This window comes from Actinoallomurus sp. NPDC050550 (assembly GCF_040655075.1).
Classification (GTDB): Bacteria; Actinomycetota; Actinomycetes; order Streptosporangiales; family Streptosporangiaceae; genus Actinoallomurus.
Genome location: NZ_JBFAJC010000025.1, coordinates 1 through 112,593, shown reverse-complemented (window position 1 = coordinate 112,593; position 112,593 = coordinate 1). Strand labels below are relative to the sequence as shown.

Annotated in this window: 111 protein-coding genes, 2 pseudogenes and 1 riboswitch (1 of these 114 only partly in view); of the genes and pseudogenes, 63 read left to right on the top strand and 50 right to left on the bottom strand. The window is 70.3% G+C overall.

Going from position 1 to position 112,593, the window contains the following annotated elements:
* Positions 1-661, bottom strand: partial view of an ABC transporter permease subunit gene (locus AB0I04_RS30605; protein WP_360891993.1) — the 5' end (the start) only. The gene continues 872 nt to the left of window position 1, outside the view; only the first 661 of its 1,533 coding nucleotides appear in the window; its start codon is at positions 659-661; its stop codon lies beyond the left edge, outside the window.
* Entirely contained in the window at positions 658-1,524 is an 867-nt protein-coding gene (locus AB0I04_RS30600) for an ATP-binding cassette domain-containing protein (protein WP_360892071.1), read from the bottom strand. Before AB0I04_RS30600 ends, AB0I04_RS30605 begins: the two co-directional genes overlap by 4 nt.
* A 218-nt stretch (positions 1,525-1,742) precedes the next feature.
* Between AB0I04_RS30600 and AB0I04_RS30595 the strand changes: the two genes are divergently transcribed.
* The 4 genes from AB0I04_RS30595 to AB0I04_RS30580 all read left to right on the top strand — a co-directional run bounded on the left by AB0I04_RS30595 (position 1,743) and on the right by AB0I04_RS30580 (position 5,340).
* Positions 1,743-2,966, top strand: coding sequence for a HAMP domain-containing sensor histidine kinase (locus AB0I04_RS30595; RefSeq protein WP_360891990.1), 1,224 nt, complete (start codon positions 1,743-1,745; stop codon positions 2,964-2,966).
* Entirely contained in the window at positions 2,963-3,628 is a 666-nt protein-coding gene (locus AB0I04_RS30590; protein ID WP_360891987.1) for a response regulator transcription factor, read from the top strand. Before AB0I04_RS30595 ends, AB0I04_RS30590 begins: the two co-directional genes overlap by 4 nt.
* Before the next feature lie 143 nt (positions 3,629-3,771).
* Positions 3,772-4,116: a YciI family protein gene (locus AB0I04_RS30585; RefSeq protein WP_360891984.1), complete on the top strand. Its 345-nt coding sequence runs from the start codon at positions 3,772-3,774 to the stop codon at positions 4,114-4,116.
* A 3-nt stretch (positions 4,117-4,119) separates the two neighbouring features.
* On the top strand, positions 4,120-5,340 hold the full coding sequence (locus AB0I04_RS30580) for a sigma-70 family RNA polymerase sigma factor (protein ID WP_360891981.1): 1,221 nt from the start codon (positions 4,120-4,122) through the stop codon (positions 5,338-5,340).
* 54 nt (positions 5,341-5,394) lie between these two features.
* Here the strand turns inward: AB0I04_RS30580 and AB0I04_RS30575 are convergent, their stop codons facing one another.
* Complete coding sequence (locus AB0I04_RS30575) at positions 5,395-6,570, bottom strand: FAD-dependent monooxygenase (RefSeq protein ID WP_360891978.1); 1,176 nt, start codon at positions 6,568-6,570, stop codon at positions 5,395-5,397.
* 38 nt (positions 6,571-6,608) lie between these two features.
* Positions 6,609-9,725 (bottom strand): BTAD domain-containing putative transcriptional regulator, encoded by a 3,117-nt coding sequence (locus AB0I04_RS30570; RefSeq protein ID WP_360891975.1) that lies wholly within the window; start codon positions 9,723-9,725, stop codon positions 6,609-6,611.
* A gap of 284 nt (positions 9,726-10,009) precedes the next feature.
* On the opposite strand from AB0I04_RS30570, the gene AB0I04_RS30565 reads away from it, so the two are divergent.
* The gene (locus AB0I04_RS30565; RefSeq protein ID WP_360891972.1) at positions 10,010-11,104 is read left to right on the top strand and encodes a glutamate--cysteine ligase; all 1,095 of its coding nucleotides are present in this window, start codon (positions 10,010-10,012) and stop codon (positions 11,102-11,104) included.
* Positions 11,105-11,108: 4 nt separating this feature from the next.
* Here AB0I04_RS30565 and AB0I04_RS30560 read toward each other — a convergent pair whose 3' ends face one another.
* Both AB0I04_RS30560 and AB0I04_RS30555 read right to left on the bottom strand, forming a co-directional pair.
* Positions 11,109-11,315, bottom strand: a complete 207-nt coding sequence (locus AB0I04_RS30560) for a hypothetical protein (protein WP_360891969.1) — start codon at positions 11,313-11,315, stop codon at positions 11,109-11,111.
* Position 11,316: 1 nt separating this feature from the next.
* On the bottom strand, positions 11,317-12,003 hold the full coding sequence (locus AB0I04_RS30555; protein WP_360891966.1) for an alpha/beta hydrolase-fold protein: 687 nt from the start codon (positions 12,001-12,003) through the stop codon (positions 11,317-11,319).
* A 256-nt stretch (positions 12,004-12,259) separates the two neighbouring features.
* Here AB0I04_RS30555 and AB0I04_RS30550 point away from each other — a divergent pair, with 256 nt between their 5' ends.
* Both AB0I04_RS30550 and AB0I04_RS30545 read left to right on the top strand, forming a co-directional pair.
* Positions 12,260-13,240, top strand: a complete 981-nt coding sequence (locus AB0I04_RS30550) for a zinc-binding alcohol dehydrogenase (RefSeq protein WP_360891963.1) — start codon at positions 12,260-12,262, stop codon at positions 13,238-13,240.
* Positions 13,241-13,624: a 6-carboxytetrahydropterin synthase gene (locus AB0I04_RS30545; protein ID WP_360891960.1), complete on the top strand. Its 384-nt coding sequence runs from the start codon at positions 13,241-13,243 to the stop codon at positions 13,622-13,624.
* On the opposite strand, the gene AB0I04_RS30540 is transcribed toward AB0I04_RS30545, so the two are convergent.
* Positions 13,600-14,667 (bottom strand): glycosyltransferase family 4 protein, encoded by a 1,068-nt coding sequence (locus tag AB0I04_RS30540; RefSeq protein WP_360891957.1) that lies wholly within the window; start codon positions 14,665-14,667, stop codon positions 13,600-13,602. The genes AB0I04_RS30545 and AB0I04_RS30540 overlap by 25 nt on opposite strands.
* A 4-nt stretch (positions 14,668-14,671) precedes the next feature.
* On the opposite strand from AB0I04_RS30540, the gene AB0I04_RS30535 reads away from it, so the two are divergent.
* Positions 14,672-15,754, top strand: a complete 1,083-nt coding sequence (locus AB0I04_RS30535) for a glycosyltransferase family 4 protein (protein WP_360891954.1) — start codon at positions 14,672-14,674, stop codon at positions 15,752-15,754.
* 75 nt (positions 15,755-15,829) lie between these two features.
* Here AB0I04_RS30535 and AB0I04_RS30530 read toward each other — a convergent pair whose 3' ends face one another.
* A complete protein-coding gene (locus AB0I04_RS30530) occupies positions 15,830-16,792 on the bottom strand; it encodes a cation diffusion facilitator family transporter (protein ID WP_360891951.1) in 963 nt (320 codons plus the stop codon).
* A 65-nt stretch (positions 16,793-16,857) separates the two neighbouring features.
* Between AB0I04_RS30530 and AB0I04_RS30525 the strand changes: the two genes are divergently transcribed.
* Positions 16,858-17,229 carry a metalloregulator ArsR/SmtB family transcription factor gene (locus tag AB0I04_RS30525; RefSeq protein ID WP_360891947.1) on the top strand — a complete coding sequence of 124 codons (372 nt, stop codon included), beginning with the start codon at positions 16,858-16,860 and terminating at the stop codon, positions 17,227-17,229.
* A 10-nt stretch (positions 17,230-17,239) separates the two neighbouring features.
* Here the strand turns inward: AB0I04_RS30525 and AB0I04_RS30520 are convergent, their stop codons facing one another.
* The gene (locus tag AB0I04_RS30520; RefSeq protein ID WP_360891944.1) at positions 17,240-18,544 is read right to left on the bottom strand and encodes an FAD-binding oxidoreductase; all 1,305 of its coding nucleotides are present in this window, start codon (positions 18,542-18,544) and stop codon (positions 17,240-17,242) included.
* 25 nt (positions 18,545-18,569) lie between these two features.
* Positions 18,570-20,072 carry an MFS transporter gene (locus AB0I04_RS30515; RefSeq protein WP_360891941.1) on the bottom strand — a complete coding sequence of 501 codons (1,503 nt, stop codon included), beginning with the start codon at positions 20,070-20,072 and terminating at the stop codon, positions 18,570-18,572.
* Between the two features lie 47 nt (positions 20,073-20,119).
* On the opposite strand from AB0I04_RS30515, the gene AB0I04_RS30510 reads away from it, so the two are divergent.
* Positions 20,120-21,556: a PLP-dependent aminotransferase family protein gene (locus tag AB0I04_RS30510; protein WP_360891938.1), complete on the top strand. Its 1,437-nt coding sequence runs from the start codon at positions 20,120-20,122 to the stop codon at positions 21,554-21,556.
* A gap of 66 nt (positions 21,557-21,622) precedes the next feature.
* Here AB0I04_RS30510 and AB0I04_RS30505 read toward each other — a convergent pair whose 3' ends face one another.
* Entirely contained in the window at positions 21,623-22,234 is a 612-nt protein-coding gene (locus AB0I04_RS30505; RefSeq protein WP_360891935.1) for a hypothetical protein, read from the bottom strand.
* 152 nt (positions 22,235-22,386) lie between these two features.
* Between AB0I04_RS30505 and AB0I04_RS30500 the strand changes: the two genes are divergently transcribed.
* A complete protein-coding gene (locus AB0I04_RS30500) occupies positions 22,387-23,832 on the top strand; it encodes an aldehyde dehydrogenase (RefSeq protein ID WP_360891932.1) in 1,446 nt (481 codons plus the stop codon).
* A gap of 11 nt (positions 23,833-23,843) precedes the next feature.
* Complete coding sequence (locus AB0I04_RS30495; protein WP_360891929.1) at positions 23,844-24,941, top strand: NAD(P)-dependent alcohol dehydrogenase; 1,098 nt, start codon at positions 23,844-23,846, stop codon at positions 24,939-24,941.
* Positions 24,942-25,137: 196 nt separating this feature from the next.
* On the opposite strand, the gene AB0I04_RS30490 is transcribed toward AB0I04_RS30495, so the two are convergent.
* Positions 25,138-26,904, bottom strand: coding sequence for a helix-turn-helix domain-containing protein (locus AB0I04_RS30490; RefSeq protein WP_360891926.1), 1,767 nt, complete (start codon positions 26,902-26,904; stop codon positions 25,138-25,140).
* Positions 26,905-26,992: 88 nt separating this feature from the next.
* Positions 26,993-27,571, bottom strand: a complete 579-nt coding sequence (locus AB0I04_RS30485; RefSeq protein WP_360891923.1) for a dihydrofolate reductase family protein — start codon at positions 27,569-27,571, stop codon at positions 26,993-26,995.
* A gap of 247 nt (positions 27,572-27,818) precedes the next feature.
* Between AB0I04_RS30485 and AB0I04_RS30480 the strand changes: the two genes are divergently transcribed.
* The 7 genes from AB0I04_RS30480 (at position 27,819) to AB0I04_RS30450 (ending at position 36,561) form a co-directional block, all read left to right on the top strand.
* On the top strand, positions 27,819-28,967 hold the full coding sequence (locus AB0I04_RS30480) for an MFS transporter (RefSeq protein ID WP_360892068.1): 1,149 nt from the start codon (positions 27,819-27,821) through the stop codon (positions 28,965-28,967).
* A 167-nt stretch (positions 28,968-29,134) separates the two neighbouring features.
* Positions 29,135-29,671, top strand: a complete 537-nt coding sequence (locus AB0I04_RS30475) for a DUF6069 family protein (RefSeq protein ID WP_360891920.1) — start codon at positions 29,135-29,137, stop codon at positions 29,669-29,671.
* Positions 29,672-29,842: 171 nt separating this feature from the next.
* Positions 29,843-31,405 (top strand): protein kinase, encoded by a 1,563-nt coding sequence (locus AB0I04_RS30470; RefSeq protein WP_360891918.1) that lies wholly within the window; start codon positions 29,843-29,845, stop codon positions 31,403-31,405.
* Positions 31,406-31,582: 177 nt separating this feature from the next.
* Positions 31,583-33,007, top strand: coding sequence for a serine/threonine-protein kinase (locus tag AB0I04_RS30465; RefSeq protein ID WP_360891915.1), 1,425 nt, complete (start codon positions 31,583-31,585; stop codon positions 33,005-33,007).
* A gap of 149 nt (positions 33,008-33,156) precedes the next feature.
* Positions 33,157-33,366: a copper ion binding protein gene (locus AB0I04_RS30460; protein WP_360891912.1), complete on the top strand. Its 210-nt coding sequence runs from the start codon at positions 33,157-33,159 to the stop codon at positions 33,364-33,366.
* A 46-nt stretch (positions 33,367-33,412) separates the two neighbouring features.
* Positions 33,413-34,312: a hypothetical protein gene (locus AB0I04_RS30455; protein ID WP_360891909.1), complete on the top strand. Its 900-nt coding sequence runs from the start codon at positions 33,413-33,415 to the stop codon at positions 34,310-34,312.
* An 8-nt stretch (positions 34,313-34,320) separates the two neighbouring features.
* The gene (locus AB0I04_RS30450; RefSeq protein WP_360891906.1) at positions 34,321-36,561 is read left to right on the top strand and encodes a heavy metal translocating P-type ATPase; all 2,241 of its coding nucleotides are present in this window, start codon (positions 34,321-34,323) and stop codon (positions 36,559-36,561) included.
* Positions 36,562-36,711: 150 nt separating this feature from the next.
* Here AB0I04_RS30450 and AB0I04_RS30445 read toward each other — a convergent pair whose 3' ends face one another.
* From AB0I04_RS30445 to AB0I04_RS30430, 4 genes are all read right to left on the bottom strand, one after another.
* Positions 36,712-37,512 carry a M56 family metallopeptidase gene (locus AB0I04_RS30445; protein WP_360891903.1) on the bottom strand — a complete coding sequence of 267 codons (801 nt, stop codon included), beginning with the start codon at positions 37,510-37,512 and terminating at the stop codon, positions 36,712-36,714.
* Positions 37,509-37,886, bottom strand: a complete 378-nt coding sequence (locus AB0I04_RS30440; protein WP_360891900.1) for a BlaI/MecI/CopY family transcriptional regulator — start codon at positions 37,884-37,886, stop codon at positions 37,509-37,511. The genes AB0I04_RS30445 and AB0I04_RS30440 overlap by 4 nt, the downstream gene beginning before the upstream one ends.
* A gap of 31 nt (positions 37,887-37,917) precedes the next feature.
* Entirely contained in the window at positions 37,918-38,754 is an 837-nt protein-coding gene (locus AB0I04_RS30435) for a methyltransferase domain-containing protein (protein ID WP_360891897.1), read from the bottom strand.
* Positions 38,755-38,840: 86 nt separating this feature from the next.
* Positions 38,841-39,458 carry a TetR/AcrR family transcriptional regulator gene (locus AB0I04_RS30430; RefSeq protein WP_360891894.1) on the bottom strand — a complete coding sequence of 206 codons (618 nt, stop codon included), beginning with the start codon at positions 39,456-39,458 and terminating at the stop codon, positions 38,841-38,843.
* Between the two features lie 98 nt (positions 39,459-39,556).
* Between AB0I04_RS30430 and AB0I04_RS30425 the strand changes: the two genes are divergently transcribed.
* From AB0I04_RS30425 to AB0I04_RS30400, 6 genes are all read left to right on the top strand, one after another.
* Positions 39,557-41,110 carry a DHA2 family efflux MFS transporter permease subunit gene (locus AB0I04_RS30425; protein ID WP_360891891.1) on the top strand — a complete coding sequence of 518 codons (1,554 nt, stop codon included), beginning with the start codon at positions 39,557-39,559 and terminating at the stop codon, positions 41,108-41,110.
* An 11-nt stretch (positions 41,111-41,121) separates the two neighbouring features.
* A complete protein-coding gene (locus AB0I04_RS30420) occupies positions 41,122-42,564 on the top strand; it encodes an MFS transporter (RefSeq protein ID WP_360891888.1) in 1,443 nt (480 codons plus the stop codon).
* Between the two features lie 20 nt (positions 42,565-42,584).
* Entirely contained in the window at positions 42,585-43,364 is a 780-nt protein-coding gene (locus tag AB0I04_RS30415) for an alpha/beta fold hydrolase (RefSeq protein WP_360891885.1), read from the top strand.
* Positions 43,365-43,509: 145 nt separating this feature from the next.
* Entirely contained in the window at positions 43,510-44,694 is a 1,185-nt protein-coding gene (locus AB0I04_RS30410) for a permease (RefSeq protein WP_360891882.1), read from the top strand.
* A gap of 233 nt (positions 44,695-44,927) precedes the next feature.
* Positions 44,928-46,109: an AbrB family transcriptional regulator gene (locus tag AB0I04_RS30405; protein ID WP_360891879.1), complete on the top strand. Its 1,182-nt coding sequence runs from the start codon at positions 44,928-44,930 to the stop codon at positions 46,107-46,109.
* A gap of 157 nt (positions 46,110-46,266) precedes the next feature.
* Positions 46,267-46,404, top strand: a riboswitch (cyclic di-AMP (ydaO/yuaA leader).
* A gap of 8 nt (positions 46,405-46,412) precedes the next feature.
* Entirely contained in the window at positions 46,413-47,438 is a 1,026-nt protein-coding gene (locus tag AB0I04_RS30400; RefSeq protein ID WP_360891876.1) for an NlpC/P60 family protein, read from the top strand.
* 66 nt (positions 47,439-47,504) lie between these two features.
* Here AB0I04_RS30400 and AB0I04_RS30395 read toward each other — a convergent pair whose 3' ends face one another.
* From AB0I04_RS30395 to AB0I04_RS30360, 8 genes are all read right to left on the bottom strand, one after another.
* Positions 47,505-48,539: a hypothetical protein gene (locus tag AB0I04_RS30395; protein ID WP_360891873.1), complete on the bottom strand. Its 1,035-nt coding sequence runs from the start codon at positions 48,537-48,539 to the stop codon at positions 47,505-47,507.
* A 123-nt stretch (positions 48,540-48,662) separates the two neighbouring features.
* Positions 48,663-50,735 carry a PQQ-dependent sugar dehydrogenase gene (locus AB0I04_RS30390; protein ID WP_360891870.1) on the bottom strand — a complete coding sequence of 691 codons (2,073 nt, stop codon included), beginning with the start codon at positions 50,733-50,735 and terminating at the stop codon, positions 48,663-48,665.
* Positions 50,736-50,899: 164 nt separating this feature from the next.
* Entirely contained in the window at positions 50,900-51,709 is an 810-nt protein-coding gene (locus AB0I04_RS30385) for a sugar phosphate isomerase/epimerase family protein (RefSeq protein WP_360891867.1), read from the bottom strand.
* Between the two features lie 65 nt (positions 51,710-51,774).
* The gene (locus AB0I04_RS30380; protein ID WP_360891864.1) at positions 51,775-52,920 is read right to left on the bottom strand and encodes a dihydrodipicolinate synthase family protein; all 1,146 of its coding nucleotides are present in this window, start codon (positions 52,918-52,920) and stop codon (positions 51,775-51,777) included.
* Entirely contained in the window at positions 52,917-54,068 is a 1,152-nt protein-coding gene (locus tag AB0I04_RS30375; protein ID WP_360891861.1) for a Gfo/Idh/MocA family oxidoreductase, read from the bottom strand. Before AB0I04_RS30375 ends, AB0I04_RS30380 begins: the two co-directional genes overlap by 4 nt.
* 87 nt (positions 54,069-54,155) lie before the next feature.
* On the bottom strand, positions 54,156-54,950 hold the full coding sequence (locus AB0I04_RS30370; RefSeq protein ID WP_360891858.1) for an ABC transporter ATP-binding protein: 795 nt from the start codon (positions 54,948-54,950) through the stop codon (positions 54,156-54,158).
* Positions 54,951-55,010: 60 nt separating this feature from the next.
* Positions 55,011-56,027 carry an ABC transporter substrate-binding protein gene (locus AB0I04_RS30365; RefSeq protein WP_360891855.1) on the bottom strand — a complete coding sequence of 339 codons (1,017 nt, stop codon included), beginning with the start codon at positions 56,025-56,027 and terminating at the stop codon, positions 55,011-55,013.
* A 59-nt stretch (positions 56,028-56,086) separates the two neighbouring features.
* Positions 56,087-56,947, bottom strand: coding sequence for an ABC transporter permease (locus AB0I04_RS30360; RefSeq protein ID WP_360891852.1), 861 nt, complete (start codon positions 56,945-56,947; stop codon positions 56,087-56,089).
* Between the two features lie 189 nt (positions 56,948-57,136).
* On the opposite strand from AB0I04_RS30360, the gene AB0I04_RS30355 reads away from it, so the two are divergent.
* Positions 57,137-58,249, top strand: coding sequence for a LacI family DNA-binding transcriptional regulator (locus tag AB0I04_RS30355; RefSeq protein WP_360891849.1), 1,113 nt, complete (start codon positions 57,137-57,139; stop codon positions 58,247-58,249).
* Positions 58,250-58,720: 471 nt separating this feature from the next.
* On the opposite strand, the gene AB0I04_RS30350 is transcribed toward AB0I04_RS30355, so the two are convergent.
* The 3 genes and pseudogenes from AB0I04_RS30350 to AB0I04_RS30340 form a co-directional block, all read right to left on the bottom strand.
* Positions 58,721-61,144: a DEAD/DEAH box helicase family protein gene (locus tag AB0I04_RS30350; protein WP_360891846.1), complete on the bottom strand. Its 2,424-nt coding sequence runs from the start codon at positions 61,142-61,144 to the stop codon at positions 58,721-58,723.
* The gene (locus AB0I04_RS30345) at positions 61,141-62,682 is read right to left on the bottom strand and encodes a site-specific DNA-methyltransferase (RefSeq protein WP_360891843.1); all 1,542 of its coding nucleotides are present in this window, start codon (positions 62,680-62,682) and stop codon (positions 61,141-61,143) included. Before AB0I04_RS30345 ends, AB0I04_RS30350 begins: the two co-directional genes overlap by 4 nt.
* Positions 62,683-62,947: 265 nt before the next feature.
* Positions 62,948-63,169: pseudogene (locus AB0I04_RS30340) on the bottom strand (restriction endonuclease); the annotation flags it as partial.
* A gap of 587 nt (positions 63,170-63,756) precedes the next feature.
* On the opposite strand from AB0I04_RS30340, the gene AB0I04_RS30335 reads away from it, so the two are divergent.
* Entirely contained in the window at positions 63,757-64,242 is a 486-nt protein-coding gene (locus tag AB0I04_RS30335) for a Scr1 family TA system antitoxin-like transcriptional regulator (RefSeq protein ID WP_360891841.1), read from the top strand.
* Positions 64,239-64,328 (top strand): DUF397 domain-containing protein, encoded by a 90-nt coding sequence (locus AB0I04_RS30330; RefSeq protein ID WP_360891838.1) that lies wholly within the window; start codon positions 64,239-64,241, stop codon positions 64,326-64,328. The genes AB0I04_RS30335 and AB0I04_RS30330 overlap by 4 nt, the downstream gene beginning before the upstream one ends.
* Positions 64,329-64,458: 130 nt before the next feature.
* Here the strand turns inward: AB0I04_RS30330 and AB0I04_RS30325 are convergent, their stop codons facing one another.
* On the bottom strand, positions 64,459-64,902 hold the full coding sequence (locus AB0I04_RS30325) for a hypothetical protein (protein WP_360891835.1): 444 nt from the start codon (positions 64,900-64,902) through the stop codon (positions 64,459-64,461).
* Positions 64,899-65,870: a hypothetical protein gene (locus tag AB0I04_RS30320; RefSeq protein WP_360891832.1), complete on the bottom strand. Its 972-nt coding sequence runs from the start codon at positions 65,868-65,870 to the stop codon at positions 64,899-64,901. The genes AB0I04_RS30325 and AB0I04_RS30320 overlap by 4 nt, the downstream gene beginning before the upstream one ends.
* Positions 65,871-66,115: 245 nt before the next feature.
* Here AB0I04_RS30320 and AB0I04_RS30315 point away from each other — a divergent pair, with 245 nt between their 5' ends.
* Positions 66,116-66,262, top strand: a complete 147-nt coding sequence (locus tag AB0I04_RS30315) for a hypothetical protein (RefSeq protein WP_360891829.1) — start codon at positions 66,116-66,118, stop codon at positions 66,260-66,262.
* Between the two features lie 29 nt (positions 66,263-66,291).
* Here AB0I04_RS30315 and AB0I04_RS30310 read toward each other — a convergent pair whose 3' ends face one another.
* Together AB0I04_RS30310 and AB0I04_RS30305 are read right to left on the bottom strand one after the other, a co-directional pair.
* Positions 66,292-67,512 (bottom strand): IS256 family transposase, encoded by a 1,221-nt coding sequence (locus AB0I04_RS30310; protein WP_360892065.1) that lies wholly within the window; start codon positions 67,510-67,512, stop codon positions 66,292-66,294.
* Positions 67,513-67,686: 174 nt separating this feature from the next.
* Positions 67,687-69,987 (bottom strand): NEW3 domain-containing protein, encoded by a 2,301-nt coding sequence (locus tag AB0I04_RS30305; protein ID WP_360891826.1) that lies wholly within the window; start codon positions 69,985-69,987, stop codon positions 67,687-67,689.
* A 231-nt stretch (positions 69,988-70,218) separates the two neighbouring features.
* On the opposite strand from AB0I04_RS30305, the gene AB0I04_RS30300 reads away from it, so the two are divergent.
* The 5 genes from AB0I04_RS30300 (at position 70,219) to AB0I04_RS30280 (ending at position 73,492) form a co-directional block, all read left to right on the top strand.
* Positions 70,219-70,701 carry a cupin domain-containing protein gene (locus tag AB0I04_RS30300; RefSeq protein ID WP_360891823.1) on the top strand — a complete coding sequence of 161 codons (483 nt, stop codon included), beginning with the start codon at positions 70,219-70,221 and terminating at the stop codon, positions 70,699-70,701.
* Between the two features lie 124 nt (positions 70,702-70,825).
* Positions 70,826-71,389, top strand: coding sequence for a hypothetical protein (locus tag AB0I04_RS30295; protein WP_360891820.1), 564 nt, complete (start codon positions 70,826-70,828; stop codon positions 71,387-71,389).
* The gene (locus AB0I04_RS30290) at positions 71,389-71,529 is read left to right on the top strand and encodes a hypothetical protein (protein WP_360891818.1); all 141 of its coding nucleotides are present in this window, start codon (positions 71,389-71,391) and stop codon (positions 71,527-71,529) included. The genes AB0I04_RS30295 and AB0I04_RS30290 overlap by 1 nt, the downstream gene beginning before the upstream one ends.
* Entirely contained in the window at positions 71,526-72,833 is a 1,308-nt protein-coding gene (locus AB0I04_RS30285; protein ID WP_360891815.1) for a histidine kinase, read from the top strand. The genes AB0I04_RS30290 and AB0I04_RS30285 overlap by 4 nt, the downstream gene beginning before the upstream one ends.
* Positions 72,830-73,492, top strand: a complete 663-nt coding sequence (locus tag AB0I04_RS30280; RefSeq protein WP_360891812.1) for a response regulator transcription factor — start codon at positions 72,830-72,832, stop codon at positions 73,490-73,492. The genes AB0I04_RS30285 and AB0I04_RS30280 overlap by 4 nt, the downstream gene beginning before the upstream one ends.
* A 14-nt stretch (positions 73,493-73,506) precedes the next feature.
* Here AB0I04_RS30280 and AB0I04_RS30275 read toward each other — a convergent pair whose 3' ends face one another.
* The 4 genes from AB0I04_RS30275 to AB0I04_RS30260 form a co-directional block, all read right to left on the bottom strand.
* Entirely contained in the window at positions 73,507-74,520 is a 1,014-nt protein-coding gene (locus AB0I04_RS30275) for a hypothetical protein (RefSeq protein WP_360891809.1), read from the bottom strand.
* Between the two features lie 537 nt (positions 74,521-75,057).
* Positions 75,058-75,771 carry a helix-turn-helix domain-containing protein gene (locus tag AB0I04_RS30270; RefSeq protein WP_360891806.1) on the bottom strand — a complete coding sequence of 238 codons (714 nt, stop codon included), beginning with the start codon at positions 75,769-75,771 and terminating at the stop codon, positions 75,058-75,060.
* A 75-nt stretch (positions 75,772-75,846) separates the two neighbouring features.
* A complete protein-coding gene (locus AB0I04_RS30265) occupies positions 75,847-76,215 on the bottom strand; it encodes a VOC family protein (RefSeq protein WP_360891803.1) in 369 nt (122 codons plus the stop codon).
* A gap of 12 nt (positions 76,216-76,227) precedes the next feature.
* Positions 76,228-77,715 carry an MFS transporter gene (locus AB0I04_RS30260; protein ID WP_360891800.1) on the bottom strand — a complete coding sequence of 496 codons (1,488 nt, stop codon included), beginning with the start codon at positions 77,713-77,715 and terminating at the stop codon, positions 76,228-76,230.
* Between the two features lie 99 nt (positions 77,716-77,814).
* Here AB0I04_RS30260 and AB0I04_RS30255 point away from each other — a divergent pair, with 99 nt between their 5' ends.
* Entirely contained in the window at positions 77,815-78,438 is a 624-nt protein-coding gene (locus tag AB0I04_RS30255) for a helix-turn-helix domain-containing protein (protein ID WP_360891797.1), read from the top strand.
* A gap of 28 nt (positions 78,439-78,466) precedes the next feature.
* Here the strand turns inward: AB0I04_RS30255 and AB0I04_RS30250 are convergent, their stop codons facing one another.
* Positions 78,467-79,015, bottom strand: coding sequence for a cupin domain-containing protein (locus AB0I04_RS30250; protein WP_360891794.1), 549 nt, complete (start codon positions 79,013-79,015; stop codon positions 78,467-78,469).
* A 105-nt stretch (positions 79,016-79,120) separates the two neighbouring features.
* Between AB0I04_RS30250 and AB0I04_RS30245 the strand changes: the two genes are divergently transcribed.
* Complete coding sequence (locus AB0I04_RS30245; protein WP_360891792.1) at positions 79,121-79,681, top strand: TetR/AcrR family transcriptional regulator; 561 nt, start codon at positions 79,121-79,123, stop codon at positions 79,679-79,681.
* 80 nt (positions 79,682-79,761) lie between these two features.
* Positions 79,762-80,259 carry a tetratricopeptide repeat protein gene (locus tag AB0I04_RS30240; RefSeq protein WP_360891788.1) on the top strand — a complete coding sequence of 166 codons (498 nt, stop codon included), beginning with the start codon at positions 79,762-79,764 and terminating at the stop codon, positions 80,257-80,259.
* Positions 80,260-80,303: 44 nt separating this feature from the next.
* Here AB0I04_RS30240 and AB0I04_RS30235 read toward each other — a convergent pair whose 3' ends face one another.
* The 3 genes from AB0I04_RS30235 to AB0I04_RS30225 form a co-directional block, all read right to left on the bottom strand.
* A complete protein-coding gene (locus AB0I04_RS30235; protein ID WP_360891785.1) occupies positions 80,304-80,810 on the bottom strand; it encodes a DinB family protein in 507 nt (168 codons plus the stop codon).
* A gap of 36 nt (positions 80,811-80,846) precedes the next feature.
* A complete protein-coding gene (locus AB0I04_RS30230) occupies positions 80,847-81,500 on the bottom strand; it encodes a class I SAM-dependent methyltransferase (protein WP_360891782.1) in 654 nt (217 codons plus the stop codon).
* Between the two features lie 291 nt (positions 81,501-81,791).
* Positions 81,792-82,235, bottom strand: coding sequence for an ATP-binding protein (locus AB0I04_RS30225; RefSeq protein WP_360891779.1), 444 nt, complete (start codon positions 82,233-82,235; stop codon positions 81,792-81,794).
* Between the two features lie 180 nt (positions 82,236-82,415).
* Here AB0I04_RS30225 and AB0I04_RS30220 point away from each other — a divergent pair, with 180 nt between their 5' ends.
* From AB0I04_RS30220 to AB0I04_RS30210, 3 genes are read left to right on the top strand one after another with little or no spacing between them, the layout of a single operon-like run.
* Positions 82,416-83,219 carry a helix-turn-helix transcriptional regulator gene (locus tag AB0I04_RS30220; protein WP_360891776.1) on the top strand — a complete coding sequence of 268 codons (804 nt, stop codon included), beginning with the start codon at positions 82,416-82,418 and terminating at the stop codon, positions 83,217-83,219.
* Positions 83,216-83,314 (top strand): DUF397 domain-containing protein, encoded by a 99-nt coding sequence (locus tag AB0I04_RS30215; protein WP_360891773.1) that lies wholly within the window; start codon positions 83,216-83,218, stop codon positions 83,312-83,314. The genes AB0I04_RS30220 and AB0I04_RS30215 overlap by 4 nt, the downstream gene beginning before the upstream one ends.
* Before the next feature lie 7 nt (positions 83,315-83,321).
* Positions 83,322-83,420: a DUF397 domain-containing protein gene (locus AB0I04_RS30210; RefSeq protein ID WP_360891770.1), complete on the top strand. Its 99-nt coding sequence runs from the start codon at positions 83,322-83,324 to the stop codon at positions 83,418-83,420.
* Positions 83,421-83,518: 98 nt separating this feature from the next.
* On the opposite strand, the gene sigJ is transcribed toward AB0I04_RS30210, so the two are convergent.
* Complete coding sequence (gene sigJ / locus AB0I04_RS30205) at positions 83,519-84,415, bottom strand: RNA polymerase sigma factor SigJ (RefSeq protein ID WP_360891767.1); 897 nt, start codon at positions 84,413-84,415, stop codon at positions 83,519-83,521.
* A gap of 73 nt (positions 84,416-84,488) precedes the next feature.
* Between sigJ and AB0I04_RS30200 the strand changes: the two genes are divergently transcribed.
* The 5 genes from AB0I04_RS30200 (at position 84,489) to AB0I04_RS30180 (ending at position 87,559) form a co-directional block, all read left to right on the top strand.
* Complete coding sequence (locus AB0I04_RS30200; RefSeq protein WP_360891764.1) at positions 84,489-84,893, top strand: ester cyclase; 405 nt, start codon at positions 84,489-84,491, stop codon at positions 84,891-84,893.
* 249 nt (positions 84,894-85,142) lie between these two features.
* On the top strand, positions 85,143-85,622 hold the full coding sequence (locus tag AB0I04_RS30195) for a carboxymuconolactone decarboxylase family protein (protein WP_360891761.1): 480 nt from the start codon (positions 85,143-85,145) through the stop codon (positions 85,620-85,622).
* A gap of 257 nt (positions 85,623-85,879) precedes the next feature.
* Entirely contained in the window at positions 85,880-86,773 is an 894-nt protein-coding gene (locus AB0I04_RS30190) for a TIGR03620 family F420-dependent LLM class oxidoreductase (RefSeq protein WP_360891759.1), read from the top strand.
* Between the two features lie 18 nt (positions 86,774-86,791).
* The gene (locus AB0I04_RS30185; RefSeq protein ID WP_360891756.1) at positions 86,792-87,082 is read left to right on the top strand and encodes a dihydrofolate reductase family protein; all 291 of its coding nucleotides are present in this window, start codon (positions 86,792-86,794) and stop codon (positions 87,080-87,082) included.
* Positions 87,083-87,199: 117 nt separating this feature from the next.
* The gene (locus AB0I04_RS30180) at positions 87,200-87,559 is read left to right on the top strand and encodes a hypothetical protein (RefSeq protein ID WP_360891752.1); all 360 of its coding nucleotides are present in this window, start codon (positions 87,200-87,202) and stop codon (positions 87,557-87,559) included.
* Positions 87,560-87,829: 270 nt separating this feature from the next.
* On the opposite strand, the gene AB0I04_RS30175 is transcribed toward AB0I04_RS30180, so the two are convergent.
* From AB0I04_RS30175 to AB0I04_RS30165, 3 genes and pseudogenes are all read right to left on the bottom strand, one after another.
* Entirely contained in the window at positions 87,830-88,441 is a 612-nt protein-coding gene (locus AB0I04_RS30175; protein WP_360891749.1) for a DUF998 domain-containing protein, read from the bottom strand.
* A 76-nt stretch (positions 88,442-88,517) separates the two neighbouring features.
* Positions 88,518-88,835 (bottom strand): annotated as a pseudogene (locus AB0I04_RS30170) (transposase); the annotation flags it as partial.
* 106 nt (positions 88,836-88,941) lie between these two features.
* Positions 88,942-89,655 carry a hypothetical protein gene (locus tag AB0I04_RS30165; protein WP_360891746.1) on the bottom strand — a complete coding sequence of 238 codons (714 nt, stop codon included), beginning with the start codon at positions 89,653-89,655 and terminating at the stop codon, positions 88,942-88,944.
* Positions 89,656-89,790: 135 nt separating this feature from the next.
* Here AB0I04_RS30165 and AB0I04_RS30160 point away from each other — a divergent pair, with 135 nt between their 5' ends.
* Positions 89,791-89,937, top strand: coding sequence for a LuxR C-terminal-related transcriptional regulator (locus AB0I04_RS30160; protein ID WP_360891743.1), 147 nt, complete (start codon positions 89,791-89,793; stop codon positions 89,935-89,937).
* Positions 89,938-89,971: 34 nt separating this feature from the next.
* On the opposite strand, the gene AB0I04_RS30155 is transcribed toward AB0I04_RS30160, so the two are convergent.
* Positions 89,972-90,133 carry a hypothetical protein gene (locus AB0I04_RS30155; RefSeq protein ID WP_360891741.1) on the bottom strand — a complete coding sequence of 54 codons (162 nt, stop codon included), beginning with the start codon at positions 90,131-90,133 and terminating at the stop codon, positions 89,972-89,974.
* A 175-nt stretch (positions 90,134-90,308) separates the two neighbouring features.
* Between AB0I04_RS30155 and AB0I04_RS30150 the strand changes: the two genes are divergently transcribed.
* Positions 90,309-90,905 (top strand): RNA polymerase sigma factor, encoded by a 597-nt coding sequence (locus tag AB0I04_RS30150; protein ID WP_360891738.1) that lies wholly within the window; start codon positions 90,309-90,311, stop codon positions 90,903-90,905.
* Positions 90,906-90,915: 10 nt separating this feature from the next.
* Positions 90,916-92,028 carry a hypothetical protein gene (locus tag AB0I04_RS30145; protein WP_360891735.1) on the top strand — a complete coding sequence of 371 codons (1,113 nt, stop codon included), beginning with the start codon at positions 90,916-90,918 and terminating at the stop codon, positions 92,026-92,028.
* A 57-nt stretch (positions 92,029-92,085) separates the two neighbouring features.
* Here the strand turns inward: AB0I04_RS30145 and AB0I04_RS30140 are convergent, their stop codons facing one another.
* Entirely contained in the window at positions 92,086-92,556 is a 471-nt protein-coding gene (locus AB0I04_RS30140) for a MarR family transcriptional regulator (RefSeq protein WP_360891732.1), read from the bottom strand.
* A gap of 157 nt (positions 92,557-92,713) precedes the next feature.
* On the opposite strand from AB0I04_RS30140, the gene AB0I04_RS30135 reads away from it, so the two are divergent.
* The gene (locus tag AB0I04_RS30135; protein ID WP_360891729.1) at positions 92,714-93,610 is read left to right on the top strand and encodes an N-acyl homoserine lactonase family protein; all 897 of its coding nucleotides are present in this window, start codon (positions 92,714-92,716) and stop codon (positions 93,608-93,610) included.
* 18 nt (positions 93,611-93,628) lie between these two features.
* Here the strand turns inward: AB0I04_RS30135 and AB0I04_RS30130 are convergent, their stop codons facing one another.
* Entirely contained in the window at positions 93,629-94,582 is a 954-nt protein-coding gene (locus tag AB0I04_RS30130; RefSeq protein ID WP_360891726.1) for a YafY family protein, read from the bottom strand.
* Between the two features lie 89 nt (positions 94,583-94,671).
* On the opposite strand from AB0I04_RS30130, the gene AB0I04_RS30125 reads away from it, so the two are divergent.
* Complete coding sequence (locus AB0I04_RS30125) at positions 94,672-96,360, top strand: MFS transporter (RefSeq protein WP_360891723.1); 1,689 nt, start codon at positions 94,672-94,674, stop codon at positions 96,358-96,360.
* Positions 96,361-96,735: 375 nt separating this feature from the next.
* Positions 96,736-97,875, top strand: coding sequence for a transposase (locus AB0I04_RS30120; protein WP_360892062.1), 1,140 nt, complete (start codon positions 96,736-96,738; stop codon positions 97,873-97,875).
* A gap of 60 nt (positions 97,876-97,935) precedes the next feature.
* Here the strand turns inward: AB0I04_RS30120 and AB0I04_RS30115 are convergent, their stop codons facing one another.
* Complete coding sequence (locus AB0I04_RS30115; protein WP_360891720.1) at positions 97,936-98,646, bottom strand: hypothetical protein; 711 nt, start codon at positions 98,644-98,646, stop codon at positions 97,936-97,938.
* Between the two features lie 284 nt (positions 98,647-98,930).
* Between AB0I04_RS30115 and AB0I04_RS30110 the strand changes: the two genes are divergently transcribed.
* Complete coding sequence (locus AB0I04_RS30110; RefSeq protein ID WP_360891717.1) at positions 98,931-99,434, top strand: phage holin family protein; 504 nt, start codon at positions 98,931-98,933, stop codon at positions 99,432-99,434.
* A gap of 102 nt (positions 99,435-99,536) precedes the next feature.
* Here AB0I04_RS30110 and AB0I04_RS30105 read toward each other — a convergent pair whose 3' ends face one another.
* Positions 99,537-99,926, bottom strand: coding sequence for an STAS domain-containing protein (locus AB0I04_RS30105; protein ID WP_360891714.1), 390 nt, complete (start codon positions 99,924-99,926; stop codon positions 99,537-99,539).
* 457 nt (positions 99,927-100,383) lie between these two features.
* Here AB0I04_RS30105 and AB0I04_RS30100 point away from each other — a divergent pair, with 457 nt between their 5' ends.
* The 6 genes from AB0I04_RS30100 to AB0I04_RS30075 all read left to right on the top strand — a co-directional run bounded on the left by AB0I04_RS30100 (position 100,384) and on the right by AB0I04_RS30075 (position 105,926).
* On the top strand, positions 100,384-101,856 hold the full coding sequence (locus AB0I04_RS30100) for an alpha/beta hydrolase (protein ID WP_360891711.1): 1,473 nt from the start codon (positions 100,384-100,386) through the stop codon (positions 101,854-101,856).
* 229 nt (positions 101,857-102,085) lie between these two features.
* Positions 102,086-103,003 (top strand): hypothetical protein, encoded by a 918-nt coding sequence (locus tag AB0I04_RS30095; protein ID WP_360891708.1) that lies wholly within the window; start codon positions 102,086-102,088, stop codon positions 103,001-103,003.
* Positions 103,004-103,092: 89 nt separating this feature from the next.
* Positions 103,093-104,067 (top strand): ATP-binding protein, encoded by a 975-nt coding sequence (locus tag AB0I04_RS30090; RefSeq protein WP_360891705.1) that lies wholly within the window; start codon positions 103,093-103,095, stop codon positions 104,065-104,067.
* Between the two features lie 64 nt (positions 104,068-104,131).
* The gene (locus tag AB0I04_RS30085) at positions 104,132-104,362 is read left to right on the top strand and encodes a ribbon-helix-helix domain-containing protein (protein ID WP_360891702.1); all 231 of its coding nucleotides are present in this window, start codon (positions 104,132-104,134) and stop codon (positions 104,360-104,362) included.
* Positions 104,337-104,696, top strand: a complete 360-nt coding sequence (locus AB0I04_RS30080) for a type II toxin-antitoxin system PemK/MazF family toxin (protein ID WP_360891699.1) — start codon at positions 104,337-104,339, stop codon at positions 104,694-104,696. The genes AB0I04_RS30085 and AB0I04_RS30080 overlap by 26 nt, the downstream gene beginning before the upstream one ends.
* Positions 104,697-104,828: 132 nt before the next feature.
* On the top strand, positions 104,829-105,926 hold the full coding sequence (locus tag AB0I04_RS30075) for a PP2C family protein-serine/threonine phosphatase (protein WP_360891697.1): 1,098 nt from the start codon (positions 104,829-104,831) through the stop codon (positions 105,924-105,926).
* A 24-nt stretch (positions 105,927-105,950) separates the two neighbouring features.
* Here AB0I04_RS30075 and hypF read toward each other — a convergent pair whose 3' ends face one another.
* On the bottom strand, positions 105,951-108,392 hold the full coding sequence (gene hypF, locus AB0I04_RS30070) for a carbamoyltransferase HypF (protein WP_360891694.1): 2,442 nt from the start codon (positions 108,390-108,392) through the stop codon (positions 105,951-105,953).
* A gap of 169 nt (positions 108,393-108,561) precedes the next feature.
* Between hypF and AB0I04_RS30065 the strand changes: the two genes are divergently transcribed.
* From AB0I04_RS30065 to fabG, 5 genes are all read left to right on the top strand, one after another.
* Positions 108,562-109,179, top strand: coding sequence for an SIS domain-containing protein (locus tag AB0I04_RS30065; protein WP_360891691.1), 618 nt, complete (start codon positions 108,562-108,564; stop codon positions 109,177-109,179).
* Positions 109,176-109,412 carry a HypC/HybG/HupF family hydrogenase formation chaperone gene (locus tag AB0I04_RS30060; RefSeq protein ID WP_360891684.1) on the top strand — a complete coding sequence of 79 codons (237 nt, stop codon included), beginning with the start codon at positions 109,176-109,178 and terminating at the stop codon, positions 109,410-109,412. Before AB0I04_RS30065 ends, AB0I04_RS30060 begins: the two co-directional genes overlap by 4 nt.
* A complete protein-coding gene (locus AB0I04_RS30055; protein WP_360891681.1) occupies positions 109,409-110,074 on the top strand; it encodes an SIS domain-containing protein in 666 nt (221 codons plus the stop codon). The genes AB0I04_RS30060 and AB0I04_RS30055 overlap by 4 nt, the downstream gene beginning before the upstream one ends.
* A gap of 101 nt (positions 110,075-110,175) precedes the next feature.
* Positions 110,176-111,381, top strand: a complete 1,206-nt coding sequence (locus AB0I04_RS30050) for an acetyl-CoA C-acetyltransferase (RefSeq protein WP_360891678.1) — start codon at positions 110,176-110,178, stop codon at positions 111,379-111,381.
* Between the two features lie 57 nt (positions 111,382-111,438).
* Positions 111,439-112,167, top strand: coding sequence for a 3-oxoacyl-ACP reductase FabG (gene fabG / locus AB0I04_RS30045; protein ID WP_360891675.1), 729 nt, complete (start codon positions 111,439-111,441; stop codon positions 112,165-112,167).
* Positions 112,168-112,593 lie beyond the last annotated feature (426 nt).

Here is a 112,593-nt window from a genome sequence, read left to right as displayed (position 1 = left end):
CCTGCGTCACCGTCAGGTCGCCCGGCGACGCGGCGAACAGACCGATCCGTACCGTGGCCGGCAGCCCGGCGAGACGTGCCGTGCCCACCTTCGACCACCGGCTGCCGTCGGCCGACTCATAGCCGGTGAGGTCGTCGCCGGAGCGGACCAGCCGCAGCCAGCGCGGGGACGTCCTCGACACGCCGCCCGGACCGCCGGCGACGTCGTGGGTGTAGTCGTACTGCATCCGCACGCCGTGCCCGCCGGTGACCATCAGCGCCGCGTACGCCGACCCCTGCCGGGTGCCGTCCTTGACCATCACGCCGGCCTTCGCCCACGGCTCGACCTTGGAGGCGACCCGCCGGACGCCGGGCGTGGCGTCCGGCAGGCGGACCTGGCCGGTCAGGGAGGTCAGGCGAACGGAGATGGAGCCGTCCCCCTGCAGCGACCGGTGGACGAAGTAGAACTTGTCGTCCACCGCCTCGCCGCCCGGCCCGATCGGCACGGCGGGGCAGACGTCCGTCGGGCCGCCGCACGATGAGTGGCTGCCCGAGGCGGAGAAGAGCCCGAGCAGCACGGTGACCAGCGCCGCGATCACCAGGCCGATCACCCAGCCGCGGACCGTGCGGAACTTGGTCCACTCCGCGCGCAGCAGCCGTGCGAAGCCCAAGGTGATGGTCATCGGGTCGCCTCCCGCACCGTGGCGGCGCGGAACTCGACCGCGTCCCGCGTGAGCTCCATGTACGCCTCTTCCAGGGTCGAGCGGTGGGCCGCGACCTCGGAGAACGGCAGCGCGTTCGCGGTGAGGAACGCCACGATCCGCTCGGCCGGCAGCCCGGAGACGACGAGGGTGTCGCGGCCGGTGACGGTCACCGCGACGCCGGCGTGTACCAGCGCCGTCATCGCCCGATCCGGTTCCAGGGTGCGCACCGTGACGCGACCGCGGGAGGCGGTGGCGATCAGGTCCGCGACGCCGGTGTCCGCGACGACCCGGCCGCGGCCCACCACGACGAGGTGGTCGGCGGTGTCCTGCAGTTCGCTCATCAGGTGACTGGACACCAGGACGGCTCGGCCCTCCGCCGCCAGCGACCGCAGGAACCCGCGGATCCACCGAATCCCCTCGGGATCGAGGCCGTTGACCGGCTCGTCGAGCATAAGGACCGGCGGGTCGCCGAGCAGCGCCGCGGCGATCCCCAGCCGCTGCCGCATGCCCAGCGAGAAGCCGCCGGCCCGGCGCCGCGCCACGGACCGCAGCCCGACCTGCTCGATCACCTCGTCGACCCGCCTGGCGTCCAGGCCCTGGGAGTGGGCCAGCCACAGCAGGTGGCTCCGCGCGGTACGGCTCGGCTGCAGCGCGGCGGCGTCCAGCAGCGCCCCGACATGGCGCAGGGGATCGCGCAGACTCCGGTACGGCCGGCCGCCGACCAGCGCGGTGCCCGCGTCGGCCGCGTCCAGGCCGAGGATCACCCGCATGGTCGTGGACTTCCCGGCGCCGTTGGGCCCGACGAACCCGGTGACCCGCCCTGGCCGTACGGTGAACGACATCCCGTCCAGCGCCACGGTCGACCCGAAGCGTTTGCGCAGGTCGTTGACCTCGATGGTCGCTTCCCCGTTCACTGTCCCGTCCTTTTCGCTCGGCTGTGGGAACCGGGCCGATCCTGGAACGGACGCCGTAACGAGGGCCGAACGGACGCTGTTATTCCGCTGTTAGGGCGGACCGGGCATGCTGAGTGCCCGCGTGGAAACGGACGGAGGAGTTGGAGATGTCGAACGGCTCGGATCATCACCTCACCCGGCCGGTCCGCCGCCTCACCCGGTCGATCCGCCTGCCGAACCGCCCCGTACGGTCGCGGTTCACCGCCTTGTACGGCGTCGTGTTCTTCGTGTCCGCCGCGGGACTGCTGGCGATCGCCAACCTCATGACCCGCGGGTCGCGGGTCAGCACCATGTACCCCGGCCCGGAGCCGGTGCCTCAGGAGAAGGCACTGGCCCAGGCCCAGATGCAGATCGCCTGGCTGCAGAATCAGCTCACCGAGCAGCATGCGGCGCAGAATCGTCGGCTGCTGGTCGGGTCGGCGATCGCGCTGGCCGTCATGGCGGTGGCGTCGATCGTCCTGGGACGCCTCCTCGCGGGACGGGTGCTGCGTCCGCTGCGGACGATCACGGCGGCGACGCGGCGGATCACCGCGGACAACCTGCACGAGCGGCTGGCCGTGTCCGGCCCCGCCGACGAGGTCAAGGATCTCGCCGACACCATCGATGACTTGCTGGAACGCCTGGAAGGTGCCTTCGCCGCCCAACGCCGCTTCGTCGCCGACGCCTCCCACGAGCTGCGCACGCCGCTCACCACCATGCGGGCGTCACTGGACGTGGCGGTGGCCAAGCCGGAGCCCGCGCCGCCGCAGACCGTCGCCCTCGCCGACCGGCTCCGTGGCGAGCTCGACCAGGTCGACCGCCTGCTGGAGGGGCTCCTCGTCCTCGCCCGGACGCAGCACGGCGACCTCCCGGACCGCGCGACGGTCTCGCTCGCCCACGTGGCCTCCGAAGCGGTGGCCGGCCGGTCCGCGGACATCGCCGCCCGGCGGTTGTCCGTCCGCGAGACCGCGGACGGCGACACACCGGTACGGGGCAGCCGGGCGCTCCTGCGCCGCATGGTCGACAACCTCATCGACAACGCGATCCGCCACAACGAGGACGGCGGCTGGATCCGGGTCGCCACCGTGGCCGACGGCGAGAACGCGCACCTGGTGGTCGAGACGGGCGGCGAGGTCCTCGACCCACGGCAGGTCGCCGAGCTGACCCGGCCGTTCCGGCGGCTCGGCGCCGACCGTACGGGCACGGGCGACGGGACCGGGCTCGGGCTGTCGATCGTCGCGGCCGTCGCCACCGCGCACGGTGGCACTCTGGACCTGCGCGCCCGCCCCGACGGCGGGCTGCGGGTCGGCGTCTCGCTGCCATCTGTGGTGCACGCTGGTGTTCCGGCGTGAGGGTGCTGGTCGTCGAGGACGCCCGTTCGCTCGCCGACGTCCTGGCGGAAGGGCTGCGCGACCAGGGCATGGCCGTGGACGTCGCCCATGACGGGCTGGAGGCCGTCGCCAAACTCGACGTGAACGCCTACGACGTGGTCGTCCTCGACCGCGACCTGCCCGGGCTGCACGGCGACACCCTCTGCCAGATGATCACCGAGAACGACGACCGGGCCATGGTCCTCATGCTGACCGCGGCCGGCGCGCCCGGCGACCGCGTCAGCGGGCTGATCCTGGGAGCGGACGACTACCTCGCCAAGCCGTTCCACTTCCCCGAACTCGTCCTGCGGGTCCGGGCCCTCGCGCGCCGCCGGCCCGCCGCGCGGGCCCGTACGCTGCGCTCGGCGGGAATCGAACTGGACCCGGTGCGACGCACCGTCACCCGCGACGGCCGCCTCCTCGACCTGTCGGTCAAGGAGTTCGGGGTTCTCGAAGCGCTCCTGCGCGCCGCGCCCGCGTTCCTCAGCGCCGAGAAACTGCTCGAGCAGGTCTGGGACGAGCACGCCGACCCCTTCACCAACACGGTCGCGGTGACCATCGGCCGGCTGCGCCGCAAGCTGGGCGAGCCACCCGTCGTCATCACCACGCCCGGCGTGGGCTACCGCGTCGTCGATCCCGGCTGATCGAGCCGCCCAACGCGGCCGAGGAAGTCGTCATAACGTGTTCCAGGAAATCGTCGTCGCGAGGTGTCCTGCCGGGCTCCGGCCGTACGTCCTTAAAGTGAAGCCGGCGACCGGAGCCGGCCCAGGATCCGAAGGAGTCGGTCATGCCCATGTACATCGCCCTCACATACACGCGCGACGTCGACTGGACGCAGCCGGAGTACGCCGAGGAGACGAAGGACTACAACGAGTTCGGACAGGCGGCCGCCGACGTGATCAAGGGCGGCCACGCGCTGTACCCGACCGCCACGGCGACGACCGTGCGGGTCTCCGGCGGCAAGGGCGGCGACGTGATCACGAGCGACGGGCCGTACGCCGAGACGAAGGAGGCCCTGACCGGCTTCTACCTGCTCGAATGCGCCGACCTGGACGAGGCGGTCGCGGTGGCGGCCAAGATCCCGGCGGCGTGGGACGGCGCGGTCGAAGTCCGCCCGGTCGTCCAGTTCTGACCGATGGGGGCCGGTGACGCGGCGGCGACGCTGGTACGCGACGAGGGTGCTCGCGTGCTGGCGACGCTGATCCGCGTCACCGGCAGCGTCGACCTGGCCGAGGACGCGGTGCAGGACGCCGTGGTCCGTGCGCTGGAGACGTGGCCCCGGGACGGTGTGCCGGACGACCCGCGCGCCTGGCTGGTGGTCGCCGCGAAACGCCGGGCGATCGACGTCATCCGCCGGGAGGCTCGCCGGGCGGGGAAGGAGGCGGAGGCTGTGGCGTTGATCCATCCGGACCCCGAACCTCCGGAGGTCGTCCGCGACGACCTCCTCCGGTTGGTCTTCACCTGCTGCCATCCGTGCCTGGCGGTGGAGGCGCAGGTCGCCCTGGCACTGCGGAGCCTCGCCGGGCTGTCCACCGCGGAGGTCGCCCGCGGGCTGCTGGTGCCCGAGGCGACGATGGCCAAGCGCCTCACCCGGGCGAAGCAGAAGATCGCGCGGGCTCGCATCCCGTACCGCGTGCCGCCCGCCGAGGAGCTCCCCGCGCGGCTGTCGGGAGTCGCGGCCACCGTCTACCTCATCTTCACCGCGGGGTACACGGCGGATTCCGGCGGCGACCTGGTCCGCGTCCCGCTGACGGCCGAGGCGATCCGGCTCGCGCGCCTCCTGGCGGAGCTGATGCCCGACGAGCCGACCGTCCTCGGTCTGCTGGCGCTGCTGCTGCTTCAGGACGCCCGGCGCGCGGCCCGCGTCGACGCCGAGGGCCGCCCGGTCCTGCTGACCGACCAGGACCGTGGCCGCTGGGACTTCGCGGAGATCAAGGAGGGGGTCGAGCTGGTCGGCGCGGCGTTGCGGCGCACTCCGGAACGGCCGGACGCGTACGTCGTGCAGGCCGCGATCGCCGCATGCCACGCGCTCGCCCCGTCGTACGCCGCGACCGACTGGGACGCCGTGATCTCCTGGTACGACGTGCTGCTCACCGTCCAGGACACCGATGTCGTACGGCTGAACCGGGCGGTGGCCGTGGCCGAGCGGGACGGGCCGACGGCCGGTCTGGCCCTGGTCGATGCGATCCCGAGCCTGGACGAGTACCCGTGGTGGCACGCCACCCGCGCCGAACTCCTGCACCGCGTCGGCCGGCACGGCGAGGCGCGCACCGCGTACGAGCGGGCCGTCGCGATCGGGATGAACGACCCTCAGGCCGACCACCTGCGCCGCCGGATCGCCGAGCTCCCCGAGTAGACGTCGCGCGCCGTCTTCCCCACCGGAACGCGCATTTCTCGAACTCCTTGATCATTATTGGTCATGAGATGTGGATGCGGGCGCCGGGTAGTCCTTCAGGTCGATGTTCGAGGCGAACCTGTCGGTCATCCACAGCATCGATTTGAGCAGGAGCCGGCGCTTGAACATCTGGTTCCGCATGGTGATGCGGGCCTGGGTCGGCGGGGCGAGGAACGGACCGGCGTTGCCCTTCCGCGCGATCTTGGCGTAGCCGCGGAACTCCTCCTCGTACCGGCGGAAGGCCACCCGGTGGTCGCCGCCGGCCGCCGCGAGCTCCCCGGCCAGGACGTACGCGCCGACGACGGCCAGGCCGGTGCCGAAGCCGCCCAGAGTGTTGCCGTACGCGGCGTCGCCCAGCAGGACGACCCGGCCCTTGGCGTAGTGGTCCATCTCGACGCGGCTGATCGAGTCAAGGTAGAACTCCGAAGCGTCGGACGCGGCGGCGACGATCTCCGGCATCTTCCACTTCCCGCCCTGGTATGCCTGGGCGAGGAGCCGCTTCTGCTGGTCGGTGTTCCAGCGGTCGAAGTCGAGCCGCTCGGAGGCGAAGACGAAGAACGCCGACGCCTTGTTGCCCCAGAGCGACACCATGCGGCCCGGCTCGTTGTACATCACGCTCTGCACGGCGGGGCCCGCGGCGGCGACGTCGGCGAGCGCGTAGTAGTGGCCGAGGAAGCGCACGTGATCCTCCTCCGGGCCGAAGGCCAGACGGCGGACGTTGGAGTGGATGCCGTCCGCGCCGACGACAAGGTCGAAGGTGCGCGGTGCGCCGCGTTCGAAGGTGGCGTGGACGCCGGACGCCGTCTCGGTCAGGGAGGTGATCGAGTCGCCGAAGACGTACTCGCACCGCCCCGCGGTCCGCTCGTACAGGAGGGCGGCCAGGTCGCCGCGCTGGATCTCGATCGCACCACCGGTGAACTCGGCGGGCATGACCGCCTGCGGCCGGCCGTCCGCGTCGATGAAGGTGGTGTCGTGCGAGCCGGTCTGGCGGCGCCGCACCTCGTCGAGGATGCCCATGCGCTCCAGGACCTTCATGTGGGTCGGGCCCTTGAAGTCGACGGCCTGGCCGCCGGGTCGGAGGACGGGCGCCTTCTCGACGATCGTGACGGTGCAGCCGTGGCGCTCGAGCCAGTAGGCGAGGGCGGGGCCGGCGATGCTCGCGCCGGAGATGAGGACCGTGGTGTTCTTCATGTCCCCGACTCTCGCCGGGGGCGTTGACAGTCCGTCCGCTATCCGCTGACAGTCTCGTCGACGGCTGTCAGCGCCTCCGCGCGCGACATCGCGGCGCCGCGCGCGAACGCCGCGGCGAACGCCTCCGCGCCGATGAGGTCGCGGGCGCGGGCGGCGACCCGGTCGACGTCCGGGTCGCGCGCCACGGTCATCCCGCACAGGGCGACGGCCGCGCCGAGCAGGACGGCGGCGCGTTCGCCCCCGCCCTCGGCGCAGGCGCCCGCCCCCTCGGCGCGTTCGCCCGCCTCCTCTCCTACGACGACCCCGGCGAGGCCTCTGACGGCCTCGGCGAGGTCCATGGCGATCGGGGACTCCCGGGCGGCCGCGACGACGCGGCGATGCCAGGTCCGGGCCGCGTCGTCGTCGCCTTCGGCCTCGGCGAGCCGTCCCAGCGCGGTGAACAGCCATGGCTGTGTCGTCTCGACGCCGAAGCTCGCGTCTCCGGAGACGCGCAGAGCCTCGTCGAGCCGGAACCGGGCCTCGACGAGGTCGCCACCGAACCGGGCGATCTCCCCCAGACCCATGTGCACCGCGGCGGGCGCGTCCGCCCGGCCCGCCTGGCGGGACAGCTCCTCCGCGCGCCGGAGATCGGCGGTGGTGGCGGCGATGTCGCCCTCGCGGGTCAGCGCCTCGGCCCGGTGCACGAGGACGTCCACGACCTCTTCGTACGCGCCGAGCTCGCCGAGCAGCGTGAGCGCCTCACTCCACAGGTCCCGGGCGCGCGCCCACTCTCCACGCCGGCCGGCGACCACTGCGAGCCAGTCGAGGGTCTGGGCGGTCCCCCACCGCTCGCCGATCGCGCGGAAGCGGGTCAGCACGTCCGCGAGCCGGCGTTCGCCCTCGGCGGGGTCGCCGCCGAGCACGATCAGGAGGGCCACGCTGAACTGCTCCAGCGCCTGCGTCCATGGATCACCGACGAGCATGCGGGTGTTCTGGGCCCCGGACGGCGCGGGCGGGCCGGCGGCCATCCCCCACAGGGCCGCGGTGAACGGGTGCCGCAGCGGCCGGTCGAACGACCGTACGGTCTCCTCGGCCCCCTTCCAGTGCTCCGGACCGGGCCGGGGCACGGCCTGCACCACGCACGCGACGTACTCCTCGTCCAGCCCCTCGACGGGCGTGTCGAGAAGCTCGGCGGCGGCCTTGCCGACCTCACCGCGCCGCCCGCTCAGCCAGCCGTACGTCCCGAGCGCGGCGACGAGCCGCAGCGCCATCTCCCGGTCATGGTGGACGGCCCAGCGCAGCGCGGCCACGAGGTTGTCGTGCTCGGCGGAGAGGCGAGCCAGCCACTCCAACTGCTCGGCGCGGCGGAGGTGAAGGTCGGCGCGCTGGGCGAGTTCGAGGAAGTGCCGGGCATGAGCGGCGCGCACGAGCTGCGGCTCGTCGGTCTCGGCCAGGCGCTCGGCGCAGAACAGCCCGATCGTGTCGAACATCCGGTAGCGGACGCCGTCCGTCTCGACGAGCGACTTGTCCACCAGGTCGGCCAGCGCGTCGGCGGCGTCCAGACCGCAGACCACCTCGGCCGCCTCCAGTGACGCACCCCCCGCGAACACGGAGAAGCGCCGAGCCGCCATCCGCTCGTCAGGCCCGAGCAGGTCCCAGCTCCACTCGACGACCGCGCGCAGGGTCTGGTGCCGGGCCGCGGCCGTACGGTCGCCGCGCGACAGCAGCCGGAACCGGTCGTGCTCGGCGAGGCGGCGGGCGATCTCCTCCACCGGGAAGGTGCGCAACCGGGCGGCGGCGAGCTCGATGGCGAGCGGCAGGCCGTCGAGCGCCGCGCAGATCCGCGCGACGGCCTCGGCGTTGCCGGGTCCGAGCTCGAAGCCGGGCCGTACGGCCGCCGCCCGGTCGGCGAACAACCGCACGGCCGGATAGTCCGAGGCGTCGGCGGTCGCGGAGCCCGGCGGGGGCACGTCCAGCGGCGCGAGCGGTACGAGCGTCTCCCCCGTGAGCCCGAGCGGCTCCCGGCTCGTGGCCAGGATCGTCAGCCCCGGGCACTCGCCGAGCAGGCGGCGGGCCAGCGCCGCGGCGCCGGCGACGAGGTGCTCGCAGTTGTCGAGGATCAGCAGGAGGTCCCGCTCGGCGACGGCCGAGACCAGGCGGCTCACCGGATCGGGTGCGTCGAGCGCGTGGAACCCCGTCTCGCGCACGCCCAGCGCGCTGAGCACCGCGCCCGGCGCTTGGTCGCCGTCGTCGAGCGGGGAAAGGTCGGCGAAGCACGTCTCACCGCCCCGGCGGCCCGCGGCCTCGACCGCGAGCCGGGTCTTTCCGGAACCTCCGGGACCGATGATCGTGACCAGTCGGGAGTCGCGCAGGTCGTCGAGCCGTCGCAGCTCGCGGTCGCGTCCGATGAAGCTGGTGAGCTGCGCGGCGGGCCTGCGCCGGGCCGCCGGCGCGGGCTCCTGGGCGCGTAGGACGGCCAGTTGGATGGCGGCCAGCTCCGGAGAGGGATCGACGCCGAGCTCCTCGGCGAGCAGGTGCCGGGTCTCCTCGTACACCGCGAGGGCCTCGGCGGGCCGCCCGGCGGTGTTCAGGGCGCGCATGAGCTGGCCCCGGGGTCGTTCCCGCAGCGGGTGCTCGGCGACCAGCCGCCGCAGCTCCGCGACCGGCGACCCGTCGGGCAGGGCCAGCTGGGCCTCGGTGAGGTCCTCGGTCGCCGCCAGCCGAAGCTCCTCCAGGCGGGCCTTGTCCGCGTCCGCGAAGGGCAGGTCGGCCAGTGCCGGGCCGCGCCACAGCCCGAGCGCCCGGCGGAGGATCGCGGCGGCGTCCGCGTGGGTACCCGCGCCCAGCAGTCTCCGCCCTTCCCGGGCCAGCCGTTCGAAGCGATGGACGTCGACGTCGTCGGGGTCGACCGCCAGCCGGTATCCGATGCCGTCGAACTCGAGCATTCCCGGCGGCAGGTGACGCCGTACGCGGGACACCTGCGCCTGGACGGCATTGAGCGCGCCGGACGGCGGATCGTCGCCGTACTGGCCGTCGACCAGCCGTTCCACCGGCACCGCCCGGTCCGCGTGCAGGAGCAGCATCGCGAGCAGCGCACGCGGCCGGGGACCGCCCACGGAGATCGTCTCCCCGTCGGCCGACCGCACGTCCAGGGGACCGAGAATGCCGAACCACATGCCGCCGATTGTCCCGGCAAACCGGTGCATTCGGGACTGTTCGCCCGATGTCCGCTCAGGCGCTTCCGCCCCTCCCATCACTCGCGTTCGCCAATCAATGGCTGATCAACGCTATTTAGCTGCTAATTCGCCGATTTCCATTAATTGGAGCGTTCCGCCGTTTTACCCTGATGTTGCCACGGGGGCACTGATCGACGATCACGGGGGACCTTTTTGGTGCAGCGTGAACTGGAACTGCCATGCCTTTACTTTCCCGCAGCTGAAAACCAGCAGAGTAGGACATAGTGAATATTCGCACCGTGGGAGTGGAGGAGGAATTCCTCCTCGTTGACCCGATCAGTGGACGGCCCCGTGCCGCGGCCGACGCCGTAATCCGGCGGGAGCCCCACGGCGGTGACGGCGGCCTGCTCCAGAACGAGTTCCAGTGCGAACAACTCGAGACGGGCACCCGCCCGTGCTCGTCCATGACCGAACTCGCCGACCAGATTCGCCTGATGCGGCACGTCGCCGCGACGGCCGCCCGGCGTCAGGGCGTGGCGATCGCCGCACTCGGGACCTCGCCGCTGCCGGTCCGGCCCACGGTCACGCCCAAGGCGCGCTACCTGCGGATGGCCGAGGAGTACTCCCTCACCGCCGCCGAGCACCTGATCTGCGGATGCCACGTTCACGTGGCGGTGGAGTCCGCCGACGAGGGCGTCGCCGTCCTCGATCGGATCCGCCCCTGGCTGCCGTCCCTGCTGGCGCTGAGCGCGAACTCCCCGTTCTGGCAGGGCACCGACAGCGGTTACGCCAGCTACCGCCGGCAGGTCGTGGGCCGCTGGCCGTCCTCCGGCCCCACCGAACTCTTCGACACGGCGGCCTCCTACCGGGCGGCGATCGCGGCGATGCTGGACAGCGGCGCGATCCTCGACGAGGGCATGGTCTACTTCGACGCGCGGCTGTCCCGCCGGTATCCCACGATCGAGATCCGCGTCGCCGACGTCTGCCTGCTGATCGACGACGCCGTGCTGATCGCCACCCTCGTCGGCGCGCTCGTGGAGACCGCCGCGCGCGCCTGGCGGGCGGGTGAGCCGGCGTCGCGGGTGCGAACCTCACAGCTCAAGCTCGCCACCTGGCGGGCGGCCCGCTCCGGTCTCCGGCACGACCTGGTGCATCCGGTCACCGGTCATCCCGCCCCCGCCGAGACCGTCGTACGGGCGCTGGTCGACCACACGACGCCCGTGCTCGCCGACACGGGCGACCTCGTCCCGGTCGAAGGGCTCCTGCTCGGCGTCCTCAAGCGGGGCAACGGCGCGGAACAGCAGTGGGAGATCCATCAACGGACCGGCGACCTGTCCCAGGTGGTCGCCCACGCCGTCGCCCGCACGCTGGAGTCCTGAAGTCCTACTCTCTTCTCAGATGACCGCCGAGGAAGACCAACTGGTCCGGTAGGTGCGGCTGCCAGAACGCACCGTCGTGGCATCCGCCGCTCATCGCCCCGGCGGGTCGCAGCCGCGCCCGCAGCCGGCGGACCATCGGCGCGAACGGGTCGCTGGTGCCGCAGTCGACCCTCGTCGGTACGCCCTTCAGCCGATCCAGGCCCGCGAACACGTCATTGCGCGCGAAGTCGGCCGCGTCGTCGAACGCCCGGTGGTTCGTACGGCGGGCGTTGTCGTACGAGGGGAACAGCGCGGGCGACGAGGCGACGGCGGCGGCCATCCGGGGTGCGCCGACCGTCGGCCAGGAGCAGCGCGCCGTAGCCGCCCATCGACCAGCCGATCACCCCGAACCGGTCCGTCGACGCCCCCTGCCGGCGCAGCCGGGGCAGCAGCTCATCGACGATCATCCCGAGCGGGTCCTCGCCGTTCGCACGCCGGTGCCAGTACGTGCTGGGCCCGCCGTCTACCGCGACGAGCGCGAACGGCGGGACGCCGCGGGTGCGCACGACCTCGGTCAGGTAGCGGTCGAGCCGGAGACCGGAGGCGGCCGAGGCCCCGTTGCCGCCGTTGCCGTGCAGCGCCACCGCGACCGGCAGCCCCCGAAGCGACGTGACACCGGCCGGGAGCACGACGACGGCCGTGACGTCGGTGCCCCGCCGACGCGAGGAAAAGGTCTGCGTCTGGACCACGCCTGGGGTACGCGGAGGGCTCGGCACGGACCCGCAACGCCCGATGGCCCGGTCGAACGCGACCTTGCCCGGCAGCACGTCCTCCTCGACGAGGACCGCGCCGGCCCCTCCGGCGACCGCGACCGCCCCGAGTCCCGCGCCGCCGAACAGGAAGGCACGCCTCGACACCATGAAATCCGCCTCTCGCCGTCATGTTCCGAACAGAACAGACGCCCGCCGACGGTCCGTGGTTCAGCTCCCAAGGTCGACCGCCGCCCCGTCAGCCCCCCGTCGAGGGCCGTATCCGGCGTGGGTTCCCCATCAGCCCGTAGGCCGAGGGTCCTCCCACTCAGGGACCTCCCGGACTAACGTCAGGGGACAACGTGCTTGAATCGCGACCCATGACCTACGCGGTTTTTCGGAGTCCACGGAAGGGTAGAGACGCGCCGTGAAAGCCCGGTTCGTTCTGCATGTCGGCCCTCGGCGCGTGGAGCTCCGCGAACGCGAGGTCGAGTCCCCGGAACCCGGGCAGGTCACGGTCGAGACGATCTTCTCCGGGATCAGCTCGGGCACCGAACTGCTCGCCTACCGCGGGGAGGTCCCGCCGGAGACGGCCCTCGACGAGAGCATCGACGCCCTCTCGGGCGCCTTCGGCTATCCGTTCGTCTACGGCTACAGCTGCGTCGGCCGCGCCGACGACGGCGACCTGGTCTTCGCCTTTCACCCGCACCAGGACGTGTTCACCGCGTCGGAGGACGCCCTGATCCGCCTGCCCGCGGTGGACCCGCGCGCGGCCACGCTGTTCCCGCTGGTGGAGACGGCCCTGCAGGTCACGCTGGACGCCGCCCCCGGCTACGGCGACACCGTCGTCGTGCTGGGCCTCGGCGTGCTCGGCACGCTCACGGCCCTCCTGCTCGAACGGACCGGCGCGCGCACCGTGGCCGCCGAGCCGCTCCCCTGGCGCCGGAAGCTCGCCGCGTCGCTGGGCCTGCGCGCCGTACCGCCGGAGGAACTGGCCGACGTGGTCCGGCGGGAGACCGGCGGCGCGGGCGCCCGTACGGTCATCGACGCCACCGGGAGCCCGGACGCGCCCGGCCCGGCGCTCGCCCTCCTCGCCCACGAGGGCACCCTGCTGATCGCCTCGTGGCTCGGCACCAAGGACGCGGCGCTCCCCCTCGGCCGCCACTTCCACCGCCGCCGGCTGACGATCCGCAGCACGCAGGTCTCGACGATCCCGGCCGCACTCAGTGGCGGCTGGACGATCGAGCGCCGCCGCCGGGAGGCCGCCGCGCTGCTGGCCGAGCTGCCGCTGGAGTCACTCGCCACCCACACCTTCCCGGTCGAACGGGTCGCCGAGGCGTTCGCGGCTCTGGACCGCGCCGAGGAGGGCGTGATGCACGCCGCGTTGTCGTACGGAAGGGGAGCGTAGATGGGGTACGAGGTCGGGCTGCACAAGACGGTACGGGCGATCCACCAGATGCCCGGCAAACCACCGCCGGAGGGCGAGCCTCACCACCACGACTACCGGTTCGAGGTCGTCGTGAGCCGCGAACGCCTGGACGAGCAGGACATGGTCTGCGACCTGGACGTCCTGGAGGCGGCGCTCGCCGACATGCTCGGGCGGATCGAGAACCGGGACCTGGAGATGATCCGCCCGCCCGAGGCGGCGGCGGTCACCGTCGAGGTGCTGGCGCGCTGGGCGCACGACACGCTCGCCGAGACGGTCCGTAAAGCGGGCGCGCAGACCCTGTCCGTACGGGTCTGGGAGTCGCCGGAGGCGTTCGGCGGCTACTCGTCGAGCATCGTGGCGTAGGCGGTCAGGCAGCGTTGCGCGCAGCGATCCCACGTGAAGCGCTCGAGGACGAGCTGCCGTGCGTCGTCGCCGAGCCTGCGGGCGAGCGGGCGGTCCGCGAGCAGCGTGCGGATGCGGTCGCGCAGCTCCCCGACGTCGCCCGGCTCGGTGAGGAACCCGGTCTCCCCGTCGCGGACGACCTCGGGCAGCCCGCCGAGCCGGCTGCAGATCACCGGCGTGCCGCTCGCCATCGCCTCCAGGACGGTCAGGCCGAGCAGCTCGGAGATCTCCACCGTCCGCCCGTAGCAGGTCCGGTGCACCGACGGCAGCACCAGGACGGCGGCCTCCCGGTACAGCCGGCCCGCCTCGGCGTCGTCGACCGGACCGACGAACCGTACGGGTTTCCCGGCGGCGAGCCGGGCCAGCAGGACGAGATAGCCGGACTCGGGCGGGCGCGGATCGTGCCCGGCGCTGCCCACGACGGTCAGCTCGGCGCCGTCGGGCAGCGCCTGGATCAGCCGGTCGAGCCCCTTGTGCGGAGTGATCCGCCCGACGAACAGCACCCCGGCGCGGTCGGCGCGCGGGTCCGGGCGGTACCAGGCCGGGTCCGCGCCGCCGTACAGGACGTCGGTGCGGCCGGGCGGGGCGTTCAGCGTCCGCGCGGAGAACCGCGAGACGACGAGGAACCGCTCGAACAGGCGCGGCAGCAGCCCGCACCACCCGCCGCCGCCCAGCCCGTGATCGGTCACCGCGAGGTGCCGTCGCCGTACGAGGGCGGCCAGCCGGCTGGGCGCGCTGCGCAGCTGATGCGTGTGGACGACGTCGGCGTCGGCGAGCGCCGATGGTAGGCCCAGGGCGAGGGGGTGCGCGGGATGCCCGCGCCAGCACCCCCACCGGTGCAGCACGCGGATCCGCAGGCCGCCCGGCTCCCGGATCAGGCGGGCGCCCGGCCCGAACGTCACCAGCTCGCAGTCGACGCCGCGGGCCAGTGCCCGGGCCAGCATCAGCGGATACCGTTCACCGCCGCCGTACACGCCGTCGGCCCCGAAAACGGTCGGAGCCACGTGGATGACGCGCACCCTGTCGATCTCCCTCGTCACTCTGGGCGATCCGCTGACGATGACGGGCGGTTACCTTTACCACCGGCGGATGGCCGAGCTCGCGCCGGCGTACGACGCCCGGCTCACGTTCGCTTCCTTCCCGTTCCTGGCGTTCCCGCTCCCGGCCCTGGCCGCGCGCCGGGTCCTGCGGACGGTCCGGGAGCAGCGCCCGGACGTGGTGCTGATCGACAGCATCGCCGCGGCGTTCCTCGCGCCGGTGCGCCTGCCGCCGGGCCTGCCCGTCGCCGCGATCCTGCACCAGCCGCCCGGCGGTATCGACCACGGCCGGCCGCGCGCGCTCGCGCAGGCCGTGCTGGACCGGTGGACGTACCGACGGGCCGCCCGGCTGCTCGTCGCCAGCGAACCGCTCGGCGCGGAGCTCGCCCGGCAGGGCTTCGGTGACCGCCTCGTCGTCGTCCCGCCGGGCCGCGACGTTCCGGCACCGTCCCCGGGCCCGGCGGCGGACCTGCGCGCCAGGGCCGACGCGGCGCTGCTGTGCGTGGCGAACTGGCTGCCCCGCAAGGGCGTCCTCGACCTACTCGACGCCGTCGCTGCCCTCCCCGACGGCGCCGCCCGCCTGCACCTGGCCGGCGACGAGGACGCCGACCCGGCGTACGCCGCGCGGGTCCGGCGACGGCTCGGGGAGCCGGACCTGGCCGGGCGGGTCGTCCGCCACGGACGCCTGCCGAAGGAGGAGGTCGCCCGCCTCTACCGGGACGCCGACGTCTTCGTCCTGCCGAGCCTGCGCGAGCCGTACGGCACGGTGTACGGGGAGGCCATGGCCGCCGGCCTTCCCGTCGTCGGATGGCGCGCGGGCAACCTCCCCCACCTGGCCCGGGACGGACGCGACGGCCTCATCGTCGAACCGGGCGACATCCCCTCCCTGACGGCGACCCTGGCGAGGCTGTGCGCCGACTCCGCCCTGCGTGACCGGCTCGGCGCGTCGGCGCGGCAGCGGGCCGAGGAGTTCCCCACCTGGGAGGACAGCGCGGCGCTCCTCTTCGGCACGCTGCGGGAGCTCACCCCAGCAGATCCGACACCGCCTCGGTGAACGCCTTCGACATCCTTCCCCGGAACCGCTGCGCGGCCTGACCTCAGCAGCCTCGCGGAGAGGGCGGCGCGGGCGTCAGCGGGGGCCGGAGTCGGCCGGTACGGGCGGTGCCGACCGGGTGGCGTGGGCGTGGGCGTGCACGTCGCCGGCGTCGGGAACGGCGGTGCGTACCGCTCGTTCCACCGCGGCGTTGATCCCATCGGCGTCCAGGAGGCTGATGCCGTCGTCGAGACGGGTCTCCACCTCCACCGCGAGGGTCCGGCCCATCCAGCGCGCCCGGACCCCGGCCGCGCCGACGCCCGGCACACCGGCGGCGGCCGTACGCGCGGCGTCGAGGTGTTCGGGCTCGACGCCGTCCATCAGGCGGTGCAGCAGGTCGCGGGTGACCTCGACGCCGACGTGGCAGATGAAGAGTGTGACGGCCAGTCCGGCCACCGGGTCGCCCCAGCGGTACCCGGCTGCCACGAGTGCGAGGCCGACCAGCGCGCCGAGCGAGGACACCGCGTCGAGCCAGGAGTGCTTCGCATCGGCGATCATCGTCGCCGACCGGATCCGGCGGCCCACCCGCAGTTTGTACCGGGCGACGATCTGGTTGCCGACGATCCCGAGCGCCGCGCCCGCCATGCCCAGGGCGGCGTCGGTCGTGGGTGCGCCGCCCACGAGCTTCTGGTAGCTCTCGTACCCGGCGAATATCGCGCTGGCCCAGATCACCAGCGCCACGCCGAGCCCGGCGAGGTCCTCCGCCCGCTCGTAGCCGTACGGGTAGCGGGCCGTCGCGGGCCGCCGTGAGATCCAGAAGCCGAGGAAGACCACCGCCGACGTCGACACGTCGGAAAGGTTGTGCAGGCCGTCGCCGAGTAGCGCGACCGATCCGGTGACCAGGGCCAGGGCGATCTCGACGAGGGCGGTCACCGAGAGGCCCGCCGCCGAGACCGCCATCGCGCGGTTCGCCGCTCTTCGGTCGGCGGCCTCGTCACGCCCGGTGGACGCGGGAACGGCGGATGTCACGGTGGCGCACTCCTCGGCTCGTACGGTCATTCCCTCCCATCATAGGTGATCACGTGAATAGGTGTTCACATGTTCCTCACGGTTACGATGGCGATATGGGACACGGCGTTGACGGACAAACGACCCCTACCGGGCCCATCGACGCCGACCTGGCCAAGAGCGTCGCCGAGACCATGCAGGCCCTCGCCACCCCCAGCCGGCTGCGCATCCTCAGCCGCCTGCGGCAGGGCCCGTGCTCCGTCGGCGAGCTCGCCGACTCGATCGCCATGGAGCGCTCGGCCGTCTCCCACCAGCTGCGCTACCTGCGCCATCTCGGCCTCGTCACCGGGGACCGGCACGGCCGCAGCATCGTCTACCAGCTGTACGACAATCACGTCGCCACGCTGCTGGACGAGGCCGTCAGCCACATCGAGCACCGCCGTCTCGGTGTGACCGACGTCCCCCCGCGCGGCGCCGCCACCGCCTGACGGGAACCCGTCAGGACAGCACAGGGAAGTTGCTGCGGAACACGTTGTGCGGGTCGTGGCGGCGCTTGACGTCGCGCAGCCGGCCGAGCGCGGCGGGGGTGAACGCGTCGGCCACGGTCTCCCCGGGGTTCAGGAAGGTGAGGGGCTTGCGGCCGCTGACGGGGAGGGCCTCGGCGAGTGCGCGCTGCCGGTCCGCGACGGCCTGGGCCGTCGCCGGGTCGGCCGGGATGCCGAACAGGTAGAGCGCGAAGGGCTCGGTCAGCGGGCCGTGCGGGCTGTCGGACGGCTGAGTGAACGCGCCGCCGAGGTGCCGGATCTGCACGCTCAGCAGCGGGGCGATCGGGTCGGCGAGCAGCGCCTTGGCCGCGAGGTCGTCCAGTTCGGTGAGCAGTTCGCCGCGTGACAGGCCCGCGCCCGGGTCGGTCGGTTCGGCGGTGATGGTCCCGAGCTCGGAGACCGGCATGACCCGTCTGCCGTCGGACAGCGGTCGGGCAAGGCGGTTTAGGGGGCTCAGCAGGTCGCGTGCCTCGTCCGCGTCGCCGAGGTACGTGGCGTCCACGGCGACCATGGGGTCAGCGCCGGGGAAGTGCAGCAGGTCCAGCCAGACGGTCAGCTCGTCCGGCGCGGTGGCGGCGATCCGCCGGTAGGCGTCCAGCACGTCCGGAGTGTGCTCGGCCGTCCACAGGACCCGGCCGCCGTACAGGTGCGGCGCGGGGTGCAGGGCCAGTTCCAGGGCGGTGACGATGGCGAAGTCGCCGCCTCCGCCGCGCAGGGCCCAGAACAGGTCGGCGTCGGTGTCGGCGGTGACGTGCCGCTGCCGCCCCTCGGCGTCCACGATGTCGAAGGCGGTGACGCTGTCGGCGACCCAGCCGTGCCTGCGGCCGAACCAGCTCAGTCCGCCGCCGAGGGCGACGCCGGTGACGCTGACGACCGGGGAGCTGCCGGGCAGGCCGGTCAGGCCGTACGGTGCGGCGGCGGCCTGCACCCGACCCGAGGGCACGCCCGCCCCGACGCGGGCGCGGCGAGCGGCCGGATCGATCTCCAGGGCGTCCAGCCGACCGGTGCGCAGCAGGATGGTGCCCTCGGTGCGGCCGGTGGCCCCGTGCCCGTTCGGCTGGGTGGCGACGCTCAGTCCGGCGGATCGGGCGTGGCGGACGAGCGCGGCGACGTCGTCGGCGTCGGCGGCCTCGACCACGGCCGTCACCGGCTGCTCGACGGCCAGGTTCCACGGGCGGCGGGCGGCGTCGAAGCCGGGGTCGCCGGGCAGCAGGACCCGGCCGCGGACGATGGAGCGCAGAGTGGTCAGGGGATTCATGGTGATGTTCCTTCTCTCGTGGTGATCAGGCCGCGACGTGCTCGAGCACGTCGGCGTGCCCCGTCCGGCGGCGCGTGGGAGTGAAGCCGAGGGCGACCAGGGCGGTGAGCGCGATCCCGGTGGCCGCGACGAAGACGGCGGTGCGCAGGCCGTCGGTGGTGGCCGCGCGTAGTGCGGGCCCGGCCTTCCCGCCGGTGTGGGCACCCGCGATCGCGACCAGGACGGCGAGGCCGACGGCCCCGCCGACCTGCTGCGCGGTGGACGCCACCCCGGAGGCGACGCCCTGCTGGTCGGCGGGGGTCCCGGCGGTCGCGGCGCCGAACATCAGCGTGTAGCCGGCGCCCTGGCCGACACCGAGGACGATCAGACCGGGCAGCAGCGCCAGGTAGGAGCCGCCGGTGGTCAGGCTCGCACCCACGATGACGGTCCCGACGCCGCCGACGACCAGGCTGGCGATCATGGCGGTACGGGTGCCGCGGGCGGTCGCCAGCCGGCCGCCGAGCTGCGATCCGGCGACGATCGCGGCCATCGGCACCAGGAAGGCCAGGCCGGTGCGCAGCGCGTCGTACCCGTGCACGACCTGGAAGTAGACGGTCAGGAAGTACAGCAGGGTGCCGAAGGTCCCCATGTACAGGAAGGTGACCAGTACACCGGTGCCCAGGTCGCGGTCGCGCAGCAGCCGTAGGGGCAGCACCGGGTCGGCGCTGCGGGCCTCGATCGCGACGAACCCTGCCAGCAGCACCAGGCCGAGCACGGCCGCGCCCGCCACGGCCGGCGCGCCCCAGCCGGACTCCGGCCCCTGCACGAGGGCGAACACCACCAGCGTGGTCCCGGCCGTCGCGGTGAGCGCCCCGGTAAGGTCGAACCGGCGGCCGGTCCGCCGCGCGGCGCCGCGCGGGACCAGCGGCAGGGCCAGCAGCGCGGCGACGCCCGCCAGCGGCACGTTGACGAAGAACACCGCGGCCCAGCCGAACGCGTCGGTCAGCACGCCGCCCAGCAGCGAGCCGAGGATCATGCCGCTGCCGCCGGCGGTGCCCCACACCGCGAAGGCGCGGTTCCGTTCGCGGCCTTCGGCGAAGCCGGTGGAGACCAACGTCAGCGTCGCGGGGAACAACAGCGCGCCGCCGAGTCCCTGCACCGCGCGGGCCGCCACCAGCGTCAGGGGCGCGGTGGCCAGGCCGCCCGCCAGCGACGACACCGCGTACAGGACCAGCCCTAGCACGAAGATCCGGCGTGGCCCGAGCAGATCCACGGCCCGTCCGCCCAGCAGCAGGAACCCGCCGAAGGCGACCGCGTAGGCGCTCACCACCCACTGCAGCGTCTGCGCCGAGAAACCGAGCGCCGAGCCGATCTCCGGCAGCGCCACGTACACGATGTTGTAGTCGAGAGAAATGATCAGCTGAGCAAACGCCAGCAGCGCCAGTGCCGCGCCCGGGCGCCGGAACCGTACCGTCCGGTCGCCGTTGTTGTCGGTCATCGGTGAGGAGTCCGCTCGGGGACTGGTGGTGACCGTGTTCTCGGTTGTCATGATCACCACGTTAGGAGCGTGAAAGACCTTGGATAAGGTTCATTCTCGTGGTGGATTCATGGGTCAATTCGGCCGAGCGGATCGGCAGTGACCTGCATCTGGACCTGGCCGGCCCCGGCAGCCGCCGCGCGGTCCTCATCCGCGCGCTCCGGGATGCCGTACGTGACGGGAGGCTCGCCCCGGGCACCCGCCTGCCCCCGTACCGTTCCCTCGCGGCCGACCTCGGACTGGCCCGCAACACCGTCGCCGACGCCTACGCCGAACTGATCGCCGAAGGATGGCTGATCGCCCGGCAGGGATCCGGCACCCGCGTGGCGCCGCGGGCCGAGCCGGTCCGGTCCCCTCGCGTGCCGAAGAGGGCGCCCGCGCGTCCGGCCTCGCCGACGCACAACCTACGGCAAGGGCAGCCGGACGCCGCCTCGTTCCCGCGCTCGGCCTGGCTGGCCGCCGCCCGCCGCGCGCTGAACACCGCGCCGAACGACGCGTTCGGCCCAGGCGATCCGCGAGGCCGTACGGAACTGCGCCAGGCGCTGGCGGAGTACCTGGCGCGCGCCCGTGGTGTCCGTACGACACCCGACCGGATCGTGGTGTGCTCCGGCTTCGCCCACGCGCTGCGCCTGCTGTTCGGTGGCCGAGTCCTGCGCGGCCCGCTGGCGATGGAGTCCTACGGGCTCGCCTTCCACCGTTCTCTCCTGGAGGCCGCATCCGTCCGTACCGTCCCGCTCACGCTCGACGAGTCCGGTACCCGTACCAGCGAGCTGCGGTCCCTCAAGGGGGTGCGGGCGGTGCTGCTCACGCCGGCGCACCAGTTCCCGACCGGAGGACCCCTGCACCCCGAGCGGCGTGTGACCGCGGTGGACTGGGCCCGAACCCACGGTGGCGTGATCCTGGAGGACGACTACGACGGTGAGTTCCGCTACGACCGTGAACCGATCGGCGCGGTCCAGGGACTCGACCCCGAACGGGTCGTCTATCTCGGCTCGGTCAGCAAAAGTCTGTCGCCCGCGTTGCGGCTCGGTTGGATGGTGCTGCCCGAGCATCTCGTCGATCCGGTGCTCACGGCCAAGGGCGAGCGGGAGGCCTGGGCGGGTGTGATCGACCAGCTGACCCTCGCCGAGTTCATCGCGTCCGGCCACTACGACCGGCACATCCGACGGATGCGCCAGCACTACCGGGCCCGTCGTGACCGCCTCGTCGCCACCCTCCGCGCCCGAGCTCCGCACATCGATCTCACCGGCGTCGCCGCCGGGCTACACGCGGTTCTGCACCTGCCGCCCGAAACCGAGCGCTCCGCCGTTCAGGCCGCCGCTCGGCAGTCGATCGCCCTGGACGGACTCGCCGACTTCCGCCATCCGGCCGCCACCATGCCCGTCCAGGACGGTCTGGTGGTCGGCTACGCCACCCCACCGGACAGCGGGTATGGCGCGGCCGTCGAGGCTCTGTGCCGGATCCTCCCCCCGGCGCCGACCGATGGGGCGGTGTAGCGGCACGGCCCGTCGTACTGGTCGGCGCGCCGCGGCACGGTCCAGCACACCAGGCCTGACATGGGATCAGGCCGCCGCGGACAGGCGGGCGGCCAGCAGCGCGCGCCCTTCGACGATCAGCCGGTCCGCCTCCTCGGCGTCGTACCAATCGCCGTACGGGTGGCCGGCGACGGCCAGCTCGCAGAGGTGGATGAGCGAGCCGGTTCTCCGTGACAGCTTGTGGCACGCCCACTTCACCGACGTCTCCGCGTTCGCCTCCTCCAGCTTGGCCGGGGCGTTGGCGATCTCTTCCGTGATGAAGTCGCGGTTCGGTGCGAGCCCGGGGTCGGCCAGGATCCGCGCGGTCGCCGCCGCGGCCCCCGCCTCGTCGCCCGCGAGCCGGCAGATCCGCGCCTCGAGCGCGTTCATCGTGACGACCGGGCTCCAGACGTTGTAGTTCGGCTCCGCGCCCGGCACCGGCACCGCCGCCGTGACGGAGCGCAGCACGTCGAGCGCCTCCGCCTCCCGTTCGAGCGCCCACAGAAACCTGGCGAGGTCGGCCTGGTCGTACAGCTCCTTCATGCGGGTGTGCGACCACCGGCGGGCCAGGGACATCTTGACCTTGGCGAGGTAGCGGTTCGTCTCGTTGGTGGGAAGCGCCGCCGCAGGTGGCGTCACCGTCGTCGTGGACCTGGACATGACCGGCATTCTCCCTGACTCGGCCGGATGCGGCGGTGTCCAGAAATTGGACAGTTAGTAGGACGCCGACGGCCCGACCATGGGCCTCGGGCGCGGAAGCCGGCCGGGCCGTCACCGGCGGCCCGGCCTCTCCCGGCGAAACGGAGGACGGCATGCGACTGCGGTACGACTCCCTGTTCATCGACGGCCAATGGGCCGAGCCGCACGGCACCGGGCGGATCGTCGTCCGGTCCCCCAACACCGAGGACGAGATCGGGGACGTCCCCGAGGCCGTCGAGGCCGACGTCGACGACGCGGTGGCCGCGGCGCGCCGGGCGTTCGAGGACCCGTCGGGCTGGGCCGCGTGGCCGCCCGAGGCGCGGGCCGGCGCGATGGAGCGCCTGGCCGACGCGCTCGACGCGCGGGCGGAGGACATGGCCTCCCGGGTGAGCGGCCAGAACGGCATGCCGATCGCGATCGCCCGGCAGATCGAGGCGGGCATGCCCGCCCTGGTGCTCCGTTACTACGCCGACCTGATCCGGCGGACTCCCGCCCAGGAGACCCGGCCCGGGTTGCTCGGCGGGTCCGCGCTGGTCCGGCGGGAGCCGATCGGGGTCGTGGCGGCGATCGTGCCGTGGAACTACCCGCAGACGCTCGCGTCCTTCAAGATCGCGCCGGCGCTCGCCGCCGGATGCACCATGGTGATCAAGCCGTCTCCGGAGACCGTGCTCGACGCCTACCTGCTGGCGCAGGCGGTGATCGACGCGCAGCTCCCGCCCGGCGTCGTCAACATCGTCACCGGCGGGCGCGAACTGGGCGCCCACCTGGTCGCGCACCCGGGCGTCGACAAGGTCGCCTTCACCGGATCGACGGCGGCCGGCCGGTCGATCGCCGAGACCTGCGGCCGGCTGCTGCGGCCGGTCACGCTCGAACTCGGCGGCAAGTCCGCGGCGATCGTGCTGGACGACGCCGACCTGGACGGGCACCTGCAGGACCTGTTCGGGGCGTGCCTGCTCAACAACGGCCAGACCTGTTACCTCGGCACGCGTGTCCTCGCCCCGCGCATCAGGTATGACCGGATCGTGGACACCGTCACCGAGCTGGCCCGGGCCCTGCGGGTCGGCGACTCCCTCGACCCGGAGACGCAGATCGGCCCGCTGGTCAGCGCCCGGCAGCGCGACCGGGTGGAGTCCTACATCGCCAAGGGCCGCAGCGACGGCGCCCGGCTCACCGCGGGCGGTGGGCGGCCGACCGGCCGCGACCGGGGATGGTTCGTCGAGCCGACGGTGTTCGCCGACGTCGACAACCGCGCCACGATCGCCCAGGAGGAGATCTTCGGCCCGGTCCTGACGATCACCCCGTACACCGACGTCGACGAGGCCGTGGCGATCGCCAACGACTCCGACTACGGCCTCGGCGGCTCGGTGTGGACCTCCGACCCCGACCGGGGCGTCGCGGTCGCCGCGCGGGTCCGGACCGGGACCATCGGCGTCAACGGTTACCTGCCCGAGCCGGTGGCGCCGTTCGGCGGCGTGAAGGACAGCGGCATCGGCCGCGAACTCGGCCCGGAAGGGCTCACCGCCTACCAGCAGTTCAAGTCCGTCTACCTGGCGGGATAGGGGTCAATGTCATGCACGCCACCGCGGCCGTGATGCCCGGCAAGGGCGCACCGTTCCAGCTGCGCGAGGTCGTCCTCGACGAGCCACGGCCGAATGAGGTCGTCGTCCGGGTCGTCGCCTCCGGGATCTGCCACACCGACCTCATCGTCCGGGACCAGTGGTATCCGCCGGAACCCCCCGTGGTGCTCGGCCACGAAGGCGCGGGCGTCGTGGAGCGGACCGGCTCCGACGTCACCTCCGTACGGCCCGGCGACCGGGTCGCGATGTCCTTCGACTTCTGCCGGACCTGCCGCAACTGCCTGCGCGGACGGCCCGCGTACTGCACGGACTTCCTCCCCCGGAACTTCGGTGGCCGCCGCGCCGACGGCTCCGCGACCGTACGTACGGGCGACGGCTCGCCGATCAACGCGAACTTCTTCGGTCAGTCGTCGTTCAGCACCTACGCGCTGGCGCCCGAGCACGCGGTGGTGCCGCTGCCTCCCGATCTGCCGCTGGACGTGGCCGCCCCGCTCGGCTGCGGCGTCCAGACGGGGGCGGGTGCGGTCCTGAACTCGCTCGCCCCGCCGCCCGGCAGCTCCATCGTCGTCTTCGGCGCGGGCACGGTCGGGCTCAGCGCGATCATGGCGGCCGACGTCGCGCACTGCGGCCCGATCGTCGCGGTGGACCTGGTGCCCGAGCGGCTGGCGCTCGCCGCCGAGCTCGGCGCCACGCACGGCCTCCACGGTGCGGCCGACGGCCTCGTCGAGCAGATCCTGGAGATCACCGGCGGGGGCACCGACTTCGCGGCGGAGACCACGGCCAGTCCGGCGGTGCTGCGCACGGCCGTCGACTCCCTGAACTTCGGCGGCACCTGCGGAGTCATCGGCGCCGCCCCGATGGGCACCGAGGTGTCGCTGGACATGTCGGCGCTGCTGTTCGACAAGTCGGTGCGGGGCATCATCGAGGGCGGCAGCGTCCCCCGGCTGTTCATCCCGAAGCTCATCGACCTGCACGGGCGCGGCCGGTTCCCGTTCGACCGGCTGATCCGCACGTACCCGTTCGACGAGATCAACCGCGCCGCCGAGGACTCCGAGAAGGGCGTCACGGTCAAACCCGTCGTCCTGATGTGACGACGCGGCCGGGGGCGTGGACGGTCCGGTCACTTCGGCGACCGCACCGTCCACGATGTGCGCGGGCGGCCGGAGCACGGCGGAGTGGCAGGAGCGCGGCGGGACATCGCGCACGGCGGGAACGGCAGCACGGTGCGACGGCGGCGCGCGGTGGACACCGCACGCGGCGGGGCGGCGACGCGCGGCGGGGACGGCGTCAGAGTGTGACGCCGAGGGCGCGGATGCGGTTGTAGAGCGTCGTCCGGCTGATGCCGAGGCGTCGGGCCGCGTGCGCCTTGTTGCCCTCGCTGGTGCGCAGCGCCGCGACGATCGCGTCGTGTTCGGCCTGTTCCAGCGGGGTCAGCCGACGTGACCGGCGGCTGCCCTGATAGGCGGGCGGCAGGTCCCGTACGGTGACGTCCCCGGCGGAGCGCCGCGCGGCGACGTCCCGCAGGACCTCCTCCAGCTCCCGGAGGTTGCCCGGCCACGAGTGACCGGCGAGGACCTCCAGGGCCGTCGGCGTCAGCCGCAGCCTTCCTCCCGTGTGCCGGGCCAGGATCACCCGGGCCAGTTCGGGGAGTTCGTCGCGTCGCGCGCGCAGCGGCGGCAGGTCCACGCGCGCGATGCAGTGCGCCGCGAGGGCGGCCCGCTCGCCACGCAGTTCGGCCGCAGACGACGCGGTCAGGGCGAACCACGCCCCGGCGGTGCGCAGCAGGCGTGCCACCTTCGCGGCGACGGGCTCCGGCAGCAGCTCCACGGCCTCGATCGCGACCAGCCCGTCGTGCTCGCCCGCCAGTCGCTCCAGGTCGGCCAGCCAGGCGCGTTCCCCGCGCCGATCGATGTCGGCGGCGTCCAGGACGGCCGGTGCGGCGGGTCCCGCCAGCGACCGGAGGGCCGTGCTGCGTCCCGAGCCCGGCTCGCCGCGAACGAGCACGGGCAGCCGCCGCTCACGATGGCGCTCGAGCTCTCGGTCCGACCGGTCGCGACGCGGCGCCGAACGCGGCACGTGCTCCGCGCCGTCATCGGCGAAGAACAGCTCGAACAACGTCCCCCCACTGTCGCCGTCGCGCGACCAGGCGACCCGCGCCGTGCGCCCCGAGGACAGGGCCAGTTCCCGCGTCGCCGGCCGGACGGGCGGTCCGTCGGCGGTAAGGCCGAACAGCAGCGCGTGGTCGGCTCCGTCCAGCGTCTCGATCGCCGCCGGATTCGCCAGCACGATGCCGTTGCCGAGCATCAGCACCGGGTGGGTCCTGTGCAGCGCGGCCGTCTGGAACGCGGCCAGCATGCGGCGTTCCGCCTCTCGCGCGCCGTTCAGCAGGCGGCGCTCGATGTCCCGTACGGCACGCAGGAGGAACGGGGCGAGCAGCGGGCTGTCGTCCCTGGTCTGGCAGGTGATGTCGAGGACGCCCACCAGCCGCCGGCTCGCCGGGTCGATCAGTGGATGTCCGTAACAGCTCAACCGCTTGAACGCCTCGAGGTAGTGCTCCCGGCCGCGTACGGCGATGCCCTGGCGGAGTTCGAAGGCGGTGGCGATGGAGTTCGTGCCCGTGGTGTCCTCGCGGAACGGCCGGCCCAGGGCGGCGCCGAGCCCCTCCATCGTCACCCGCACGGACCGCTCGCCGAACCGCAGCGCGGCCACCCGTGACTCCTGGTCGACGAGGGCGACGAAGAAGCCGGTCCCGGCGAGCTCCTCGGCCATCGCGTCGAGGACCGGCGTGGCCGCCACGAGCAGCCTGCTGCGGAGGTCGACGTCGAGGACGGTGAACCGGTCGGCCGGCGCGTCCGGCCGGAGCCCGGACAGCGACGAGCGCCGCCACGACTGCGCTATCTCCGGGCGCAGCCTTCCCACCTCGGGGAACATCGCCGTGAACCCGCGGTCGTCGGCCGCCACGGCGGTCCGCCGCGGCGCGCGGGCATCGGGGCGTCCTCGAGGGGTGAGTGTCCGGGGTTCGGGGGATGCGCGGCGCTCGTCGTCCAGGTTCATCGCCGACTCACCTGCGATTCGAAAGGTCAAGTCGACCTTAGGCGTCGATCTGACCGTCGTCAATAATGTGCCCGACGTCTACGATCGTTCATCCGGCGGAACCGTAGATGAGGCTCACCCGGCCGTCCGACAACTGCTGGACCTTCCGGAGTTCGAGCCCGTGACGGTGTTCCGTTCCCGCGAAGAGGGCCTTCCCCTCACCGGCGATGAGCGGGTAGACGATGAGGCGGAGCTCGTCCACCAGACCTGCGTCGACCAGGCCGGCGGTGATCTGTGCGCCTCCCATCAGATAGATGTCCTTGCCGGTCTGCTCTTTGAGAGCGGCGATGTCGTCCAGGCTCCGCAGGAACGTGGTGTTCGGCCACTGAGCCGATTCCATAGTGCTCGACAGCACATAGTGCGGGGTCCGCGCGGCGAAACTCGCCCATTCGAGTTCACCCGGCGTCGGCGGGTTGTCGCCGATCCAATGGTGCCCGTCCGGCTCGGTCTGGATCGCGGTCCAGTACGTCTCGTAGCCGCGGTACATCGCCGCGCCGAGCACGCACGCGTCCACCTGTGACGTCAGGTCGTAGTCGTCCTGCCAGGCCGCCACCCAGTCCGCGTAACCTTCGGGACCCTCCATCTTCCCGTCGACAGAGATTTTCATTCCAGCGATGAGCTTTCGCATGTCACGCCTCCTGGCGTCCGTTGGTGAGTCGCCCCACCGACGTACGGGTGCCAGCGAAATCGACAGCTAGCCGGAAAATTCTTCAGCGGTCACGCGATCAAGCAGTCACAACCGCAAAAGCACAGGTCAGCCCCTCACTTAGAACGAGCTACCCCCAAACCCGATGGCCGCGCGGACGGCCCTGTCGTACGCTACGGCCATGCGACGACGACATTGATCTTCACCTGGCTCCAGACTCGCGCGCCGGCTGTACGCCTACGCGTTCCTCGAGGACTTCGTCCTCCTGTATCCGGTCTACGCGGTGCTGTTCGCCAAGGCCGGGCTGTCTCCCGCAGCGATCTCGTCGCTGTTCGTCATCTGGTCGGTGACCTCCTTCGTCCTGGAGATCCCGGCGGGCCTGTGGGCCGACGTCTTCTCGCGTAGGTCACTGCTCACGATCGCCCCGCTCCTCACTGGCACGGGCTTCGCGCTGTGGACCTTCGCCCCGTCGTACGTCTCCTTCGCGCTCGGCTTCGTGCTCTGGGGTGCGGGCGGCGCGCTGCGTTCGGGGACGCTGCAGGCCCTCGTGTACGAGGAACTCTCGCACCACGGCGCGGCCGACGCTTATCCGCGGATCCTCGGCCGTACGCACGCCATGGGCATGCTGGCGGTCATGACCGCGACCGGCCTGGCCGGGCCGGTCATCGCCCTGGGCGGCCACCGCGCCGTGGGGATCGCGAGCGTCGCCGCCTGCCTGCTCTGCGCGGCGGCCGCCCGCTCGCTGCCCGGCTCGCGGGGCCGTGCCGAGCGCGGCCAGGGATACCGGGAGGTACTCCGCGTCGGCCTCGCCGAGGTCCGCCGTACGCCCTCGGTCCGCCGGTCCCTGCTGATCGTCTCGGTGCTGATGGGAACCGCCGGCGCCCTCGACGAGTACGTCCCGCTGCTCGCCGGGTCGACCGGCGCCCCCGCTTCCGTCGTCCCGCTCCTCGTCCTGCTGGTGACGGCCGGGATGACGGCGGGCGGCTGGCTCGCCGGGCGCGGCACGCGATGGACGGCCGGCCTTCTGGTGCTCGCCGCCGGATGCCTCGCCGCCGGCGCGGCGAGCGGCCGGGCGGCGGGACTGCTGCCCGTCGCCCTGGCCTTCGGCGTCCTCGAGTGGGCGATGAGCAATGCCGACGCGCGGCTGCAGGAGCAGATCGGCGACGAGTCCCGGGCGACGGTCACCTCGGTCGCCGGCTTCGGCTCGGAGGTCATCGCGGTATCGACCTACTCCGCCTACGCGCTCGGCTCGACCTGGGCGGGCCCCGGTGCTCTGTTCGCCCTGGCCGCCGTCCCGTTCTTGGCGGTGGCCCTGGCGGTACGGTCCGCGGGAGCCGGCGGGAACGGGCCGGGTGCCGACGGCGGGACGAACGGATGATGACCACCGTGCGCTTGTGGTTGCCTTCTGCGCCTGGTGGGTGAATTGTGACCAAAAACGCCATCTGTGTTGACACGCAGCGTGACGTGACGACAGCCTAGCGAGGTCCCGGACCCGACGAGGGGACACGGCCACCCCGAGCCGACACCCCGACGAGGAGAGAACGTATGCGTTCGACGGACTATTCGTGGGACGAGAAGACCGGTGCCGACGCTGGCCGGCTCTGGGCGGGCGGCGCGGCGACCGCGCTGGTCGCTGCCGGCGTCGCGCTGGTCGCGGTGATGGTGATGCACCGGCTACTCCACGCTCCCCTGATCAGCCCCGGAGGAATGAGACAGTCCGCCGACTACGCGATGGTCGCATTCCCGATCGCGGCGGCGCTGGTGACACTGCTCGCGACCGCCCTCCTTCACCTACTGATGGCGACCACGCCGAGCGCCTCGCAGTTCTTCACCTGGATCGCGTCACTCGCGGTGATCCTCGTCGTCCTGCAGGTGTTCCTCGACGACCACAAGATCCTCACCCAGGTGGAGACCGCGGCGTTCTACTTCGTGATCGGCATCGCGATCATCTCCCCACTGCTCGGCGTCTCCCGTACCGCCGTACGCCACCAGCGGCATCAGGCCTACCGGGAGAACAACCCGGCCGACTACCGAGGCGAGTACCGAGACGACTACCGGCACGATCCACGTTCGTACCGCTGACGCGCACCCGGCCGCAGATCCGATCCGCGGCCGTCTCCGGCTCGGAGCCGTCGCGGCACCGGCCTACTCCGCCTTCGCCCCTTCGCGCGCTTGCGCGCGAAGGGGCGCTGGTGCAAGGTCGGTAGCGCACTCCGGCGGAGCGGAGGCCGACGCGGCGGGGAGGAAGCGCGGGTGGGAGGCGAACATCGCGCCGGTGATGTCATCGACGACCGGTTCCTCCTGAAGGAATGCCTCGGCACCGGCGGGATGGGAACGGTCTGGCGTGCCCATCACCAGCACCTGGAAATCGACGTCGCCCTGAAGCAGATGATCATCCCTGCGGAGGGCGCGATCCCCGAGGATCTGTTGACCCGCGCTCGCCGCGAGGGACGGACCCTCGCCAGGCTGCCACCGCATCCGGGCATCGTCTCCGTACGCGACCTGATCACCGTCGAGGGCCTCCCGTGGCTGGTGATGGACCTCGTCGAAGGACGCTCCCTGAAACAGATCGTCTGGGAGGACGGCCCGCTGACCGAGGAGCGCACCGTCGATCTCGGCGAACAGCTGCTGAGAGCGCTCCGCTTCGTACACGGCCATGGCGTGCTGCACCGCGATCTGAAACCGGGAAACATCCTGATCAATGCCGCCGGCGACGCGACGCTGGTGGACTTCGGCATCGCCGTGCACGCGGACGACACGACGCTCACCCGGAGCGGCTCGCTGATCGGAACACCGGGCTACATCGATCCGGAGCGCCTCCGGGGACAACGCCCCATCGAGGCGTCGGACCTGTTCTCCCTCGCCGCCACCCTCTATTACGCCGTCGAGGGCAGTGCCCCTTTCCGCCGCGACAATCCGGCCGCCACGGTCCATGCCACGCTGTACGAGCGGCCGATCTCCATGCGCCACACGGGGGCGCTGCGCGAGCTCATCGAAGAGTTGCTGGCTCCCGACGCGACGGAACGACCGTCGGCGGAAGAAACGCTGCAGCGACTTCGAGTCGCCAGGACCTCGACCGCCACCACGGAGACCGCCGGCAACGGACCCGAACCCGACAGCGCCGATCAAGGCACGGCCGACACGCCACCACCCGCGTCCGGGGCAGAACGCTTGTCCGAGATCCCGGCGACACAATCAGGGGGTGTTGCCGCGCCTCCGTCCAGCACGCTGCAGGCCGAATCGCCGAAGTCCGGCGGGAAGCCCACGGCCGGGCAAGACGATGGGACCAGCGGTTCCAAAGGGTGGCGCAATCTCGGCCTCTTCCTGACCGGGCTGTTGCTGGTCGGAACGCCACTGGTCTTCGGCATGGGCTTCGCCCATCCGGCGGCGCACACCAATTACTTCGCGACGGCCCTTTTCCTGCCCCTGAGCATGTTCACCGTCTTCTCCGTCGTCGGGTTCGCGATCACGCGGTACGAGATAATGACCGGCGTCGCTTTGTTCATCGGAGCGGTATCGCTCCTCTTCGGCATCGCCGTCGGACTGATCGTGGGAGCGATCGCCGGAGACCTCTACGCGGGAGCAGTGATCGGCGCGCTGGTCCTCGGCGCGATCGGCATCGCGTTCGGTCTGGTCGGCGCGGATCCGGATTCCGGCGAGTCCTGGGGCGCCGCCATCGCGATGAGTCTGTTCTGCGCCGCCGTGTGGATCCTGCTGATCGAGACCGTCGGCTACCTCACCCAGCGCTGGGCCGTACACAGCGCCGTCGGCTTCCTGAACACCTGGGCAGGGTCCCTCGTCCACCTTTTCAGCTGATACCAGCACCGACTGTGATCAAGTAGCACGGCTCGTTAGGGCACTGTGTCGCGAAGGTCCGTTCCGCGAATATGGCGCGTGTCGGGGAACGCGGAGGTATGCCCTATTCGACCGCTGGTCGATAAAATCGCGGTGATCCGGCCGCATCGGTGGGGTGCGGAACTGGAAGGCGGGGCGATGTCCGACGTTGACGCGCTGCGGGCGGGGGATCCGACGACCATCGGGCGGTTCAGCCTGATCGGCCGGCTTGGTGAGGGTGGGCAAGGGATCGTCTTCCTCGGCGAGGACGATACCGGCAGGCGCGCGGCGGTGAAGGTCCTGCACTCGCGGCCGGACGACATCTCCCAGCTTGGCCGCTTCGTCAAGGAGATCCAGACGACCCAGCGGGTCGAGGCGTTCTGTACGGCCGAGGTCATCGAGGTCGACTTCAATGGGACCCCGCCGTACGTCGCGAGCGAGTTCATTCCGGGGCCCTCGTTGCATCGGCTGGTCACCGAGCAAGGGCCGCGCGTCGGCTCGGCGCTGCACCGGCTGGCCGTGGCGACCGCGACGGCGCTCGCCGCGATCCACGAGGCGGGCGTTGTCCATCGTGATTTCAAGCCGAGCAACGTCATGATGGGTCCCGACGGCGCACGTGTGATCGACTTCGGGATCGCCCGGGCGGTGGACGCCGCGGGGACGCTCACGGGGCATGTCGTCGGTACACCCGCCTACATGGCGCCGGAGCAGATCGGCGGGGCGCCGGCCGCGGCGCCGATGGACGTCTTCGCGTGGGGCTGCGTGATCGTCTTCGCTGCGACCGGGCGCTCCCCGTTCGGGCAGGACAGCGTGATGCAGGTGATCAGGCGGATCATCCACGAGCCACCGGACCTTGGGGACCTCGCCGAACCGCTGCGCGGGATCGTCGCCGACTGCCTCGCGAAGGATCCGGCGGCGCGGCCCAGCGCGCAGGATGTCCTGCTCCGGCTCCTCGGCCGCCGGACGCCGTCGGCACCCGGTGGGCCGGCGATTCTCGCGCCGACGCCGTCATGGCAGCCGGGTACCCCCTCCCCGTACCCGCCTCCGACCATCGCGATGCCGCAGGGGCGCTCCCGGCGGTCGGCGGTCGTGTACGGCGTTCCGGCCGGGGTCGTCCTCGCCGCCGCCGCGGTCGCCGTCCCGCTCGTGCTCACCACGCAGCAGGGCGGCCATACGCCGAAGCCCACCCCGACGCCCACGGCGTCGTCGTCCGCGCCTCTGGCCAGCGTGTTCCCGGCGGACATGGCGGGCACCTGGTCCGGCACCGTCAGCGAGTCCCCCGGCGGCAAGAGCAGCGTACGGGTCACCATCACGGCGGGGGCGACGTCCGCGACCGCCGACTACGGCGACTACAAATGCGCGAGCCGGCTGCAGATCAGCAACGCCTGGGCCGCGCAAGCGGTCCCCAATCCCACGACGGTCAACCTCGTCGAGGGCGTCACCAAGGGTGACTGCCCCAATGGCAGCAACGCCCAGCTGGTGCTCCAGTCGCCGACCCAGATGTGGTTCAGCCTCACCGGTTACAAGACCGACGCGAGCCAGACGGTGTTCACCCGGGTCGGCGTGATCACGAAGACGGGCTGACATCCCAGCATCACCGGCTCTTCACCGACACATCGGCTTTGGAAACCCCCTGGGGGTATGTTATGGTCCCCGATATGCCCTACCCCCGATGGGTATAGGTTGGGGCCCGGCCGGAACTCCCGGCTCGAACGACGCATAAGGAGAACGGAATGACCACCACCGAGTACACGGTCAAGGGAATGACGTGCGGCCACTGCGTCTCGGCCGTCACCGCCGAGGTCGGCGCCGTCGACGGCGTCACCGACGTGAAGGTGGACCTGGCCTCCGGCGTGGTCACCGTCGCCAGCACCGCCCCCCTCGACGACAAGGCGATCCGCGACGCGGTGGACGAGGCCGGTTACGAAGTCGTCGATTCCTGATCGAAGCGAGCTGCTCCGGAGACGACCGGAGCAAAGGGAGACAGCGATGAACACACCGGCCAGGCTCGGCATCTTCGGCCTCGGGCTGGCGGCGGTGTTCGGCGCGGCACTGGGGGCCGGTCACCTGACCGGCCCCGTCGGGGCCGAGGAGAAGCCGCACACCGCGCACGGCGGCATGGAGCACCAGGGTCACGAGAGCGCGTTGCCGGGCGGGCTGCTGGTGTCCGACCGGGGCTACACCCTGACCACGGTGCCCGACGCGACCGGCGCGTTCGCGTTCCGGATCATCGGGCCGAACGGACGGGCGGTGACCGCGTTCGACACGCAGCACGACAAGCGGATGCATCTCATCGTCGTCCGCCGCGACCTGTCCGGTTTCCGGCACGTGCATCCGACGATGGGCGCCGACGGTACGTGGCGGGTCGCCTCCCCGTTGAGCGGCGCGGGCACCTATCGCGCGTTCGCCGATTTCAAGCCCACGGGCGCCGACCCGCTGACCCTCGGCATCGACACGGCCGTCGCGGGCGCTGCCACGCCACGGCCGCTGCCCGCCCCGGCCGAGATCGCCACCGTCGACGGATACACCGTCACCCTCATCGGAACCCTGGCGGCGGGCCGGACCGGCCGGCTCGATCTGGCGATCTCCCGGGACGGCAAACCGGTCACCGATCTGCAGCCCTACCTCGCTGCGTACGGGCACCTCGTGGCGCTGCGCCAGGGCGACCTGGCCTACCTCCACGTCCACCCGGACGGCGAACCGGGCGACGGGAAGACGAAGCCGGGCCCGACCATCACGTTCTACGCCGAGGCACCGTCCGCCGGCACGTACCGTCTCTACCTGGACTTCCAGCACGACGGCGCGGTCCACACCGCCGAGTTCACCGTCGTGGCCGGCGGCCCGACAGGCACGGGGACCTCCGGCGATCACCAGCACCACGCGGGCTAGGAGGGGTGATGAGCACCACCACGCACACGACACCCGACCGGGTCGAGCTGGCGATCGGCGGTATGACCTGCGCTTCGTGCGCGAACCGCATCGAGAAGCGGCTCAACAAGCTCGAGGGCGTCACCGCGACCGTCAACTACGCCACCGAGAAGGCCAGCGTCAGCTTCGGCCCCGGCGTCACCCCCGACGACCTGGTCGCCCAGGTGGAGAAGGCCGGCTACACCGCCGCACTCCCCACCCCCGAACCCGCTGAGGAGGAGACGGCCGAGGACGCCCCCGTACGGGCCCTGCGCGACCGGCTGCTCGTCAGCGCCGCGCTGGCCGTCCCGGTCATCCTGCTCGCGATGGTCCCGGCGCTGCAGTTCCGGTACTGGCAGTGGGCGTCGCTGACGCTCGCGGCGCCGGTGCTGGTGTGGGGGGCGCTGCCGTTCCACCGCGCGGCGTACAAGAACCTCAAGCTCGGCGCGGCGACGATGGACACGCTCGTGTCCCTGGGCACCATCGCGGCGTTCGGCTGGTCGCTGTACGCGCTGTTCTTCGGCACCGCCGGCGAACCGGGCATGCGGCACCCGTTCACCTTCACCATCGAGCGCGCCTCCGGAGCCGGGAACATCTACCTCGAGGTGGCCGCCGGGGTGACGGTGTTCATCCTGGCCGGGCGCTACTTCGAGGCGCGGTCGAAGCGGCGCGCCGGCGCCGCGCTGCGGGCGCTGCTGGAGATGGGCGCCAAGGACGTCGCCGTGCTGCGCGGCGAGCGCGAGGAGCGCGTCCCGATCGAGCAGCTCAAGGCCGGGGACCGGTTCGTCGTCCGGCCGGGCGAGAAGATCGCCACCGACGGGATCGTCGTCGAGGGGAGCTCGGCGGTCGACGCGAGCATGCTCACCGGCGAGTCCGTGCCCGTGGAGGTCGGGGTCGGCGACACGGTCGTCGGCGCCACCGTCAACGCGGGCGGCCGCCTCGTCGTCGAGGCCACCAAGGTCGGCGCGGACACGCAGCTCGCGCAGATGGCCCGGCTGGTCGAGGAGGCGCAGAGCGGCAAGGCGCAGGTACAGCGCCTCGCCGACCGGATCTCGGGCATCTTCGTGCCGATCGTGATCACCCTCGCGGTGGCCACGCTCGGGTTCTGGCTCGGTACGGGCGGCAGCGTCTCCGGCGCCGTCACCGCCGCCGTCGCGGTGCTCATCATCGCCTGCCCGTGCGCCCTGGGCCTGGCCACCCCGACCGCGCTCCTGGTCGGTACGGGACGCGGCGCGCAGCTCGGCATCCTCATCAAGGGCCCCGAGGTGCTGGAGTCGACCCGCAGGGTCGACACGATCGTGCTGGACAAGACCGGCACGGTCACCACGGGGAAGATGAGCCTGGTCGACGTGGTCACCGCCGACGGGCAGGACGCCGACGAGGTGCTGCGGCTGGCCGGCGCGCTGGAGGACGCCTCCGAGCACCCCATCGCCCAGGCCATCGCCCGCGGCGCGACCCAGCGGGTCGGAGCGCTGCCCCAGCCGGAGGACTTCGCCAACGTCGAGGGGCTCGGCGTTCAGGGCATCGTGGACGGCCACGCGGTCCTGGTCGGCCGTACACGCCTGCTGGAGGAGTGGTCCGAGCACCTGCCCGCCGGGCTGGAGCGTGCCAAGGCCGCGGCCGAGGCGGAGGGCAGGACGGCGGTCGCGGTCGGCTGGGACGGCGAGGCGCGCGCGGTGCTGGTCGTCGCGGACACGATCAAGGACACCAGCGCCGAGGCCGTCACGCGGCTCCGCGCGCTCGGCCTGACGCCGGTGCTGCTGACCGGCGACAACGAGGCGGCAGCCCGCGCGGTCGCGGCCCAGGCCGGGATCGACGAGGTCATCGCGGAGGTGCTGCCCGCCGACAAGGTCGACGTCGTCAAGCGACTGCAGGACGAGGGCAAGGTCGTCGCGATGGTCGGGGACGGCGTCAATGACGCTGCGGCCCTCGCGCAGGCCGACCTGGGCCTGGCGATGGGTACGGGCACCGACGTGGCGATCGAGGCCGCCGACCTCACGCTGGTACGCGGCGACCTGCGGGCCGCCGCCGACGCCATCCAGTTGTCCCGCCGGACGCTGGGCACCATCAAGGGCAACCTGTTCTGGGCGTTCGCCTACAACGTGGCCGCCCTGCCGCTGGCCGCCGCGGGCCTGCTCAACCCGATGCTGGCCGGCGCCGCGATGGCGTTCTCCAGCGTGTTCGTGGTCAGCAACAGCCTGCGGCTCCGCCGCTTCCAGGCCGCTCGCTGAGGCGGGCGACGTCCCGATCCCATGAGTCCGGCCCCCGGCGTCCGGGGGCCGGACTCGGCGTTCGCCGACGCAGGCGTACGAGATCGACCCCGCCGAACAAGATCGCGGATTTCGTCGCGAAGGAGCCACGGACGGATGGCGGTCTCCGCGCTACATGAGCCATGAGCCGAGCGTCTGACCGACGCACATCAGCAGGCTCGTCGCGACGACCAGGCCGAGCGCCGACAGCGCGGTGAGGCCGGCCGGCGGGCGGAGACGCGGCACCTCGTCGCCGAGGAGCTGGGCGACACGGGCCCTCCCGGCGCCTTCGAACGCCGCACCCGCCGGGACCCGCGATCCCGAACCGTCGAGGGCGAACAGGGCACGGGCGACGGCACGCCGGCCGACGCGCTCGATCGCGGCGCGGTCGGCGCGCAGTTCCGCGTCCTCGGCCTGTCGCCGCCACCACCAGCCGCACAGCGGCAGGTAGACCAGCACGTCGGTGGCGGCGTGGGCGAGCAGGCGCCGCAGTGGATCGCGGCGCCGGGCATGCGCCTGCTCGTGGACGAGGACGGCGGCGAGTTCGTCGGCGGCCAGCGCGTCCGCCAGGCCGGTCGTGACGTACACGCGCGGCCGGAACGGCCCGGCGCAGAACGCCGACGGCTCGCCGCCGGCGAGACATACGAGACGCCGGACGCCGGCGCGCCGGGCGGCGGCCGCGAGCGGGCCCGGCACGGGGTCACGCTGCAGGGCCGTGAGTGCCCGCGAGGCCCCGGCGGCCAGCATCCCCGCGCGAACGGCGACCGCGACGAGGCTGGCCGCCACGACGAGCGCGGTCGCCATGGCCAGGCACTCCGGCATCGTCATCGAACCGCACATCCCCGCGGTCGACCGCCAGGCGATCCGAAGAACGACCAGAGCGGCAGCCACGGCGAACGCGGCAGAGCGGCGGCGCAGCGAGAACAGGATCACCGGATCAGGTCCTCGAGGCGCCGGCGCTCCTCCGGCGTCAGCTCGGACAGCCGCGCGGCGAAGGCGGCCAGCCCCGCCTCGCCGTACCGGCTGACGAACTGCGCGGCCTCCCGGTCGCTGGCCTGGGCAAGGAACGAGCGGGGGTCGCCGACGGCGTGGTACTCGTGAGCCCGCCTGCCGGCGTCCGCGGCGAGGAGCCCTTTGTCGGCCAGCCGCCGCACCGTCGTCATCACCGTCGTGTACGCCAGCTCGGGCATCAGCGTCAGCACGTCACGGACGACGAACGGCTCGGCCACCGCACCCGTCCACACGGCCCGCATGATCCGCCCTTCGAGAGGGCCCAGCAACGCGACCGCCCGGTCGAGATCCTCCACCGCACACCTCCTACCCTGCCGATCGTACGGATCAGGGCCGGCTGGCGGTGACCGACCAGACGGCCGAGCCGAGAAGCACCCCGTCCGGCGTCTCGTACGGCGCGAGCGCCGCGCGCAGGGCGTCGAGCGCCTTGGCGATGGTGGTGTCGTCGGCCTCGGCGAGCATGCCGCGCACCACGGGGTTGCCGCTCAGGAATTCGACCGCGTCGTCGAGGTCCGCGCCCAGGCGCACCGGCTCGGTGACGGACTCGGCCCGGACGCCGGCGAACCCGACGCCGGCCAGCAGGTCACGGACATGCTCCGGGTCGGCGAGGGAGAACGGGCCCGGCTTGCCCGGCTCGCCGAGGTCCGGCAGCGGGACCAGGTTGGCGACCGCGCCGTACGGCACGGCCAAGTGCTCGTTGCGCGCGGCGTCCTGCCAGCACAGGAAGGCGAGCCGTCCACCGGGCCGCAGCGCACGGCGCAGGTTGGCGAACGCGGCGGACGGGTCGTCGAAGAACATCACCCCGAACCGGCTCAGCACGAGGTCGAACGACTCTCCGGGAAGATCGGTCACCTGCGCGTCCGCCCGCTCGAACCGTACGTTTCCGGGGCCCTCCTCCCGAGCCAGTTCCCTCGCCCGTTCGAGCATCGGCCGGGACAGGTCGATGCCCAGCGCGGCCCCCTCGGAGGCCTGCCGGGCGGCGATCCGGGTGGTCTGACCGCACCCGCAGCCGACGTCCAGCGCGTGATCCGCCGCCGAGATCGCGGCATCGGCGATGAGACGGTCCGTCAACCGGCTCAGCATCGTGTCGTACCGGTCCTGCTGCTCGGCCCAGTGCCGGCCGGTGTCGCCGTCCCACGCCTCGGCCTGCTCGCTGTTGGTCACCCGACTACCCCTATCTACTATCAGTCGATAGTACTAATCGGCGATAGTAACAGGCGTCCTTCGCTCGCGAAACAGGGAAACCGCGCTCAGGCGCCCGGAGTGCGGAGGAGCGCCGACAGGGTCCGCTCCAGCAGGTCGCCCGCCTCCTCGGCGGTGCGGCGTCCCGCCTGGACCTCGTCGCCCGCCGCATGCAGCAGGGCGTAAACCGTCGTCACGACCCACTCGGCCGGCAGGTCGGCGCGGAAGGACCCGGCCTCCTGACCGCGCACGATGAGCCGCTCGACGCGGCCCATCGGCAGGTCGTGGTGACGGCGCACCTCCTCGGCGGGCAGCGCCCGCCGGGCCGCTTCGTGCAGGCCGCCGAACCGGTCCAGGATCGGCCAGCACGTACGAATGAGCCGAGCGAACGCCTCTGCGGGCGGCCCTTCGTCGGGCGCCGCCACCTCGACGGCTCCCATGCTGTGACTGATCGCCGCGGCGAGCACCGTGCGTATCAGGTCCTCCCGGGACGGGAAGTGGGCGTACAGCGTCACCCGCCCGACGCCGGCCGCGCGGGCGATGTCGGTCATGCTCGCGTCCGGGTCGCGGGCGAGCAGGTCGGTGGCGGCGGTCACGATCGCCGCGATGTTGCGCTCGGCGTCGGCCCGCCGGCGGGGACCACCCGCCCGGCCCTCGGCGGCTTCGCGCCGCGTGCTCGGCCCCATGCGAGGAGATTAGCGGAAGTCGTACAGGGGTGTTGTGTTTATATACCCACCCTGGGTACCTTAACTCGAACACACATGTACGAGTTAAGTGGGTGATCATGATGACCTCTCCGGTCCTTGTGGGCTCCGGGCCCCCGCCACCGTCCGGCGGCCGAGCCCGGCTCCGGTGGCCGACGCTCGGGATCCTCGCGGTGAGCCTGCTCATCGTGGGCCTGGACGCCACCGTCCTCAACGTCGCGCTGCCCACCCTGGTCCGGGAGCTCGGCGCCTCCACCGGCCGACTGCAATGGATCGTCGACATCTACGCGCTGATGGCCGGTGGGCTCATGCTGCTGGGCGGCAGCCTCGCCGACCGCCTCGGCCGCAAGCGGGTCTTCCTCGCGGGCCTCGCCCTGTTCACCGGGGCCTCGGTGGCGGCGGCGTACGCCGGATCGGTCACCACCCTGATGGCGGCCCGGGCGGTGATGGGCATCGGCGAGGCGCTCATCATGCCCTCGACGCTCGCCATCATCGGCGACGTCTTCCCCGACCGCGCCGAGCGGACCAAGGCGATCGGCGTCTGGTCCGCGGCCGTCGGGGCGGGCACGGTGATCGGCCCGGTTCTCGGCGGCTGGCTGCTCAGCCGGTTCTTCTGGGGCTCGGTATTCCTGATCAACCTGCCCATCGGGCTGGTGGGGCTGATCGCCGCCGCGCTGGTGGTGCCGGGCTCCCGGGCGTCCGTCGTCCGCCGCATCGACCCGCTGGGCGCGACCCTGTCGGTCGCGGCACCGGCGGCGCTGCTCTGGGCGATCATCGAGGGCCCCACGCGCGGGTGGCGTGACCCGGCGGTCCTCGGAGCCTTCCTCCTCGGGCTCGTGCTGGTCGCCGTCTTCATCACGTGGGAGGGCCGCACACCGCATCCGATGCTGCCGCTGCGCGTCTTCCGGCACCGCGCGCTGGCGATCGGCGACGTCCTCATCTTCATGGCGGCCTTCGCGATGATCGGCACGCTGTTCGTGCTCACGCAGTACCTCCAGTTCGTCCTCGGCTACAGCGCCGCGCAGACCGGATGGCGGCTCGGCCCGATGGCCCTGGCGCTGCTGGCCACCGGCCCGCTGGCCGGACTGCTCCTCCAGCGGCTGGGCCTGCGCGTGGTGTCGGCGGCCGGGCTGGCCCTCGTGCTCGCCGCCCTGATCACCTTCGGCACCACGGCCGACGGCGACGGCTACGGCCGCGTCGTCGCCGTGATCGTGCTGCTGGGCGCGGGGGCGGGCTTCGTCATCACCGCGACGTCGGACGCCATCGTGGGGTCGCTCCCGGACACCGACCTCGGAGTCGGCTCGGCGACGAACAGCTCCGGGATCCAACTCGGGGCCGCCACCGGCGTGGCCGTGATGGGCAGCCTGCTGTCCGGCCGCTACGGCGACGAACTCGGCCGGCGCCTGGGCGCCGGAACCCCCTCCGGCGTCCTCCGGCCTGCCAAGGAGTCGCTCGGTACGGCTCTCCTCGTGGCCCAGCGGCTACCGGGCCGGGCCGGCGGCGTCCTCGCCGATGCCGCGAAGTCCTCATTCGTCGCCGGGATGGCGCCCGCACTGTTCACGGCCGCCGGCGTCACCGTCCTCGGCCTGCTCGTCGCCCTGTTCGCCGCACGCCGCAGCGTGTCCCACCGTTAAGAGAGGCTTCAATGGCGCATCCGACACACCCGGCCCACACCGGCCACGATCCCGGAGCCTCAGGGCCGGTCGCTCCCCGCCGCTGGGCGGCGCTCGCGCTGATCAGCGTCGCCCAGTTCATGCTGATCCTCGACGTCACCGTGGTGAACGTCGCCCTCCCCGACATCGGCCGCGACCTCGCGCTCGGCCGTACGGCGCTGACGTGGACCGTCACCGCATACACCCTGTTCTTCGGCGGCCTGATGCTCCTGGGCGGTCGACTCGCCGACGCCTTCGGCGGCCGCCGGATGATGCTGGCCGGGCTGGTGGTCTTCACGGTGGCCTCGCTGGCCACGGGTCTCGCGCAGAGCGAGGCGTCCCTGCTCGGCGGCCGCATCGCCCAAGGAGTCGGCGCGGCGCTGCTGTCCCCCGCCGCGTTGTCGACCATCACCACCACCTTCCACGGCGCCGAGCGCACCAAGGCGCTGAGTGTGTGGGCCTCACTCGGCGGCATCGGGTTCGCGGCAGGCGTGCTGGCCGGCGGCGTGCTCACCGCCGGGCCCGGCTGGCGCTGGGCGTTCTTCGTCAACGTCCCGGTCGGCGTGGCCGTACTGGCCGCCCTCCCAGCCACCGTCCCCGCCCAGGGCTCCGGCGGCGCGCGGCGGCTCGACGTGCTCGGCGCCCTCACGGTCACCGCCGCGACGGCCTCCTTCATCTACGGGATGATCCACGCCGGTGACGCCGGCTGGTCCGCCACCGGCACGCTGGTGCCACTGGCCGCCGCGGTCGTGCTCTACGCGGTCTTCGCACTCGTCGAACGGACCATACGGCACCCGCTGATGCACGTGGGCATGCTCGCCCGCCGCCCGGTCGCCGCGGGCGCGTTCCTGATGCTCGTCGCCTCCGGCCTGTTGATCTCGATGTTCTTCCTCGGCTCGCAGTACCTGCAGCACGCCCGGCACATCGGGGCTCTGGAGACGGGCCTGCTCTTCCTGCCCGCGGCCCTCGGGACCGGGCTGGGCGCGCACCTGGGCGGACGGCTGGTCGGCACGATCGGCACCCGGCCGGTCGCGGTCGGCGGCCTCGGCCTGATCGCCCTCGGGACCGGGCTGCTCACGGGGCTCTCGGGGCACGCCAGCGTCTTCACCGGGCTGCTCCCGGGGATCGTCATCGCGACCGTGGGAGTCGGGCCGGTCTTCGTCGCCGCGACGAGCTCCGCGCTGGCCCACGTGACGCACGAGGAGGCCGGGCTCGCCTCCGGTGTGATCAATACGTTCCACGAGCTGGGCGCCGCCGTCGGCGTCGCCGTCGCCTCCACGGTCGCCGCGGCCGGCCTGTCCGCCGTCCCCGCGGTCGGCGGGTTCACCGACGCGTACGCGGTGTTCGCCGTCGCGGCCGCGATCGCCGCGGTGCTCGCGCTGTGGCTCGTCCCGCCCGGCAGGCCCCGGTCGACCGGCATGCCACACGCTCACTGAACCCTCCCGAGAGGACTCCCATGCTCGCGCACGACCGTTCCGGCACGGGCCCGCCGCTCGTGCTCCTGCACGGAGTGGGGCTCGATCGCCGGACCTGGCGTCCGGTCCGCGACCTTCTCTCCGAAAAACGGGAGGTGATCGCCCTCGACCTGCCGGGGCACGGGGAGTCGCCGTCGCTGCCGGCCGGCGCGCGCTACGACGTCGCCGGGTACGTCGGCGCGGTGCGGGAGGCGATCGGGGCGCTCGGCCTCGACCGCCCCCACGTCGCGGGCAACTCCCTCGGCGGCGCGATCGCCTTGGAACTGGCCCGTACCGGAGAGGTCGCCTCGGCGGTGGCGCTGTCGCCGATCGGTTTCTGGAACACCCGGGAGATCCGCTCCACGATGGCGTCCCTGCGGCTCAGCAGGGGGCTCGCTCGCCTGTCCGGGCCGATCGGGCCCACGCTCGCGAGCATCGCGGCCGTCCGGCTGCTGCTCTTCCGCCCGTACTACGGTCACCCGGCCCGGCTGTCCCCGGCCGACGCCCGCGCCGCCGCCGAGGCGTTCGCGGCGTCGGCCGCCCTTCCCGCCACGCTGCCCTACACGCGCCACTACCGGTTCGCCCCCGATCCGCGGCCGCGCGTGCCCGTCACGATCGGCTGGGGCCGCGACGACCGGTTGCTGCCGCCGCGGCAGGCGCTCCGCGCGCGGGAGATCCTCCCCGCGGCCTGGCACGTCATCCTGCCCGGCTGCGGCCACGTTCCCATGCCCGACGACCCGGAACGCGTGGCGTCCCTCCTGTTGTCGAGCCCGTACCGCTGACCCGCTGCCCGGCAGGCCACGCGCATATCCGGCCGGAGGCGTGGTACGTCCGAAATCACGGTCAGTGCCGCGCCCTATATGGAGATAAACCCCCCACGGGTATAGGGTCTGGAGAGTCGTGACCTCGGACGGAGAGAGGGCGAGCATGGGAGCGATCGGTCACGCGTTGGCGATCGCCGGGTCGATGACCTGGGAGATCCTCTGGGCGTTGATTCTGGGATTCCTGCTGTCGGCGATCGTCCAGGCGGTGGTGCGGCGGTCGACGGTCGTGCGGCTGCTCGGCGACGGGCGGCCTCGTACGCTCGCGATCTCCACCGGTCTGGGCGTCGCGTCGTCGTCGTGCTCGTACGCGGCGGTCGCGCTGGCACGCTCGCTGTTCCGCAAGGGCGCGAGCTTCGTCGCGGCGATGACGTTCGAGATCGCCTCGACCAACCTCGTGATCGAGCTCGGCATCATCCTGGCGTTGCTCATGGGCTGGCGGTTCACCGCCGCCGAGTTCATCGGCGGACCGATCATGATCGTGGTCCTGGCGGTGCTGTTCCGGCTGTTCCTGCGCGAACGGCTGCTGCGCGCAGCCCGTGAGCAGGCCGAACGCGGCGTCGCCGGCTCGATGGAGGGCCACGCGGCGATGGACATGTCCGTCCAGCGGCAGGGCTCGTTCTGGCAGCGGCTCCTGTCCGGCGAGGGTTTCACGTCGGTGGCGCACGTGTTCGTCATGGAGTGGGCGGCGATCCTGCGCGACCTCGTCATCGGGCTGCTGATCGCGGGGGCGATCGCGGCGTGGGTGCCCGACTCGTTCTGGCAGCACTTCTTCCTCGTCGACCACCCGCTCGCCGCGAAGATCTGGGGACCACTGGTCGGACCGCTCGTCGCGGTGATCAGCTTCGTGTGCTCGATCGGCAACGTCCCGCTGGCCGCGGTGCTGTGGAACGGCGGCATCAGCTTCGGCGGTGTCGTCGCGTTCATCTTCGCCGACCTGATCATCCTGCCGATCATCGTGATCTACCGGAAGTACTACGGCACCCGGATGGCCCTGTTCATCACCGGCACCTTCTACGCGGCCATGGTGATCGCCGGCTTTCTCGTCGAGCTGATCTTCGGCGTGACCGGCCTCATTCCCGGCAAGCGCCATGCGGTCGTGATGGAGGCGGGCGTGTCCTGGAACTACACGACCTGGCTCAACATCGCCTTCCTCGTCCTCACCGCCGTCCTGCTGACCCGCTTCGTCCGGACCGGCGGCATCCCGATGCTGAAGATGATGGGCGGCTCCCCCGACACCGAGCACGCCGGCCACGACCAGGGCCATGCGGCCCATGACCGTCACCAGTGAGCGCGCCTCACCTTCCCGCGTCGGGACGCAACACACCAAGAGGCCCGAACCTCGCGACAACCGAGATAGGGACATTTACCGTCGAATAAGCGTCGTAACGCCGCACGGTTTTGAGACGGAACACGGTGTAAGCGGGCTGGCCTTGGCCTAGAGCGACATCTTCATTGGCCATTGCGTTCGCCGCCATAACCATCACCGGCCGCGTCGACGGACACAGTGACCATGTGGTGTCTATGGGGAAGGTACGGGCCCGGCCGTCCGGAACGGCCGGCTCGCCGAACGCCCGGGTGAGACGCCCGCTGTCGGCCTGGAGCTGGTGCGCCGTCGTCGTCACCGCCTTCCTGGCCGGCGCGGGAGCGCACGCGGCGGGGGTGCCGGGGCCGTACATGCTCGCCGGGCTGCTCGTGGGCATGGTCCTCGCGCTGTCCGGGCTGGTCACCGCCACCTTCCCGCGCCCGGCGTACCGCATATCCCAGGCCATGGCCGGAGTGTTGATGGGCGGCTACATCCAGCCGGCGGCGCTGCGGGCGGCCGCGCCGGCGATGCTCCCGCTCACCGTCGTGACCGTCGTGACGGTCCTGCTCAGCGTGGGGATCGCCCGGCGGATCGAGCGGACCGGTCTGCTCGACCGGCCGACGGCGACGCTGGCCACGGTGCCGGGCGGCGCGGCGGCCATGCTGGCCGCCGCGGACGAGCTCGGGGCCGACACCCGGCTCGTCGCGATCGCCCAGTACTCCCGGGTCGCCATGATCGCGGTGACCGCCCCGGTGGTCGTCCCCCTGTCCGGGCCCCTGCTGCACGGGGGCGCCGGGTCGGCCGAGCCGCACTCGCCGGTCAGCCCGCAGATGCTGCATTTGGTGGCCGGGGCCCATCAGCCGGCCGGGCTCCTGGTGCTGTGCGCCGTGGCGGTCCTGGGCGTCCAGGTGGGGCGGCGCCTGCGGCTGCCGGCGCCGATGGTGCTCGGTCCGATGTTGGTGACCGTCGTGGCGACCTTCTCCGGAGCGGTCCATGGATTCCGGCCGGCCGGGCTGCTGCAGACGCTCGTGTTCACCTGCATCGGTCTGGAGATCGGGCTGCGGTTCCGCCGGGACTCCCTCCGGCACGCGCGCCGGCTCCTCCCCTGGATGGTGGGCGGAACGGTCGTCATCAGCCTCGTCTCGGCCGTACTCGCGTGGCTGCTGGCCCGCCTGACGAACCTGTCGTACGCCGACGCCTACCTCGCGACAACGCCCGGCGGGATCAACGCGGTCCTCGCCACCTCGGTCGCGACCAACGCCGACGTCGGACTGGTATCGAGCGTGCAGAGCATGCGGCTCTTCGCCGTCGTCACGCTGGCGCCCGTGCTGGTCCGCCTGTCGTTCACCCGGAGCCGGCGATGCGCTCCGCCGGACGAGACGCCCTCGAACGTCCGTTGACGTTCCCTATTCACCCGGCATACGGGCGGCACATTGTCCGTAGCGGCCGGTCAATGAACGTCAACGTCGCAAAAGGTTAACGAAACATTGATTGGCAAAAGGCGCCTGATCACCTCTAAACTACGGAAAGCCCGGCTGCCCCCGGCTTCACAGGAAGCACAGCCGTCCGCCGAATCCCCTTGGGAACCCGGGAATCCACAGTCGTCGAGGCGCGTCCAGAACCGATGAGGTTCCGGCAGGGTGGCTCCGGCCCGAGCCTCGATCGCTGACCCGGAAGGCGGCAAGGAGAGGAGTAGGACTTCTGTGGCGCCTTCCCACCCCCTGACGAACGCGCGCGCCACCGAGCGCTCGCGGATGCGGCGATCGCTCCGCGCCTGCGCGGCCGTGTCGCTCACGGTGGCGGTCTCACTGACGACGGTCGGCACCGCGCACGCCGCGCCCGCCAAGCCGTCGGCGGCCTCCGCGCAGAAGGAGCTGGACAAGCTCAACGCGAAGGTCGACAAGATCGTTGACCAGTGCAACAAGGCGCAGACCGAGCTCGACGCCGCCAAGAAGCGGCTCAAGTCGGTCAACGCCGAGACAGCGGCCGAGCAGGTCCGGTACAACCAACTGCACGGGCGGGTCGTGCAGCTCGCCGCCGACCAGTACAAGACCGGCACGTCCGACCCGGCCACCGCCGTCCTGGCCTCCAAGAACCCGGACGCGGCGCTCGACCAGATGTCGACCTTCACGCACCTGGCCAGCAGCCGTGGTCAGGAGCTCACCGCGTTCCTCGCGTCGACCCAGCGGCTCCGCCGTGACCAGGCCGAGGCGCAGGGCACGACCCAGGAGGTCCAGCAGAAGGTCGCGAAGCTCAAGGCGCAGAAGACCGCGGTCAACCAGGCCATCGCCAAGCAGAAGGCCCTCCTGAAGAAGCTCGGCCAGGCCACTACCGCTCCGAAGGGCAAGATCGGCGGTTCGTACACCGGTCCGGCGTCCGGCTCGGCACGCGCGGCCCTGAACTACGCCTACGCGCAGCTCGGCAAGCCCTACATCTCCGGTGGCACCGGCCCGGAGGGGTACGACTGCTCCGGTCTCACGATGATGTCCTGGCGGGCGGCCGGGGTCAGCATCCCCCGGGTCGTCCCCGACCAGTACAACGCGGTCCACCACGTCGCGCAGAGCGACGTGCAGCCCGGCGACCTCATCTTCCTCGACGGGCTGGGGCACGTCGGGATGATGGTCGACAGCGGCCGCTTCATCCACGCTCCCCGCACGGGCGAGAACGTGATGATCAGCTCGGTCGCCGGCTACTGGCAGGGTCATCTCGTCGGCTTCGGCCGTCCCTGACGACGCAAACCGCGCGGTGAGCCCTCGGGGGAAGGCTCACCGCGCGGTTCTGGCGGGGGATGGTGGTCAGTGCCGGCCTGAGACGGCCCGGCTGTACTGCTGCCAGACCTCCTTGTCGGTGACGACCCGATTGAGGTACATCAGGCTGTCGAACCGGCAGTTGCAGGGGTTGTCCTCCTGCGTGTTCTGCGGGTAGCCCCCGCCGATCTTTATGCCGCGCGGGTCGGTCGCGGAGGTGTAGTGCGTGCCGGGTGTTCCGACCCCCCAGGGGTCGCCCGACAGCACGTAGAAGCCGTCGATCGGCTTGCCGTTCTTGTACAGCTTCATGGTGCCGTGGTCGTAGTCGAACGACGCGGCGAGGAAGACCCACTTGCCGATCGGCAGGATGCTGTGCCAGTCCTCGTTCGCGGCGAACGTCTGAGAGCTGCTGCCGTCGACGCGACGGCCGAGGGCGACCAGGCGCTTGGTCCCCGACACGTCGATGATCTCGAGCAGACCTCGTACGTTGTGGCCCTGCGAGTCTCCGCTGAGCACACCCGTCAGCGCGACGGCGCCGAAGTAGTCCGACGGGTCCGGGGTGTTGGTGTTGGGGCTCGGGTTCGGACCGGTCGTCTTGAACCAGCCCATGATCGAGATCGCCGTGGTGTGGTTGAACGCGTGGAGGGTCGGCACTCCGGTCGTGGAGTAGATCCCGCCCTTCCAGTCGTCATTGCCGAACGTCGTGGGGTTGATCTGCTGGGTCTGGAGCGCGTGCCCGGCGCCGGGGTAGGCGCTGTCCCGGACCCGCATGGCGCCGCCACCGTTGATCAGGTTGATGGTCGTACCGGACGACCCCTGGTCGCGCTCCTGCGCGGGGTTGCCCCGTACGGGGTGCTCGAAGTCGTAGTAGGCGACCAGGTTCGGGCGCAGGCTCGGCAGCACCTTCCCGTCTCCGTGGTGGCCCCGGGCCAGGGCCGACGTCGTGCCGGCGTCCGCCTGGGCCGCGCTCGCGGCCGCGGTGAGCGGCGCGCACAGTACGGCGGCCACGAGGGCCGCGCCGAGGCGCCGGGATCGTACGGGCCGCCGGCGGCGGGCGACCGCCGCCTCGCTGAGATCTGTCATCGTTCCCTCCACGTGCGTATGGAGTCCCGGCGGCCACCGCTCTGAGGCGGTGACCGCCGGGAGGCAGTGGGGCCCGGGCCGCGTCCGCCGCCGGACCGGACGGACGGCGGCCCGAGCCCGGGATCAGTCGCCTACCGCAGTGCCGGTGACCTGGAAGTTGCGGACCCGGCCGATGTTGTCGAACGACCCGAACCCGACCCGACCGGACGCGAAGGTCTTGTCGACCGCCGTCATCCGCGGGTTCTTCGAGTGATCGAGGTACACCGCGATCTCACCGGTGTCCACGTGCCGGATGATCGTCACGTGGTGCCAGTTCATGTCGGTGATCGACGGATCGGCGCCGCGCGACCGCAGCGGATCCCACTGGTCCTCGATCCGCAGCCGGTCGGCGTTGTTCACAACGAAGATCCCGTTGTGCGGGTAGATGTCGTTGCTCTGCGACAGATGCGCGTAGTAGAACTGCGTGTCCGATTGGTAGCCGAACACGATGATCACATCGCGGTTGCTGATGTCCGTCGGGGTGTCGATCCGCACGTCCGCGTCGATCCGCTCCGTGCCGAACTTCGGGCCCTTGGTGAGGACCGCGTACTCGAACGGGCGGCGCGGGCCGGGCCGCTGCACGCCGGCCTCGGCCAGGATCACCTGGTTGCCCTCGAACTTCCACTTCGACGGGGTGACCGGCGCCCAGTTCTTGGCGCCCGCCGTGCCGCCCACGTGGGTGTGGCCGACCGGACCCGAGGCGAAGTGACGCGTGCCGACGACCTTCCAGATCTTGCCGTTCGCCTTGGAAAGCATGTAGAGCTCGCCGTGGCTGTCGCGGCCGAAGCGGAGGTCGACCCGCTTGTCGCCGGCGAACTGCTGCATCGTCAGCCGGTTGCCGTTCGTGTCGAACGTCTGCAGCTGGTGGATCGGTGCCCGCGGCCCGCCGCGGCGCATCTGGCTCTGCTCGGTGTAGTAGACGCTGCCGTCGACCAGGTCGCCGAAGATGTACTTGCCGTACAGCTCGGGCAGCTTGTGGCCGCGGTAGACGTAGCCGCCGGAGATCGCCTTGCCGATGTCGCTGGAGCAGTTCCAGCCGGCCGGCGGGTCGTGGTCGTAGGCGGCCACCGGGTAGTCGTAGCCGTACTTCGCGTCGTCCGCGGGCAGCGTGTACAGGTCGCAGCGGTCGTTCTTCACGAAGCTGAACGGGCCCTCGCGGTTCGGCCAGCCGGCGTTGTCGCCGGCCCGGATGTCCCAGACGCCCTCGATGGTGTGCTCACCGATGTGGCCGAGGAACAGCTGGTGGCTGCCGCCGGTGTCCCAGCCGAAGCGGTGCGGGTCGCGGAAGCCGTAGGCGTAGATCTCGCCGAGGTCGCCGGGCTTGCCGACGAACGGGTTGTCGGCCGGGATGCCGTACTTGCCGTTGGCGCTGTTGTTGCCGTGCGGGTCGATGCGCAGGAGCTTGCCCTGCGGAACCCCGAGGTTCTGCGGGTCGTTGTTGCCCGCGGCCTGGCCCTGCCCGCCGTCACCGGCGGCGACGTACAGCTTGCCGTAGTCCTTCGACCCCGGCCGGGCGTTCGGGTTGAACCCGATCTCCTGGATGCCGTGGATCTGTCCGGCGAAGCCGAGCCGGAGGACCTCCCGGTGAGTGCCGTGGAAGGTGTCCGCCGACGGGTCGTCGGCCGTCCACTCGTCGATGACACCGTGGTAGATGGTGTTCGGCTGCGGCGTCAGGTCCGGCACCTTCGTCGTGCTGGAGGCCAGCTCGCTGTGGACGGTGTAGAACTTGCCGTTCTTCTTGAAATCAGGGTCGAAGGCGACGATGCCGAAGCCCTGGCCCAGGCCGCGCCCGGAGAAGAAGTACGGTTGGAAGGCCGCCTTGACGTCGAGGTAGACGTGCGGCTGGCCGTTCCGGACGATGTACATGTTGCCGTTGAGGTCCGGCACGTACATGCGGCCGGAGCCGTCCGGAACCTCACCGATGTAGTTGATCCGGTTCGTGCGCATCAGGCGGGGGTCGACGGGCGCGGGGACCGGGTCGGACTTCGGGAACTGGGCGTACTCCTGGAGGACCAGGCCCAGGTCGGAGGTTATCGGGCGTTCGGGGATCGGGTCTTTGACGGGTTGTAGATCATCGGCTTGCGCTGCTGTCTGCGGCATGATGAGGGCCGCGAGAACAGCGACGACGGTCAGAAGGCACCATCTGAGCTTCGTCATCCTGCCACCCATGGGGTCGTGGGACTGAAAGCGCTTTCTGGAAGCGCTTTCCCGAACGTAGATGAGGTTGGATCGAGCGTCAAGGGTCAGAGATCCGATGTTTCCTCCGGGGGGTCTGGGGCGGTTCGGACGGAGGATGCGGTGACGCGCGAGGTCGAAGAATGTCAGGTGACGTGCTCGGCGAAGCGGTCGAGGCAGAGGGACAGGGCGTCGGTTCCGGGCATCGCCCACAGCCCCTCGTTGAAGATCTCCACTTCGATCGGCCCCGTGTAGCCGGCCTCGTCCACGGCCATACGGAACCGGCGCAGTTCGACGCAGCCGTCCCCGAGCATGCCGCGCCCGGTCAGGACGCCCTCGGGCAGCGGGGTGACCCAGTCGGCGACCTGGAACAGCGCGATCCGGTCCTCCGCCCCGGCCCGCGCGATGGCGGCGTACGCGCCCGGGTCCCACCACAGGTGATAGGTGTCGACCATGACGCCGACCTGGTCGGCGGGATGCGACGCGGCGAGGTCGAGGGCCTGGTCGAGGGTCGACACCACGCACCGGTCGGAGCAGTACATGGGATGCAGCGGCTCGAGCGCCAGCCGCACGCCGTACCGCCCGGCGTACGGGGCGAGCTCGGCGAGCGCCTCGGCCACCCGCGCCCGCGCGCCGTCGAGGTCCCGGGAGCCCTCGGGCAGCCCGCCGCTCACCAGCGCGAGAGAGGGCGCGCCCAGCTCGGCGGCCTCCTCAATGGCCTGCCGGTTGTCGGCGATCGCGTCCGGGAGCTGGAAGAACCCGCCACGGCACAGCGACGTGACGGTCAGCCCGGCGTCGCGGACCAACCTGGCCGTACGGGCCAGGCCGTACTCGGCGGCCGGTTCGCGCCAGAGCCCGACGCCGGTGACCCCGGCGGCGACGCAACCCGCGACGAGGTCCGGAAGTGGCCAGTACCGCGTCGTCCACTGGTTGAGACTGAAGCGGTCGAGGCTCATACGACCTCCTTCGTCGGAGGAGTGGCCAGGCACGCTGTGCTTTTCGATTCGCTCGCTCCGCTCGCTCATGACGGCACCCCCTGGACGGTGAGCCATGCGCGCATGCGGGCCACGGCGAGCTCCGGGTCGGGCAGCAGCCCGGCCTGGTCGGCCAGCTCGAACAGCCGGACCAGGTGCGGGACGGACCGGGCGCTCTCCAGGCCGCCGACCATCCGGAAGTGCGCCTGGTGCCCGGCCAGCCAGGCGAGGAACACCACGCCGGTCTTGTAGTAGTACGTCGGGGTCGCGAAGATGTGCCGGGCCAGCGGCACGGTCGGCGCGAAGATCCGCTCGTACGCCTCCAGGTCCCCGGCGTCGAGCGCGCCGAGTGCCGCCGCGGCGGCGGGCGCAATCGGGTCGAAGATGCCGAGCAGCGCGTCGCTGTGCCCGACGTCGTCGCCACGGATCAGCTCTGGGTAGTTGAAGTCGTCGCCGGTGTAGAGGCGGACACCGGCGGGCAGCCGTCGCCGCAGCGCGACCTCGCGGCCGGCGTCCAGCAGCGACACCTTGATGCCGTCGACCCGGTCCGCGTGCGCGCCGATGATCGCCAGGACGCTCTCGGCGGCGGCGTCCAGGTCGGCCGAGCCCCAGTAGCCCTCCAGGGCCGGGTCGAACATCGGGCCGAGCCAGTGCAGCACCGCGGGCCGCGCCACCTGGCCGAGCAGCCGCCCGTACACGGCGACGTAGTCGTCCGGCCCTTCCGCCGAGGCGGCCAGCTGACGGCTCGCCATGATGACCGGGGTCCCACCGGCCGCAGCGATCACACCGACCTGCTCTTCGTAGGCGGCGACGATCCGGTCCAGCGGCGCCGGGCCGGGCGGCAGCTGGTCGGTGCCGGCACCGCACACGATGCGCCCGCCGCAGGCTCGCGCCTCCGCGCCGCTGCGCTCGATGAGCTCGCGCGTCGCCGCCCAGTCGAGGCCCATGCCGCGCTGCGCGGTGTCCATCGCCTCCGCCACGCCGAGCCCGTACGACCACAGGTGGCGGCGGAAGCTCAGGGTCGTCTCCCAGTCGACGGCGGCTTCGAGACCTGTCAGGGGATCGACGACGACGTGCGCGGCGGCGTACGCGACGCGGGACGTCGCCGGGCTCTCCGGCGGCGGGTAGGCGCGCGGCTCGCCGAGCGTGTACGGGACGATCGAGCCGTCCGCGCGGGGCAGGTCGATCTTCACTTCGCGATCTCCGGGACCTCGATGCGACGGCCTTCCTTCCAGGAGCGCAGCCCCAGCTCGGCGAGTTGGACGCCGCGCGCGCCCGCGTAGAAGTCCCACGGGAACGCGCCGTCATCGGCGACGTGCCGCAGGAAGAGCTCCCACTGCGCCTTGAACCCGTTGTCGAACTCGGCGTTGTCCGGGACCTCCTGCCACTGGGAGCGGAAGTCCTCGGTGGCGGGCAGGTCGGGGTTCCACACCGGCTTCGGCGTCATCGACCGGTGCTGCACGCGGCAGCGCCGCAGCCCGGCGACCGCGCTGCCCTCGGTGCCGTCCACCTGGAACTCCACCAGCTCATCGCGGAACACCCGCGTCGTCCACGAGGAGTTGATCTGCGCGATGACACCGCCCTCGAGCTCGAAGATCCCGTACGCGGCGTCGTCCGCCGTCGCGGCGTACGGCTTGCCGTCCTCGTCGACGCGCTCGGGGATGTGGATCGCGCCGAGGGCCTGCACCGACCGCACCGGCGCGATGATGTTGTCCATGACGTACCGCCAGTGGCAGAACATGTCGGCGATGATGCCGCCGCCGTCCTCCACTCGGTAGTTCCAGCTCGGGCGCTGCGCCTCCTGCCAGTCGCCCTCGAACACCCAGTAGCCGAACTCCCCGCGCACCGACAGGACGCGCCCGAAGAAGCCGCCGTCGACGAGCCGCTTCAGCTTCATCAGGCCCGGCAGGAACAGCTTGTCCTGCACGACTCCGTGCTTGATGCCCGCCTCGTCCGCGAGCCGGGCGAGTTCGAGGGCCTCCTCGAGGTCCTCGGCGAGCGGCTTCTCGGTGTAGATGTGCTTGCCCGCCCCGATCGCCGCCCGGACGGCCGGCGACCGGGCGCTGGTGATCTGCGTGTCGAAGTAGATGTCGACGTCCGGCCGGGCGAGGGCCGCTTCGAGGTCGGTGGACCACTCTGTGAGCCCGTGCCGCTCGGCGATGGCGCGCAGCTTGACCTCACTGCGGCCGACCAGGACGGGCTCCGGCCACAGCACGGTGCCGTCGGCGGTCGTCAGCCCGCCCTGGTCGCGGATCGCCAGAATCGAGCGGACGAGGTGCTGGCGGTACCCCATCCGGCCGGTCACGCCGTTCAGGACGATCCCGATGGACCTGCGTGCCATCCCTGTGTGTTCCTCTCTGCGGGTTGCGGTGAGCGCTCGGTCGTCAGTCGGCGGCCGACGTCCGGTCGCCGACCGCCGACCGCGCTGTCAATCGGCGGCCGATGCCGCGCCGAGCAGGTCGCGGATGCGGCCGGTGGCACGGGCGAACTCCGGCTTCGCCATCGTCGCGGCGTAGTCGCGCTCGTCCGGCAGGTCCACGTCGATGATCTCGGCGATCGTGCCGGGCCGGTCGGTCATCACGACGATCCGGTTGGCGAGGTACGCCGCCTCCGCGATCGAGTGCGTGACCAGCAGGACGGTCGTGCGCGTCTCCCGCCAGATGCGGTTGAGCTCGATGTTCAGCTGTTCGCGGGTGAGCGCGTCCAGCGCGCCGAACGGCTCATCCATCAGCAGGACCGGCGGCTCGTGCAGGAGCGCCCGGCACAGCGCCACCCGCTGCTGCATGCCGCCGGACAGCTCGTGCGGGTAGGCGTCCTCGAACCCGGTGAGCCCGGTCATCGCGATCAGCTCCGCGGTGCGCGCGCGGGCCCGCTCGCCGGGCATGCGGCGCATCTCGGCCTGCAGCAGGATGTTGCGTCGGGCGCTGCGCCACTCCAGCAGCGCGGCCCGCTGGAAGACGTACCCGATGTCATGGCGCGGACCCGTGACGGCCTCGTCCCGGAGCCGTACGTCGCCGGCCGACGGCTTGAGCAGTCCCGCGACCAGCTTGAGCAGCGTCGACTTGCCGCAGCCCGACGGGCCGACGATCGCAACGAACTCGCCCTCGGCCACGTCGAGCGACACGTCGCGCAGCGCCGTGACGTCCTTCTTCTTCGTACGGAACCGTACGGCCACGTCCTCCAGCCGGACGCTGCCGCCGCGGCTCGCTTCCTTTTCAGTCACTCGTCCTCGTTCCCGTGTGCTCCCGGGCCCGGCCATCGTCGTCACCTCTTCCGTGGTCGGTCAGCCCTGCGGGGCGGCGGAGGAGTCCCAGTACGCCGACGGCGGCTGCGCCTTGGTGATCAGGCCGGCCTGGGTGAAGACGCTGATGGTCTGCTGCCAGTCGGCGTCGGTGTTGACGCCCGGGGCCTTGCCCTTGGTGGCGTCGGTGTGCAGGAGCGACAGCGTCGTCTTGAACTGATCGGTCAGCACGGTCGGCGACGGCAGCTGCTGGGACGCGCCCTGCATGGCGGCGACGGCGTTCGCCGGGTCCTTCTCGGCCGACGCCCACGCCTCGCTGGTGGCCGCGGACATCCGCTTGACCAGGTCGGCGTTGCTCTTGAGCTTCCGGTCGCCGACGAGCAGGCCGTTGGAGTAGTAGTTCAGCCCGAATTCGGCGAACTTCAGGTACGACACCTGCTTGCCGGACTTGGCGGCCATCGTCGGGCCCTGGTCGTTGGCGTAGCCGATGAGACCGTCGGTCTTGCCGGAGATGACGGCGGCCATCTTGCCCGCCGGGTCGGTGTTCTGCAGGTGGACGTCCGACTCGCTCAGGCCGTTCTTCTTGAGGAACGCCGGGAACGTCCGCGACGGGGCGTCGCCGGCCGTCGCCGCGATCGTCTTGCCCTTCAGGTCCGCCGGCGTCTTGATCGCCTTGGCCGAGAAGAACTGCACCGACGCGGGGGTGGTCTGCAGGTAGACGCCGATGCTCTTGACCGGCAGGCCCTGGGCGGCGCCCGCCAGGAGCGCCGGGGTGTCCGCCCAGCCGAAGTCGGTCTGGCCCGCGCCGGTCGCCTGCACCGTCTTCTGCGAGCCCTGCCCCGCCTTGATCTCCAGGTCGATGCCGTGCTTCTCGAAGATGCCCTGCTTCTTGCCGTAGTAGAACGGCGCGTGCTCGCCGTAGGGGTACCAGTTGAGGGTCAGCGTGACCTTGTCGAGCTCCTTGCCGGAGGCGCTCTTGGACTTGCCACCCCCTCCCCCGCACGCGGCGGTGAGCGCCACGATGGGGATGAGGGCGAGGGCGAGGCTGCGCAGTTTCATATCGTCTCCGCTTCGGTTTGCCAGGTCTCCGTCATGCAGTCGGCGTCGTACGCGGTGGGTCAGTAAGTGGTGGTCACGGCGGAGCCGCGACGGCTGGCGTGCCACGGCAGGAGCAGCTTCTCGGCGAACTCCACGAGCACGAACAGGACGACGCCGATCAGGGACATGACGAGCAGACCGGCGAAGAGCATGGGGGTGTCGAGGTTGCCGTTGGCCTGCTGGATCACGTACCCGAGGCCCTCGTTGGCCCCGACGAACTCACCGACGACGGCACCGGTGACGGCGAGCGTCACGGCGACCTTCAGCCCGGAGAACAGGTGCGGCAGCGACGCCGGGAAGCGGATCTTGGCGAAGGTCTGCAGCGGGCCGGCGCCCATCGTCGCCGACAGCTGGATCATCTCCGGGTCGACCGCCTTCAGCCCGGTGACCATCGAGATGACGACGGGGAAGAACGCGATGAGCACCGCGACGACGACCTTCGGGGCCAGGCCGAAGCCGAGCCAGACGACGAGCAGCGGCGCGATCGCGACCTTCGGGATGACCTGGGCGAACAGCAGGACGGGGTAGAGCGTCTTCTCGATCGCCGTGGAGTACACCATGACGACGGCGGCGAGGACGCCGATGATCGCGGCGATGACGAAGCCGAGCAGCGTCTCGTACGTCGTGACCCAGGTGTGGTGCCAGATGTAGCCAGCCTTGTCGCTCATCACCTGGAACGTCTTGGCCGGCGACGGCACCAGGTACGCCTCGACGAGCTTGGCGGTGGTGATCACCCACCAGGCGACGAAACAGGCGATGAGCAGGGCGACCGGCCGCCAGGACCGCACGACCGCCTCGCGGAACCGCTCACCCGGGCCGGGTCTGTCACGCTCCGCGACTCCGGCCACCGGAACACTGGACGTGGTGCTCTGACTCACCATGAGCTCCTCCGTGCTCGGACCCGCGTTCGGGCTGAGAAAGCGCATTCTGAAAGCGCTTTCTGCTACCGTAGGGACGGCGTACGGTGCGGTCAAGAGGGGTCCCGATCCCGATCTGGGTCGCACGCTCACGGCATGCTGGAGCCAGGAGGGCGCACAGTGGGGGACGACAGTGGCGACTCAGGGGGCGGCGTGACAGGCGACGGAGTCAGCGCGACAGGCACCGTAGGCGGCGGCGCGAGCGGCGCCGACAGTACGGCGGGTGCCGGAGGCGCGCACGTCACGCTGCAGGATGTCGCGCGGCGGGCCGAGGTGTCCCTCGCGACCGCCTCCCGCGTGCTCAACGGCACCACCCAGGTCCGCGCCGACCTGCGTGAGCGCGTGCTGGCCGCCGCCTCCGAGCTCGCCTACGCTCCCAACGCGCACGCCCAGGCGCTCGCCCGCGCCTCCAGCCACTCGATCGGCCTCATCTGCCACGACGTCAGCGACCCGTACTTCGCGGCGATCGCCCGTGGCGTCACCCGCACGGCGGCCGACCACGGCCTGCTCGTCATGCTGGCCAGCACGTTCCGCGACCCGGCGCGGGAGGTCGACTACGTCGCCATGCTCCGCGCCCAACGCGCCCGCGCGATCCTGCTGATCGGCTCCGGGTTCGAGGACCGCGAGTGGGAGCACGCGATGAGCGCCGAGCTCGACCCGTACATCCGGACGGGAGGCCGCGTCGCCGTCCTCAGCCGCCACCGCAGCCTCCGCGTCGACACCGTCCAGCCGGAGAACCGGGAGGGCGCCACCGCCCTCGCCCGCGCCCTCCTCGACCTGGGCCACCGCGACTTCGCCGTGCTCACCGGACCCCGTGCGCTCACGACCGTGTCCGACCGGCTGGGCGGCTTCCGCGACGCCCTCACCGACGCCGGGATCGACCTCCCCGACGACCAGATCATCGAGGAGTCGTTCACCCGCGACGGCGGATACGCCGCCGCGACCGAGCTGATCCGCCGCGGATCGCGGGCGACCTGCGTCTTCGCCCTCACCGACGTCATGGCGATCGGCGCCCTGTCGGCCTTCCGCGACCACGGCGTCGACGTGCCTGGCCAGGTCTCCCTGGCCGGCTTCGACGACATCCCCATCGTCCGCGACCTGGTCCCGCCACTGACCACGGTCGCCTTGCCCCTCGAAGAGCTGGGCGAACGCGTCATGAACCTCGCCCTCCGCGAGCCCGCCCGCCGCAGCCGCGTCGAACGCATCACCGGCAAGGTCGTCCTCCGCGCCAGCACCACCGCCCCGCGTCGTCGGCACGCTGGGTAGGCGACGAGGTCAGCGTCCAAGCTCAGGTGCCCAGCAGATCGTGGATCCGCTGCCGAGCTTCTGCTTCCCCTCTCGGCGGTGAAGGAACACGCTGTGGGCGGCCGATGCACGCGGAAAGAGTTGATCAAGCTGGCGGCTTCGTACCGCACGTCATGGGCGGTCGCGGTCAGCCAGGCGATGACCGCCGGCGTCGCGGACCGGCAGCTGAGCCGGAACGCCCCCCACGAAAGCGGAACTCCTCGAAGCGGTCGGGCTGGGCACCTCAACCCGATCTCGAGTCGGTAAAGGGTCCCTCCGGTCTTCGCACAGGCGATTCTCGAAGCATGGCGACAGTCGTTGATCACCCCGGCCCGCGCGATCGAGATGATGCGAGGTGGGCTGGAGATCTCCGATCTCCCGAGTCGCGACGAATCCAACCTCGAGCCATGACAGAACCCGAACAGCCTCAGGTGCTGGTTTTCGACACGACCCTCATTCTGGCTTTGCGAGCGCGATTAGAGATTCCCAAGAGCCTCGGGCGTTTGCGATTATACTTTCCGTTGCGAACAGATATCGCCAGGAGCCAAAGTCTCCATAATCCCGAACGAAGCGGGCCCAGTCTTCCGCCGCTCGCTTCTTTTCAAGGACCTCGGGGTCATTTGCCCTATCGTTCGCTTTGCCCTCTATGACCCAGTAAGTACCTTCGGTATCGAGGACAATGAAGTCTGGATAGTACTTCTTTCCGTTATCACGTTCGATCCAGATCGACCCGGGATCGTAATTGCGAAGCCACCACTGGACCCGAGGACTTGAATCGAACAGGTGGGCCAGTGCGTATTCAGTGCTACCTGCATCGAAAGACGCAACCACCTCGATAGAACGGCTCCACTCGTCGTACCACAGATCTTTTCGGAACTTCGCCCACTTCGCTACCACTTCCGATGGCATTGGCGGAGGCGGTACGGGCGGAACCTCAACGACTCGGAACGCATAAGTGGGTTGGAGTTTACGGTTGTCGTATGCCGCTTTGACGAGTTTGCCGAGCGCAGTTGCCGCCTGGCGGGCACGCAGTTCCCCCCATGCGTGTTTTGGGCTATCCGAGGTCACACCAGCTCCGACCAGGAACTCACTTACGACTCTTTCGGCGGCCCGAGATTCGGGAAGCGTTTCTTCGACGTATCCACTGTTCCAGATTCGATCGAACAAGTCGCGCCGAACTTCTTCTACAGGAATGTGCCTTTGAGTGGCGTCCACAGATTCAGCTGCCGTCACACGGACATCTACAATCCCGTCCAAACCCCGTTGGGCATCGACGGCCTGGCGGGCCAGGGTAACACTGAATTCGTGTTCGTATGCAGCGCCTTCGTCCCGTGCACTGGCACTTGAGATGTAGCTAAAAGAAAAACGGACCGGTAGAATCTCCCGCTCGCGTCGTGGGAAGCGGATGGTGGGCGCGCCAGGGACCTTCGTTCGGAGAGCAGTTACCGCCTTTTTGTCCCGCTCGGCTTGCGCGACCGCATTATCCATCGACTCAACTTGTAGCAAAAGGGAGCCGTCAACGACATCGTCCCCCACGACTCGTGGCTGCGAGGTAAACGACAGGATCTCCTGATGCGACTCGTCGCCGGTCGCCGACCGGTTCCCGGTGGGGCTTGGACGGTCCTCGTCGAGACCGCCGCCGGCGGCGGGCAGAACCTTCTGCAGCAGCGCTTCCTTATTTGCCAGCAGCTGCCGGTAAGACTCATGGGCCACCAAGTCGACCGTGTCTACCATCGGGGTGCCGACTCTGCGCCCATATGGAAGGCGCAATCCGCGGCCGAGTACCTGCTCGGTGAGAGTCTCTGACGCGAGGGCCCTCAAGCCAACGATGACGCCGATGTTCTTGACGTCCCAGCCTTCTTTAAGCTTATTCACCGACACGACTGCGCGGACCGGCGAGTCGGGCTCCTCCACTGCCTCTAGGGCACGCAAGGCGACGTCACTTGACTGGGATGTGATGGTGAGGACGGCCCCCTCCGCCGGAAACATGTCATCGGCGGTCAACCGGTTAGCGACCCGCTCGGCATCTGCGATATCGCGGCATACAACGAACAAAACCGGGCTTACAGGGACAACTCCCCGGGCTCGCGCCCAGGTAGACCATGCCGCCTCCTTTACCCGCAAGAGCTGACAGGCATCTGCCAACACCGTATCTTCGTCCTTGCGCCCATCCGGCCGGTAGACGATGACCGGGATCTTCACGTATCCGTCAGCAATGGCTTCGGCCAACGAGTACTGGAAGATCGGCTCGACTCCGGATGCGGGCGTGGCTGTCAGACCGACCAAAGCACGCGCTCCAAGGTCGGTAATGGCCTGGTTAAACGCCTTAGCCCGCGTGTTGTAAACGTGATGCTCGTCAGCGACGACTACCAGGTCATCTATCTGCTGAAGATGTTGATAAAGACCGGTCCCAATGAATTCGTCCTGCGCGCGCACACGCCGCGACGTCTTATCGGTGGGGCGGATCAACTGCTGAACGTTGAAGACGAACAGCTTGGTGACGGCGTCGTCGTGCAGGGCGTCGCCGACCTGTCCGCGTGAAAAATTCTCGGACGTGATAACTAGTGGCTCGGTGTCAGCACCCGGCACGTACTTCGGATGACCGGGCGTGAAATTGGCGATCGTCTTTTCTTGGATCGTCGATCCTGGGGTGACCACCAGGATGTTGCGAACGCCTTTGGCTGCCAGATAGTCAACAAGGCCCGCAAGGATGTAGGTCTTGCCGACTCCCGTTGCGAGGTCACAGACCACCTCTTGGCCGGTTCCGCTTGCTATGGCTTCAGCGACGGCGCGTACGGCCGCAGCGTTGGGCGGCCTGAGATCCAACCTCGCGGCGATGTCCTCGACGAGACTCCGGTCGTAGGGAAGCCACGTCATCGAACGACCCTCCCACGGCTCGCCAGGTCACGGGGAGCCTTCAGTGCCCTGGACCCGGGACTGAACTCTCTGAGGAGGCTCTCGGCTTCTGGCGCAATACCCCTGCCCACGAGCACAGCGCGTTCTCCTTCATCCAGTTGTGCCAGGACACCGCGAGCAACTACGTCATCTACCACACCATCGATGACGGCCAGGCGCGCCCGCCCGCGCCTGGCACAGAAAGGACCGGCACTGAGACCGACATACTTGAAGCCCAACTGTGCGGCTACTATCTGGGCGAAGTCCGTACCTTTCACCCAGTCAGCAAAGAAAACTCGACCGTCCACGACATCGTACGCCGAAGGGGCTACGTGCAGGCTCTTGAAGCCCCCACCACCACCCCATCGAACTGCCTTGGTCACCCCTCCTGGATCGTCCCCGCTTACCACCTTTTCGAGGCGAGGTCGAGTAAAAGTCTCGACCGTCTCCTCAAGGAGCTCGGTGGTCACCCATCGCCGCTTCATCTTGTGAGCCACCGCTGCGGTTGTGCCCGAGCCGGCAAACGCGTCCATCACCACATCGCCTGGGTTACTCGCGATTTGGATCACGCGCTTCAACAAGGCTTCAGGCTTCGGCGTAGAGAAAATTCGAGACCGGTCAAAGAGTCGAGTTACTTCACCCTTGGCCTGACGGTTATCTCCGACCTCGTCGTGAGTCCAAAAAGTCGTGGGGACAAGACCACCCAGCTCCGATTGGAAGCGTTTCCGGAAGGGAAAGGTACGGCCAGTTTTACCCCACCAGAGGCGATCGTCTTCGCGCAGAGCCTCGAAGGTCTCCCGAGATACAGACCACCAGCGGTTCCCCCGCGGCGCAAACACATCCCCGTGTGGTCCGGTCACCTCATATCGCCCGTCTTCGTAGGCGTGTGACGCGGTCAGGTCAGACCTCCGCCATGGTCCACGCGGGTCGTTATCAGGGTTCCAGAACTCCTGGTCACTCAACTCCGTACGGTCAATACGATTGAAGACCAAGTCGTTCTTTGAACGAGCGTAGACCAGCAGGTAGTCATGAACCGCGGACACATGCTGAGCAGAATTATTGCGGGCGTGGATCTTCTGCCACACTATCGTGCCCACGAAGTTGCCTCGCCCAAATATCTCATCCATCAGCACGCGGCAATAGGCCATCTCCGCGTCGTCCAGATGGACCCAGACCGATCCGCCAGGTGCGAGAAGTTCACGGATGAGCAGCAGACGATCGCGCATCATCGTCAACCAGACCGAATGCTCCAGCGCATCGTCGTAATGTTGAAACGCCTGACCGGTGTTGAAAGGCGGGTCGATGTAAACCAGCCGCACCTTTCCGCGGTACTCCTCGGCGTACTCAGGGATACGTGTAAGGGCGTGAAGCGCCTGGTAGCTGTCACCGTGGATGAGGAGGTTGTCCGCTGGGGTCCCAGCGATCTCACCGGTCTTGCCGGTCTCTCGCAGGAGACGGACCTCTGTCACCCGTGGATCTTCTCGAGAGACCCACTCATAGCCTTCGTCGCCGGTGGTCAACAGAGCCTGGTCCCTGCCGACCCAGGACAGAGTCAGACGCCCAGTCGCCACCGTAGACCACCCTCCCGTACGCAGCCGACCACAGTCGTCCGCAACCTGTTTCAAGCTCGACCGCAACCGTACCGGCCACAGCCGACATCTCGAAGCACTCCGCACACGCTCAGACCGTGGACGCTCCACGGGTACCGGCAAGCGCTACCGGCGCACTCCGCTGCCGTGTTCCCTGTGCGGCAGCTCCTGATGGACAAGGTGCAGAGCGAGGGCATCAGCGTCGCTTGGGCGGGGGCTTAGGAAGGCTGATGAGGACATCCAGACCGAGATGCCCCCTGCAGAGGTGCTTGATCTGTTCGCACTCGATGATCTGGCTGCGGCCGTGGCGCTTGGCGAAGGCATGGCCGTCCTTGGTGACCCATGACGTGGTCACCAGGAGGCTGGTGGTGGTGTATTTGTCCTCCATGACGCCAGCCAGCGCTCGTACGGCTTCGACTCCGACTGCGCTGTGCCCTGGCTCAGTCCGGCTGCGGCCGGCGGTCTGATACCCGGTTCAGGCCTCGGGTGGCTCGATCTTGACCGGGGAGCCGGGTGCTGTCGCAACCGACTCGGGAACAGGCTCGTCCGGGGTAGAGATCACTCCACAGCTCTCGCCAAAAACTCCGCGTCGGAGTCGATGTAGTACTCGATGGCGTCTTCAAGAGCGTCCTCGGGGATCGCTAAATGTTCTGCAGCGCCGCGCGAAGCTCTTCTTTGACCTGCCACATCTCAGCGTCTTCCGGATTCCGGGCGCGCTCGGCCAGCTCCCCAATGATCCAATGACAGTACCGCTCGATAACGCGGAGCAGTGCCACGAACGAGACATTCGGGTTTCTTCGCTAGTATTTCTCTTCTTGCGCCATACCTACTCCTGAACGCGACGAACCAATAAGGAATGTCTCTGAATCGCCGCCATACTGCCAGAAGACATCCTACGCTCAGCCTATATGGCACCAACCCAGCACCGAGCTCGTCTGCTCCTGTGAAATCAGCAGCGAGGCGGTGAAGTCACACAAAACATCACGCCAAGACGGAGGACGTATAATGCGTAGCCCAGCACTGATCGCGCTCGGATCCGAGCTTCGCCGCTACCGCCTCGCCGCCGACAACATGACCCAGAGCCACCTCGCCAAACTGATCAACTACTCCGAAGGCATGATCAGCAACGTCGAGACCGCCCAGAAGGTCCCTCGCCACGACTTCGTCGAACGCTGCGACCAGGCGCTCAACACCGGCGGCGCCCTCCTTGTCCTCCACGGCCTCCTCAAGTACGACACACATCCGGTCGAGGCCTTTGCTCGCTACACCGATGCGGAGTCCCAAGCCAACGCCATCTACATGTGGGAGTTCGTCGTAATACCTGGGGTCTTCCAGACCCCTGAGTACGCCCGCGCCCTGCTGACCGCTGGACGCCCGACCGTCAAGCCGGAGATCATCGACGACCTGGTCGCCGCACGAATGCAGCGTCAGGACATTCTCTCCCGAGATCGTCCCTTGGACCTCATCCGGCAGATTCGGGAGGATCAGTGAACGAGAACGACATCGAATGGCGCAAGTCACGCCGCTCCGGCGCCAACGGCGGCGAATGCGTAGAGGTCACCGTCATCGCCAAGTAGTCCAGCGTTCTCCCAGAACCCGGTCACGCTGATTTCGCGGTCAGCGAGACCGGATTCTTTTTTCGACCGAAAACCGCCGCAGCCCTCCGCGAACCGGCACACCACAGCCGAACATGTCCAGCGGCGGTCCTCAACTCTCTTCGGCCAACCATTCATCGGCCAGCTTGCGTGCATCGTCCAGGAAAGCCTCCAACCCGGAATCGGACAGATTGAAGTCAGCGATTAGCCCTGCAAGCAGGAGAATGTAGTGGCCACCCTTTAGTTCGTCGCTGATGTCGTCTATCTGTTCGTCGGTAAAGGTTGCGAGGATCAGCCGCTCGGCAACGCGCGGATCGATGGATGTCGCGAGATCGTCTGATCGGGCGCGCGCCCTCTTGACGAACTCCGCTACATCGGACGGTGTCCCGCCCTTACCAAACTTTCGATACGCGGCTTCAAAGAATGCTGCGACGATCAGGACGCCATAGTTGTTCTTGCTGGCAGGATCGAGTCGCGAGTACAGACGTTCATGCGCCGCTACGTCGCCAGTGAGGACGGGACGCAGCGCCGCTACCTGGTCACCAGTCACCTTCATTCGGCTTCTCTCCGTTCTCTGATCTTCCCGCGCCCCCATCGGAGCAGTTCAGCGCTGACTATACCGACTGCTAGCACTGCTGTAGCGGCGCTTCCAGGATCGATACCGGCGTGATGGGAATCAACAACCTTGGGTGCGCTATCGAATGCCGTCTCGGCATGAGCGGACGGCGGAGGGTCGAAGAAGTCGGCAGCTTTTTTGGTAAATTTCTCCGCCTGGCTCGTTATTGTGTCGACTTTTTGAAAGCCCTTCGTGCGGAATTGATCAGCCCTGGACCGCTTATCTTCATCGGGTTCCGTCAACTTCTCGCCGGTCGGTAGATCATCGAAGGCGTCCACACCGTCGGTCCAGTCGGCGTCCTTATCTCTGATGGTGCGCTGGAACGGCTCCTTGCGCCCCTCAGCCTTGCTGACGCTAGGCGCGAACGGGTCGATCTGCTTCCTGATTGACTCCTCATCCAGTTTGGACGGGACGCCGCTACGCATAGTGCCGGACTCAGAGGTTCGATCGTCGGCGGCGCTGGCGTGCTGTTTGACAAACTCCTTGCTTTTCGCCCGGGCCTCGAACTCCTCGGCCAGATTCCCGAAGGCTCCATAGGATGGCCTCCGCTCCATCGGAGACGCATACGTGTCCGCATCCGGGGCTTTGTGTTCGCCGCCCTGGCGCCGGTCCATGTCCGCCACGCCCGGTGTGCCCACCGACTCGTTGCGGTCCTTCTGGGAGATGCCGTCTCGGCTCTCACCGCCTTGCTCATCCCACTTGGGAGTCGTCTGTGCCGGTGTCGAGCCGCCCGTGGACCTGTCGCTCTCGGCGGTCGTCTCAGTGGTGGCCCCGGTTGGCTTCTGGTTGGCCTCAGCCTCTCCTGGCCGGTCAGGTAGCGGCCGACGCTCAGACGAGCTCGGTTGGTCGCTGGCCTGATCGGTGCCGTCGGACTCATCGGAGCTGCCGCTGCTGCGGTCGATGCCCACGGCCCGTGCCCTCCTCGTCTCAGGGACGGCCCCCTTCTGGCCATTGTCGGCACCAGGTAACCGCAGTATCCAACACACCGTCAATACAACGGTCGGTCAGACCGGCCTCCGACACCCGCACACCTCCTGAGATAAGCACGAGGCGGGATAATTCCACCCTCTGCCCCACCATTCCTGGCGGAAGGCATAAGGGCTGTCACCGTCCTGACAGTGAAATCGACGGCTCGAGCATTGAAGGAGACGAGGTGAGTCATCCACCGGCGCACCATGAGGGCGAGCACGGCGAGGTCAGCGCGACGTACCGGCCGACCGACCACCAGCCCGAGGTGACCTACGGCTCCGGCAACACCGTCTCCGCGCCAGCACCACCGCCCGCTCGTGGGAGTGTCTGAAAGTCTGTGGGTGAGGCGGTGATCGTCGTTCAGTTCAGGGTGATTCGGTCACCGTAGTGCAGCGACAGGGCGTTCAGCGCCGCTTTCCAGCCGGGGGTCTTGCCGGTCACGTTGGTCCGGTTCTTGAGCGGGCTGCGGATGACCAGGTAGAGCACCTTGAGGGCGGCCTGCTCGGTGGGGAAGTGCCCGCGTCGGCGGGTGGCCTGGCGGAACCGGGCGTTCAGGCTCTCGATCGCGTTCGTCGTGTAAACGACCTTGCGGATCTCGGCCGGGAACGCCAGGAACGGCGTGAATGTCGGCCAGGCGTCCCGCCAGAGCCGGATCACCGCTGGATATCGCTGGCCCCATTCGGCCTCGAACTCGGCGAACCGTTGTTCGGCGGCGGCCTCGGTCGGGGCGGTGTAGATCTGGCGCAGGTCCTTGGTCAGCCGGCTCCAGTGCGCCTTGGAGACATAGCGCAGGCTGGAGCGCACCAGGTGCACCACGCATTGCTGGACGGTGGCCTGTGGCCAGATCTCCTCGATCGCCTCGGGCAGGCCTTTGAGGCCGTCGCAGCAGGCGATGCACACATCGGCGACGCCGCGGTTGCGTAGTTCGGCCAGCACCGTCATCCAGTGTTTGGCGCCTTCGCCGCCGGTGCCCACCCACATGCCCAGCACGTCGCGTTCGCCGGCGCAGTTGATGCCCACCGCCACATAGATCGGACGGTTGGCGACGTTACCTTCGCGGATCTTCACATACAAGACGTCGATCAGCACGACCGGATAAACGCTGTCCAGCGGCCGGGCCCGCCAGGCCTCCATCTCCTCGACGACCTTGTCGGTCACCCGGGAGATCAGGTCACGTGAGACCTCCACCTGGTAGATCTCCGCCAGATGCGCGCGGATCTCGCCGGTGGTCAGGCCCTTGGCATAAAGAGAGATGACCGACTCGTCGAACCCGGCGACCCGGCGGGTGTGCTTGGGCACGATCTGCGGTTCGAACTCACCCGCCCGGTCCCGGGGCACCTGGAGTGGCACCGGCCCGACCTCGGTGGACACCGTCTTGGGTGAGGTGCCGTTGCGGTGGTTGCCGGTGGGCTGGGCAAGGCGTTCGCCCTTGTCATAGCCCAGATGATCGCTCATCTCGGCCTCGAGCGCGGCCTGCAGCACCGTCTTGGTGATCCCGGCCAGCAACCCGTTCGGGCCGACCAAAGAGACCCCCTCGGCCTTGGCCCGCTCGATCAGCTCGGCGGCGAGCTGAACATCCAGCCCGCCCTGCGACTCGTCCTCGTCGTGGTTGGTCACAGATGATCCTTCCCGGCCGCCAGCCTTCCGGATCACCGCCTCACCCACACGATCTTTATGACAGTCCCCCGCTCTCGTTGCGCGTGATGTCGCGGAGCGTGCGGGGACGTGCGGTCACTCCGCGACATCACACAAAGATCAGCCGCTGGTGGTAAAGCCGGCGAAGTCGTCCTCGCTCGGGTAGCCCGGGTTGTGGGCGGTGCCGAAGAGGCCGACGTCCTGGGTGGCCGCGGCGGAGGGGACGTTCGCGGTGCTCAGCCGGGTCCAGGTGGTGCCGTCGGTGGAGTAGTAGCCGGTGTAGGTGGTGCCGGAGCGGACCAGCCGGATCCAGCTGGGGAGGACGGGCGTGCCGACGCCGGAGCCGTTGGGGGCGGTGCCGGAGTCGAGCCGGCCGTCACCGTCGGCGTCCCACTGCATGAAGTAGCCCTTCTTCGCGCTCACTCCCACGGTCACGAAGCCGGGCGAGGTGTTCGCGCCGGTGATGTCGTTGCGCACCATGATTCCGGTCTTGGCCCCGGAGTTCTGGTAGCGCTGCCAGGTGACGCGAACTGTCGTGGTGGAGCCGTCGTGTTCCGCGCCGGGGAGGTAGAGCGCGCCGTACTGATTCGTCGATCCGTAGACGTCGGCGCCGGCCGCGCGGATGCCCAGAGCAGTGCCGACCTGCGAGAAGTTCGCGGGCTCCGGCGTGGAGGCGAAGGTGTGGAACGGCGCCTTGACGGGCGCGTCGAGCAGGACGAACGTGTGCCCGGCGGCGGAGCCGGCGGCCCGGGCGCGGGTGCGGGTGTTCCAGAGGAAGCGGGCGGTGGCGTCGAGCCGAGCCGTCGGGAAGAGCCCGCCGATGGACGCCGGTGCGGTGACGCGGTAGGTGACGCGGACGGTCGCGCCGGGCGCGACGGAGGTGAAGACCGTGGGCGAGACGGGGGTGACGGTCCAGCCGTTCGGGGCGGGCAGGGTCACGTGGACATCGGTCGCGGTGGTGGTGCCCCAGTTGGTGAAGTCCGCGGTGGCGGTGGTCTGCTGACCGGTCTCCAGGGTGTCGGGGGCGGTCACGGTGAGGCCGGTCTGCGGGCGGGCCGCGCCCATGCCGGTGGCCCACGGGCGCACCCGGAGCAGGGCCGCGCCGTGGGCGGGGACGGAGGCGGCGACGGCGTCGCCGGAGGATCGGGTGACCTCGTGCGTCCACAGGTTGTGGATACGGTACGCGGAGGCCGCGGGCAGGCCGGCCGTCCCCGGGTCGACGGAGACGGTCTGCGCCGTGGACCCGGTGTTGAACAGCCCGATGATCACGTCGCCGTTGGGCTCCTTCTTGGCGAAGACCTGCGCGGTCGCGCTCTTGCTCACCCGGGAGGCGTTGATGGCGTCCTGGTCGACGGCGATCACGTCACGGTTCGTCAGCAGCTTGAGGTCGGCGGTGTCGAGCCTGGTCAAGTCCGTACCGAGGAGTAGCGGGGAGGCGGCCAGCGACCACAGGCTCAGCTGGGTCTGCCGCTCGTCGGTGGTCAGCCCGCCGTCGTCGCCGTTGCCGACCTCGATCGAGTCGTAGTCGTTGAACGCGCCAGGGCCGCCGTACGGTTGCCAGTCGGCGACCTGGTCGAACCGGGCCGACGTCCGCTGCCAGCTGGTCAGCGGGGTGCTGGATCCGTTGACGCCGCAGTAGCACTCGATGTCGCCGCCGGTGCGCCAGCCGTTGCTGGTGGCCAGCCAGGTGGCGGCGTCGGCGATGCTGAGCGAGTTGGACAGCTCCAGGTGCATCGGTCGGCCGGTGGCGACGATGGCCTGGTGCCACGCCTTCATGTCGGGGCGGTTGTCGGCGGGGACGAGGCCGCCGCCGGGGCCGACGAAGTCCATCTTGATGTAGTCGACGCCCCAGGAGGCGAACAGGTCGGCGTAGCCCTGGATGTACTCCTGCGCGCCGGGCTTGCTGAAGTCGATGCGGTAGGAGTCGTTGTGGGTGTTGCCGGGCTGCGTCGGGTCCGCGATGTCCTGCATGTGGTACGAGGTGCCGTGGACCGGCAGGTTCTTCTGGTACGCCTCGATCGGAACACCCGGCGTGAGGTAGATGCCGAGCTTGAGGCCCAGGCCGTGCAGATACGCGGCGAGCGCGGGGATGCCGTCGGGGAAGCGGGTGGCGTCCCAGGCGTCGCGCCCGTACGCGTCCAGGTGGTCGGACCATCCGGCGTCGATGTTGATGTACCGGTAGCCGTATTGCTGCAGCTTGTCGTGCATGACCCGCGCCTGGGCCTTGATCCCGTTCTGGGTCAGGCCGCTGCCTTCGCGCAGAGCGCTCCAACTGCTCCAGCCCATGGGCGGTGTGGGCGAGACAGGGGCGGTGGCGTCCGCCGGGGCCTCGGGTGGCGCGGCCATCGCGGGCGACATCCCCGCGGCCAACCCGAGGGAGAGCAGTACCGGCAGCAGACATCTGGTCTTTCTCGCATGCATCGAGCGACTCCTCGGCGTGGTCCACGGCATCGCGCCTTGTTTGTACCGGTCAGTGCGCACATGTTCCATGTGCGATCTACGTCACGTCAACACATACATCGGATGAATCTTCGAACAGCGTCCGATGCTGGGGTCTTCCGCAGTCAAGTGACGGCCCGCGGCCGGCTCACCCCGCAGGCCTGACAGGGTGATGGTGGTGAGAGTCTTCGGCTCGAACACGAAGGAGACGATGTGAGTTATCCACCGGCGCGCTACGAGGGAGAGCACGGCGAGGTCAGCGCCACCTACCGGCCGGCCGACCACGAGCCCGAGGTGACCTATCCGTCCGGGAACACCGTGCACTACCTGGCGACCAGCGCATCCACGGACGGGCTGTTCGGCATGTACCGGTGGGAGTTCGGGCCGAAGCCCAGTGGCCCGAGCGCGCACTTCCACCGGTCGATCTCCGAGTCGTTCTACATCCTTAGTGGAACGGTCCGCATCTACAACGGCGAGCGCTGGATCGACACGGTTCCCGGCGATTTCGTGCACGTCCCCGCGGGCGGCATCCACGCCTTCCGCAATGAGTCCGGGGAACCGGCCTCGATGCTGCTGCACTTCTCTCCGGGCGCACCGCGCGAGGGCTACTTCGAGGGCCTCGCCGCCGGGCTCGGCGGGTTGAGCGATGAGGAGCGCGCGGAGTTCTACCTGCGCCACGACAACCACTGGCTCTGACGCGCTGCTCCGCACGACAGATCGGTCGTACGGGGGATGCCGGAAGATGGCTCTCACCGGCGATCCCCCGACGACCGGAGATCCCGAGGATTGCGGCATCGATCCAACGCACTCGGGAGTCACCGTGAACCTCGGAAAGGTCTCTTTCATCGCCGCGCCCGCGCTGATCGGCGCGTACGGGGTGGCCCGTCTGATCGACCGCCAGAGCCGCGCCGGCTGGACGTTCGGCCACCTGCTGATGCTCGCCGGTCTCGTACTGTTCGGTCTGGTCATCGTCGAACTGCGCCGGCTCGCTCCGGGCCGGACGAGCACGTCGTTCGCCGCGATCGGCCTCATCGGGTTGGCCGCCTCGGTCGCGCAGATCGGCATCGACATCGTCGTCGGCCTGCTCGCCCGCGACGCCGCGGACAAGCAGCACATGTTCCAGCAGATTCAGCAGGTCCCCGGCGTGCAGCCGGTCGTCTACACGGTCGTACCGATCCTGTTCTACGTCGGGCTCCTCGGGCTGACCGTCGTGGCCGCGGTCGCGCGCTCGGCCGCCTGGTGGACCCCGGCCCTGGTCCTGGCCGGTACGGTCGCCGCAGCGACGAACCTGGACTACATCCCCGTGGCCGGCGCCCTGTACGTCCTCGCGCTCGCGCCCATGGCCTTCCGCCGCATCCGCCGTGCCACCCACGCGATCGCGTGATGAGAGGGCTCGGCCACGAACCCGCCGGGACCGTCACCGCCGCCGGGCCGGACGCCCGCCGGCACCGCCCCTGGCAGCGGGTCTCGCTCGAGCCGGGCGTGCCCCACTTCACCGGACCCTCGGGGATGATGACCGCATGACCGCGCCCGATCCGAAGGCCTGGTGGGACCGCCTGCCCGCCAGGGCCCGGGCCTACGCCGCCGACGCGGCGGTCGCCCTCCTCGTGCTCGTCGTGCTCTACGCCCCGCTGGTGATCCCCCGGCCGGCGCAACCAGGCCCATTCTCGCCCTGGGTCTGGGTGCTCATGGCGGGTGCCTCGTTGCCGCTCGTCCTCCGGCGACGGTTTCCCATCCTCTGCCTGCTGGCCATCTACGTGTCGCTGATGGCGTACAACATCCGGAACGACGGGCCATCGGAGCCGGTCGCCTGGGGGATGCTGGTGGCCCTCTACTCGCTCGCCTGGGTGGGACGGCAGCGGCATCGGATCTTCGCCGTCGTGCTGGTCACCGTAACCAGCGTGGCCACCACGAAGAGCGCGACGACAGCGGTGATCGGGCTGCTCACCGGCTCGGGCGCCCTCATCCTCGGCACGCTCGCGCAGCGCCGGGAGCAGCGCCTGCAGGACCTCGCCTACCGGGCCGGGCAGCTGGAACGCGACAAGGAGGCGGAGGCCGTACGCGCGGTGGCGACCGAACGGGCCCGGATCGCCCGGGACATGCACGACGTCCTCGCCCACGCCGTCAGCGTGATGGTCGTGCAGGCCGAGGCGGGACCGGTGGCGGTCCGGACGATGCCGGACCGCGCGGAGAAGGCGTTCGACGCGATCGCCGCCGCGGGCCGGGACGCGATGACGCAGCTCCGCCGTACGCTCGGCATCCTCAAGGAGGAACAGGACACCGGCGTACGGGCGCCGCAGCCGACCGTCGCGGCCATCCCGTCGCTCGTCGCCCAGGTCGAGGAGACCGGACTGGCCGCGTCGTTCTCGGTGTCCGGGTCGGGCCGGCTGACGGCCGACACCGAGGTGGCCGCCTTCCGGATCGTGCAGGAGGCCCTCACCAACACGCTCAAGCACGCGGCCGCCACCAAGGTCGCGGTCACCCTCGACTGGGGAGAGTCACTCGTGATCACCGTTCGGGACGACGGGACCGGATCCGGCACGCTCGCCGGCTCTGGCACGGCCCGCGGCACCGGCACGGCCGCCGGCTCGGTCGGCGGCTCTGGCACGCTCGGTGGCGCCGGCACGGCCGGCGGCACCGGCACGATCGCCGGCTCCGGCACGGTCGGCGGCTCCGGCACGCTAGGTGGCACCCGCACGCTCGGTGGCACCGGCAACGGGCTCATCGGCATCCGCGAGCGCGCCGCCGCGTGCGGCGGCACCGCCTCCGCGCACGGTGACGCGGATGGCTTCACCGTCACCGCGACCCTGCCGGTGGTGGCCCCGTGACCATCGGCATCGTCATAGCCGACGACCAGGAACTCGTGCGCAGCGGCTTCGCGATGATCCTGGACTCCCAGCCCGACTTCACGGTGGTGGCCGAGGCGTCCAACGGCGCCGAGGCGGTCGCCGCGGCGACCGAACACGCGCCGGACGTGGTGCTGCTCGACATCCGGATGCCGCACCTGGACGGCATCGAGGCGGCTCGGCTGATCTGTGCCCGTACCTCCAGCCGGGTGCTGATGCTGACGACGTTCGACCAGGACGACTACGTGTACGACGCGCTGTACGCGGGCGCGAGCGGGTTCCTGCTCAAGGACGTGCGCCGGGACGACCTCGTCCACGCCGTCCGCGTCGTCGCGGCGGGCGAGTCCCTGCTGGCGCCCACGGTGACCCGTCGGTTGATCTCCGACCTGGTCGTGCGCCGGCCCCGCTCGGACGTCTCCCCCGCGACCGGCCTCGACGCGCTGACGAGCCGGGAGAAGGAGACGCTCGTCCTGCTCGGCCGGGGCCTGTCGAACTCCGAGATCGCCACCGCCATGGTCCTCAGCGAGCACACGGTGAAGACCCATGTGAGCAACGTGCTCAGCAAACTGGGCCTGCGCGACCGCGTCCAGGCCGTCATCGCCGCCTACGAGTCCGGCCTCATCGTCGCCGGCTCCGCCTGATCGCGCCGGCGCGGTCAGGCGACCGGAGCACCCATCGGCGGCGGAGCGGTCGGCGGCGTGGGACGTGGTCTGTTCAGGGCGCCGGTGATGCTCTCCAAACCCCGGTTGACACCGAGACCGGCCAGGACGATCAGCCCGGTGATCAGGCTCGTCACCCAGAACGAGACGTTGTTGTAAACGATCAGGGTTCCGATGACCGCGACGACCGTGACGCCGAGCAGCGTGCCGAAGACGCCGGCCCGCCGCCCGAACACGCTCGTGCCGCCGAGCAGCACGGCGGCGAACGCCGACACGGTGAGGTTCGCGCCGCTCGTGGCGTCGGCCGCCTGAAGGCGCATGAGCAGGGCGACACCGCCCAGCCCGGCGAGGAAGCTCGATCCGGTGAGCCCGACGACGGCTCCCAGCCCGGACTGCATGCCGTTCCATCGGCCCGGGTCGCCGGGGCCCCGGCCGGCGCTGAGCCGAGTCCGTACGGCGGGAGTCAGCCACAGCGCGCCACCGCCGACCGACACCAAGGCGAAGAGCGCGAACCACATGGCGGTGGGGTAGCTTCCGCTCCCCAGGCGCAGCGGGATCATCTCGCCGTGGGTCAACCCGATGGTCGCCGCCTGCATGACGGTCGCCGCGCCGAACGTCGCCGCCCACGCCGGCACCGACATGACGGCGACCAGCAGGCCGAGTATGAGCCCGATGATGGTCGCGAGCAGGACCGCCGTGACCATGGCGACCGGTTTTCCCCAGCCGTGCTGGGTCACGAGAGAGGCGCTGAGCGCGCCGGTGAAGCCGAGGATGGGGCCGACGGCGAGGTTGGGTGAGGCGGTCCGCATCGAGAGCGCGAGCCCGGCGGCCGCCAGTCCGAGGTACCCGGCCTGGCCGAACGCGACGGTCAGATTCTGATGGGGTGTCAGCGCCAGAGTCGCCGCGATGAGCACGACGGCGATGACGGCGAGCGCGCCCTCCCAGATGAGATGGACGGAGAGGCGATCCCGCTCGGCGGGACCGGTGGAAGGCCCGCCGCGCCGTGGCATGACCGACGGTCCAGGCGGTCCGGGGGGCTCCGGTGGGGCGGGCCATGGTCCTGGCGGGGCGCCCCATGGTCCCGGCCCGTACGACCAGGGCGACGGGGCCGGCGGACCGGCGTACGGTCCGCCGGGCGCCTGCGGCGGACCGGGCGGCGGCTGCTGAGATCCGGGAGGGGGCTGCGGCGGACCGGCGGACTGCTGGGGTCCGGCGGGGGGATGCTGCGCCCCCGGCGGGGGCTGTTGGGATCCGGGAGGCGGCTGCGGCGGACCGGCGGACTGCTGGGGTCCGGCGAGGGGATGCTGCGCCCCGGGCGCGGGCGGCGATCCGGGTGCCGGCCGGTCGGAAGAATCGGGAGTGGGTTCTTCGTTCGGTTCCGGCTCGTCGGGGGACTGACTCATGATCGCCTCCCAGGACCCTGTTTAGGCGCGGAGTCTAATGAACGGAAGCGATCACGGATAGGTCCGTTTCCGGTCGTCGCACAGGGGTTGCGGTCGGCGGAGGCGCGTACCTGTGTTCGCCGGAGGTCCGGCTTGCCTCCGCCGTCAGGTCGCGGGGATGCCGAACTCGGCGCGGTCGACGTCGATCAGCTCACCCAGAAGCGCGACGGTCGCGTCGGCCAGGTCCCCCACGGCGGCGTCGGCGGCCGGTGACTCGCTCTCGAATGCGCGCTGGACGGTTCGCGCGAGGAGGTCGGCGCGCTGCTCGGGACCGTCCACGGGCGGAACGCCCTCGGCCCGCAGGAAGCCCTCGAAGGTCGCCTGGTAGGCGAAGCCGACCTCTTCAACGCTCAGGTCGTCGCGCAGCAGGCCGTGCCGGCCGAGCATCTGGAAGTATCCGTGCATCACGCTGCTGTGCCGCTCGTCGCGGGTGGTGTCGGGTGCGCTGCTCAGCTTGCCGAGCAGATCGGGGTCGCCCAGCAGGAAGCGGCGAAGCAGTGGCCGGTTCACGATGGCCAGGAAGTACGTGCGGGCGAAGCGGTGCAGCAGGCACGTCCGGGGATCCTGCCGCAGGGCCTGGCACAGCTCGTCCACCGCGTAGAGCACCTCGCGCGCGAACACCGCGCTGAACAGCTGCTCGCGGGCTTTCCAGTGCAGGTAAACGGTGCCCTTGCCGATGCCGGCCCCGGCGGCCACGTCGTCGATGGTCACCCGCCGGTAGCCGTGGCGCAGCAGCAGGTCGGCTGCCGCGTCGAGGATCCTCGTGGCTCGTTCGGCTCGCTGCCGGGGATCCCGGAGACGTTCGGTGGACGCGCTCACACGCGGACCATATGACCGAATGCCGAATCGAGTCAATCTTCGCTTAGCTTGGTTTCCGGGGAGTGCTGGGCTGGGTCATGGGGCGCGGGTGAGCAGTTCCATCGCGTGGTGGTCGGGGTCGTCGAAGTAGATGCCGCGGCCGCCCCAACGGTGGTTGATGTGGCCAGGTCGGCCACCACCGGGCTCGGCGTAATAGGTGAGGCCCTGGTCTCGGATACGGGCGAAGGCGGCGTCGAATTCGTCGTCGTCGACGAGGAACGCGTAGTGCTGAGGCTGGGGTGGGTCGACGGTCATGTAGTCGAGGGTTACTCCGTTGGCGAGGTGTAGTGGCACGAACGGGCCGAACTCTTCGCCGACGGGCAGGTCGAGGATGGTGGCGAGGAAGCGGGCGGAGGCGTACTTGTCACGGGCCCGGACGATGGTGTGGTTGAGCTGGATGGACATTGACTTCTCTCCTTAGTCGGCTGCTTGCGGGGTCGTCTGCCCGTGCTCGGCGGGTCGGGGTGCGGGGATGAGGACGTACACGAGCACGGCCATGACGGCGAGGAGACCGGTGGCCCAGGTGGTCGCCGTCACGTACCCGTGGACGAGGGCTGTCTCGTATCGGGTCGTGGTGGGAGTGTGGGTGGCGAGGTAGGTGGTGGTGGTGCTGACCGCGAGGGCGTTCAGGATGGCCGTGCCGATGGAGCTGCCGACCTGGGTGGCGGCGTTGATCACGGCCGACGCCACGCCCGCGTCGCGTTGGGTGACGCCGCGGATCGCGAGCTGGAACGCCGGTGGGAACAGCGCACCCATGCCCGCGCCCATGAGTACTTCGGCCGGCAGGATGATCGCGAGATATCCGCTGTGCGGTGTCAGTCGGGTCATGAGGCCCAGTCCGGCGGCGGCGACCAGCAGCCCACCGGCGATCAGGATTCGCGACGGGATGTGCGGCATCAGTCGGTTGCCCAACTGGTAGCCGCTGAGCGCGTTCGCCAGCGTCATCGGCAGCACGCCCAGCCCGGCGCGTACCGGCGAATAGTGCAGCACCACCTGGAGGTGGTAGGTCAGCGTCAGGAACATCCCGAACGCTCCGACGACCGCCGTGGCGGTGCCGAGGTAGGCGCCGGCGCGGCCGCGGTCGGCGAGGATGCGTAGCGGGAGCAATGGGTCGGTGATCCGAGACTGCCGCAGCCCGAACACGCCCACCATGGCCACCCCGCCGAGCACTGCGCCGAGCACGAGCGGCTGCGTCCAGCCGTGCGCGGCGGCCTGACTGCATCCGAACACCACGGCCGCGAGTCCGCCGGTGACCAGGGCGGCAGAGCTCGCGTCGAGGCCCGCAGATCCGGATCGGGGTGGATCGGGGAGTACGACGTGACCGGCGGCCAGCACGGCACCGGCGATGGCCACGTTGACGAACAGGCACCAACGCCAATCCAGGTAATCCGTGATCACGCCGCCGAGCAGCAGCCCTGTCGCCGCCCCGCTGCCGGCCACCACTCCGTAGATCGCGAACGCCCTGGTCCGCTCCCGCTGTTCGGTGAACATGACCGCGAGCAACGACAGCACGGTCGGCGCGATCAGCGCGGCGAACGCCCCTTGCAGGGCACGTCCCACGGCGAGGACGAGCAGTGTGGGCGCCAGCCCGGCCGCCAGTGAGGCGAGCCCGAACCCGCCCAGACCGATCTGGAAGGCTCGGCGCCTGCCGATGGTGTCGGCCACCCGCCCGCCGAACAGCAGCAGGCCGGCGAAACACACGGTGTAGGCGGTCACCACCCACTGTCGCTGTGCGTCACTGAACCGCAGCGCGTGCTGGGCCGAGGGCAGCGCGATGTTCACGATCGTCGCGTCCAGCGCGGTCATCAGCTGTGCGGCGGCGATCACGCCGAGCGCGAACCAACGCCGCTCCGGCCTGCCCGACCCGCGCAGTCCAGTCTCACCGGTCGCCTGCACACCGGTCATCTCACTCTCCCTTAAACGAAGGGGTGTCCTCCGGTACCATAAGCGAAGGATTCCCCTCCGTCTAGTAGAGTCGGAGCGAGCCGGGAGAGGGAGGGGTGGATGCGAGCCGACGCGCGCCGCAACTACGAACGGTTGCTCGAGGTGGCCCGGGACGTGTTCGTCGAGCAGGGCCCGAGCGCGTCACTCGAGGAGATCGCCCGACGCGCCGAGGTCGGGATCGCCACGCTGTATCGGCGCTTCACCGATCGCGACACGCTCATGCACGCCGTTGTCCTCACGGCGCTGAACGGGACGATCGCGGCCGCGGAGCGGGCCCGGCAGGACAACCCAGACCCGCTCGACGCGCTGGCCGCCTACGTGCACACCGTCTTGGACCTGCGGACCTCAGCGGTGATCCCGACGCTCCTGACCGTGCTCGATCTGAACGAACCGCGACTCAAGGCGGCCCGCGCCACCTCCGCACGCCTCGTCGAGGAACTGCTGGCGGAGGCGCACAAGACCGGCAGGCTCCGCAAAGACGTGACCTTCGGCGATATCGGGCTCCTGCTCACCCGGTTGTCACAGCCGCTGCCCGGACCGATCCCCGCCGAGACCCAACACGCTCTCACCCACCGGCACGCCACCCTGTTCCTCGCCGGACTACGCGCCGACCCGACCGCACCACCCCTCGGCGGCCCCGCCCTGGAACTGGACGACCTGCAACAACTCCAGCAAGACACCTGAGCGCCAGTGAACAAACCGCCGACCTGGACTATGCGGGCCGGGTGCGGTCCGCGCCGACGGCGACGCCGACGATCGTGCAGGGCTCGGTGCCGTGGTTGCGCCAGGCGTGCCGGGTGCCGTTCTGGATGACCACGTCGCCTGCCCGCAACACCGTCTGCTCGCCGTCGTCGAGCTCCAGCGTCACCTCGCCCGAGACAACCAGGACGTAGTCGATGCTGTCGGTGGTGTGCATCCCCGGAGCGTCGGGCTCCATCGCGGCCATCGCACCCGGCATCTGCCGCTCCAGCTCGTCCAAGGCCGCGACCGTATCCAGATCCGCAGGCAGGACCAGCTCACCCGGCGGGATCATGTTGATCATGAAGCGCGATCCATCCCGGGGCGGGTACCACGCCTCGGCGCGGCGCGGCGAGCCGTCGTCCGGGAACGTGGGCCGCTCGTCCCGGCCCCACAGCCGGTAGGCCGCATAGCCGGGCATCAGCTCGGAAGTGATGGGCTCGACATCACGGTCGTCGACCACGCGGGCGTTGCCCTCGGTGTCGTGCCCGGTGACCACTCGGCGAATCTTCGTGTGCCCCATCGACCGCCCCTTAATACTGTGCCGTATTGATACGGTGGCGTATTAATACGCCACCGTATCCTGCGCCTGTGAACCCGTCAATCACGTCGGCGTACCCTGTTGCCCGTGGTGAACGGGTCGACCCGGCTTTCCGCCCAGGACTGGGCGCTGGCCGCACTGAAGGCGATCGCGGACGGCGGGCTGGCCGCGGTCGCGGTCGAACCGTTGGCGCGGACGCTCGGCGTGACCAAGGGCAGCTTCTACGCGCACTACCGGAACCGGGACGAGCTGATCGCCGCGGCACTCGCGGAGTGGGTGCGAAGTCACGGCGAGGGGGGACTCGCCGAATTCGCCGCGATCGCCGATCCGGCACAGCGGTTGCGCGAGTTGCTCACCGCCGTCGTGCAGGCCGTCCAGCCGCTGGCGCCGTCGGTGCACCTGAGCCTGCTCGGCGACCGCAACGACCCCCGGGTCAGCGACGCGGTTCGCCAGGTGAATCGGGCCCGGCTGGAGCTCCTGGCTCGTACCTACCGCGAGCTCGGCCTGCCGCCGGACCGGGCGGAGTCTCGGGCACGGGTCGCCTACGCGGCCATCCTCGGGCTCTTGCACCTGGCACAGACCGACCCGGACGCCCCGCACTCCGCCGTACTCACCGACGAGGCGACCGCGGTCTTCCTGCCGTCATGACGGTGCACGCCGGCTGAGGTCGGCCCGTGAGCCGAGCCGCGGTTTGCCCCGGGGGACGACGACTGGCAGCGTGCGTCGACATGAATGAGGATCGTGATTCCGCGTTGGCGCAGGCCGTACGGCTCCGGGAGGAGGGGCAGGCCGAGCAGGCCCGCGTACGGTTGCTGGCCCTGGCGGAGCGGTATCCCGACGACGCCGAGATCTCCTATCAGACCGCGTGGGCGCACGACGTACTCGAACTAGAAGCCGAGGCGGTTCCCTTCTACGAGCGGGCGCTGAGCGGGTCCGGTCTGTCGGTCGAGGACCGGCACGGGGCGTTCCTCGGCCTGGGCAGTACGTACCGGGTGCTGGGCCGCTATGAGTCGTCGGCGGCGACATTCCGCCGAGGTCTGGAGGAGTTTCCGGGGGACGCGGCGCTGACCGTCTTCCTCGCCATGACCTCGTACAACCTCGGTTCCTCCCGCGACGCGGTGGGGAGCCTGCTCAAGGTCCTGGCCGCGACCAGCGGCGACCCCCGGGTCCAGTCGTACCGCCGGGCCATCGAGTACTACGCCGACCACCTCGACGAGATCCTCTAAACGATTGATTCCAGGGGATCCGACCAGCGATCAACTTGGGTGGGTCAGCGTCCGGTGGCACCGTCGATGAGTTCGCGCAGGATGTCGGCGTGCCCGGCGTGGCGCCCGGTTTCCTCGATCAGGTGGGTGAGGGTCCAGCGCAGGGACGGTGCCGGCCCGGGCCGCCCGCCCGGGCTCGGTCCGGCCGTGGCGAGGTCGGGGCAGGCGGCGATCACCTCGTTCGCGCGGGCTGAGGTTTCCCGGTAGGCGAGGAGAATGTCGTCAGCGCTTTCGTCCGGTTCCGGGCGGAAGGTGGCTTCCCAGTCGGTGACCCGTTGGGCGAGCAACCAGTGGCGTTCGACGTGGGTGAGGTGCTTGACGAGGCCGAGCAGATTCGTTCCCGACGTCACGCCGGGCGTGCGGACCTGTGGCTCCGGGACGCCCTGCGCCTTGGCGATCACCGAGGCGCGCAGGTAGTCGAGGAAGCCCAGCAGCACATCCTTCTCCCCCGGTCCCGTCTTCGGGGGGCCGGTGTCGCGACGGTGCTCGGCGGAGCGGGGCGTTGGGGGCATGGTCGTCCTCTCGGTTCAAGGGAGCAGGGCGGGAGGTCAGGCTGTCGTCCGGCGGATGACCAGCACGTTGTCGACGACGGTCGCGGTCTGACCGTCCGGTCCCTTCGCGTGCCGCCGGGGCATGTCCGCGCGCTCGACCTGCCACCGGACCGGATCGAGGGCCAGCTCCGCGGACACCTCGTCCGGTGTGGGGTAGTGGATCCCAGGATCCTGGTTCCAGGACCAGGGTGCCGTGGAGCCGTGATCGACGACCACGAGCCGCCCGCCGGGGCGCAGCGCGTGCGCGGCGGTGCGCAGAACCCGGCTCCGCGGCAACGCGAACTGTGTCTGGAAGTACTGGGCGGACACCAGGTCGAAGCCGCCCTCGGGGAAGTCCTCGGCCAGGTCGATGCATTCCACCGACATCAATGCGTCCAGGCCGCGCGCCTGGGCGTTCTCGGCGAGGCGACGTACGGCGTTGGCGGAGATATCGACTGCGGTGACCCGCCACCCGCGATCGGCGAGCCAGAGCGCGTCACCGCCGGCTCCGCAGCCCAGGTCCAGGGCGGCGCCCGGGGCGAGGTCTCCTGCGATCTCGGCCAGCAGGGAGTTCGCCCGGCCGGTCGCGGTGGGCCGGGGGGCGCGGTAGTGCTCGTCCCAGAAGCGGGCGGCGTCGGCGCCCGGCGTCGTGCCGGTGAAGTCCGGGCCCATTGTTGATTTCTCCCTCGTCCGGTCGTCGGATACGGCGACCACCCTCGCCCGGAGCCGCCGCCGATGGCACAAAAATTTGCCGAATCGGCAAGTCTGGGGGCATGAGCGAGGAAATCAAGGGCGTGCTGGACGCGGTCGGGCCGCGGCTGCGCGTCAGCGCCAATCGTTGTACTCCGGGGCGTTGAAGCCGTACGCCAGATATCGGCCCGGCGACCCGAACTCCTTCTCGAACAGTTCGTCGGGGTTGTCACCCGGGCCGAAGGCGGTCGTGGCCGCGACGGCCTCACACGATCAGGGCCACTGGGGTAGCAGCTCGAACCAGACCGCCTTTCCGTGCGCAGTGGGGTGCCAGCCGGCGTCGGAGGACAGCGCGCCGACGATGAGGAGGCCCCGTCCACTCGTGGCGTCGAGCGCCGGGTCCTTGGCCGCCGGAGGCTCGGCGGACGGGTCGTGGACCTCGACGCGCAACCGGTCGTCGTCCCGGACCAGCAGGAGCCGCAGCGTCGACCCCGGCATCGCGGCGGCGTAGCGGACCGCGTTGGTGACGAGCTCGCAGCCGAGCAGTTCGGCCGTGTCGGCGGCGTCGGGGATCCCCCACGCGAGAGAGACCGCCGTGAGAAAACGGCGAGCGGGCGTCGCCGATTCGGGTCTTATCGGGAGTCGTATCTCCCCCAGCAGCACTCCTCTTATCTCCCCGCGCTCCCATGCGATACGACGTTCTTCTACCCGACGCATGACCCGCACCGCCCCTCGCGATCTCTGATTCCGTCGATTCGTCACCATCCTGACCACGGGTAACTACGCTTGGTGTTGGCATCGATACCCAGCACGGAATGCATTTCACTTCGTGAATTCGGGATGCACTGAAGTGAGGCTCCGTGAACCCCCCGGAAAGCAGCACAGAAAGGGACATAGATGCGCAGTCCAACGCTGATCGCGCTCGGTTCCGAACTACGCCGCTACCGGCTCGCCGCCGGCAACATGACCCAGGGCCACCTCGCCAAGCTGATCAACTACTCAGAGGGGATGATCAGCAACGTCGAGACCGCCCAGAAGGTCCCCCGCCGCGACTTCGTCGAACGCTGCGACCAGGCCCTCAAGACCGGAGGCACCCTCATGGTCCTCCACGGCCTCCTCAAACACGAGACCCACCCGGTCCAGTCATTCGCCCGCTTCGCCGAAGCCGAACGCCAGGCGTCAGGCATCCACATGTGGGACATCGTCGTAGTTCCAGGCATCTTCCAGACGCCGGAGTACGCCCGCGCCCTGCTGGCAGCAGGGCGCCCGGCCGCCCGCCCCGAGGTCATCGAGGACCTGGTCACTGCCCGCATCGAACGTCAGGAGGTTTTCTCCCGCGAAAGGCCGCCCGCTCTGTGGGCGGTGCTCGACGAGTCGGCACTTCGCCGCCAGATCGGAGGCACGAAAACACAGCGAGGCCAACTGGAAAGGCTGGCCGAACTCGCGGAGCAGCCGGGAGTCAACATTCAGGTGATCCCGCACACCATGGGCGCCCACCCGGGGTTGACTTCAAGCTTCATCATCTTGAGCTTCGACGACGCCCCCGACATCGCTTACAGTGAAGATCCAGCAACCGGACATCTCCACGAAAAACCGGACCTCGTCAAAGCGATGTCTCAAGCGTACGAAGCGCTCCGCGTCTTCGCATTGCCGGTGCCCACGTCCTTGGACCTCATCCGGCAGATTCGGGAGGAACTGTGAAGTTCGAAACCTCCGAGTGGCGCAAGTCAAGCCGTTCTGGTGCGAACGGCGGCGCCTGCGTCGAGGTCGCCGTCATCACCACCCACCGTGGTTGACGGAGCCATGCGCATGCCGACCAGCAATGATTGGCGTAAGTCGAGCCGCTCCGGCGCCAACGGTGGGACGTGCGTCGAGGTCGCTGTCGTCACCGCCCGACCGTAAAGGCGGCTCTTCGCCTCAGGCACCGCCAGGGGGTGCCTGAGGGGCCAGGGGTCAGAGCTTGCGGATCGTGATGGCGATGTCGCCCGGATCGGCCATTTTCACATGTCAATGGTGTGGCCGCAGATCCCGACATGGGCGGCAGAGACTCCGCACTCCAGGCGACGTTGGATGAAGGCGAGTTTGCGCGGGTCGGCGATCGTCCGGATGGCGTGAATGCGGCTGTCGTCGATCTCAAAGATGGTGACGCCGAGCAGTGCGCCCGTCCGTACGAAGAGCAGGGCCGGAGCACCGTTGACCTCGGTGACGATCGTCTGCGGCGCGAAGCGGGCCAGTGCGGTGCCGGCCAGGCGGCGGACCTCGTTGCGGCCGCGCACCGATAGGCGGGCGGGCGGTCCGGCGTCCATCCACGCCGTGGTGTCGGCCGTGAGCAGGTCCTCCAGGGCGGCCAAATCGCCGGACCGGGCGGCGGTGAGGAAGCGCTCGATGAGGCGGCGCGCCTGTTCGTCCGGGGGCGAGAAACGGGTCCGGCCGTCTCCGATCCGGCGGCGGGCGCGGCTGTGGATCTGCCGGCAGTTCGTCTCGGACGTCTCCATCAGCTCGGCGATGTCCTCGTACGGGTACCCGAAAGCCTCGCGCAGGACGAAGACGGCACGCTTGGCCGGGGTCAGGCGCTCCAGGAGGACCAACAGTGCCAGTGACACGGACTCCCGCTGTTCGGCACTCTCCAGCGGTCCGAGGTCGCCGGCGAGCACCGGCTCGGGGAGCCATGGGCCCGTGCGCTCGCGCCGGACGCGTGCCGAATTCAGGTGGTTCAGGCAGAGGTTGGTGACGACCTTCGTCAGCCAGGTGCCGGGGGTGTCGATCGCCGACTGGTCGGCGGTGTGCCAGCGCAGGAACGCCTCCTGGACGATGTCCTCCGCGTCGGTCGCCGAGCCCAGGAGCCGATAGGCGAGCCCGAACAGCCGTCCCCGCTCGTCGTCGAAAACCTCGCTCATCGTTGTCACAGAACGTCCCCCTGTCTTGTCTTCACTGGCGCCGACATCCAGCGGACCGACGAGAGGGAGCGAGATGACGTCGAAGGCAGGGATCGTGCACCGATTCTACGAGGAAATGCTCAACCAACAGCGGCCGGAACTGGCCGAGGAGCTCATCACACCGGGCATGACCACCCATGCTCCGGAGGCTCCCCGAGGGCCGGCGGCCGTACGGCGGGTGGACGAGTTCTTGCGGGCCGGGTTCTCGGATCTGCACTACCAGGTCGAGGATGTGATCAGCGAGGGCGACAAGGCCGCTGTGCGCTGGACGATGACCGGCACGCACGATGGTGACTTCTTCGGCACCCCGCCGACCGGCCGCAACATCGAGATCACCGGCAACGTGATCTTCGGCTTCGACGGCGACCGGATCAACGAGATCTGGGCGGTGGTCGACGTGAACCGGCTGCAGCAGCAAATCGGGGTCGTACCGAGCTGACCGGCCCGTCTATCCGATCGGAGGCGGCTTCCGCATCGTGGCCGCCCACTGGGACTGTGAGCCGCGCGCGGCATGGACGTGCAGAAATCAACGCCCCTGGCGCCTGTCGTCATCGACGCCTGCCCTACCGCGCGCGGCTCGCTCGGCGTACGCCACACCGACTGACAAAAGTCGTTCGAACGGTCACATCCATCCTCCGGGATCCGTCATAGCGGCGGACCCCATCGAAGATCGAGGAAGGAACCCGTCATGACGACCGAGTCGCGGCTGCCCAACCCCGTCAAGCTCGTCCCCGAGTTCGGGCCGGTCACCGGCGCCCTGTTCAAGGCCACCGGGAACGGTACGGTCCCGCAGACCACCATCAGCCTGATGCAACTGCGCGCCGGCCAGATCGTGGGCAACACCTACCTGACCGTTCTGCACACCGGCAGCCTGCGTAAGGCCGGGGAGTCCGAAGAGCGCATCACCGCCGTGGCGACCTGGAAGGACGCGCCGTACTTCACTGAGGCCGAGCGTGTCGCACTTGCGCTGGTCGAGGCCGTGTACACCCCGAACCCGCGCGGCGAGCGCGTCTCCGACGAGCTCTACGCCCTGGCGTCCGAGCACTACGACGACAAGGCTCTCGCCACGCTGGCCATCGCGATCGGCCAGGTCGGTTTCTTCGTCCCCCTCGCCCTCATCGGCAGGCCACTCCCCGGCAAGTCCCCCGCGGAGCAGTGGCGGGACTGAGCACCGACCCGCACAGGACGGCGAGCGGATCGTCGTCGTCCTGTGCGAGGGCCGACACCGACCCCGGCGACCTGATTCAGCCACCGGGAGGACGTCGGCCGGCAAGGCCGCGCAGAGGCGTGGATCGATCCCGCGTCCGTACCGCTCCGGAATGACCGAGACCGTCTCCAGCGGGGTTGCCGATCGGAGGCGGCCTCCGTATCGTGGCCCGAAGCCACAATCGGAGGTTACCTCCGCTTAATCCCAAGGGGGCGGTCATGACCGTAGAGGAGACTCGGCGACGGCTCGGCCGGTTCGGTGTGTGGATCCCGCCGCAGACACTGCTCGTGACCCCCGTCGCGGTGCAGCGGCGGGAGTTCGCCCGGATCGAGCGCCTCGGGTACGGCTCGCTGTGGAGCGGTGAGCCGCCGGCGGCCTCCCCGGGTGTAAGCCGTGACGCACTCGTCCAGCACGGGCTGATGCTGGCCGCCACGGAACGAATCGTCGTCGGCACGGGGATCGCCAACATCGGGATGCGCGACCCGGTCGCCATGCACACGGGCGCGGCCACTCTGGCGGAGGCGTACCCTGGCCGGTTCATCCTCGGCCTCGGCGGCCAGAGCGGCGACCGGCCACTCGCTCGGCTCGGTGAGTACCTCGACGCGATGGACGCGGCCGCCGAGCGGCTGCTGCCCGACGTCCGATACCCGCGTGTCCTCGCCGCCCTCGGCCCGAAGGCGCATCGGCTGGCCACCGAGCGCGCGGACGGCGTGCACCCGTTCCTCCAGCCGGTCGAGCACACGGCGAACGCTCGGGCGGCCCTGGGCTCCGGCCAACTGCTGATCCCGCATCAGGCGGTCGTCCTCGACACCGACCCGGCGTCCGCACGTGGCCGGTTGCGCGCCATGTTCGGGACCGCCCGGCGGGGCGTCGACTCCCCCTACACGCGGCACTACCGGCGGCTGGGGTACGGCGACGAGGATCTTGCGGGCGACCGGAGTGACCGGCTCATCGACGCGATCCTCGCCTGGGGCGATGAGAAGGCGATCGCACAGCGGCTCCGTGCCCACCTGGACGCCGGCGCCGACCACGTACTCGTCCATCCGTTCGCCGCGGACCTACCGGCAATGGCCGACCAACTCGAAAGGCTCGCGAACCCACTGGCCCTGTAGGCGGAATGCCTTGATCAAGTGCGCGCCGCCAGGGACTCGGGCCCCGGGTCGCCGGTCGCGTGGTCGTGGCGGTCGCGCGCGTGGCGGATGTCCATCCTTGGCGCCAACGTCGCCCGGCAGTGTCTCGCGGCCGGGCTCCTGAACGAGATCATCGTGCATATCGCTCCGGTCCTCGTCGGCGAGGGCGTTCGCCTCTTTGAGAGCGCCGGTGGCGCTCCGATCAAGCTTGAGGCGGTCTCTTCCCACGCGGAGGGCGAGACCACGGTGCTTCGCTACGCGGTGCGTCAGACGCCAGAGGAACGACGGTGAGGCAAGTCAGTCCTGCCTTACCCACGACTTTCCTTCGTGTCAGAGAACCCTTGCCCTGTGGTGATGTGACGCGCCGTTCGGATGCTGGTCCGGGCGGGGTGTCGCCAGGCTGTCTGGGTGGCAGAACGAGTACGCGTCCGCGAGATCGATGACGACGAGAAGCACAAGGACCCCGACCGGGAGCCGAGGCCCCGCAGGCGGGCGACCTACACCCGCCCACACGGAGTCCGCCACCTCTTCGCCGCCTACGACCTGGGCAAGGATAAGCTCTACGGCCACATCAAGCCGAGGAAGCACCGGACCAAGTTCCTGGAGTTCTGCCGCTACCTACGCAGCCTCTACCCGGCCGAGATACGGATCGCGATCGTGCTCGACAACTACTCCCCGCACCTGACCACGAAGAAGGACACCCGGGTCGGCGACTGGGCCGCGGCCAACAACGTTGAATTCGCCTACACGCCGACCAACAGCTCCTGACTGAACCGCATCGAGGCCCAGTTCACCGCCCTGCGCTACTTCGCGCTGGACGGCACCGACCACGCCAGCCACAAGGAGCAGGGCAACATGATCCGCCGCTACATCATCTGGCGAAACAAGCACGCCGCGGACGAACGCCTCCGCGAGGTAGTCAATAGGGCGAACGCTGCCTGATGCGGCACTAGAGCGTGTCCCGTGGATCAAGGACTAGGCCAGCCGCGGCAGTGCCCTTGCCCGCCGTGGCTGCGCGCCGAGAAGCCGGGTGGAGGGTCAGGCGCGCAGGGCTCGTACGGCGAGCAGGGTCAGCCATGCCCAGCCGATAGTGATCGAGATGCGCTGGATCAGTCCACCTAGATCGACCAGGTTTTCTTCTTGGGCGAACGCGGTGTTGGCCAGCATCATCGTTGCCGCGAAGAGCAGGCCGCTTGCGATCGAGTAGATCGTCCATCCGCGCGTGCCCGACCAAGCGAGCACGATGCAGGCCGCGGTCAGTGCCACGAACCCGATGAGGGAGCAGAGGTCGTGGAGAGTTCCGTGCCCGGTGTTGTGCTGGAGCAGGTCGGGGGTTCCGGGAGGGTAGCCGCTCACCGGATCTGTCCGGAAGATCCCGGCGCACAGCAGGCCGATCGCCCACACACCGACGAGCAACGAGCCCCAGCGTGAGGTTCCGGCACGCCACAGGCCCACAGCGAAGGCCAGGGACAGCAGGCCCGCGACGATGAAGTTGGCGGTCTGGGTCCATCCGTGGTCGCCGAGGGCGAGCGAGCTGACCGGATGGCGTAGCGGCTTGTAGTGGGCGCGGGTGGCGCCTTCTAGAAGGTACGCGGCGGTGAAGAGGGGACCGGCGGCCACCCCGCAGGCGAGCAGTATTCGATCATCCATGCTGTCAACATAGGTTGACATCGACTATGCGTCAACCTATGTTGACGAGGCCCTAGGTTGGGACCGGTCTTGTAGATCAAGGGACTGGGTCTCGGAGCCAGATGCGGATCGAGGCGACGTCGATGGTGCCCTGGTAGATGCGGACTCGCTTGTCGAAGCGCATCGCGACGGCGCGAAACTGGCGGAGCTTGTTGAAGCAGCGCTCCACGGTGTTGCGGCCCTTGTACGCCTCGGGGTCGAAGGCGGGTGGGCGGCCTCCGGCGCTGCCGAGCTTGCGACGGCTGGCGGCCTGGTCCTTCTTGATGGGGATGACGGCTTTGATGCGGCGGTGGCGCAGGTAGACGCGGTTGCCCTTGGAGGAGTAGGCCTTGTCGCCCATGGCTTTCACTGATCCACGGGACACGCCCTAGTGCCGCATCAGGCTACGTCAGCCCTGCTGACGATATGGCGGAGTCGTTCTTCGCAGTTGTGGTTATAGCACCAGATGGACGCGAGGCGGATCAGCCCTCGGGGTGCACCACCCACTCGCCGGGTAGCGTCTCATGCAGCCAGGTCAAGGCCGCCTTGGTGCGGCAGCGGGCACACGCGTACGACCCGTCATCTCGGAGGAGCACGTCGTGCCCGCCGAACCAGCGGGTGCCGGTGTTCCGTCCCGGCTCTGGAGCGTAGAGATAGCCGGGGACGGCGAGCCGCTCGAAACGGCGCTCCACTTCGGCGACGCCAGCAGCGTCCCACCACAGAATGTCAAAGAGGGCTTCCTCGCCCATCGATTCCGACAGAGCCATCTCCACCCACGCCCACGACACGCTGGGCAGGTACGGTTCCCACTCCGTCATCGGATCGGGTGCCCGCCAGACCACGGGCGGGTCGGCCTGGCCGGTCAGACGCGTTCCAACCTCTATGACGTACTCATGCTCTTCCTGGTAGACCAGCACCTTCCCCTCCGCATCGAGGCGGAGCTCGTGCGGCAGGAGCAGGCGCATCTGGCGCCTCAGATCGTCACGCTGGCCGCAGAGCCGGTAGCCGTGGCGCAGGACCTCCGGTAGCACGATGCCCAGTCTCTGCTCCGCGCGCCGGATCTCAGCCTCGTCGCAGCCGTCGCCGTCGCGCAACGGCCGCGACCAGTGCTCGAAGAATTCCCGGATGAACCTCCAGGCCCCGGCGGCATCGCGCACCTGTCCCAGCCCGGCGCGCAGGTCGAAGGCGTTCCCCACGGGTGGGGACCTTAGCAACCACTGCCGACAGCCTCCACGCCCACGTCCTCTGGTGCACAACCACGGCTGCAAAGAACGATTCCGCCATATCGCCAGCGGGGCAAACGTAGCCTGACGCGGCACTAGCAGTACGGATTGACCACCCGCGCGATCGGACACCGGCTGGGAATCTCCCCGCATACCGCGAGCCGGCACGTCGAGGCCATCTACGCCAAGCTGGGCAACCGCGACCGCGCCAGTACGGTCCTCGCCACCCACCGGCTCGGCCTGCTCGGCGCCTGACCGAGCGCGAGTAGACCGAGCCGCCTGTGCGGGATCAGTACCAGACGTAGCCCTTGAAATCGCCGTCGATGTTGGCGTGGCCGAATTGGCCACAGACGCTGAAATCGGTGCCGGGGCGCACCTCGGTGGCGACGACCTGGTCGGTGTAGTTGGGCACCCCGAAGAATGGCGTCGGGTCGAAGAAGGCCCCGGCCACTCTTTGTCATCGAGTGGACGCGATCAGTATTCAAAGGGAGCGCACAAACGCGCAGTAGGGAGAACGCCCTATTGCCACTGGGGCGGGGTGGAACCCGTTTCGCGGAGTCGGGGAAAAGCGGGTGAAGCGCACACCGCGCACGGCCGGAGCACCGGCTGCAAGAGACGGGAGCCGTATGACTGTGACGACCCGACAGGGCGTGAGCGACGCCGCTGTGATCGAGCAGTCTTGGCAAGAGCCCGGGGTCTTCGCCGCGCTGTACCGGCGGCACGCCCCTCACATCAGCCGCTACGTCGCCCGAAGACTCGGCGACGACATGGCCGACGACGTCACCGCCGAGACGTTCTATCGGGCGTTCGAGAAACGCCGGAAGTACGACCTCGGACGGCCGGACGCCAGGCCGTGGCTGTACGGGATCGCCGCCAATGTGATGGCCCAGTACCACCGCAAGGAGACCCGGATGTTGCGGGCGTTCGCCCGCAGCGGCGCCGACCCTGTGGTGCAGACCTACGGCGGCCAGCTGGAGGGCGCCGACGACCGGGTGGTGGCGGCCGGCATGCACCAGCCGCTCGCGGCCGCCCTCGCCGGTCTCAGCCGACCGCACCGGGAGGTTCTGCTGCTGGTGGCCTGGGCGGATCTGTCCTACGAGGAGACCGCCCAAGCGCTGGGCATCTCCGTGGGGACGGTGCGATCGCGGCTGCATCGGGCTCGAAAGAAGATCCGCGCCGCTCTCGGCGACGGAAACCCCCTGTCCATTTCCGATGAAGGCTGAGGTACCGACCGTGAACGACCTCGATCTGATGCGCACGATGCGCAGCGACGCCCCGATCCCGTCGCAACAGCGTCTCGACGCCGGCGAGAAGCGGCTCATCGCGGCCATCGACGAGCCCGGGGCGCGGCGCTCCGTACAGACCCGCCGGCGTTTCGGAGGTCTCCGGGTCATGCTGCTCGCCGGTGGGGTGGCGGCCGCCGCCGGCGTCGCGATCGTGGCCACCCAGGCGGGCGTCTCCCCCGTCACCGTGCACGGCACTCCCGCCGCGGAGGCGGCCAAGTACAGCGACCCGCTCGTGGCACGCGCGACCTTCGGCTGGCTGCCCCGCGGCATGCACGCCAACGGCTACGTCGCCGACCACCAGCACGAGAAGTTCTTCCAGGTCACCGCGCAGGAAGGAGCGAAGAGCGGCGCCTCAGTGACCCTCACCGCGTACGAGCGCGGTAAGGAGCCGTTCCTGGGCTACCTCCCCGGCGGCGTCCCGGCCAAGCGGATCCCCGCCGCGTCCATCAACGGCCACTCCGCCTACTGGATCTACAAACCGAACCCGTCCGGGCAGTCGTCGTTCGAGCTGCGCTGGCAGTACGCGCCGAACAGCTGGGCCGACCTCCAGGGCGACGAGCTGCGCGGAAGCAGCGCCGAGCTGACGAGGACGGCGTACAGGATCGCCACGTCGGCGAAGTTCGGCGACAACCGGCCGATCGAGATGCCCCTGCACATCGGCGGGGTGCCCGGCGGGTTGAGCCCGGATCGTACGGTGCTCAACAACGGCGCGTACGGGGAGCTCAGCGCCATCGTGGGCTACAACGCCGGGGGTCCGTCCTCCGACCTGCAAATCAGCATCGTCAAGTCGAACGGCACCATCGGGACCGCCGTCCCCAACGGCCCCGGAAAGCCCATGAAGGGTCTTCCGCGTCCCAACACGAAGCTGAAGGGGCACCCGGCGTACCGAACGCCGAGCCTCCTGTACGTCTACGGGGACAACGGCTTCGACGTGGAGATCAGCGCGTCCGGTGCGGTGCTCGCGAAGCTCAACAAGACCGGCGGAGTCGTCGGCCTCTACCAGCGGATGACCGTTCTCGGCACTGATCCGGCGAACTGGACCCCGAACCCGATCAACTGATCTCCGATGCCGGTACCGCGCACAAGGGACGGTACCGGCATCGCCGTGCTCGCCGAGTCAGCCGGCGGGCGAGGTGTCGCCCCTGCGGCGAGCGAGGGCCTCGCCGGACGGAAAGGCGTCCGCCACGCTGCGCAGCAAGGCCAGCGGCTCTTCGAGCGACCGGCCTGCGATGAGTTCTTCCAGGGTGGCGTACAGCCGGTCCTCGATGGCCACGATCTCCCGCTCGAGTCGGCGTCCTTCCGCCGTCAGCGTCAGGGTGACGAACCGGCGGTCATCCGGATCGGTGGTCCGCTCGACGAGCCCCTGGGCCACGAGCCGGTCGACCAGGCGGCTGGGACTCGCGGTGGTCTCGCACACCAGGAGCCGCCCGAGGGCCGACAGGGTGAGCGGCTGGTGGTCGTGCAGGACCCGCAGCACCTCGGCCTGGGACGGGGTGAGCCCGAGAGGCCGCAGGGCGGCGCCGAGGAGGCGGTTCCCCTCCCGCTGAACGGCGAGGATGAGGTAGCGGAACTCCTCGATCGGCTTCATGTCGTGCACACCCCTCGCTGTTCGGTACGCCGACCCCCGGCTCCGTGAAGTCAGGTTACACGACACGTATGACACGACAACTGATTCGTGGAGAAGACTTGACGAGACTAGATGTCGTGTCATCTAATGTCGTGTAATCGAACTCAAGGAGATCACCATGAACGACCCCATCAGCGCCGTATCGGTCATCAGCACCGGCACCGTCGCCATCCGCCCCGAGCACGTCGGGCCGACGCGGAAGAACACCTACGTCTGGCTGTTCTCCTCGCGCCGGTGGACCGCCCCCCGGCCGATCAACGTCTACGTCGTGGAGCACCGCGAAGGCCTCGTCCTGTTCGACACCGGCCAGGACCGCGCCTCCGTCACTGACCCGCGCTACTTCCCCGGCGGCCTCAACGGGTTCGTCTACTCCCGGCTCGCCAAGTTCGACATCGACCCCCAGGACACCCTGACGGCCGGGCTGCGCGGGCTCGGCCACCGGATCGAGGACGTCCACACCTCCGTCATCTCCCACCTGCACCAGGACCACATCGGCGGACTGCCCCACCTCGGCCGCTCCGAGATCGCCGTCAGCCGACCGGAGTGGGAGTCACTGCACAAGCCGCTGCCAGAGGCCCGCGGTCTGATGCCCGGCCACATCGACCTACCGGGCCTGAGGTGGAACCTGATCGACATGGAGGGCCTCACCGAGCCCTCGCTCGCGCCGTTCACCCGTGGGCACGACCTGTTCGGCGACGGCAGCCTGGTCCTGCTGCCCACTCCCGGCCACACGCCCGGTTCCCTGTCCATGCTCGTCCGCCGGCCCGGGCACGCGCCGCTTCTCATGGTCGGCGACCTCACGTACGACGACCAGTTGCTCATCGACGGCAAGCTCCCGGGCGTCGGAAACAAGCGCGCAATGCGTACGGCGACGCACATGGTGAACGAGCTCCGCTCGCGGTTCCCGGGGCTGGTCGTCCTCCCCGCCCACGATCCGGGCGCCGGCGACCGTTTGGCCGCGGCGCTCGCCGATGAGGCGCCGGCGCCTTCCGGGAGCCGCTCGGCCACCATCTAGCTAGAGGGTGTCCGCACGTCAGCCGGTGACGCGCAGGAAGCGAGTGCCCCACTCGCGGACGAAGTCGGTGAGCTCCGGCGGGCCGACGATCTCGGCCTCGGCGCCGATCGCGCCGATCAGCATGGTGGGCCACTCCAGGCCGTCGACGGTCATCAGCAGGCGGCATCGGTCGTCGGCGATCTCCTCGACCGTGCCCCAGCGTGAAACGGTGGCGCGGACCTTGCCCGCCGGGGCGTGCACGATGACCTCGACGGCGTAGGTCGTCGGCATGGTCGCGATGCCCGCCCGGACGAAGTCCGCGGCGTCCTCGGCGGGCAGCTCGCGAGGGCGGAACCGCTCGCCCGTACTGCCCGGGTCGGAGAGACGGTCGAGGCGGAAGCTGCGCCAGCCGTGCCGGCCCAGGTCGTACGCCACGAGGTACCAGCGGCGGCCGAGCGAGACGAGGCGGTGCGGCTCGACATGGCGGGCGGACTGCTCGCCGGCCCGGGCCCGGTAGGAGAACCGCAGCCGCTCCTCGTCGCGGCAGGCCTGGGCGACGGCGGTGAGCACGTCCGCGTCGATGGTCGGGCCGGCGCCCCAGGCCGCGGGGACGGTGACCGCGCGCAGCGCGTCGATGCGGCGGCGCAGCCGGGGCGGCATCACCTGGACGACCTTGGTCAGGGCGCGGACCGCCGACTCCTCGATGCCGGCGACGGCGCCCTGCGCGGCCATCCGCAGGCCGATGGCGAGGGCGACGGCCTCCTCGTCGTCGACCACGAGCGGGGGCAGCGCGGCCCCGGGCGCCAGCTGGTAACCGCCGTCCACGCCCCGGTGCGCGACGACCGGATAGCCGAGCTCGCGCAGCCGGTCGACGTCACGGCGGAGCGTACGGGGCGAGACTCCGAGCCGGTCGGACAGCTCGGGGCCGGGCCAGTAGCGGTGGGTCTGCAGGAGGGACAGCAGCCGGAGGGTGCGGGAGCTCGTGTTCGCCATGTCTTTCAGGGTTCCGGTCATTGCGGTCAGGAAGTGGCCGCTATGAACTCTAACGTCTTATCCATCGACCTCGTTCACAGGAGATGGCCTTGACCGAAATCCTCGAATCCCCGCTCGCGGCGGACGAGAAGACCACCGCGCCGTACCGCTGGCGGTGGCTCGCGTTCTCCGCCGTCCTCGCCTCGAGCGTCATGGACCTGCTGGACAGCACCGTGATCAATACGGCGGCCCCGGCGATCCGGGCGAGCCTCGGCGGGTCGTACGCGACGCTGCAGTGGATGGCGGCCGGCTACACGATGGCGCTCGCGGTCATGCTGCTCATCGGCGGGCGGCTCGGCGACATGTTCGGCCGCAAGCGGATGCTGCTGATCGGCGTCGCGGGCTTCACGGTCGCCTCCGTGGCCTGCGCGACCGCGGTCTCTCCAACCATGCTGATCGTCTCGCGGGTGCTGCAGGGCGCGTTCGGGGCGGTGATGCTGCCACAGGGGTTCGGGCTGATCCGCGACCTGTTCCCGGCGGAGGAGATGAAGAAGGCGTGGACCGCGTTCGGCCCGGTGATGGGGCTGTCGGCGGTGCTCGGCCCGATCATCGGCGGAACGCTGATCCATGCCGACCTGTTCGGCACCGGCTGGCGGATGATCTTCCTGGTGAACGTCCCGATCGGCGCCTTCGCGCTGGCCGTCGCGGCGCGGTTCCTGCCCACGACGCCGCCCGCCGTGCGCTCGGCGCGGCTCGACCTGCCCGGCGTCGCCCTGGCCGCCTCCGGCACCTTCATGCTGATCTTCCCGCTGGTGCAGGGCCGTGAGCTCGGCTGGCCGCTGTGGACCAAGATCCTCCTGGTGTGCTCGGTTCCGGTGCTCGCCCTGTTCGCCGCGTACCAGGTCCGCCGCAAGCGGGTGGGCGCGACGCCGCTGATCGAGCCCGGCGTCTTCGCCCGGCGCTCGTACGCCTCCGGGGTCGTCTTCGCGATCGCCTTCACCGGCGCGATGGGCGGCACGCTCCTCACCCTCGGCGTGTTCATGCAGGTCGGCCTCGGATACAGCCCGCTGCGCGCCGGCCTCACGACCGCGCCCTGGGCGTTCGGCGCGATGATCGGCTCCGCGATCAGCGGCACGCTCATGGTCAAGCTCGGCCGGCGGCTCCTGCACTTCGGCCTGGCGGGCATGGGCATCGGGCTGGCCGTCCTCTACGGCGTCTTCCAGTACGTCGGACCCGGCCTCACCAGCGTCGACTTCATCGCCCCGCTGCTGATCGGCGGTGTCGGGATGGGCATGATCTTCGTGCCGATGTTCGACATCATCCTCGGCGAGGTCACCGACCACGAGGTCGGCTCGGCGTCCAGCGCCCTGCAGGCCATCCAGCAACTCGGCATGTCGCTCGGCGTCGCGGTCATCGGCACCCTGTTCTTCGGGCTGCTCGGCGCGCAGGCGCACCACAACTTCGACGCCTCCGCCGCGCCCCGGCTGCGCGCCGCGCTGACCCGGGCGGGCGTGCCCGCCCCGGCCCAGGCCCAGATCGTCGCGGGCGTCCGGTCCTGCGTGCACGACCGCGAGGCCGAGAAGGACCCGGACACCGTGCCGGCCAGCTGCCGGACCACCGGCTCGGCCTCACCGGCGGTCGTGCGGGCGCTGACCACGGCGGGTCTGGACACTCACCGCCGCGACTCCCTCGACGCCGCCGGAATCACGGCGCTGGTTACCATCGGGCTGATCGTCCTGGCGTTCGGACTCGGGTTCCTGCTCCCGCGCAAGGCCCGCGCGGAGGCCGCCCCCGCCTGAGCCGCGACGCCGGCGCCCTCGGCCGCCCGGCCGGGGGTGCCGGCGTTTCAGCATGTTCTTGCGAGGAGCCCCAGGCGGAATCGCATCCTGATCTTTGCTGTGCGGAGCGCCGCGGCATCGCTGTGGAACGCTGCCCTGTTCAGGAGGGGCGCTGTTGGTTCTCGATGTAGTCCTTGATGATCGACAGTGGGGCGACCGCGGTATGAGGCGGCGGAGTAGGAAGGGGACCAGAAGTGATCGGCCCCACAGGTACGTGCGGATGTGGCTGGGGAACTCTTGCTTTCCTGCGAATATCGGGGGTTCAATTTCCCGGCATGGTGACGTAAAGCGATGATAAAGTCGCGGACTGTGAAGGTCGTGACGCAGGTCAAGCTGATGCCGACGCCCGTGCAGGCGGCGGCGCTGAAACACACCCTGCGCACGGTCAACGAAGCCGCATGCTGGGTCTCTGATGTGGCGTTCGAGCGCGGGGTGCCGCGCGAGTACGAACTGCGCAAACACACCTATGCCGAACTCAGGGAACGTGGTCTGGGTGCGCAGGTGGCCCAGCATGTGATCAAGAAGGTCCGGGACGCCTACACCAGCCTGCACGCCAATCTGCGGGCGGGGAACCTGGGCAAGAAGGGTTCCAAGCGCTGGGCCAGGGCGGTCTCTAAGCCGATCACCTTCCGGCCACAGGCCGCGCAGCCGTATGACGATCGGTGCCTCAGCTGGCAGTACGACGCCCAGACGGTGAGTATCTGGACGATCGCGGGCCGATTGAAGGGCGTGCGCTTTGCCTGTTCACCGGCTGGTCTGAAGATCCTGCGGGAGCACCGCCAGGGCGAGAGCGACCTGATCGAACGCGATGGCGTGTTCTACCTGATCGCAACCTGCGAGGTGCCCGCGGCCAAGACCTGTGCACCGGACGCCTTCATCGGGGTGGACCTGGGCATCGTCAACATCGCCACCACCTCCACCGGCCACCAGGCCGCCGGACGCAACCTCAACCGCTACCGCAGGCGGCAGGCCGCGCTGCGGGCCAAGCTGCAGAAGAAGCGCACCAAGTCCGCCAAACGACTCCTGGCCAAGCAGCGCCGGAAGGAATCCCGGCGCGCCAGAGACATCAACCACCGCATCTCCAAGACGATCGTGACCGAGGCTGAACGCACCGGACGCGGCATCTCCCTGGAAGACCTCACAGGGATCCGTGAACGGGTACGGCTCCGCAAGCCCCAACGGGTCGCCCTGCACTCCTGGGCCTTCGCCCAGCTGGCAGACTTCATCGTCTACAAGGCACGCCGGGCCGGTGTGCCTGTCGTGTTCGTCGACCCCGCGTACTCCTCCAAGGAGTGCGCCGAGTGCGGGCACATCGACCGGCTCAACCGGGTGTCCCAAGCCTTGTTCACCTGCCGGGGCTGCGGCGTCGTTGCGCACGCAGACCGGAACGCTTCCCATGTTCTGGCCCGGAGGGGCCAGGATGCGTGGGGTGCGGGGCGGAAGTCACACGTCCCGGCCACCCAGCCCACAAGCTGAATGGCCAAGACGCGGGAGGCAACCCCACAGCCAGTGAGGCCCTACCTGCACGCTCAGTCCTTAGAACCGAGAAGTTGACGCCAGCCAGCCGTCGCCGAAGTCCTCGCAGGCGTTCACGAGAGCCTCCTCCGAACGGGCGCGGATCGTCATCCAGGCCCGCTGATCCTCCCGTACAAGGACGTCCAGGCCCGCGAACCATCGCGAACCGGGCAGCTGCCCCGACGGGTACTCGGGGAGGGGCAGGCGGGCGTACCGCTCGAGCACCTCGAGATCGTCCTCGTCGGCCTCGCGATAGTCGGCGAGCGTCTCGTCGGCGTGCAGGGTCTCCGACAGCACCATCTCGACGCAGGTGAGGGAGAAGGAGTCCAGCCACGGCTCCCAGCCCTCGGCGTCCTCATCGGCCAGGTCGGGCCGGATGAACACCGCGTCGTCGGGGCCGTCGAGCCGGACGCCCCACCGCGCCGCGCCCTGGTTCTCGTCGCGAAACACCAGCAGCCCGTCGTGGACGTACAGCTGCTTCGGCTCGAGCAGTTCGTCCTGGTTGCTGGTCAGGTCCCCGCGCCGGCCGAACAGCGCGTACGCCTCCCGTACCGCGGCGGGCAGGGTGACGCCGAGCCGCGTCTCGACGGCGTTCAGATCCGCGTCCTCCCAGCCGTCGGCGTCCGTGAGCGGTGTCGCCCACGCCGCCGCGAACCCCTGGATGAACCGCCACGCCCCGGCACGGTCCTCGACGCCGGCCAGCTCCGCACGCACATCGAACGCATCGACCATGCCGGGCACCGTACCCGAGCGGTACGGCGCCCGACAGGGCGAACAGATGACGATCCGGTCGCGGATCAGGGAGATCATAACGCGCCGAGGGCAGGGCGACCGATCCCCTGTGCCGCACCGGGATGGTCGTGCCCGACACCGCCGACGACAAGTCCGCGTCCGGGTGGAGTGACAGGTCGAGAGGGGTCGAACCGCGCGCAGCGGGTATGGCATCGAATCAATGGCGAACCCTCGAGGAGGCGCCGAGTCGATCGGCCGCGAACCGAAGGGACGGGTGAGCTGACATGTCGACCTCTGTACACGGCACCGGAATCCAACGGACCGCCGCGTCCGGAGACACCTCGATCGGCCGGCTCGTCAGTGAGGCGACCGCCGACCTGCAGAAGCTGATGCGGCAGGAGGTCGCGCTGGCGAAGGCGGAGGTCCGCCAGGAGGCGACCAAGGCCGGGAAGGCCGCCGGGCTGTTCGGCGGGGCGGGATTCGCGGGCTACATGGTGCTGGTGTTGCTGTCGTTCGCGGCGGCACTCGGCATCGGCCACGTGCTCGACATCGCCTGGGCCTTCCTGATCGTGGGGGGCATCTGGGCGGTCGCGGGAGCGATCATGTACGCCATGGGCCGCCACCGGATGCGGACCTTCTCTCCGACACCGCATCGGACGGTCGAGACCCTCAGGGAGGACGCCCACCTGATGCGGCACCCGACCGCCGCCCGGGCGATCCCCGCCGAGCCGATCCCGGCCGAGCTGCCCGCGCCAGCCCACCCGCGTTGGCCGACCAGCGTCGGATAGCCGTAACGACCGGTGCTGAACGCGAAGAACGCCGTGGCCTTCCAGGGGTTCCTGGAGGACCACGACGTCAGCGCAGGTGCTCTCTGCCCGTAGGAGTGACCTCTACTCGGACAGGTCCCAGCTTTCGATCTCGGCGTCGCTGAGCGGGCGGACGCACCAGATGGCGTCCTGCATCGTCGGGCAGATCAGGGCGACCTTGTCGACGCCGGTGATCCGGAAGGGCCGCTCGACGCACGGCATGAGGCCGAAGTAGGCGATCGGAACGCCCCGGCTTCTGGACAGCTTCTCGGCGGCGACCACGGCGTTGAGCCCGGCCGCGGAGAAGAACGGCACTCCGCTCATGTCCACCAGCAGCGGCCGGTCGGCCGTGGTGACAAGCTCGATCAGACGCCCCCGGAACGTATGCCCGGTGAAGGCATCGACCTCACCGCGCGGCATGGCGAGGGTGTAGTCCTCGCACTCCATCGCGAACATGTCCAGGGCAACGTCCATGGGACCTCCAGTCCGGAACACCGTGGGGCACCCGTGACCATCACAGCATCGCGCGATTACTGATCGTTTCCAAGAGGGTGACGGATACCGTCCACGGCGCGGCGCGCTAATGAGGCACCGTGCCCGCTTTGGGAGTGCGCAAACCCCCCAATGGCGGGGACATCACAATGCCGCGCCCGGAAACTTCCCCCGGAAACCGTATGACTCTCCGAAGTCACCGAACGGTACGCATCGTACAAAAATTCCGGTTCCTACCAAGAATCGCCGCAGTCGTCGGCATCGAGCGCATGGGCCGCATCCGTCCGCCGCAGGTCGCGCGCGGCCTCCTCCGGAGGTCGCAGGGCGGGGCGACGGGATCACCCCGGCGAACGACGCCCCGGAGGCGACTACTTGAAATGCTCTCTGTGGCCGCTTTGCGAGCACGCGTGCCTCCAATCCCCTCCGAACTGGAGTCCCGATGAAGCGTTCGTCCGTCGCGACGGTGGCCATGACCGCGACCGCCGTCCTGACGCCGGGTTCCGCCGCGGTGGCGGCGGTGAGCGGGCCCACCTTGGCCCCGGCGCCCGCCTGGCGCGACTGTCACACCGCGAACACGCCGCCTCAGCTGGAGTGCGCCACGATCACCGTGCCGCTGGACTGGTCCCATCCGGGCGGGCAGCGGATCACCCTGGCGCTGAACCGCCTGCGGGCCACCGACCCGGCGCACCAAATCGGGTCGTTGCTCGTCAACCCCGGCGGCCCGGGCGGATCCGGCACCGCGGTGGTCGCCCAGGGCGGGATGCTGCTCGGGACGCCCCAGCTCAAGCCCCTGCGCGAACGTTTCGACCTGGTCGGCTTCGACCCGCGCGGAGTCGGCGACAGCACTCCCGTACGCTGCTCCACGCCGGTGTACGACCCGGCCGCCCCCACCCTTCCGACGACGGCGGCGGAGTACCGGCGGCTCACGGAGAGCAACCGCCGCCACGGGAACGACTGCCTGCGCACGACGGGCCCGCTGCTCCGGCACGTCGACACGATCAGCGCCGCCCGGGACGTCGACGCGATCCGCGCCGCGCTCGGCGAGTCACGGATCTCCTGGCTCGGCGTCTCGTACGGCACGGAGCTCGGCGCCGCGTACGCCCGGCTGTTCCCCGGCCGGGTACGGACGATGGTGCTGGACGGCGCCATCGACCACACGCGCTCGGTCGCCCGGGACGGCGTGGACGAGTCCACGGCGATCGAACGGGAGTTCCGCCGGTTCGCGAGCTGGTGCCAGGCCACGGCCGACTGCGCACTCCACGGCCGCGACGTCGTGGCCGACTTCGACGCCCTGACCGCGCGGGCCGACAAGGGCGAGGTCACCGATCCCGCCCTCGGCCGCCCCCTCACCGCCGCCGAGGTCACCGCCGGCGCGTACGGGTACCTGATCATCAAGTCGTTCTGGCCGCAGCTCGCCACGGCCCTCGCCGACGCCGAGAAGACGCCCTCGAACGCGACGGCGCTGGGCGCGGGCGTGTCCGGCATCGACCCGAGCTACACCGCGTACCGCGCCATCGGGTGCCACGACTTCCCGCCGCGGGTGCGCGGCTTCGCGGACCTGCGGGCCCGGCTCGCGCGCGTCAAGAAGGCGGCGCCGCACATGTGGCGCTACTCGGAGATGTGGGACATGACCACCGGGTGCACCGGCTGGCCGGTGCCGGCGGCGAACCCGCCACGCCCCGAGCGGATCACCGGCGCCCCGACGATCCTCGTCGTCGGCAACACCTACGACCCGTCCACCGCGTACGTCTGGGCGCAGGCGCTGACCCGGCAGATCGACGGCGGCCGGCTACTGACGTACGACGGGGACGGGCACACCGCCCTGTACAACTCCTCCTGCGCCCGTACGCACGAGGTCGACTACCTGATCACCGGCCAGGCACCTCCGGCCGGCACGGTCTGCCACGCCTGATCCCCGCGGCGGGAGGCCGACCCGGATCCGCGCGGCGGCCGAGCCGGACCCGCGCGGCGGCCGAGCCGGACCCGCGCGGCGGCCGAGCCGGACCCGCGCGGCGGCCGAGCCGGACCCGCGCGGCGGCCGAGCCGAATCCACAGGGTGTGGACGGCCGAGCCTGATCCGCGCGGCGGAGATGGCCGATTCGTCCATGACGAGCGGGCCACGCGGGAAGGACGATCGCGGTATGAGCATCGACCTTTCCGCGGCGGCCTCGTTCATGGCCGGTCACGCGCGTCTCCTGGACCGCCGTCGCTTTCGGCTGATCACGGAGGACGCCGGCGCCGCCCACGTCCTGGCCGCCTTGGACGCGTACCGCAACGCCGACGGAGGTTACGGCTGGGGCCTCGAGCCGGACCTGCGCTCGCCCGAGAGCCAGCCGGGCGCGGCGCTGCACGCCTTCGAGGCGTTCGAGGAGGCCGCAGCCCACGCGCCGGTCACTACGCGGGCCGTCGCGCTGTGCGACTGGCTGGAGTCGGTGACGCTCCCCGACGGCGGCTTGCCCTTCGCCCTTCCCCTCACGTCCCGTGCCGCGACCGCTCCCTGGTGGGCGGGCGCCGATCCGAACACGTCGTCCCTGCAGATCACGGCCGTGACCGCCGCGCTCGCCCACCATGTCGCGGCCCGCGTTCCGGCCGTCGCCGGCCATCCCTGGCTCGATCGAGCGACGGCGTACTGCCTGGCCGCGATCGAGGCGATCGACGAGACGCCGCACGCGTACGTGCTGGCGTTCGCGGTCCGCTTCCTCGACGCCGTGCACGACCTCCGGCCCGAGGCGCCGGGTCTCCTGGCGTCCCTGGGCACGCGGATACCGCCGAGTGGCGAGATGCCCGTCGAAGGCGGCATAGCAGGCGAGACGCTGCGCCCACTGAACTTCACGGAGAGCCTCGACCGGCCGGCTGGAGCGTTGTTCCGGCCCGAGGTGATCGAGGCCGACCTGGATCGGCTGGCCGGTCTGCAGCAGGAGGACGGCGGCTGGATCGTCGACCATGCCAGCAGTTCCCCGGCGGGCGCCCTCGAATGGCGAGGTCACGCCACCGTCCGCGCCATCGGCCTGCTGCGGCGCCACGGGAGATTGCGAAAACGGTTTTCGTTTCCCCTATAGTCGGTCACACCGAAACCCATCGCTCACTGTATTCGGGTCGCTACGTTGTGCGATATCGGAAGTGAACACCGGCCGCACTGGGAGGAAGCATGAAGGTCGCGTTCGTCGGAAAGGGCGGCAGCGGCAAGACGACCTTGTCGTCCCTGTTCATCCGTCATCTGGCGGCCGCCGGTGCGCCGGTCGTGGCGGTGGACGCCGACATCAACCAGCACCTCGGCGTCGCCCTCGGCCTCCCCGAGCAGTCCGCCGCCGCGATCCCGGCCATGGGCGCGCACCTGGCCGCGATCAAGGAGTACCTGCGGGGCGACAACCCCCGGATCTCCTCGGCGGCGGCGATGGTGAAGACCACGCCGCCGGGCCGCGGATCCCGGCTACTGCGCCTGGGCGGCGACGACCCGATCCACTCCCGGCTGACGGTCCCGGCCGCCGGCGCCAGGCTCATGGCGACCGGACCGTTCAGCGACGAGGACCTCGGCGTCTCCTGCTACCACTCCAAGACCGGCGCGGTCGAGCTGTACCTCAACCATCTCCTCGACGGCCCCGGCGAGTACGTCGTCGTCGACTGCACCGCGGGCGCGGAGTCGTTCGCCTCCGGCATGTTCACCCGCTTCGACCTGACCTTCCTGGTCGCCGAGCCCACGCGGAAGGGCGTCGCCGTCTACCGGCAGTGGACCGAGTACGCCGCCGACTACGACGTCGCCCTGAAGGTCATCGGCAACAAGGTCCACGGCCCCGAGGACGTCGCGTTCCTGCGCGAGCACGTCGGCGACGCGCTGCTGTGCTGCGTCGGGCAGTCCGGCGCCGTCCGCGCCATGGAGCAGGGCCGCTCGTTCGGCCTCGATGACCTGGCCGAGCGTGACCGCGCCGCGCTCGCCACGCTCCGGGCCACCGTCGACGCCCGCCCCAAGGACTGGGACAAGTTCACCCGCCAAGCGGTCGAGTTCCACCTCAAGAACGCCCGCGCCTGGGCCAACGCCGCGACCGGCCAGGACCTCGCCGCCCAGATCGACCCCGCCTTCACCCTCGCCTCCGATACGGCCCTCGTTCCCATGGGTTCTCACTAGAAGTACGTACGATATTCCCACCAGCTCTTGGAAGGTAAGTATGAGAGCAGGTATCCTAAACAGCATGAAGGTAGGTGTGAGCATCCCTGACGAGGATGTTGCGTTCATCGATGAGTACGCCGCGCTTACCGGAGCGAAGTCCAGATCGGCCGTGCTCCATGAGGCCATCGGACTGCTCAGGTCGGCGGCTCTCGAGGACGCATACGCAGCGGCCTGGGCGGACCCGGACTACAGCAGCGAGGCCGAGCTCTGGGACACGACTTCAGCGGATGGCATCGCCGATGCGGCGAGGTGACGTCTACCTCGTCGATCTTGAGCCGGCACAAGGATCCGAAGCAAACAAACTACGACCCGCGGTGATCGTCAGCAATGACGCCGCCAACCGCACCGCAGAACGCACCGGCCGCGGAGTGATCACGGTCGTACCGATTACATCCAACATCGGCCGGGTTTATCCCTTCCAGGTCCTGCTCGACGCATCGGACTGTGGGCTCAAGACCGACTCGAAAGCCCAGGCCGAGCAGGTTCGGTCCGTCGCGCCCGGGCGACTGCGGCGACACCTGGGCACTGTGCCCAGGACGACGCTGCGGTTGCTCGACACGGCGCTCCGCCAACACCTGGATCTTTGACCTCCACGAGCGATGCTGTACCGACCACTGGCGAATTGGCCTGATTCCCCACTCGTGGGGTAGGCAGGAAAGGTGCGCCTCGGGCAGCACTTGCGCGATCTTCGCCCGTCATGGCAGCCGGCTCATGCACTGGTGGCAATACCACTCGCGTTCATCCTGCTGATCAGCGTCGTGGACGTGAACCTCCCCACGACCATCCACCTGGGGCCGCTCCTCGTCGTGGCGCCCGCACTCACGGCGTCCTTCGGAGGGCCGGTGATGACCGGGTTCGTCGGCGCCGTGGCGGTGGTGGCGCAGGTGATGATCGCCTTCCTGCACGGCGGCATCGAGACGCTCAACCACCAGGTACAGATCTTCGCGCTGCTGGCGGTCTCGTCCGTTATCTTCGTGTACTCCTACCTACGCGATCGGCGCGTGCGGCAGCTCGCCCAGGTCCGGTCGGTGTCCGAGGCCGCGCAGCGAGTCATTCTCCGCCCGCTGCCCCGCAGGATCGGCCCCCTGCGGATCTCGTCGATGTACATCGCCGCCACCGCCGAGGCTCACGTCGGCGGTGACCTGTACGCCGCCGCGCGCACGGTGGGAGGCACCCGCCTGCTCATCGGCGACGTACGCGGCAAGGGCCTGGGCTCGCTCAGCGACGCGGCGCTCCTCCTGTGTGCGTTCCGTGAGGCGTCGCACCGCCACTCGGCACTGCCGAAGCTCGCGACGCACCTGGAAGGCAGCGTCTGCCGGAACCTCACCGAGCTCGCCGAGACGAACGCGATCGCCTCGGAGTGCTTCGTCACTGCGGCCATCACCGACATACCTGACCGCGAGCCGGTGGTGCACGTGATCGACTGCGGTCATCCGCCGCCGCTGCTGCTGCACGGAGAGCAGGTGCTGCCGCTGGAGCCGCGCCAGAAGTGTCCACCGCTGGGGCTGGGCGAACTCACCGAAGAGGACCATCGGCCGGAGACGTTCCCGTTCGAGCCCGGCGACATCATGCTGCTCTATACCGACGGGATCATCGAGGCCCGCGACGGCGCGGGCCGTTTCTATCCTCTCGCCGAGCGCCTTCCCGCCTGGGCGGACGAGGACGCGGACACCCTGATCCGGCTGCTCCACGATGATCTGCTCCGCCACGTCGGCGGCCGACTCGACGACGACGCCGCGGCGATCGCGATCCAGCGCCTGCCCACCGGGCCCGCGGGCCCACCGCGCCGACGCGCTCCGGGTGGACGCTCGCCGTGACGACTGCCGCCGTCGTCGTCCGTCTCAGCGGCGTCGGTCCTGCCGGGTGGCGGCCACGGCGATCTGGCCGAGGCTGATGCCGCCGTCGTTCGGCGGCACCCGATGGTGGGTGAGCACCCGCAGGCCGTGGCGTTCAAGGCCGTCGGTGACCCGGCCCAGCAGGAGCCGGTTCTGGAAGACGCCGCCGGACAGCGCGACCGTGCCGATCCCTGTCGCGGCGGACAACCGCCGGCACGCGGCGACGGTGACGTCGGCGAGCCCGTGATGGAAGCGCGCGGCGACGGTCGCGGGCGGGACGCCGCCGCGCAGGTCGGCCACGACCGCACGGACCAGGTCACCGACCCGGATGACCAGGAGGTCTCCGTCGTCGATCGCGGCCGGGTAGGCGGCCGTCTCAGCGGGGTCGGCGCGCTGCTCGAGTTCGATCGCCGCCTGTCCTTCGTAGTCGACGGCGTCGCGGACGCCGAGGATCGCGGCGACGGCGTCGAACAGGCGGCCGGCGCTCGACGTGAGCGGCGAGTTCACACCGGACCTCGCCACGGCCAGCACGTCGTCCCAGCCGCTGCGATGCCGCGCCTGGACGCCCAGTTCCGGCGGCGGAGCCCCGTCGTACGCCGCGTCCAGGTGGGCAGCGGCCATCCGCCACGGCTGCCGGATCGCGGTCGTCCCTCCGGGCAACGGCACCGGGGCCAGGACGCCGGCCCGGGAGAACCCCGCCAGGTCGGCGACGAGGAGCTCACCACCCCAGATCGTGCCGTCGGCGCCATAGCCGGTGCCGTCGTAGGCGACGCCGATCACCGGGCCGTCCTCGCGGTTGTCGGCCAGGCAGGAGGCGATGTGCGCGTGGTGGTGCTGCACGCCCACGAGCTCCACGTCCTCCAGCGCCAGGGCGTACTTCGTCGACAGGTACTCCGGGTGAAGGTCGTGGGCCACGACGCGCGGCGTGATGTCGAACAGCCGCCGGAAGTGCGCGATCCCCTCGGTGAAGGAGCGCAGCGTCTCGTGGTTCTCCAGGTCCCCGATGTGGTGGGAGACGAAGGCGCGGTCGCCCTCGGCGAGACAGAAGGTGTTCTTCAGCTCGGCCCCGCAGCCCAGCACCGGGGACGGCACCGGCCGGGCGAGCCAGACCGGCTGCGGCGCGTACCCGCGCGACCGGCGCAGCGGGAGCTCCCGGTCTCCGACGACGCGGACGACGGAGTCGTCGGTGCGGATGTGGATCGGCCGGTCGTGCGTGAGGAACCGGTCGGCGATGCCGGCGAGCCGCTCGTACGCGTCGGCGTCGCGGTAGGCGATCGGCTCGTCCGAGACATTGCCGCTGGTCAACACGTACGGACGGTCGAGCTCCCGCGCCAGTAGGTGGTGCAGCGGCGTGTACGGCAGCATGATCCCGAGTTCGCGGTTGCCCGGCGCGACCGCCTCCGCCACCGGCGCGCCGGGCCGTCGGGGAAGCAGCACGATCGGGCGGCGCGGGCCGGTGAGCAGGCGTTCGGCGACCGGGTCGAGCAGGCAGAGCCGGCGGGCGGCGTCGAGATCGGGAACCATGACGGCGAACGGCTTGGCCTCACGGTGCTTGCGCGAGCGCAGCCGCCGGGCCGCCTCCTCGTCGCCGGCGTCCACCGCCAGGTGGTAGCCGCCGAGCCCCTTCACGGCCAGGACACCGCCCGCCCGCAGCACCTCCACCGCCGCCGCGATCGGATCAAGGGAGGCCGACGCACCTTCCCGACGCCGGACCGCCGCCGTCACGTTCGGGTCACCCCCCGCGCCCCCTCCACCGGAGGCCGACGCGCCTTCCCAACGCCGCGCCTCGGCCGCCGCGCTCGTCACCCCAGACGCCGCCGCGCCGCCGGCATGCGGCACCTCGACGGCCGGGTCGCCGTCGTCCGCACCGGACAGGCGCAGCGTCGGGCCACAGGCCGGGCAGCAGGTCGGCTGCGCGTGGAACCGCCGGTTCCCCGGGTCGTGGTACTCCGCCGCGCAGTCCTCGCACAGGGCGAACCCGGCCATCGTCGTCACGGGCCGGTCGTACGGCACGTCGCGGATGATGGTGAACCGCGGCCCGCAGTTGGTGCAGTTGACAAAGGGGTAGCGGTACCGCCGGTCGGCGGGGTCGAACAGCTCGGCGAGGCAGTCCGCGCAGGTCGCGACGTCCGGCGAGATCAGCGTCCCGCGGGTGTCCTCCCGGCGGCTCGGCGCGATGCGGAATCCTCGCTCGCCGCGGACCGGAAGCCGCGTCGCGGTCATCCGGTGGATCAACGCCAGGGGCGGCGGGTCGTCGCGCAGTCCCTCCTGGAACCGCGTCAAGGCGTCGGATGGCCCCTCGACCTCGACGAAGACGCCGTGGGCGTCGTTGCCCACCCATCCGGCCAGGTCCAGCCGCCGCGCGAGCGAATGGACGTACGGCCGGAAGCCGACCCCTTGCACGATCCCCTCGACGCGGATCAGCAGCCGAGCGGACGTTGATCGCATACGTCGAATGTTGCCCGCGGCGTGGCGGCCCCGAGACCTGCCCGCGACCGCCGTGGCCGAGAACTTACCGATCGCGCCGAGGCTTTACCGCTGGTTGTGCAGGACAGGGTGTTCCCCCAGAGCGACATGGACATAGCGTGACGGTACGGATCCGGAATGGAGTGTGTACATGACGGTGACACCACCCATGGAACGGGTCAGTCAGGCGTTCGCGCGGCGTGAGACGGCCGGCCGGATGCTCGCCGAGGACTCCGGGCGGGTCGCCCGCGCGTGCCAGGACATGGCGGTCCGCTTTCACCGCGGCGGAAAGCTGATCGCCTTCGGCAACGGCGTGGCCGGCACGGACGCGGCGCACGTCTCCGTCGAGTTCATGCATCCGATGATCGTGGGGAAGCGGGCGTTGCCCGCCATCGCGGTGAGCAATGACGCGGCGGCCATCACGGGGGTGGCGTGCCGCGAGGGGTTCTGCGAGGTATTCGCCCACCAGGTGCGCCAGTGGGCGGCTCCGTACGACATCGCCCTGGGGATCTCCACGGGCGGTCAGTGCGTCGACGTGCTCCGCGGCCTGGAGGCAGCCCATGACCTGGGGTTGCTCACCGTCGCACTGACCGGCGGGGACGGCGGCATGCTGGGCCAGAGCCCGGCGATCGACCACCTGCTGATCGCGCAGAGCGACGATCCGGCGATCGTCAAGGAGATCCACGTGACGGCGTACCACCTCCTGTGGGAGCTGGTCCACGTGTTCTTCGAACAGCCCGGTCTGCTCGGCCCGGAGGTGATCGGGTGACCGAGCGCGGTCCGTGTTCGAAGGAGGTCTGCGTCACCTGTTCCGACGAGGCCGTCCCCGTGACGGTGGTGCGCCTGCTCGACGGCGACCTCGCGGTCGCCGACACCGGTGGCGGCAGGTATGAGGAGGTCAGCGTCGCGCTGGTCGACGCGGCCGTCGGCGACACGATCCTGGTCCACGCGAAAGAGGCCATCGTGGTGGTGGCGCGGGGTGATCGGGGGGAGCGGCAATGACCGGGACGGAGCCACCGGAAGGGATGCGGGAGCTGTACCCGTTCCTGTATTCGCGGGAGTCCGAGATCGAGACGGTGCTGGCAGAGGTCAGCCGGTCCACCGCGGAGAAGGCCGAGGAGATCGTACGGCTCCGGCGCGAGGTCGCGGAGCGGTCGGGGTTTCTGCTCGCGGAGTGCGCCGAGGCGATGGCCAAGAGGTTCGCCATGGGCGGGCGGCTGTTCACGTTCGGCAACGGCGCCAGCAGCACCGACGCGGAAGAGATCGCCGCCACGTTCTCCAACCCGTCGCGCGGGCGGTCCCTGCCCGCGCTCTGCCTGACCACCGACGTCGCGCTGCTGACCGCGTTGTCCGACGACGTGAGCTTCGAGGTGGTGTTCGCGCGGCAGCTCGCCGCGCTGGGCGGCACCGGCGACATCGCGTTCGGCCTGTCGACGAGCGGTGAATCGGCCAACGTCATCCGGGCGGTGGAGGAGGCGGCCCGGCGCGGGATGCTCACCATCGCGCTCGCCGGCGACCAAGGCGGCAGGCTCGCCGACCTGGCGTCCCTCGACTACCTGTTCGTGATCCCGTCGGCGTCCGTGCACCGCGTCCAGGAGGCGCAGACGACCGTCTACCACGTCCTGTGGGATCTGACGCAGCACGCCCTGGGGAACTCGGTCTGAAGAGGCGACGACCTCGTCGTGGGCGCCTTCCCGTCTGCCGGAAGACCGGGCTAATCCTCTCGTAATCCGAAACGTAGGGTTGTCGCGAGAGGAGTCATGACATGCGCGAGGTTGTGGTGTGCTCTCCGGTTCGTACGCCGGTGGGACGTTTTGGCGGTGCATTGAAGGACGTCAGCGCGCAGGAGCTGGCGGCGACGGTGATCCGTGCGTTGGTCGAGCGCACCGGCGTCGACCCCCACGAGATCGGCGACGTCATCCTGGGCAACTGCAATCCGAACGGTGAGGCGCCGGCCATCGGCCGGGTCGCCGCCCTCGACGCGGGCCTGCCGGTGGAGGTCGCGGGAGTGCAGGTGGACCGACGGTGCGGATCGGGGCTGCAGGCCGTCGTGAACGCGGTGATGCAGGTCGCGACCGGCGTGAGCGACGCGGTCATCGCAGGCGGCGCGGAGAGCATGAGCGGCGTCGAGTACTACGCCGCCGGCCTGCGCTGGGACCGGCCCGGAGCCGAGATCAAGCTGATGGACCGGCTGGCCCGTGCCCGCGTCACGGCGGGCGGCGAGCACCACCCGGTGCCGGGCGGCATGCTGGAGACCGCCGAGAACGTCCGTGAACGCTATGAGATCAGCCGTACGGAGCAGGACGAGCTGGCGCTGCGCTCCCACGAACGGGCGGTGCGGGCACAGGACAAGGGGCTGTTCGCCGACGAGATCGTGCCGGTGGAGGTCCGCGACCGCAAGGGCGTGCGGGTCGTCGACCGTGACGAACATCCGCGGGCGGACACGACCCTGGAGCGGCTGGCCGGCCTCAAGCCGGTCATGCGCGTGGACGGCGCCACGGTCACCGCGGGCAACTCCAGCGGCCAGAACGACGGCGCGGCCGTCTGCCTGGTCACGACGCGGAAGCGGGCCGACGCGCTCGGCCTGACCCCTCAGGCCAGGCTGGTGTCCTGGGCCGTGGCCGGAGTCCCGCCGCACCTGATGGGGCTGGGCCCGGTGCCCGCCACCGAGAAGGCGCTCGTCCGCGCCCGGCTGAGCCTCGACGACATGGACCTCATCGAGCTGAACGAGGCGTTCGCCGCGCAGGTCATCGGTGTCCTGCGCGAGTGGGGGCTCGACGAGGCCGGCCTGGCCAAGCTGAACGTCAACGGCTCCGGCATCTCGCTGGGGCACCCGGTCGGCGCGACCGGCGCGCGCATCCTCACCACCCTGCTGCACGAGCTGCGCCGCCGCGACGCCCGGTACGGACTGGAGACGATGTGCATCGGCGGCGGCCAGGGGCTCGCCGCGGTCTTCGAGCGGATCGCCTGACGCCCGTACGGGCATGCGAGCATGACGGCGGAGGTCGGATCGAACCCAGGAGGAGCCGTGGGACTGCTGGAGGGACGGAGCGCCGTGATCACCGGGGCGGCGCAGGGGATCGGGCTGGCCATGGCGCAGGTGTTCGCCGAGAACGGCGCGCGGGTGGTGATCGGAGACCGCGACCTCGACGCCGCCCGTGCGGCGGCCAAGGAGGTGGGCGGTATCGCCGTGGAGTGTGACGTCACCTCGGCCGAGCAGGTGTCGGCGCTGGTCGATCGGTGCGTGGCGGAGTACGGCGGGCTCGACGTCATGGTGAACAACGCCGGGATCACCCGGGACGCCACCATGCGGAAGATGTCGGAGGCGGACTTCGACGCCGTGATCGACGTCCACCTGAAGGGCACCTGGCACGGCGTCCGCGCCGCCTCGCTGGTCATGCGGGAACGCGGCCGAGGTTCGATCGTGAACGTCTCGTCCATCTCCGGGAAGGTCGGGATGGCCGGCCAGACGAACTACAGCGCCGCGAAGGCGGGCATCGTCGGCATGACCAAGGCCGCCGCCAAGGAGCTCGCCCACCTGGGCGTGCGGGTCAACGCCGTGCAGCCGGGGCTGATCAGGACGGCGATGACGGAGGCGATGCGGCCGGACGTGTGGGAAGGGAAAATGCGGGAGATCCCGATGGGACGGGCGGGAGAGCCGGTCGAGGTCGCGAACGTCGCGCTCTTCCTCGCCTCGGACCTGTCGAGCTACATGACCGGCGCCGTCTTGGAGATCGCCGGTGGGCGTTTCATGTGATCGCTGCCGACGGCAAGCGATAGTCACCCTTGGCGATCCTTTAGTATCGTTCTGTCATCAGCATGCCCCGTGCCCAGGCGACGCGGGGCACCCTCCTCGGTCCTATAGCCGTGCAAGCTGGACCGACAGCGTCCGGAGGGACGTGCCACGCGGGTCGGCAGTTTTGTCTGCCGACACCAGGGCACGAAGACGATTGGCGCATACCCGGCATCCAGTCGGGACGATTCCCGAGGATTACTCGGGATCGCTTAGCCAATCAGAGACGCTTCCATGGATGTCACGAACTCCGATCAGCTCTCCCGACGGGATGCGCCGCGCCTGCCGGGTGAGCTGACGAGTTTCGTGGGGCGTCGGCATGAGGTGGCCGAGGTCAAGCGGTTGTTGTCGGCGTCGCGGTTGGTGACGTTGACGGGTGTGGGCGGTGTG

Coding starts and splice junctions, on each gene's coding strand:
- AB0I04_RS30115 (WP_360891720.1), bottom strand. CDS start 98,646: ATGGTCGATGCGTTCGATGTGCGTGCGGAGCTGGCCGGCGTCGAGGAC.
- AB0I04_RS30080 (WP_360891699.1), top strand. CDS start 104,337: ATGGCATCGCCGATGCGGCGAGGTGACGTCTACCTCGTCGATCTTGAG.
- AB0I04_RS30595 (WP_360891990.1), top strand. CDS start 1,743: ATGTCGAACGGCTCGGATCATCACCTCACCCGGCCGGTCCGCCGCCTC.
- AB0I04_RS30495 (WP_360891929.1), top strand. CDS start 23,844: ATGCACGCCACCGCGGCCGTGATGCCCGGCAAGGGCGCACCGTTCCAG.
- hypF (WP_360891694.1), bottom strand. CDS start 108,392: ATGCGATCAACGTCCGCTCGGCTGCTGATCCGCGTCGAGGGGATCGTG.
- AB0I04_RS30515 (WP_360891941.1), bottom strand. CDS start 20,072: ATGACAACCGAGAACACGGTCACCACCAGTCCCCGAGCGGACTCCTCA.
- AB0I04_RS30475 (WP_360891920.1), top strand. CDS start 29,135: ATGCGTTCGACGGACTATTCGTGGGACGAGAAGACCGGTGCCGACGCT.
- AB0I04_RS30235 (WP_360891785.1), bottom strand. CDS start 80,810: ATGCCCCCAACGCCCCGCTCCGCCGAGCACCGTCGCGACACCGGCCCC.
- AB0I04_RS30555 (WP_360891966.1), bottom strand. CDS start 12,003: ATGGTGTCGAGGCGTGCCTTCCTGTTCGGCGGCGCGGGACTCGGGGCG.
- AB0I04_RS30490 (WP_360891926.1), bottom strand. CDS start 26,904: ATGAACCTGGACGACGAGCGCCGCGCATCCCCCGAACCCCGGACACTC.
- AB0I04_RS30275 (WP_360891809.1), bottom strand. CDS start 74,520: ATGCCACGGCGCGGCGGGCCTTCCACCGGTCCCGCCGAGCGGGATCGC.
- AB0I04_RS30250 (WP_360891794.1), bottom strand. CDS start 79,015: ATGGGGCACACGAAGATTCGCCGAGTGGTCACCGGGCACGACACCGAG.
- AB0I04_RS30120 (WP_360892062.1), top strand. CDS start 96,736: ATGCCGACGCCCGTGCAGGCGGCGGCGCTGAAACACACCCTGCGCACG.
- AB0I04_RS30420 (WP_360891888.1), top strand. CDS start 41,122: ATGGCGCATCCGACACACCCGGCCCACACCGGCCACGATCCCGGAGCC.
- AB0I04_RS30580 (WP_360891981.1), top strand. CDS start 4,120: ATGGGGGCCGGTGACGCGGCGGCGACGCTGGTACGCGACGAGGGTGCT.
- AB0I04_RS30570 (WP_360891975.1), bottom strand. CDS start 9,725: ATGTGGTTCGGCATTCTCGGTCCCCTGGACGTGCGGTCGGCCGACGGG.
- AB0I04_RS30360 (WP_360891852.1), bottom strand. CDS start 56,947: ATGGTGAGTCAGAGCACCACGTCCAGTGTTCCGGTGGCCGGAGTCGCG.
- AB0I04_RS30415 (WP_360891885.1), top strand. CDS start 42,585: ATGCTCGCGCACGACCGTTCCGGCACGGGCCCGCCGCTCGTGCTCCTG.
- AB0I04_RS30455 (WP_360891909.1), top strand. CDS start 33,413: ATGAACACACCGGCCAGGCTCGGCATCTTCGGCCTCGGGCTGGCGGCG.
- AB0I04_RS30425 (WP_360891891.1), top strand. CDS start 39,557: ATGATGACCTCTCCGGTCCTTGTGGGCTCCGGGCCCCCGCCACCGTCC.
- AB0I04_RS30130 (WP_360891726.1), bottom strand. CDS start 94,582: ATGGCGAACACGAGCTCCCGCACCCTCCGGCTGCTGTCCCTCCTGCAG.
- AB0I04_RS30285 (WP_360891815.1), top strand. CDS start 71,526: ATGACCGCGCCCGATCCGAAGGCCTGGTGGGACCGCCTGCCCGCCAGG.
- AB0I04_RS30240 (WP_360891788.1), top strand. CDS start 79,762: ATGAATGAGGATCGTGATTCCGCGTTGGCGCAGGCCGTACGGCTCCGG.
- AB0I04_RS30385 (WP_360891867.1), bottom strand. CDS start 51,709: ATGAGCCTCGACCGCTTCAGTCTCAACCAGTGGACGACGCGGTACTGG.
- AB0I04_RS30600 (WP_360892071.1), bottom strand. CDS start 1,524: ATGTCGTTCACCGTACGGCCAGGGCGGGTCACCGGGTTCGTCGGGCCC.
- AB0I04_RS30460 (WP_360891912.1), top strand. CDS start 33,157: ATGACCACCACCGAGTACACGGTCAAGGGAATGACGTGCGGCCACTGC.
- AB0I04_RS30210 (WP_360891770.1), top strand. CDS start 83,322: ATGCGCATGCCGACCAGCAATGATTGGCGTAAGTCGAGCCGCTCCGGC.
- sigJ (WP_360891767.1), bottom strand. CDS start 84,415: ATGAGCGAGGTTTTCGACGACGAGCGGGGACGGCTGTTCGGGCTCGCC.
- AB0I04_RS30290 (WP_360891818.1), top strand. CDS start 71,389: ATGAGAGGGCTCGGCCACGAACCCGCCGGGACCGTCACCGCCGCCGGG.
- AB0I04_RS30375 (WP_360891861.1), bottom strand. CDS start 54,068: ATGGCACGCAGGTCCATCGGGATCGTCCTGAACGGCGTGACCGGCCGG.
- AB0I04_RS30140 (WP_360891732.1), bottom strand. CDS start 92,556: ATGAAGCCGATCGAGGAGTTCCGCTACCTCATCCTCGCCGTTCAGCGG.
- AB0I04_RS30535 (WP_360891954.1), top strand. CDS start 14,672: ATGACGCGCACCCTGTCGATCTCCCTCGTCACTCTGGGCGATCCGCTG.
- AB0I04_RS30395 (WP_360891873.1), bottom strand. CDS start 48,539: ATGACAGATCTCAGCGAGGCGGCGGTCGCCCGCCGCCGGCGGCCCGTA.
- AB0I04_RS30260 (WP_360891800.1), bottom strand. CDS start 77,715: ATGACCGGTGTGCAGGCGACCGGTGAGACTGGACTGCGCGGGTCGGGC.
- AB0I04_RS30110 (WP_360891717.1), top strand. CDS start 98,931: ATGTCGACCTCTGTACACGGCACCGGAATCCAACGGACCGCCGCGTCC.
- AB0I04_RS30525 (WP_360891947.1), top strand. CDS start 16,858: ATGGGACACGGCGTTGACGGACAAACGACCCCTACCGGGCCCATCGAC.
- AB0I04_RS30305 (WP_360891826.1), bottom strand. CDS start 69,987: ATGCATGCGAGAAAGACCAGATGTCTGCTGCCGGTACTGCTCTCCCTC.
- AB0I04_RS30500 (WP_360891932.1), top strand. CDS start 22,387: ATGCGACTGCGGTACGACTCCCTGTTCATCGACGGCCAATGGGCCGAG.
- AB0I04_RS30200 (WP_360891764.1), top strand. CDS start 84,489: ATGACGTCGAAGGCAGGGATCGTGCACCGATTCTACGAGGAAATGCTC.
- AB0I04_RS30230 (WP_360891782.1), bottom strand. CDS start 81,500: ATGGGCCCGGACTTCACCGGCACGACGCCGGGCGCCGACGCCGCCCGC.
- AB0I04_RS30545 (WP_360891960.1), top strand. CDS start 13,241: ATGGGGTACGAGGTCGGGCTGCACAAGACGGTACGGGCGATCCACCAG.
- AB0I04_RS30585 (WP_360891984.1), top strand. CDS start 3,772: ATGCCCATGTACATCGCCCTCACATACACGCGCGACGTCGACTGGACG.
- AB0I04_RS30485 (WP_360891923.1), bottom strand. CDS start 27,571: ATGCGAAAGCTCATCGCTGGAATGAAAATCTCTGTCGACGGGAAGATG.
- AB0I04_RS30225 (WP_360891779.1), bottom strand. CDS start 82,235: ATGCGTCGGGTAGAAGAACGTCGTATCGCATGGGAGCGCGGGGAGATA.
- AB0I04_RS30465 (WP_360891915.1), top strand. CDS start 31,583: ATGTCCGACGTTGACGCGCTGCGGGCGGGGGATCCGACGACCATCGGG.
- AB0I04_RS30135 (WP_360891729.1), top strand. CDS start 92,714: ATGAACGACCCCATCAGCGCCGTATCGGTCATCAGCACCGGCACCGTC.
- AB0I04_RS30430 (WP_360891894.1), bottom strand. CDS start 39,458: ATGGGGCCGAGCACGCGGCGCGAAGCCGCCGAGGGCCGGGCGGGTGGT.
- AB0I04_RS30390 (WP_360891870.1), bottom strand. CDS start 50,735: ATGACGAAGCTCAGATGGTGCCTTCTGACCGTCGTCGCTGTTCTCGCG.
- AB0I04_RS30195 (WP_360891761.1), top strand. CDS start 85,143: ATGACGACCGAGTCGCGGCTGCCCAACCCCGTCAAGCTCGTCCCCGAG.
- AB0I04_RS30065 (WP_360891691.1), top strand. CDS start 108,562: ATGACGGTGACACCACCCATGGAACGGGTCAGTCAGGCGTTCGCGCGG.
- AB0I04_RS30055 (WP_360891681.1), top strand. CDS start 109,409: ATGACCGGGACGGAGCCACCGGAAGGGATGCGGGAGCTGTACCCGTTC.
- AB0I04_RS30175 (WP_360891749.1), bottom strand. CDS start 88,441: ATGGATGATCGAATACTGCTCGCCTGCGGGGTGGCCGCCGGTCCCCTC.
- AB0I04_RS30325 (WP_360891835.1), bottom strand. CDS start 64,902: ATGAAGGTGACTGGTGACCAGGTAGCGGCGCTGCGTCCCGTCCTCACT.
- AB0I04_RS30090 (WP_360891705.1), top strand. CDS start 103,093: ATGAAGGTCGCGTTCGTCGGAAAGGGCGGCAGCGGCAAGACGACCTTG.
- AB0I04_RS30085 (WP_360891702.1), top strand. CDS start 104,132: ATGAAGGTAGGTGTGAGCATCCCTGACGAGGATGTTGCGTTCATCGAT.
- AB0I04_RS30190 (WP_360891759.1), top strand. CDS start 85,880: ATGACCGTAGAGGAGACTCGGCGACGGCTCGGCCGGTTCGGTGTGTGG.
- AB0I04_RS30575 (WP_360891978.1), bottom strand. CDS start 6,570: ATGAAGAACACCACGGTCCTCATCTCCGGCGCGAGCATCGCCGGCCCC.
- AB0I04_RS30405 (WP_360891879.1), top strand. CDS start 44,928: ATGGGGAAGGTACGGGCCCGGCCGTCCGGAACGGCCGGCTCGCCGAAC.
- AB0I04_RS30095 (WP_360891708.1), top strand. CDS start 102,086: ATGAGCATCGACCTTTCCGCGGCGGCCTCGTTCATGGCCGGTCACGCG.
- AB0I04_RS30100 (WP_360891711.1), top strand. CDS start 100,384: ATGAAGCGTTCGTCCGTCGCGACGGTGGCCATGACCGCGACCGCCGTC.
- AB0I04_RS30410 (WP_360891882.1), top strand. CDS start 43,510: ATGGGAGCGATCGGTCACGCGTTGGCGATCGCCGGGTCGATGACCTGG.
- AB0I04_RS30265 (WP_360891803.1), bottom strand. CDS start 76,215: ATGTCCATCCAGCTCAACCACACCATCGTCCGGGCCCGTGACAAGTAC.
- AB0I04_RS30450 (WP_360891906.1), top strand. CDS start 34,321: ATGAGCACCACCACGCACACGACACCCGACCGGGTCGAGCTGGCGATC.
- AB0I04_RS30150 (WP_360891738.1), top strand. CDS start 90,309: ATGACTGTGACGACCCGACAGGGCGTGAGCGACGCCGCTGTGATCGAG.
- AB0I04_RS30530 (WP_360891951.1), bottom strand. CDS start 16,792: ATGACCGTACGAGCCGAGGAGTGCGCCACCGTGACATCCGCCGTTCCC.
- AB0I04_RS30335 (WP_360891841.1), top strand. CDS start 63,757: ATGCGTAGCCCAGCACTGATCGCGCTCGGATCCGAGCTTCGCCGCTAC.
- AB0I04_RS30105 (WP_360891714.1), bottom strand. CDS start 99,926: ATGGACGTTGCCCTGGACATGTTCGCGATGGAGTGCGAGGACTACACC.
- AB0I04_RS30050 (WP_360891678.1), top strand. CDS start 110,176: ATGCGCGAGGTTGTGGTGTGCTCTCCGGTTCGTACGCCGGTGGGACGT.
- AB0I04_RS30350 (WP_360891846.1), bottom strand. CDS start 61,144: ATGACGTGGCTTCCCTACGACCGGAGTCTCGTCGAGGACATCGCCGCG.
- AB0I04_RS30220 (WP_360891776.1), top strand. CDS start 82,416: ATGCGCAGTCCAACGCTGATCGCGCTCGGTTCCGAACTACGCCGCTAC.
- AB0I04_RS30255 (WP_360891797.1), top strand. CDS start 77,815: ATGCGAGCCGACGCGCGCCGCAACTACGAACGGTTGCTCGAGGTGGCC.
- AB0I04_RS30520 (WP_360891944.1), bottom strand. CDS start 18,544: ATGAATCCCCTGACCACTCTGCGCTCCATCGTCCGCGGCCGGGTCCTG.
- AB0I04_RS30505 (WP_360891935.1), bottom strand. CDS start 22,234: ATGTCCAGGTCCACGACGACGGTGACGCCACCTGCGGCGGCGCTTCCC.
- AB0I04_RS30365 (WP_360891855.1), bottom strand. CDS start 56,027: ATGAAACTGCGCAGCCTCGCCCTCGCCCTCATCCCCATCGTGGCGCTC.